The sequence below is a fragment of the Cellulosimicrobium sp. AB352 genome (genome assembly GCF_049538415.1).
Classification (GTDB): Bacteria; Actinomycetota; Actinomycetes; order Actinomycetales; family Cellulomonadaceae; genus Cellulosimicrobium; species Cellulosimicrobium funkei.
Map to the genome: position 1 here is coordinate 1 of NZ_JBMVFX010000003.1, position 114,213 is coordinate 114,213.

Sequence of the window (114,213 nt, forward strand, 5' to 3'; positions counted from 1 at the left end):
GCTCGCGTCGCGCGACCCGCACCACGCCGTCCGTCGCCGCTCCGGCGGCCGACGCGGCTCCCGCTGCGTCCGCCCCGGCCGACGTCCCGGCAGACGCGAGCCCCGCGGCCGCCGACGCCGTGGCGGAGCCGGTGGTGGCAGAGCCCGCCCCGCGCGCCCGCGCGCCGCGCCGCGCCCAGGGTGGCGGCAAGAAGGCGAAGGCCCCGGCCGGCGACGCGCCGCTCGACGTCCTCTCCGAGTTCGGCCTCAGCGCACCGCCCGCCGCCGAGCAGGCCCCGGCCGCCACGGTGGCGCCCGACGCCGACGCCCTGCTGGGCGCGGCCGACGCGCCGCGCCGCGCGAAGCGCACCCGGGCGACGCGCACGACCGCGCAGGCTCCGGCCGTCGAGGCCGCGCCGGTCGCCGAGCCGGACGCCCCGGCCGCAGACACCGCGCCGTCCGGCGCGCCGACGACGGCCGAGCCCGTCGAGGCACCCGCCGCGAAGAAGCCCGCGCGCCGGTCGCGCCGCGCGACCTCCGCGGCAACGGCCCCGACCGCCGAGCCCGCAGCCCCGACCGCCGAGCCCGCAGTCCCGGCCGCCGAGGCTGCTGCCCCGGCGGTGGCCGACGCGCCGTCCGCCGCCGAGCCGACGCCCGCCGAGGCAGAGGCGCCGGCGTCCGCGGAACCCGCGAAGAAGCCGGCGCGCCGCTCGCGCCGCGCCACCTCGAAGCCTGCTGCCGAGGCGGCACCCGAGACGACCGCCGCGCCCGAGGCCCCGGCCGCTGCCGCGTCGTCGGCCCCGGCCGGCGGCCCGGCGTCGCCCGCCGCGACGGGAGCGGGGACCAGCACCCCGCGCCTCGCGACGACCGCCCTGCTCTTCCAGGCGCCCGACCCGGCCGCCGCGCCGCGCCGTCCGCGTCGCGCGCAGAGCCCGGCCGGGCCGCCGCGCCACGTCGAGCCCGCCGCCCCGGCACCCACAACGACGGAGCCGGTCGCGACGACGGAGCCGGTCGCGACGACGGAGCCGGTCGCGACGACGGAGCCGACGGCGACGCCCGAGCCCGCCACCGGGACCCGCGGCCGTCGCGGCCGCAGGGCCTCGGCGCCCGCGTCCCGCACGGCCGAGTCGCGCACGACCGAGTCGCAGACGGCTGAGCCGTCGACCCCCGTCGAGGAGCTCGCCGCCACCGAGCTCGTCCTCACGGGCGAGGACGCGGCCGCGGTCGAGGAGATCGAGGCCATCGAGTCCGAGCTCGTCGCCGAGGGCGTCGAGGTGCCCGAGGACGCGTTCGGGCCGGAGGACTTCGTCGAGCTCGACGAGGCGGAGGAGCCCGACGAGCAGCCTGCGACCGACGAGGCCGACGCCGACGCCGACTCCGGCCCGCGCCGCCGCCGCCGTCGTGGTGGCCGCGGGCGTCGCGGTCGTCCGGACGGGGGACGTGACCAGGACCGCGAGCAGGAGCGCGACCAGGACGAGGACGACGCCTCGCCGTCGGCGCAGGACGACGAGCCGGCCGACGCGGCCGCGCTGGCCGACGCCGAGGAGACCGACCACGAGGCCGGGGACGGGCAGGGCGAGGACGAGGCGGGCGGCAGCCGCCGCCGTCGCCGTCGTCGCCGCGGGAGCCGGGGCGAGGGCGAGACGACCACGACGCGCTCCCGCCCGCGCGAGCGCAGCCTGGCCGACGAGGTCACCGCGCTCAAGGGCTCCACGCGGCTCGAGGCCAAGCGCCAGCGCCGCCGCGAGGGCCGCGACGCGGGTCGTCGTCGCCAGATCATCACCGAGGCGGAGTTCCTCGCGCGCCGCGAGTCGGTCGAGCGGTCGATGGTCGTGCGCGAGCGCGGCGGCCGCACGCAGATCGCCGTGCTCGAGGACGGCGTGCTCGTCGAGCACTACGTCTCGCAGCAGTCGCAGGCGTCGATGGCGGGCAACGTGTACCTGGGCCGCGTCCAGAACGTGCTGCCCAGCATGGAGGCCGCGTTCATCGACGTCGGCAAGGGCCGCAACGCCGTCCTGTACGCGGGCGAGGTGAACTGGGACGCGGCCGGGCTCGAGGGTCAGCCGCGCCGCATCGAGCAGGCGCTCAAGTCGGGCGACTCCGTGCTCGTGCAGGTCACCAAGGACCCGATCGGGCACAAGGGCGCACGCCTCACGTCGCAGATCACGCTCGCAGGCCGCTACCTCGTGTTCGTCCCTGGCGGCGGCATGACCGGCATCAGCCGCAAGCTCCCCGACACCGAGCGCAACCGCCTGAAGAAGATCCTCAAGGAGGTCGTGCCCGACGGCGCGGGCGTCATCGTGCGCACCGCCGCCGAGGGCGCGAGCGAGGAGGAGCTGCGCGCCGACGTCGAGCGCCTGCGCGGCCAGTGGGAGGCCATCGAGAAGAAGTCGAAGAGCGCGTCGGCACCCGCCCTGCTCCAGGGCGAGCCGGACCTCGCGATCCGCGTCGTCCGCGACATCTTCAACGACGACTTCAGCTCGCTCGTCGTCGAGGGCGACGGGGCGTGGTCGGAGATCTCGACGTACGTCGAGGAGCTCGCGCCCGACCTGCGCGAGCGCGTCTCGAAGTGGACGGGCACGCAGGACGTCTTCACGGTGCACCGCGTCGACGAGCAGCTCGCCAAGGGCATGGACCGCAAGGTCTGGCTGCCCTCGGGCGGGTCGCTGGTCATCGACCGCACCGAGGCGATGACCGTCGTCGACGTCAACACCGGCAAGTTCACCGGCTCTGGCGGCACGCTCGAGGAGACGGTGACGCGCAACAACCTGGAGGCGGCCGAGGAGATCGTCCGCCAGCTCCGGCTGCGCGACATCGGCGGCATCATCGTCATCGACTTCATCGACATGGTGCTCGAGTCGAACCGCGACCTCGTGCTGCGCCGCCTCGTCGAGTGCTTGGGCCGGGACCGGACCAAGCACCAGGTCGCGGAGGTCACGTCGCTGGGCCTCGTCCAGATGACGCGCAAGCGCGTGGGTCAGGGCCTCGTCGAGGCGTTCAGCGAGACGTGCGAGCACTGCCACGGGCGCGGGTTCATCGTGCACACCGACCCGATCGAGAAGTCGGGCGGCAACCGCGGCGGCCACGACCACGGCAACCACGGCAACGGCAACGGGAACGCCGGGGGCAACGGGGGCGGCGGCGCCGCCGACGAGCCCGCCGAGGGCGGCCGCTCGCGGTCGCGCCGCAAGCGCGGTTCCGGCTCGGGCGCCTCGGCGCCGAAGGACACCGGGATCACCCTCCCGCAGCCCGCCGTCCCGGTCCTGCCGGAGGTCACGTCGGAGGCGCGGGCCGCGGTCAAGGCCACGCTCGCGACGATCGCGGCGGCCGCGGCGCACGCCCACGAGCACGACGGCGCCGAAGCACCGGCGGACGGCTCGGCGCCCACGGCGGGCGACGACAGCGGGTCGGAGCCCACCGAGAGCTGAGCGGTGCGGCAGGGGCGGGGGTCTGCGGACCCTCGCCCCTGCCGCGTCCCCGGGCGGTCTTCGTGCACGTCACCCGCACCTGGCATCATGCGCGCATGGGTTACGACCTCTCGGGCCGCCTCGTCGTCGGCGTCGCCTCGTCCGCACTGTTCGACCTCACCGAGTCCGACCGCGTGTTCCGCACGCAGGGGGAGGCGGCGTACCGCGACTTCCAGGAGCGCCACCGCGACGACGCGCTGGCCCCCGGCGTCGCCTTCGGGTTCGTGCGCCGCCTGCTCGCGCTCAACGACCTCGCGCCCTCCGCCGACGACCCGCTCGTCGAGGTCATCGTCATGTCCCGCAACTCCCCGGAGACCGGCCTGCGCGTCATGCGCTCCGTGCGGCACCACGACCTCGACATCACGCGCGCCGTCTTCCGCCAGGGGCGCAGCCCGCACGAGTTCATCCGTCCCCTGCACGTGGACCTCTTCCTCTCGGCCGACGAGCGCTCCGTACGCGACGCCGTCGACCTGGGCCTGCCCGCGGGGTACGTGCTCGACCCGACGTTCGCCGACGAGGAGGGCGACGAGCTGCGCATCGCGTTCGACTTCGACGGCGTCCTCGCCGACGACTCCTCGGAGCGCCGCTACCAGGACGGCGGGCTCGCGTCGTTCCGCGAGCACGAGGCGCTCAACGCCGACGTGCCGCTCGGCCGGGGGCCGCTGCGCGAGCTCCTCGTCGGCATCCACCGCGTGCAGGTCGTCGAGCGCGAGCGGCACGCGACCGACCCGTCCTACCGGCCGCGCGTGCACGTCTCGCTCGTCACGGCCCGCTCGGCCCCGGCGCACGAGCGCGCGGTCGCGACGCTCTCCTCGTGGGGCGTGACGGTCGACGACGCGTTCTTCCTCGGGGGCGTGGACAAGGGTGGCGTGCTCGAGGTGCTGCGGCCGCACATCTTCTTCGACGACCAGCGTGCCGTGGTCGAGGCGGCGCGCCGGGTCGCGCCGTCGGTCCACGTGCCGTACGGCGAGCTGAACCGCGGCGTCCTGCCGGCCGACCCGGCCCTCGACGCGCGGCCGACGCGTGCGGCCGACGTCGCGCCGCCCGCACCCGGTCGCCGGGAGGCAGCCACCCCGCCCGCGCCCGGCGCGTCGGCGGAGCGCGACGCGGACGACGAGCGGCCGGCCCACGACCCGGCGGGGGAGCGGCCGACGCCCGACCCGGCGGGCGAGCGCACCGCGGAGGGCGGCCGTGCGTCGGGCACCGGGACGCGCGAGCTCCCGCTCGTCCGGTCCGTCCCGGGGATCGGCGGGCCCGGGCTCGCCGGGATCGCGGCGGGGGTGTCGACGGCCGAGCCGACGCCCGCGCCCGAGGGGGAGAGGACGGCACCCGCTCCCGACGCCCGGGCCGACGCCGCGTCCCCGGCGGCGTCCGGCGACGAGCAGGTCGACGCACCGACCGACGCGGGTACCCCCGCCCCGTCCGGCACGACGCTCCTCAGCCGCCGGGACGCGCGGCCCGGCGCCCCCGACCGCGTCTCCGTCCTCGGCCCCGCCGGGGAGCCGAAGCCGCTGCCCGTCCGGCCGTCGTCGAACGGCGGCGCGCGCCACCACTGAGCCGGTGGTTCACTGCTCGCATGAGCGACGCGGCACGCCCGGGCGTCCCCGGGACCGTTCCCGGGGGCGCTGACGCAGCGCTCCGGACGCCCCGCCCCGGCGGGCGCGTCGAGGTCGTGTGCGGCCCGATGTTCGCCGGCAAGACGGAGGAGCTCCTGCGCCGGGTCCGGCGCGCGGAGGTCGCGGGGCGCCGCGTCGAGGTGGTCGGGCACGTCCTCGACACCCGGCGCGGCACTGGCACGGTGAGCTCGCACTCGGGTCTCGCGATCCCCTCGCGCACCGCCCGCGACGCGCACGACCTCGAGCGGATCGTCCGCGGCGCCGGGCCGCTCGACCTGGTCGCCGTCGACGAGGCGCACTTCTTCGGGCCGGAGCTCGTCGACGTCGTCCAGCGGCTCGCCGACGACGGGCTCGTCGTGGTCGTCGCCGGGCTCGACGTCACGTTCGACGGGCGGCCCTTCGAACCCCTGCCCGCGCTCGCCGCGCTCGCCGAGCGGGTCGACAAGCTCACGGCGGTGTGCGCCGTGTGCGGCGAGGACGCCGCGTTCCACGTGCGCGTCGTCCGGGAGCCGGAGCCCGACGGCCGCGGGGCCGGCGACCCGCTCGCGCCGGTCGCCGCGCACGTGGGCGGCGCCGAGAGCTACGAGGCGCGCTGCCGGGCGCACCTGCCAGGAGCCCCGTGGCGCCGTCAGGACTGTGGCGAGGCCGGTCCCGCCGGGTCCTCGACGAGCGGGACGAACGAGTAGGAGCCGTGCTCGCTCACCCGCACCCCGTCCGGGGCGTCGGGGTCGCGCACGACGACGAGCATCGTGTGCCGCACGGGGACGACCAGGCGCCCGCCGGGCACGAGCTGGTCGACGAGGGCGCGGGGGAGGGCCTCGGCGGCGGCGGACACGAGCACCCGGTCGTACTGCTCGCCCGGCGTGCCGAGGACGCCGGGCGTCGCGAGGACGAGGCGCGCCCACGGCGCGCGCACCGCGGCGAGGTTCGCCGCGCCCCACGCGGCGAGGTCGGCGTGGCGCTCGACGCCCAGCACGCGTCCCGTCGGGCCGACGAGCCGGGCGAGCAGCGCCGTCGTCCAGCCCGACCCGGCGCCGACGTCGAGCACCCGGGCGCCCGGGACGACGTCGAGCAGGCGCAGCATCGCGGCCACCGTCGACGGCTGCGAGCTGGTCTGGCCGTGGCCGATGGCGAGCGGTCGGTCCTGCGCGGCCCAGCGCCGCTGCGCGCGGGGGAGGAAGCCGCGGCGGTCGACCGTGCGCATCGCCGCGGCGACGGCGTCGTCCCGGCGCTCGGCGTCGGGCGGGACCGCGGGGCGCATGCGACCACCTCCACGGCCAGCGTAGGCACGACGGCCTACCCGCGCGCCCGGGTGAGCCGAACCGGGAGCCCCGAGCGGGAGGCGCCCGGTGGCGCGGCCGCGGGGACGGCGGGATGCTCGACGGGTGCGCGGGCGCATCGGTGCGCCCGCCCTGGACCGGGGAGCCGGCATGAGCGGAACGGTGGCACGGATCACGCACATCAGCGCGCGGTCGGACACGAGCTTCGAGGACGCCGTGCGGATCGGCGTCGAGCGCGCCGCGAGCACGCTGCGCAACGTCTCGGGCGCGTGGGTCAAGGAGCAGAAGGTCGACGTGGCCGACGGCCGCATCACGGCCTGGCAGGTCGTGCTGGAGGTCACGTTCGTCCTCGAGTAGGGTCGGCCGGCGGCCTCGTCGCGCGGAGGCGCCGCCGTCCGCGGTCCTCGGTGCGACACCTGCCACGCGCCCCGGAGCGGTCGCCCGCGCCGGGGTCCGTGCGCGCCATTTGACCAGGACGCCCTGCGGTCCGTAATCTTGGACGTCGGCGCGCCCAGGCGCGCCGGTCCCGTGTGCCCACGGACGACTCGCACTCGCACGCCGCGGCGTGGTCGGAGTCTCCAAGACGAACTCGCCGTGACGAGCACGCCAAGACTAGGAGAGATGAGCAGCAACGTGGTGTACGCGATCGTCAAGGCCGGTGGCCGTCAGGAGAAGGTTTCCGTCGGCGACATCGTCGTGGTGGACCGGGTGTCCGCCAAGGCCGGTGAGTCCCTCGAGCTGCCCGCTCTCCTGCTGGTGGACGGGGAGAAGGTGACCACCGACGCGGCGAAGCTCGCGAAGGTCAAGGTCACCGCCGAGGTCGTGCGGGACGAGAAGGGTCCGAAGATCACGATCCTGCGGTACAAGAACAAGACCGGTTACCGCCGTCGTCAGGGTCACCGTCAGCAGCTGACCCGCCTCAAGGTCACCGGCATCAAGTGATCTCGCCCGGCGCGAGCTAGCGGCCCCGAGCCGCGCCGCGCCGACGGCACCCTCCCTCAGCAGACCAGCACGAAAGCAGGTTCGTCATGGCACACAAGAAGGGCGCGAGCTCCTCGCGCAACGGTCGCGACTCCAACGCCCAGCGCCTCGGCGTGAAGCGCTTCGGCGGGCAGGTCGTCAAGTCGGGCGAGATCATCGTCCGCCAGCGCGGCACCCACTTCCACCCCGGTGAGAACGTCGGCCGCGGCAAGGACGACACGCTGTTCGCCCTGGCCGCCGGCGCGGTCCAGTTCGGCACCCGTCGCGGCCGCAAGGTCGTCGACATCGTCTCCGCCGAGGGCTGAGCGACAGCCACAGAGGCTTCGAGCAGGAGGGGCGCACCGACGCGGTGCGCCCCTCCTGCCGTTTCCGGCGCCCGTCCCCACGGGCGGCACCACCCGCCGCGACCGCGGCACCGCACGACCCACCTCTGAGAGGATCCCTCCATGGCCAGCTTCGTCGACCGTGTCGTCCTGCACGTCTCCGGCGGCGACGGGGGGAACGGGTGCGCCTCGGTCCGGCGCGAGAAGTTCAAGCCGCTCGCCGGCCCCGACGGCGGCAACGGAGGTGACGGCGGCACCGTCCGCCTCGTCGTCGACTCCCAGACCACGACGCTCCTCGAGTACCACCACTCGCCGCACCGCCACGCGACGTCGGGCACCCAAGGCATGGGTGACGACCGCGACGGCGCCAACGGCGAGGACCTCGTCCTGCGCGTCCCGGACGGCACGGTCGTCAAGTCCCCCGACGGCACGGTGCTCGCCGACCTCGTCGGCGAAGGTGCCGAGTACGTCGTGGCCGAGGGCGGCCGCGGCGGTCTCGGCAACGCGGCGCTCTCGTCCCCGCGCCGCAAGGCACCGGGCTTCGCCCTGCTCGGCGAGCCGGGCGAGGAGCGGGACGTCGTCCTCGAGCTGAAGACCATCGCGGACGTCGCGCTCGTCGGGTACCCGAGCGCGGGCAAGTCGTCGCTCGTCGCCGCCATCTCCGCGGCGCGGCCCAAGATCGCCGACTACCCGTTCACGACGCTCGTGCCCAACCTGGGCGTCGTGCAGGCCGGCTCGGCGCGCTTCACCGTCGCGGACGTCCCGGGCCTCATCCCGGGCGCGAGCGAGGGCAAGGGCCTCGGCCTGGAGTTCCTGCGCCACATCGAGCGCACCGCGGTGATCGTGCACGTGCTCGACTGCGCGACGCTCGAGCCCGGCCGGGACCCGATCAGCGACCTCGACGTCATCGAGGCCGAGCTCGCCGCCTACGCGCAGGACCTCGAGATCGAGGGCGGGCGGGTGCCGCTCACCGAGCGTCCGCGCCTCGTCGTCCTCAACAAGATCGACGTCCCCGAGGCGCGCGACCTGGCCGAGCTCGTCAAGCCGGACCTCGAGGCGCGCGGCCTGCGGGTGTTCGAGATCTCGACCGCGAGCCACGAGGGCCTGCGCCCGCTGACGTACGCGCTCGGGGAGCTCGTGGAGAAGGCGCGCGCCGAGGCGCCCGCCCCCGAGCCGACGCGCGTCGTGCTGCGGCCGCGCGCGGTCGACGAGGCCGGGTTCACGGTCAAGCGCAAGGGCGGGGCGACCGACTACTGGTTCGAGGTGCGCGGCGCCAAGCCGGAGCGCTGGGTGCGCCAGACGGACTTCTCCAACGACGAGGCCGTGGGCTACCTCGCGGACCGTCTCGCGCGCCTGGGCGTCGAGGAGAAGCTGTTCGAGGCGGGCGCCGTCGCGGGCGACGAGGTGCGCATCGGCAGCGACGTCAACGCGGTCGTCTTCGACTGGGAGCCGACGCTCATGTCGGGCTCCGAGCTGCTCGGCGGCCCGCGCGGCTCCGACAACCGCCTCGACGAGAGCCTGCGCCCGACGCGCTCCGAGAAGCGGCGCGAGCACCACGAGCGCATGGATGCCAAGGCGGAGGCGCGGCGCGAGCTGTGGACCGAGCGCCAGGCCGGCACCTGGACGGACCCCGAGTCCGACTGACCCCGGCGTCGTCCGAGCCGACGAGGGCCCGGCTCCCGTGGGGACCGGGCCCTCGGCCGTGCCCGGGACGTCCTCGGCGCGGCCCGGGAGCGGGCCGGTCCCGGGCGCAGGCGTCCTGGTCCGTGAAATCGTGCGCGGCCGCGGCCCTCCGGCGGCGATGATGGGCGCGTGAACGCGCTGTCCTCCCGCTCCGAGATCGCCTCCGCCCGCCGCGTGGTCGTGAAGATCGGCTCGTCGTCGCTCACGGGCGCCGACGGCCACCTCGACCTCGCGGCCCTGCGGGCGCTCGTCGACGTCCTCGCGGCCCGACGCGCGGACGGCGGCCAGGTCGTGCTGGTCACGTCGGGCGCCATCGCCGCCGGGATCGGCCCTCTCGGTCTCGCGACCCGACCGCGCGACCTCGCGACGGCGCAGGCCGCGGCGTCGGTCGGGCAGGGCATGCTCGTCGCCCGGTACGCCGAGGCGTTCGCGGCGCACGGGCTGCGCGTCGGGCAGGTGCTGCTCACCGCGGAGGACACGGTGCGTCGCGGGCACTACCGCAACGCCCAGCGCTCGCTCGAGCGCCTGCTCGACCTCGGCGTCGTGCCCGTCGTCAACGAGAACGACGCCGTCGCGACCGACGAGATCCGCTTCGGCGACAACGACCGGCTCGCCGCGCTCGTCTCCCACCTCGTGCGGGCCGACGCCATGGTCCTGCTCACGGACGTCGACGGCCTGTACGACGGCCCGCCGTCGCGCCCGGGCGCGCGCAGGATCGCCGAGGTGCGCTCGCCGGCCGACATCGAGGGCGTCGAGGTGACGGGACGGGGGAGCGCGGTCGGCACGGGCGGCATGCTCACCAAGCTCGAGTCGGTCTCCATCGCGACCGGCACGGGCATCCCCGTGGTGCTCACCAAGGCGCAGCACGCCGCCGCCGCGCTCGCCGGCGAGCCCGTCGGGACCTGGTTCGCCGCGACGGGCAGGCGGACGACGCGCCGTCGGCTCTGGCTCGCGCACGCCGCCCGCACGCGCGGCCGCCTCGTGCTGGACGACGGCGCGGTGCGGGCCGTGCAGGGTGGGCGCGCCTCGCTGCTGCCCGCGGGGATCACCGCGGTCGAGGGGGAGTTCGACGCCGGCGACCCGGTCGAGCTCGTCACGTCCGACGGGCGCGTGGTCGCCCGCGGCCTGGTCGCGTTCGAGTCGCGCGACATCCCGGACCTCCTCGGCCGGTCGACCACGGAGCTGCGGGCCGAGCTCGGCCAGGGCTACGACCGCGAGGTCGTGCACCGCGACGACCTCGTCCTCGTGCGGCGGCGCGCGCGCTGACCGCGGCCCGGACGACGCTCCCGGCGCGACGGCCGCCGACGTAGGCTCGGACCATGACCACCACCGAGGACGCGCCCGTCGTCGCGGGCGCCGCCGAGCCCGGGACCGCCGGTCCTGCCGCAGCCGCGACCGACACTCCGACCGACGCTCCGACCGACGTCGCGGCGGCCGTCGAGGACGTCGCGCGCCGCGCCAAGGTCGCGTCGCGCACGCTCGCGACGGCGACCCGCGCGACGAAGGACGCCGCGCTCCTCGCGCTCGCCGACGCGCTCGTCGCGGCGACCGACGAGATCGTGGCCGCGAACGCCGTCGACCTGGAGCGTGAGCGCGCGAACGGCATGAGCGAGGGGCTGCTCGACCGGCTCGCGCTCGACGCGCAGCGCGTCGCCGCGATCGCCGACGCGCTGCGCGCGCTCGCGGGCCTGCCGGACCCGGTGGGGGAGGTCGTGCGCGGCTCGACCCTGCCGAACGGCCTGCGCCTGCGCCAGCTGCGCGTGCCCATGGGCGTCGTCGGCATGATCTACGAGGCGCGCCCCAACGTGACGGTCGACGCCGCGGGACTCGCGCTCAAGAGCGGCAACGCGGTGATCCTGCGCGGCGGGTCCGCGGCGGCGAGCTCCAACGAGGTGATCGTCGGCGTGCTGGCCCGTGCGCTCGAGGCGCAGGGGCTGCCCGGCGACCTCGTGCAGTCGATCGACCGGCACGGGCGCCCGGGCGCCGTCGCGCTCATGCACGCGCGGGGTCTCGTCGACGTCCTCGTCCCGCGCGGCGGGGCGGACCTCATCCGCACCGTCGTGCGCGAGTCGACCGTCCCCGTCATCGAGACCGGGGTCGGCAACGTCCACGTGTACGTCGACGCGAGCGCGGACCGGGCCATGGCGCTCGAGATCCTCCTCAACGCCAAGACGCAGCGCGTGGGCGTCTGCAACGCCGCGGAGACGCTCCTCGTCCACGCGGAGGCCGCCCCCGAGTTCCTCCCCGCCGCGCTCGCCGCGCTCACCGAGGCGGGCGTCGTCGTGCACGGCGACGACCGCACGGCCGGCCTCGCGCCCGCGGGCACCGACGTGCTCGTGGCCACGGACGAGGACTGGGCGACCGAGTATCTCGCGCCCGAGATCGCCGTGCGCGTCGTCGACGACCTCGACGCCGCCATCGAGCACGTGCGGACCTGGACGTCGGGCCACACCGAGGCCATCGTCACGCGCGACCTCGCGGCGTCCGAGCGCTTCGTCGCCGAGCTCGACTCGGCCGCCATCATGGTCAACGCCTCGACCCGCTTCACCGACGGCGGCCAGTTCGGCCTCGGGGCGGAGATCGGCATCTCGACCCAGAAGCTCCACGCGCGCGGCCCCATGGGCCTCGCGGAGCTCACGACGACGAAGTGGGTCGTGCACGGGGACGGCCACGTCCGCCCCTGACCCACGGCCCCCGGCGGGTACCTGATACCCGCCGGACGAGGTCCCCGGACGGTCGTGAGAGACTGGTCGGCGACCGGCGCCCGTCCGGTCCGCCGTCGGGCCGGTCCCGGCGGGCGTACCGTTCCATCGCACCACCCCGGCCCGCGGCACGTGCCCGTCCGGCCCGGGGACGACCTTCGAGGAGGACGTCGTGATCTCTGCCGTCGTGCTGGCCGCCGAGGAAGGCGCCGAGGCCGCGTCGCACCTGCCCATCCCGCCGCTCGCGTACGGGCTGCTCGGGTTCGGCGGGCTCGTGGCCCTGCTGCTCGTGACCTACGCGTTCCGCAGCGTCGGCACGCGGCACTGACCCGCCCCGGACGACGGAAGCGCCCGCGACCGATGACGCGTCGATGAGCCCGCGCCGGCCCCGCCTGGGGGTGATGGGTGGCACGTTCGACCCCATCCACCACGGCCACCTGGTCGCCGCGAGCGAGGCCGCGGCGCGGTTCGACCTCGACGAGGTCGTCTTCGTCCCCACGGGCAAGCCGTCGTTCAAGCAGCACCAGACCGTCAGCCCGGCCGAGCACCGCTACCTCATGACCGTCATCGCGACCGCGTCGAACCCGCGGTTCACGGTGAGCCGTGTGGACGTGGACCGGCCCGGGCTGACCTACACGGTCGACACGCTGCGCGACCTGCGGGCCGCGCGACCGGACGCCGAGCTGTTCTTCATCACGGGTGCGGACGCCGTCGAGCAGATCCTCACCTGGAAGGATGCCGACGAGCTCTGGAAGATGGCACACTTCGTGGCTGTCTCCCGCCCGGGTCACCAGCTGAGCGTCGAGGGCCTGCCTCCGGGCGTGGTCACGACGCTCGAGGTCCCCGCCCTCGCGATCTCGTCGACGGACTGCCGTCGGCGCGCGGAGGCCGGGCAGCCGGTGTGGTACCTGGTTCCGGACGGCGTGGTCCAGTACATCGCCAAGCACGGTTTGTATCGAGGTCAGCACGATGAGTGACAACGGCAGCAACATGCAGCCCGTCCGCCCGCTCACCCGGCGCGAGATGCGCGAGCGCGAGCAGGCGGCCGCCGCCGAGCGGTCCGCGCAGAGCGCCGCGCCCCCGCCCGCCCCGGCACCGGGTGCGGGCGGCTGGCAGCAGCCGGCGCGCCCGGCCGCGCCGTCCGGCCCGCCGCCGTCGCGCCGCACCCTGCGCGAGACGACCGGCCCGGCAGAGCACCCGGCACAGCCGTCGGTCGTGCGACCCCCGGCCGCCTCGGGCGGCATGCGCGGCCTGGACGAGACCGGGCGCCTCACGCCGGTCCAGGAGACGGCCGAGCGCGTCGCGATCCGCCCCCCGGCCCCGACGCCCGTCGTGCCCACGCGCACGTCCTCGCGTCCGCCCGCCGCGACCCCGCGGCCCCCGGTGCCGGGTGCGTCCGGCCCCGTGCGCCCCGCGACGCCGTCGGCTCCGGTCGGCGGTCTCGCCGCGGGCGCGGGCACCGCGCGTCCCGAGGCGACGCAGCCGCCGCGCCTCTCGGCGTTCGCGGCTCCGCCCACCAGCCCTGCCCCGCCCGGCACGCCCGCGCCGGCTCCGGCGACCTCCCCCTGGGCGGGGACGCGCGCGCCTGCCCCCGAGCGCGCGCCCGCGCCTGCGCCGCCCGCCGAGGCGGGCGGCGCGGCCCTGCCGTGGTCCGCGATCACGGCAGGCTCCGCGCCCGAGCCCGCGAGCGCGGAACGCGAGCAGACGTCGCCCTTCGGCGGCGTGCGGGAGTCCGCACCCGCTCCCGCCGGCGGCTCGGACGAGCTCTTCCCCCGCGTGCGCGGTCGTGCCGCCGAGCCCGAGGAGTCGGACGACGACGACCTCGAGGACGAGCGGCGGGGCCCGTCGTACACGTGGCTGCACTACCTGATCCTCGTCGCCGTCGCGTTCGTCCTCGGCCTGCTCGTCTGGACGCTCGTGTCCCGCGACGACCCGGGCCTGGCCGTGGAGGACGCGAGCGCCTCGGCCGCCGCCGTGCGGACGTGGGACGACCCCGGCACCCTCGACACCGGCCGCTGACCGGCCGCACCACGAACGGAGACACGTGACCGCCACCGACCGAGCCCTCGAGCTCGCCGTCATCGCCGCCCGGGCGGCGTCCGACCGCAAGGCCGAGGAGATCATCGCGCTCGACGTGAGCGAGCAGCTCGTCCTCACCGACGTGTTCCTCATCGCCTCGGGGTCGAGCGAGCGCCAGGTCTCGGCGATCGTCGACGCCGTCGAGGAGGCCATGCACAAGGCCGGGTCCAAGCCGATCCGCCGCGAGGGCAAGCAGGAGGCCCGCTGGGTTCTGCTCGACTTCGGGGACGTCGTCGTGCACGTGCAGCACGCCGAGGACCGCGTGTACTACGCGCTGGAGCGGCTGTGGAAGGACTGCCCGGTCGTCGAGCTGCCGGAGGACGCGCGCGGCGGTGACGGCACGGCCGACGACACCGACGACACCACGCGCGGCGACGGCGCCATCCGCCTCTCGGGGGAGCCCCTGGCGTGACCGCCGGCACGCTCGTCCTCCTGCGCCACGGTCGCACCGCGTACAACGCGACGATGCGCCTGCAGGGGCAGGTCGACATCCCGCTCGACGCCGTCGGGCGGTGGCAGGCGGAGCAGGGCGCGAAGGCCCTCGCGAGCGCGCACCGCGCGACGCGCGTCGTCGCGTCCGACCTCGTGCGCGCCGCCGACACCGCGCGCGCGTACGCGGCGGCGATCGGCGCGGACGTCACGTACGACCCCCGGCTGCGCGAGCGCGGCTTCGGGGAGTGGGAGGGCCTCACAGGCCCGGAGATTGCCGAGCGCTGGCCCGAGGAGTACGCGGCGTGGCGCCAGGGCGAGGAGCCCGTGCGCGCGGGTGCGGAGTCCAAGGCCGACGTCGCGGCGCGCCTCGTCGCGTCCGTGACCGAGCACGTGGAGTCCCTGGAGCGGGACGACACGCTCGTCGTCGTCTCGCACGGCGCCGCGATCACGCTCGCGGTCACCGCGCTGCTCGGCCTGGACCCGGAGGGCTGGCGCGGGATCTCCGGGCTGCACAACGTCCACTGGTCCCACCTGCACCGCTCGGCGCCCGCCGCGACGCCCGCGTGGCGCCTCGTGGCGCACAACGTCGGGGCCGGGTTCCCGCTCGACGAGTGGAACGCGGGACCGGATTGGAATCTGGAGCCGGTTTCTGCGTAGACTAGCGACGCTCCGCAGGACGGGAAACCGGCCGGAGGAGTGCATGACCTGGATCTTCACGGATCCACGGGGCTGTGGCGCAGCTGGTAGCGCACCTGCATGGCATGCAGGGGGTCAGGGGTTCGAGTCCCCTCAGCTCCACCCGTAGAGCCGGACGGGAGCACGCACCATCGAGAGATGGGCGGGCTCCCGTCCGGCTTTTCTGCGTCCTGCGCCGCCCGGTGCTCGCCGGTGGAGGCCGCGGGTCTTGGCGCGGCCTGCCGCGCCTGCCACGCTGGTGCGGTGCGACGGCGCTCCGCCCGTCGCGCGGGTACCCGGGGGAGGGCACGCGATGAGGCCACTGCGCTACGCGATCAACGTCACGCTCGACGGCTGCTGCCACCACGAGGCGGGACTGCCGCCCGACGAGGAGTCGATGCGGTTCTGGACCGAGGAGACGGAGCGCGCGGACGCGCTGCTGTTCGGGCGGGTCACCTACCAGATGATGGAGGCGGCGTGGCGCCGTCCGGCGTCGGGCGCGTGGCCGGACTGGATGGGGGAGCGGGACGTCCCGTTCGCGGAGGCGATCGACGGGGCGAGGAAGCACGTGGTGTCGAGCACGCTGCGCGAGGTCGACTGGAACGCCGAGCTCGTCGAGGGCGACCTGGGTGACGCGGTGCGGCGGCTCAAGGAGCAGCCGGGCGGGTCGCTGTTCGTCGGTGGCGTGACGCTGCCGCTCGCGCTCGCGGACCTCGGGCTGATCGACGAGTACGCGTTCCTCGTGCAGCCGGTCCTGGCAGGGCACGGGCCGACGCTGCTGTCGGGGTTGCGCGAGCGCATCACGCTCGAGCTGGTGGACCGGCAGGAGCTGCGCTCGGGCGCCGTCGCGGTGCGGTACCGGCCCGCGACGGGCGTGCCGTGAGCCGGGACGACGACGCCCGGCGCGGCAGGTGCCGGCCGGGCGCTCGTGCGGGAGGAGCGGGGACTACGACGTGCTGACGTGCACGTGGTCGAAGTGGTTGGCGGTCGCGCCGCCGCGGTCCTCCATGCCGGACCACGCGCTCGCCGGGTCGCCGGCCATCCAGATCTTCTGCTGGTAGATGAGGTAGGTGATGCCGAGCGAGCCCGCGTTGGCCTGCAGGTAGCGCGCGATGTCCCAGCCGGTCTCGCCGCTGATCATGATGTCGACGGCGCGGCCCGTGCCGTGGTCGCCGTCGTCGCCGGGGCGGATGCCGCCGAACGTGGTGACCTGGGGGAAGTTCGCGCACACGGAGCGGTAGACGGCGCGCGCGTTGGCGCGCAGCGACGACTCGATCCCGGTGCTCACGGAGCACGCGGCGTCCGAGACGCCGCCGGCGCTCGACCCCCCGGCCGCGGCGGCGGCGACCTGGGGCGCCTCGGGCTGCGACTGCGCGAGGAAGCTCGACTTGATCCACGCGGCCGCGCCGTCCCAGACGATCTGGCTCCAGTCGCCCTCGGTGACGCCCGTGACGTCGACGGCGGCGCCGAACTCGGTGGTCGCGACGCGCTCGGCGTCCGGGGACGGCGCGGAGCGCACGTTGACGGCCTCGGTGGTCCAGAGCTGGCCGGTCACGGGCGGCAGGGGCGGGGGCGTCGGGGCGGCCTGGGCGGCCGGCACGACGGCGATCTCCGCCGCGGTCTCGACGACCGGGGGCTCCTGGGGCGCCGTGGGCGGCGCGACGCGCTCGGACGAGCGGCTGGCGGCTCCCGTGCCGCGTTCCACGCTCGCGCCGGCGGTGGGCTCGACGCTCAGCGGAGCGAGGTCGGGGTTGCCCTCGGCGGGCTGGGGGCCCGCACCCACGGCACCCGCGCCGAGCAGCGTGACGAGCGCCAGCGCGGGGAGCTTGAGCGACCGGACCGGCAGCGTCGGCAGGGCCGGGAGCCGGAAGGAGCGCGCGGTGGCGGGGGCTGCGCTGTGGCGGCCTCGGGACATGGTGCGCTCCGGTTCTTCGTGGGTAGGACGCGCCAATGTAACCAAACCGTGATCTGAGAAGTCCAGTCGGACATCCCGCGCAGCGCGCGCGTTCGACTCATGAGCGGCAGCGCTGAGTCGTATGCGCCGCAGTCGTTGGACGGGCGAGGGGCGGGTTCCTACGCTGGAAGCATGACCGTTCCCTCTGTACCGACCGTGACGCTCAACTCCGGTCACACCATCCCGCAGCTCGGCTTCGGCGTCTTCCTCGTGCCGCCGGACGAGGCCGAGAAGGCCGTCAGCGAGGCCCTCGAGGTCGGCTACCGCCACATCGACACGGCGGCGATCTACCGCAACGAGGAGGGCGTCGGCGCCGCCATCGCGAAGAGCGGGATTCCCCGCGACGAGCTCTTCGTCACCACGAAGCTCTGGAACGACCGCCAGTCGGGCGAGCAGCCGCACGACGCGATCCGCGAGAGCCTCGACAAGCTCGGCCTCGACCACGTCGACCTGTACCTCACGCACTGGCCCGCGCCCGAGCAGGACCAGTACACGAACGCGTGGGCGAAGCTCGTCGAGATCCGCGACGCGGGCCTCGCGCGCTCGATCGGCGTCTCCAACCACCTGCCCGAGCACCTCGACCGGATCGTCGCCGACACGGGCGTCGTGCCCGCCGTCGACCAGATCGAGCTGCACCCGGCCTACCAGCAGCGCGACGTGCTCGCCTGGGCCGACGCGAACGGCACGAAGATCGAGGCCTGGGGTCCGCTCGGCCAGGGCAAGTACCCGCTCTTCGAGAAGCAGGCCGTCGTCGACGCCGCGGCCGCCCACGGCGTGACGCCCGCCCAGGCGGTGCTGCGCTGGCACCTGCAGCGCGGCTTCATCGTCTTCCCGAAGTCGTCCCGCAAGGAGCGCATGGTGGAGAACTTCGACCTCTTCGGGTTCGAGCTCACCGCCGACGAGGTCGCCGCGATCGACGCCCTCGACACGGGTGACGGCTCGGGTCGCGTGAGCGCCCACCCGTCCGAGGTCAACTGACCCGGTCGCCCGCGGCCTCCCGCGAGGCAGCACGCACGACGAGGGGCGCCGTCCGGTCGGACGGCGCCCCTCGTCGTGCGCAGGTGGGAGGTCGGCTCAGCCGCACTCGTCGCAGATGCCCGTGGCGGGCAGGACCGTGAAGCACGTGGGGCACACGGCCGGCGGCTTCTCCGGCTCCGCGGAGCGGGCCGTCGTGCGGCGCGGTGTGCGCGTCGCGGGCGCGGCCTTCGCCGTGGCCCGACGTGCGGGTGCGGGCGCCGCGGGGGCGGCACCGGGCACGTCGAACCCGCGCTTGCGCAGCAGGTCCGCGACGCCGACGGGGCTGCTGCGGAACTCCTCGGCGGTCGCGACGCGGCCGGTCGCGTACCGGTGCGCGACGCCGAGGATCGCCTGCGCGTCGTAGACGCGGTCCTCGTGGACGAGCGGGGTGCCGGGGGACGCGGTGAACCCGTAGACCCCGAGGAACGCGTCCCGGCCCCGGTCGTCCCAGTCCGCGAGGGCCTGGAGGATGTGCTGCCGGGTCACTGCCGAGAAGGTTGCCACGGCACGAGCCTAGACCGCCCCGCGGGACCCCTCGGACGACGAGCGCGTGACCTTCCGCACGCGCTCGTGCCGGGCCCTGGACGCCCGTGGATCAGGGGACGGTGTACCCCGCGGCGCGGAACATCTCGTACCACTCGGCACGGGTGAGCGGGACCTCCGAACCGAGCGCGGCGCCGGCGACCCGGTCGGGGCTCGTCGTGCCGAGCACGACCTGCATCCGCGCCGGGTGGCGCGTGATCCACGCGGTCGCGATCGCGATGGGCGGCACGTCGTACCGGGCGGCGAGGCGGTCGATCACGGCGTTGAGCTCGGGGTACTTCTCGGATCCCAGGAACACGCCCGTGAAGAACCCCGCCTGGAACGGGGACCACGCCTGGACGGCGATGTCGTGCAGGCGGCAGTAGTCGAGGGTCCCGCTGTCACGGCTGACGGACTGGTCGAGGGCCTGCATGTTCGCCGCGACGCCCTGCGCGACGAGCGGGGCGTGCGTGACGGAGAGCTGGAGCTGGTTCGCGACGATCGGCTGCTCGACGTAACGGCGCAGCAGCTCGATCTGGCCCGGTGTGTGGTTCGAGACCCCGAACGCCCGCACCTTGCCCGCGGCGTGCAGGTCGGAGAACGCGCGCGCGACCTCCTCGGGCTCGACGAGGGCGTCGGGGCGGTGCAGCAGCAGGATGTCGAGGTAGTCGGTGCGCAGGGCCTCGAGCGAGCCCTCGACGGACGCGACGAGGTGCTCGTACGAGAAGTCGAAGTACGGGCCCTCGGGCACGATGCCGGCCTTGGACTGGATGACCCACTCCGCACGCTCGGCGGGGGAGAGGTCGAGCGCCTCGGCGAAGCGACGCTCGCAGCCGTGGAGCTCGGAGCCGTACACGTCGGCGTGGTCGAGGAACGTGATGCCGGCGTCCCGTGCGGTGCGCACGAGGGTGCGGACCTCGTCGTCGGTCTTGTCCTGGATGCGCATGAGGCCGAGCACGACGTTCGGGACGACGATGTCGGTGCCGGTCAGGGTGAAGGTCTTCATCGGTGGAGCTCCTTCGTGGGGTGGGCGGGTCGGGTGCACGACCTCGGTGTCCGGGATCCGAGAGTGCGCCGCTGCAGAGGGGTCGTTCCCACGGGTCGGGGGTAGGAAGGGCGTCGTCCGCCCGCGGGCGGGGTGCCGGACGACCCGAGCGAGGCCGGTCGGCCGCGACGGCTCGAGCCTAGGAAGCGATAACCTAGAAGTCCAACAACTAGTGTTTGTCAAATAGAGAACTGTGAGTGGTCAATGGATCTTCGTCAGATGGAGTACCTCGTCGCGCTCGCGGACGAACGCCAGTTCACCCGCGCCGCCCAGCTCGTCGGAGTCTCGCAGTCGGGGCTCTCCGCCGCGGTCCGCAGCCTGGAGGAGGAGCTCGGCGCGAGCCTGTTCACGCGCACGACGCGGCGCGTCGAGCCCACCGAGGCCGGTCTCGCGCTGCTCCCGTACGCACGCTCCATGCTCGCGCAGGCTGCCGCCGCCCGCGACGCGGTCGTCCGGGCCACGCGCGCGCTGTCCGGCTCGCTGCGCGTCGGCTCGGAGCAGTGCCTCGGCGTCCTCGACGTGACCGCCCTGCTCGAGCGCTTCCACCGCCGCTACCCGCAGGTGGAGATCCACTTCGCGCAGGCGGGCTCGCACGACCTCCTCGCGCGCGTCCGCGAGGGCGACCTCGACGTCGCGTTCGTCGCGACCACCGAGCACCTGGGGCCGCTGTCCCAGACGGTCCTGGGCAGCGAGCCGCTCGTGCTCGTGTGCGCGCCCGAGCACCCGCTCGCCGGGAGGGGCCGGGTCGAGTGGTCCGACCTCTCGGGCCAGGAGTTCGTCGACTTCGACCCCTCGTGGGGCGCGCGGCCGGTCAACGACGCGACGTGCGCCGCGCACGGCGTCCACCGGCGCGTGCGGTGCTCGGTCAATGACGTGCACACGCTCCTCGAGCTCGTCGACCGGGGGCTCGGCATCGCGCTCGTGCCGCGCCACGTCGCGGGCAAGCCGGAGGCCGAGCGCCTCGTCACGCTCGCGCTGCCGGAGGGCGGTGCGCCGAGCTGGGTCGTCTCCGTCGTCACGGGGCGCTGGGACCGCGGCGCCTCGGCCGCGCCGCAGCTCCTGGAGCTCCTCGCGGACGCCCCCGCGTGCCGCGGCGTCGACGTCTCCCGGCCCGACGCGGCCGCGCTGCGCGCGGGCGTCGAAGCGCCGAGCCCTGCCGTCGAGGTGCCGAGCCCTGCCGTCGAGGCCGTGGCGGAGGCCCGGTGACCGCCCCCGCGGGCACCGACGCACCGCTCTTCCCGCTGCGCAGCGTCGTCCTCGGCGCGTTCCTGCCCACGCTCGTCCTCGAGATCGGCGTGGGGGCCATGCTGCCGGTCGTCGCCGTCACGGCCACGGGACGGGGCGCGAGCCTCACGGTCGCCGGGCTCGTGGCCGCGCTCGTGCCGATCGGCAAGATCCTCTTCGACCTTCCCGCCGGGGCGCTCGCCCAGCGCCTCGGCGACCGTGCGGCCATGCTGCTCTCCGGGGGCGTCGCGGCGTTCGCCTTCGCGACGATCGCGCTCACCCCCAGCCTGTGGGGCCTCGCGGCGGGGGTCCTCGCGCTCGGTGCGTCGACCGCGGTCTTCAACCTCGCCCGCCAGGCGTACCTCACCGAGATCACGCCCCCGCTGCGCCGGGCCCGCGTCCTGTCGACGCTCGCGGGCGTGCACCGGATCGGGCTGTTCCTCGGCCCGTTCGCGGGCGCGGCGGTCATCGCCGCGACCGACGTGCGCGGCGCCTACTGGCTCGGGACGGGCGCCGCCCTCACCGCGGTGGTGGTGCTCGCCGTCGTGCGGCCGGACCCCGCGGAGGCCGGGCGTGCTCGACTGCGCGGCGCGCGGGCCGTGCCGCGGGTCGGCATCGCCCGCGTGGCGCGCGACCACCGCCACCTGTTCGCGACGCTCGGCGTGGCGATCCTCCTGGTGAGCGCGGTCCGTGGGGCCCGGCAGACCGTCATCCCCCTGTGGGGCGAGCACCTGGGGCTCGACGCCGAGGTGACGTCGCTGATCTTCGGCGTCTCCGGTGCGCTCGACATGCTGCTCTTCTACCCGGCGGGCAAGGTCATGGACCGGTTCGGGCGCCTGTGGGTCGCCGTGCCGTCCATGCTCACGATGGCCGTCGGTCTCGCGGTGCTGCCGCTCGCGCACACCGCCCCCGCGCTCGCGGTCGTCGCGGCCGTGCTCGGGGTCGGGAACGGCATGGGCTCGGGCATCGTCATGACGCTCGGCGCCGACGTCGCGCCCGCGGACGTGCGCCCGACCTTCCTCAGCGTGTGGCGCCTGTTCCAGGACACCGGTGACGCCCTCGGCCCGCTCGTGCTGTCGGCCGGTGCGGCGCTGGGGTCGCTCGCCGCGGGCGTCTGGGCGACGGCGGCGCTCGGCGCCGGCTCCGCGGCCGCGCTCGCACGGTGGGTACCGCGCCACTCGCCGCTCGCGAACCTCGTCCGACGTCGCTAGTCCGGGCCGCCCTCGGGCGCGGTGGGGCCCCGGGCCGGGCCGCGCGACGGCCCGGCTCAGACGAGCGTGAGGACGCCCAGCACCCCGACGGCGATGGCGAGCACGAGCGAGACGGCGATGAGCACGACGTGCACGGTGAGGAAGCGCGTCGCGCGGCCGTCGGCGTCGCGCGAGCGGGGGTCCTTGGCGATGCGCTGGAGGAAGCGCGGCCAGATGAGCAGGTTCCAGGCGGCCGTGACGAGCAGGACCACGGACCAGACGACGGGGATCTCCACGTCCCGAGCATGCCAGGAGGCGTCGGGTGCCTCGGCCGGGGCGGCCGCGGGCAGCGTGTGGGATCCAGCACATCGACGCAGGCGTGAGGTGAGGCTAACCTCTCTCGTGGTCGACGCGCTCGCGGGGCCGCCGTTCCGCCCGGGGAGCCGGGCGTCGCAGAGGAGCCGCCGGTGTCCGTCAAGACCGTCAAGCCCCAGGACGCGCACGTCGTCACGCTGAGCGTCGTCGGGCGCGAGCGGGTCAGTCCGAACGTCGTGCGGGTCACGCTCGGGGGAGACGAGCTGGACCTCTTCACCCCGCTGGGGTTCGACCAGTGGTTCCGGCTCTTCCTCCCGCGCGAGGACCAGGACGCGCTGCGGCTGCCGACCCGCGCGTCGGGCCTCTGGTACGTCCAGTACCTCGCCACGCCGAAGGCGCGCCGCCCGTGGGTGCGGAACTACACCGTGCGCGCCGTGCGCCCGGGCCTGCGCGAGCTGGACGTGGACTTCGTCGTGCACGGCGACGCGGGGCCCGCGTCCTCGTTCGCGCTGTCCGCCGAGCCGGGGGACCGCGTGGGCCTGCTCGACCAGGGGATCGGCTACCACCCGCGCGTCCCGCACGACTGGACGCTCCTCGTCGCCGACGAGACCGGGCTGCCCGCGGTCGCGGGGATCTGCGAGTCCCTGCCCGACGACGCGCGCGGCCTCGCGGTGGTCGAGGTCCCCGAGGCGGCGGACGCGCAGGAGTTCCGCGTGCCCGCGGGCGTCGAGCTACGCTGGCTGGCGCGCGACGGCGCACGGCCCGCGCGCGGCGGCGACCACGACCTGCTGCCGGGTCGCCTCGCGCTCGACGCCGTACGGTCGGCCGACCTGCCCGCCGGTCCCGGCTACGCGTACGCGGTCGGGGAGTCGGCGCTCGCCACGGGCGTGCGCCGCCACCTGGTCAACGACCGGGGCGTGCCGAAGGCGCACGTCGACTTCGTCGGGTACTGGCGCCACGGGCACGCGGCGTCCGCCTGACGCGCCCCGCGCGCGTCGTCGGGCGCGGGGCGTCGTGCGGCGGGTCGTCGTGCAGCAGGGGAGGGTCGGTCAGACCCGGCGGAGCTGGCGGAACATCGGGCAGTCGAACGGGTCGCGCGCCGAGAGCCCGACGCGGTTGAGGTACCGGACGACGATCGCGTAGGACTGCACGAGGCTCGTCTCCGTGTACGGCAGGCCGAGGTGCGCGCAGTGCTCGCGCACGATCTCGCGGGCCCGCGCGAGGTGCGGGCGCGGCATGCTCGGGAACAGGTGGTGCTCGATCTGGAAGTTGAGCCCGCCCATGAGGATGTTCATCCACCACCCGCCGCGGATGTTCCGCGAGGTGAGGACCTGCTTGGACAGGAAGTCGATCTTGCTGTCGGCGGGGATGATCGCCATGCCCTTGTGGTTGGGGGCGAACGACGCCCCCATGTAGACGCCGAAGACGGCGAGCTGGACGCCCAGGAAGGCGGCTGCGAGGCCGAGCGGCAGGAACCAGACGACCGCCCCGACGTAGAGCGACAGGCGCAGCGTGATGGTGACGATCTCGATGACGCGCGTGCGGACGTCGCCGCGCGCGCGGCCGCCGGCGAGGAGCGAGCGGAACGCCTGCACGTGCAGGTTCACGCCCTCGAGCGTGAGGAGCGGGAAGAACAGCCAGCCCTGGTAGCGGTTGATGACCGCCCGGAAGCCCTTCGCGACCTCCGCGTCCTCCTCGAGGAACACGACGACGTCGGGCGCGATGTCCGGGTCCTTGCCGCGGCGGTTCGGGTTCGCGTGGTGGCGCGTGTGCTTGTTCATCCACCACGAGTGGCTGATGCCGACGACGCCGTTGGCCAGCACCTTCCCGAGGCGGTCGTTCGCCGGGCCGGACGCGAAGACCTGGCGGTGCGACGCCTCGTGCGCGACGAACGCGAACTGGGTGAGGATCAGGCCGAGCGCCCCGGCGACGAGGAGCTGGAACCACGAGTCGCCCAGGAGGACGAACCCGGCGACAGCGCCGCCGAGCGCGAGCGTGAGGACCCCGAGGGTCCACAGGTAGTAGGCGTGCGTGCGGTGGAGCAGGCCCGCGTCGCGCACCGTGCGCGACAGTGCGCTGTAGGTGCTGGTGACGGCACCGGGCTCGTCGGTCCGAGGGCGGGTGGCCCGGAAGCCCGGGCGCACTGCGGCAGAGGTCATGTGTCCTCGCAGGGGTGTCGGTGTCGACTTCCCAGCCGCGGAGGTGAGCAGGTGCTCGTCGTGCAGATGACCCCACCCTACGGGACCGTAGGTTGCGCGCGCGAGGGGGCCGGGTGAAGGAGTCGCGAAGGAGCGACACCTCCTCCGGAGGGGTCAGGCGGCGAACCGGAAGGTCTGGCGGTACTCCGTCGGCGTGATCCCGACCGCCCGCCGGAAGTGGTGGCGCAGGAGCGCGGCCGACCCGAAACCGCTGCGGCGCGCGACCTCCTCCAGGTCCAGCGAGGACTCCTCGAGCAACGACTGCGCGTGCGCGACGCGTTGCGACGTCAGCCACGCGAGCGGGGTCGTGCCGGTCTGCGCGACGAACGCGCGCGCGAAGGTGCGCTCGGAGGTGTGGGCCCGGCGGGCGAGGTCGCGCACGGTGAGCGGCTCGTCGAGGTGGTCGGTCATCCACTCCAGCAGCTCCCCGAACGAGTCCTCCTCGCACTCGGGCACCGGGCGCTCGATGAACTGGCGCTGCCCGCCGTCGCGCTGGGGCGGCACGACCATGCGCCGGGCGATGGTGTTCGCCACCCGAGCCCCGAGCTCGCGGCGCACGAGGTGCAGGCACGCGTCGATGCCCGCCGCCGTTCCGGCGCTCGTGATGAGGTTGCCGTCGTCGACGAAGAGCACGTCGGGGTCGATGTCGAGGCTCGGGTAACGACGGCGCAGCTCGTCGGCGTGCATCCAGTGCGTCGTCACCCGCCGTCCCTCGATGACGCCCGCGGCCGCGAGCACGAACACGCCCGAGCACACGCTGAGCAGCAGGGCGCCGCGGTCGGACGCGCGGCGGACGGCGTCGAGCACCGCGGGCGGGTAGTCGGTCCCGATGCGGATCGCCGGCACGACGACCAGGTCCGCGTCGTCCGTCGCGGAGAGGTCGTGGTCGGGCACGACGTGCGCGCCCACCGACGTGCGGACGGCACGGCCCGCGACCGGGCCGCACACGCGGAAGTCGAACGACGGGACGCCGTCGTCGCTGCGGTCTAGGCCGAAGACCTCGCACACGACGCCGAACTCGAACGGGGCCAGGCCGTCGCACACGACGGCCGCGACGGATCGCACCATGCTCGGCACGCTACGCCGCTGGCAGGATCTTGTCGAGAGGTGTCAGTGCTGCCACTCGTGGCGCGGGTCGTGCGCCGCGAGGGTGGAGCCATGGACATCTTCTGGGGTGTGGTGGCTCTTCTCCTCGTCGTCGGCCCGACGGTCGCGGCCCTCGCGGTCCGCCGCGAGGACCCGGCCCGTCCGTGGTTCCCCGCCGGGTCCGACGGCGCGTGGCCCGACGGCGCCGCGTGGGACGCGCGCGGGGACCGGTCGGTGCACGGCGAGCGCTGGGACCGCGACGCGCAGCGGCTGGACGCCGACCTGCGCGCCGCGGCGTCGCGACCGGCCGAGCCGGCCGCCGTCGTCGACCCGCACGAGGTCGCGGCCGAGCTCGTGCTGCGGCGCGTCGTGCCGAACCCGGCCGTGCGCGACGGCGTGCGCGCCGCTCCTGCCGTGCCGGGCGGGCGCCCCGGGGCGAACGTGCCCGCCGCGCCGCGGCGGCCGGGGACCCGGGGCACGCCGCTCGCGCGCTGAGCCCTCGCGTGCGGAACTGCCCGGCCACGCGCCGCTCGACCGCGTGCGGCGTCTCCGGACGCACGAACGGCCCGGACCTCGTGGAGGTCCGGGCCGTTCGCGGGGGAGCGGTGTCGCTCGGGTCAGGCGCGCGAGCCGACCGCGTCGACGTCCGCGTCGCCCGTGAGCTGGTCGAGGCCCTCGAGCTCGTGCGCCTCCCACGGCGCGTGGCCGAGGCTCGGGATCATCGTCGCGAGCTCCGGGCGCCACTTGGTGAAGCGGGCGGGGAAGCAGCGCTCGAGCAGGTCGATCATCGCCGGGACGGCCGTCGAGGCGCCCGGCGAGGCGCCGAGCAGGCCGGCGATCGAGCCGTCGGCCGCCGCGATGACCTCGGTGCCGAACTCGAGGACGCCCTTGCCGTCCTTGTCCTTCTTGATCACCTGGACGCGCTGGCCCGCGGTGATGGTCTCCCAGTGCTTGGGGTGCGCGGTGGGCATGAAGCCCTGGAGCGCGGTGAACTTGGTCTCCGGGCTCGCGAGGAGCTGGCCCACCAGGTACTGGGTGAGGTCGAGGTTCTTCAGGCCCGCGCCCACCATCGAGCCGAGGTTGTGCAGGCGCAGCGAGGTGAACAGCCCGAGGTACTTGCCCTTCTTGAGGTACTTGGGGCTGAACCCGGCGTAGGGGCCGAACATCAGGTACGTCTTGCCGTCGACGACGCGCGTGTCCAGGTGCGGGACCGACATGGGCGGCGAGCCGACGTCGGCCTTGCCGTAGACCTTCGCCTGGTGCTGGGCGACGAGCTCCGGGTCGTCCGTGCGGAGGAACTCGCCGCTGATCGGGAAGCCGCCGTAGCCCTTCGCCTCCGGGATGCCGGCCGCCTGGAGCAGCGGCAGCGCGCCGCCGCCGGCGCCGACGAACACGAACCGGGCCTCGACGGTCGAGCGGCGCTTCGGGGCGTTCCACGAGCGGTCCTTGACCGTCAGGCGCCAGCGGCCGTCCTTCGTCTTCCTGAGGTTCTTCACCTCGTGCTCGAGGTAGAGCTGCGTGCCCTCCGAGACGAGGTAGTCGACGAGCTGCTCGGTGAGGGCGCCGAAGTCGACGTCCGTCCCGCTCGTCGCGCGCGTCGCCGCGACCGGCTCGTCGCCGTCGCGCTCGGCGACCAGGAGCGGAGCCCACTCGGCGATGACCGCCGGGTCGTCCGTGAACTCGAGCTCGCTGAACAGCGGGTGGCGGCGCAGCGTCTCGAAGCGGCGACGCAGGTAGTCGACGTTCTCCGCGCCGCGCACGAACGTCATGTGGGGGGTGCGGGAGATGAAGCTCGCGGGCTGCGGCAGCGCGCCCGTCGTGAGCAGGTGGTGCCAGAACTCGCGCGACACCTCGAACTGCTCGTTGATCTTCACCGCCTTGGTGATGTCGATCGAGCCGTCCGGCTTCTCCGGCGTGTAGTTCAGCTCGCACAGGGCGGCGTGACCCGTCCCGGCGTTGTTCCACGGGTTCGACGACTCCTGCGCCACGGCGTCCAGGCGCTCGTAGATGCGCACCGTCCAGGTGGGCTCCAAGACCTTCAGGAGTGCCCCGAGCGTGGCGCTCATGATGCCACCGCCGATGAGGGCTACGTCGATCTGGTCTGCGCTGCTTGCGGGGTTGCTCGCTCGACTCGACACATGTCGATCCTACGCTTGTGAAAGAGTGCACTAACTGTGCGGTGCGTCACGGGCGTGCGTCACACTTTCGCGGGACCTCGGTCCTGAGCCGGGCAGGTCGGACGTCGCGTACCGCGCGATCCGTCCGCGTTCGCCCGGGTCGCACCGCGATCTCGCGAGGGAGAGCACGGGTCCCGAGCCGTCCTCCCGCGAGGTAGAGCCGTGGTCTCGCGAGGTGGAGCCGTGGTCCGCGTGCACGAGCCGACCACGCCTCTACCTGGGTGGCCCAGGGCTCTACCTCGGCCGACCGGGGCTCTACCTCGCGGGGGTGGGGTTCTCCGGCGGCGGGGAGTACGGGGACGGCCAGGGGCCGATCTCGGGGAGGCTCACGGGCTCGCCCGCGAGGCGGGCGGTGGGCTCGGTGCCGGGGGCGCGGCCCGCGAGCCAGGCGGCGACGTCGGTGAGGCCGCCGTGGACGACGACGGCGCAGCGGCCGCGCGCGGACGTGGGCGCGGCTGCGGCCACGGGCGTGGGCTCTGCTTCGGACGCGGGCTCAGGTCCGGCAGCCATGCGGAGGCCGCCCGGTCCGACGCGAAGAGCGCCCGGTCCCACGTGGACGCCGCCGGCGCCCACGACGAGGCCTCCTGGTGCCCCGTCGAGCTCGACCACGACGTCGTCCGCGAGCCGGACCCCGAGGAAGTCGAGGAGGTGCAGCCCGAGCGCGGGAGGCCAGGAGTCGAGGCCGACGCCGGCGTCGAGGTCGACCGCGTGGATCCGCACCTCGCGCCACCAGGCCACGAGCGCGTCCGTGACCGTGCCGTCGCGGTACGTCACCGGCGCGGACCACCCGGCGGACCCGGCGGCGGGCCACGCGGCGTCGAGGCGGTCGGCCAGCGCGTCGAGCGCCGCGACGTGCTGCGCGACCGAGCGCAGCGCGCCCGTCCGGATGCCGTCCTCGCGCCCGGCCGCGCCGCCGTCGTACACCTCGACGAGCTCGCCGCGCGCGGCGCGCTCGGCCTGCCGTGCCATGGCCTCGCCGATGGCGGTGACGTGCGCGAGCACGTGGCTGCGCGACCACCCGGGCAGTGCCGACGGCGCGTCGAGCCCGGCGGCGTCGAGCCCGCGCGCCGCGTCGGTCACCGCGTCGAGGGCGGCGCGCGCGTCGCGCCGGACCTCCTCGACGTCGGGCGGGGTGAGGGCAGGGGCGTCGGTCAGGGCCACAGCAGCTCCTTCGTCCAGGTGGTCGGCGCGCCGGACGCCGCGGTGTAGCGCAGGCGGGTCTGGCCCGCGCCCGACGACGCCCAGAACTCCACGCTCGTCGGCTCGAGCGCGTACGCGGTCCAGGCGTCGAGGACGAGCCCGGACTCCGCCCGCACGCGGTCGAGGGCGGCGTCCCACGCCTCGCGGTAGGCGGCGCGGGACGCGAGCGGGGCGCTCTGCGACCCGGCGAGGGCGGTCGCGCGGGAGAAGTCGGACCGGTCCAGGAAGTCGGCGGCGGACGTCTCGGCGTCCAGCGGCACGACGGGCCCCCGCACGCGGACCTGCCGACCGTGCTCGCGCCAGAAGAACGTCAGGGCGGCGTTCGGGTTCTGCGCGAGCGCGACGCCCTTGGGGGAGTCGGCGCGCGTCGCGAAGACCCACCCGTCGCCGTCGACGTCCTTGAGGATGAGCGTCCGCGCGTCCACGCGGCCGCTCGCGTCGGCGGTCGAGAGGGTGGCGGCGTGCGGTGCGGGCAGCCCGGCGTCGATCGCGTCGTCGAGCCAGCGGACGAAGAGCGTGCCCGGGTCGTCGGGTGCGGCGTCGACGTCGAGACCGGGGAGGTCGGGGCCGAAGACGGGCAGGGCGCGCAGGCGCTCGCGCAGGGACGGGCGGTCGGCGTCGGTCATGCGTCCTCCGAGGTGGTCGGGAGCGGGTCGAGCAGGGCGACGAAGCCCCGCGCGGCGGCGGACATCGCGTCCGGGTCGTCGAGGGCGCGCGCGAGGACGTACCCGCCCTGCACGACGGCGACGGCGGCGTGCGCGCGGTCGCGCGCCGCGTCGTCGGGCAGCCCGCCCTCGACGAGGACGGCGGCGGCCAGGTCGACGAGCCCGCGGAAGTAGGCGCGCACCTCAGCGGCGAGCGCGGCGTCGTCCATGACGGCCTGGTCGCTCACGAGGCGCCCGACCTTGCAGCCGGCGAGCGCGGGCCGCGGGCGTTCGAGATAGCGGACGAGGCGCTCGACGGCGGAGCCCTGCGCGCCGAGGTCGCGGCGCGCGGCGTCGAGGCCCGCGGTCGTCGTGGCGTGCACGGCCGCGGCGGCGAGGTCGTGCTTCGTGGGGAAGTGGTGGTAGAGGCTGCCCTGCCCGACGCCGCTCGCGGCGAGGACCTGGCGCGGGCTCGTCGCGCCGACGCCCTGGGCCCAGAAGAGCTCCTGCGCGGCGGCGACGAGGCGGTCCCGGTTCGAGCCGGGCGCCTCCGCGCGTGGCGTGTCGGACGGCATGGTCCGAGCCTAGCGGGCGACCATACCTACCGCTAGGTATGTCGCGGACGAGTCTCCGGGCCGACGGGGTGCGACCTGCGCCTGGGGGAGAGCGACGGTCTCGCCCCACCGGTCTTGTGGACCGTCACCAACGCGTCGTCGGGCTCCCCGGTCGGCGGAACGCGACGCTGGAGAGACCGTGCACGCGCGCGCGCGGCGCGCGTCGCCACGATCGACCCATGGACCACGACCTCGCCGCGTTGCTCGACGACCTCGTCTCCGCCACGACGCGCGAGGAGGCGCCCTCCGCGGACAGCCTCCTCGCCGTCCTCGCGACCGACGACGACGACCTCCTGGACGTCGTCGCCGCGGCGGCCCGGGTCCGACGCCGGTGGTTCGGCCGGCGCGTGAAGCTCGCCTACCTCGTCAACCTCAAGTCCGGGCTGTGCCCCGAGGACTGCACCTACTGCTCCCAGCGGCTCGGGTCCGCGGCGGAGATCCTGCGGTACACGTGGCTCCGGGCGCCCGAGGCGCTCGGTGCGGCGCGCGCGGGCATCGACGCCGGGGCGTCGCGCGTGTGCCTCGTGGCGAGCGGGCGCGGCCCCACGGAGCGCGACGTGACCCGCGTCTGCGGGGTCGTCTCCCAGATCGTCGAGGAGCACCCCGGCGTCGAGGTCTGCGCGTGCCTCGGGCTGCTGTCCGACGGCCAGGCCGAGCGCCTGCGCGACGCGGGCGCCTCCGCCTACAACCACAACCTCAACGCGTCGGAGGACGCCTACCCCGAGATCTGCACGACCCACGACTACGCGGACCGCGTCGCGACCGTCCGGCGCGTCCAGGGCGCCGGGCTGTCGGCCTGCTCGGGGCTCATCGCGGGGGCGGGGGAGACCCCCGAGCAGCTGGTCGACGTGCTCCTGGAGCTGTGGGCGCTCGACCCGGACTCCGTCCCGGTCAACTTCCTCGTGCCCTTCGAGGGGACGCCGCTCGCCGGCCGGCACGAGCTCACGCCGCAACGGTGCCTGCGGATCCTCGCCGCCGCGCGGTTCGCGCTGCCCCGGGCCGAGCTGCGCCTGGGCGCCGGGCGGGAGCTCCACCTGCGAGCCCTCCAGCCGCTCGCCCTGCACGTCGCCAGCTCGCTGTTCCTCGGCGACTACCTCACGGCGGAGGGGCAGGACGCCGCCGCGGACCTCGCGATGATCGCGGACGCCGGCCTCGAGGTCGAGGAGGTGCCCGGACCCGCCGGGCGGACGGCGCCGTCGCGCGTCGTGCCGCGCCGCCGCGGGGCGGGGACGGACGTCGCTCCCAACGCCTGATCGCCGCGACCGTCGTAGCGTGAGGGCGTGACGGTGCAGCAGCGGGTGCTGGTGGTCGCGGTCCTCGCGTCGTTCGTGTCGTTCCTGGACGGCTCGGTGGTCAACGTCGCGCTGCCCGCGATCTCCGCCGAGCTCACCACCGGGCCGGTCACCGGTCTCGCGCTGCAGCAGTGGGTCGTCGACGCGTACATGATCACGCTCGGCGCGCTCATCCTCCTGGCCGGGTCGCTGTCGGACGTCCACGGGCGCCGCCGCATCATGGCGATCGGGCTCGTCGGGTTCGCCGTGACGTCGGTCGCGTGCGCGCTCGCGCCCGACGGCCTCGTCCTCGTCGTCGCGCGCGGCCTCCAGGGCGTCGCGGGCGCCCTGCTCGTGCCCAGCTCGCTCGCCATGATCATCTCCACGTTCGACGGCGAGCGGCAGGCCCGCGCGATCGGCTCCTGGACCGCGTGGACCAGCACCGCGTCGCTCGTCGGGCCGCTGCTCGGCGGCATCCTCATCGACGCGATCTCGTGGCGCTGGGTCTTCTGGATCAACGTGCTCCCCGTCGCCGTCACGCTCTGGCTGCTGCGCGGCGTGCCCCGGTCCGCGGCGGAGGAGCCGGGCGCCGCGGCGGGCCCGGGTGGGCGACGGCGCATCGACACGCTCGGGGCGACGCTCGCCGCCGTCGGGCTCGCGGGCACGGTGTTCGCGCTCATCGAGCAGGGCCGCTTCGGGTGGGCGAGCCCCGTGGTGTGGGGGCCGTTCGCCGTGGGGGTCGTGTGCCTCGCCGCGTTCGTGGGGTGGGAGCGCCGCGCCCCGGACCCGATGCTGCCGCCGCGCCTGTTCCGGGTGCGCAACTTCGCGTGGGGCAACCTCGCGACCGCGGCGATCTACGGCGCGCTGTACTTCGGCGGGTTCGTCGTCACGCTCTTCCTCCAGCAGGTCGGCGGGTACAGCGCGACCGCCGCCGGTCTCGCCCAGCTCCCCGTCACGCTCGTGCTCCTCGCCCTGTCGACGCGGTTCGGGGCGCTCGCGGGCCGCTACGGCCCGCGCCTGTTCATGACGCTCGGCCCGATCGTCGGTGGGGCCGGCTACCTGCTCCTGCTCACGACGACCGACGACGCCGTCTACGTCACCCAGGTCCTGCCGGGCCTCGTGCTCTTCGGCCTGGGCCTCGCGATGACGGTCGCGCCGCTGACGTCGGCGATCCTCGGCTCGATCCCCGCGGCCGACGCCGGCATCGGCTCCGCGGTGAACAACGCGGTGTCGCGCGTCGCGGGGCTCGTCGTCATCGCGTTCGCGGGGGTGATCGTCGGCGGCGTGCTCGACCTCGACGGCTTCCACCGCTCGCTCCTCGTCACGGCGGCCCTGCTCGTCCTCGGCGGCGTGCTCAGCTGGGTCGGCATCCGCAACGACCGTGTGCGCGCCGCCGACGCCGGAGAGGCCCAGAGCGGCTGAGGCGGAGTGCCGGCTCGAGGTCCCGCGCCCGCCGTGCCGACGGCTAGCGCACCGTCTGCAGGTCGTGGGTCGAGGTGTTGAGGCGGCGTGCGCCGTCGGGCACGTCCGGCGGGAACGCGACGACGATGTCCTCGATCCGGACGCCGAAGCGGCCGGGCAGGTACACGCCCGGCTCGACGGAGAAGCACATGCCGGGCTCGATCGGGCGGTCCTCGCCCTCCACCATGTACGGCGGCTCGTGCGTCGTCGTGCCGATGCCGTGGCCGGTGCGGTGCACGAACTGCTCGCCGTAGCCCGCGTCGACGATGACGGCGCGCGCGGCGCGGTCGACGTCCTGGCACGTCGCGCCCGGGCGCACCGCGTCGACCCCGGCCTGCTGCGCGCGCCGGACGACGTCGTAGACCTCGCGCTGCTGGTCCGCGAGGGCGTCGTCCGTGCCGCCCGCGACGAGCACCGTCCGTGAGGTGTCCGACCCGTACCCGTCGCGCAGCCCGCCGAAGTCGAGCACGACGAGGTCGCCGGGCTCGATGACGCGGTCGCCCGCGTCGTGGTGGGGGTCGGCGCCGTTCGGGCCGGAGCACACGAGCGTGAAGTCGACCTGCTCGTGCCCGTGCTCGCGCAGGAACCGGTCGAGGTCGGCCGCGACGTCCCGCTCGCGCCGGCCCGCGAACGCGACGCCCAGGACGTCCGCGAACGCGGCGTCGGCGGCCGCGCCCGCCGCGGCCAGGCGCTCCACCTCCGCGGCGTCCTTGACGGCCCGCAGCGTCGGGACGGCGTCGGAGAACGCGGTGAGGCGGGCGCCGGGCAGCGCGCGCTGGAGCCCGAGCACGTGCAGCGCCCACGTGGCGTCCGAGACGGCGTAGGTGCCGTCCGCGGCGAGGAGTCGCGCCGCGGCGTCGTGCTCGTCGTCGCCGTCGCGCCACGTCACGACGTCGAGGCCCTCCGCGCCGGGGGCGGAGGCCAGGTCGCCCCGCTCGAGCAGCGGCACGACGACGGACGCGCCGCCGGTCGTCCCGGTCCCCTCGGCAGGGATCGTGAGCAGCGTCAGCCGCTCCGTCTCCGGCGGCGCGTACCCGGTGAAGTACGCGAGGTCGGGGCCGGGCGAGACGAGCAGCCCCGTGAGACCGGCCCCGCGCGCGTGCGCGGCGGCGCGCTCGCGACGCGCGGCGTAGACCTCGGGACCGAACGCGGCCCCCGGACGTGCGGCATCGGTGCTCGACATGAGCCCAGCGTGGCACCGCTCGCCGCCGAGATCGACCCGAGCGGCCCGACGTCGGTCCTCCGCGGGTCCGCTCGGGCGGCCGGGTCGGGTCCTGGAGTGGCAGGCTGCTCGCATGACCGACGTGCGCAACCTCCTCGCCGCCCTCGACACGTTCGACGGGCACTGGCAGCCGCACCGCGTGGCGAGCCTCAACGACGCCGACGTCAAGGTGGTGAAGGTGCTGGGCGAGTTCGTCTGGCACACGCACCCCGAGACCGACGAGCTGTTCCTCGTCCTCGACGGCGAGCTGACGATCGACCTGCGCGACAGCGGCGTCGAGCGCGCGGTCGTGCTGGGCCCGCACGACCTGTTCGTGGTGCCGCGGGGCGTCGAGCACCGGCCGCGTGCCGCCGTCGAGACCTCCGCGGTGCTCGTCGAGCGGCAGGGGACGGTCAACACGGGCGACGCGGGCGGCGACCTGACGTCGCCGCTGCGGGAGCTGCCGGGCGAGCCGCCGACCGCCTGACGGTCGGAGCCCGACCGGCCCGGACGTGCCGGACCGGCCGGCCGCGGGTCGATCGGGCGCCGCCCGGGCCGGTCTCGGAGGGTCAGACCCGCACGACGACCTTGCCGCGCACGTGCCCGGACTGGCTCGCGCGGTGCGCGTCGGCGGCGTCGGCGAGGTCGAAGACCTCGGCGACCTCCGGGCGCAGCAGGCCCTCGTCGCCGAGCCGCGCGAGCTCGGTGAGGTCGGCTGCGTCGGGGCGCACCCACACGTAGTGCCCGCCCAGCTCGTCGCGGGCCCGTGCGTCCGTGATCGAGGCGACCGTACCGCCGTCGCGCAGCACCTGCGGGACCGAGTCGAGCGCGTCGCCGCCCACGTAGTCGAGGACCACGTCCACGCCCTCGGGCGCGAGCGCCCGGACCCGCTCCGCGAGCCCGTCGCCGTACGTCACCGGCTCCGCGCCGAGCGACCGCAGGAAGTCGTGGTTGCGCTCCGACGCCGTCCCGAGGACGCGCGCCCCGAGCGCCTTCGCGATCTGGACGGCGAACGACCCGACGCCGCCGGCGGCGGCGTGCACGAGCACCGTCTGGCCCGCGGCGAGGCCGGTGCGCCGGATGGTCTGGTACGCCGTCAGCCCGGCGAGGGGCACGGCCGCCGCCTCCTCGAACGACCACGCCGCCGGCTTGCGCGCGAGCGTCCGGACGGGCGCCGCGACGAGCTCGGCGAACGTGCCGCCCGAGACCTCGCCGCCCACGACGTCCTTGCGCACGTACCCGTACACCTCGTCGCCGACCTGGAGCTCGGGGGTGTCCAGGCCCACGCGCTCGACGACGCCCGCCACGTCCCAGCCGGGCACGACGGGGAAGACGGCGTCCATGACCTGGTCGAGGTACCCCTCCCGGACCTTCCAGTCCACCGGGTTCACGCTCGCGGCGCGCACGCGCACGAGGACGGAGTCGGGGCCGACCTTGGGGGTCGGGAGGTCGGTCGTCTCGAGGACGTCGGGGCCGCCGTAGCGGGAGTAGGTGATGGCTCGCATACGGGCGGCAACCCCGCGGACGCCCGACGGATTCCCGCGGCGCGGTCAGCCCTCGAACGCGGTGGGGTCCATGTGGAGGACCTCCCACTGGTGCCCGTCGAGGTCGGCGAAGCTCCGCGAGTACATGAAGCCGCCCTCCTCCTGGGGGTCCTTGACCGCGGTCGCGCCGGCGGCGAACGCGGCGTCGACGAGCCGGTCGACCTCGGCGCGGGAGCCGACGCTCAGAGCGTTGATGACCTCGGTCGTGGCGGTCGCGTCGGCGATCGCCTTGTTCGTGAACCGCTGCGCGAACTCCGCGGTGAGGAGCATCACGTAGATCGTGTCGCTGAGGACGATCGAGGACGCGTTCTCGTCCGTGAACTGCTCGTTCACGGTGTACCCCAGCGCGGTGTAGAACGCCTTGGCGGCGTCGAGGTCCTGGACGGGCAGGTTGACGAAGATCTGGGTGCTCATGCGGTCCTCCGGTGTGGCGGGCGGGTCGCCCGGTGCGGGTGTCGTCGGGGTAGACGACGGCCCGCCCGGGAACTCATCGCCCGGCCGCGCGGTGGCGCGACCGGGCGCCGCCCTGCCTCGGCGCGACGTCAGACGAGCACGTCGCCGTCGCGGGCCACGACCCGGCCGCCCGCGACGACGAGCGCGCGGCGCGGGGCGCGCACGACGGCGTCGGGCACGTTCTCCGCGTCGACGAGCACCACGTCCGCGGGTGCGCCGACGACGAGGTCGTGGACGTCGCGGCCGACGAAGCGCGCGGCGTCGGACGTCGCGACGCGTGCGGCGGTGACGAGCTCCTCGTCGTACCGGAAGCGCGAGAGGCGGGCGAGCTGGGTCGTCAGCGCGAGGAGGTCGCCGGTCCCGTAGGGGGACCACAGGTCGCGGATGCCGTCCGTGCCGAGCCCGACGGCGACGCCCGCCGCGCGCAGCGCGTGCACGGGCAGGGGAGCGGCACCGATCGGCGCGACCGTGGTCATGGTGATGCCGGCCTCGCCCATCGCGGCGACGAGGTCCGCCTGGCGCGACGCCGGGACGTCGCCGACCGCGAAGCCGTGCGCCACGTTGACCTTCCCCTGGAGGCCGGCGCGCAGGGTGCGGTCGATCATGAGCTCGACCTGGAACGCGCCGAGGTCCCCGCCGTCGTGGAGGTGCACGTCGACCCCGACGCCACGCCGCTCGGCGATCGCGAACAGCCCGTCGAGCTGGCCGACGGGGTCGCGGTCGATCGACGCCGGGTCGAGGCCGCCGACGTGCTCGGCGCCCGCGGCGGCGGCCGCGTCGAGCAGGTCGAGCACCCCGGGCCGGCGCAGCACGCCGTCCTGCGGGAACGCGACGATCTCGGCGTGCACGGCGCCGTCCAGCGCGGCGAGCGCCTCGCGCACGACCTCGATGCCGCGCAGCCCCAGGCCGAGGTCGACGTCGACGTGGGTGCGGATCGCCGTCGTGCCGTGCCGCACGAACTCGCGCAGCACCGTGAGCGTCACGTCGACGCCCGGGATGCCGAGCTCGTCGCGGTGCGCGCGCTCGTGCGCGATGCGGCCCTGCGTCGTCGCCTCGCCGCCGTAGCTCACCCAGGGCCGGCCCCACCAGCTCTTGTCGACGTGCGCGTGGGCGTTGACGAGGCCCGGGAGCGCGAGCAGGCCGCGGCCGTCCACCACGCCGGCCTCCGGCACCGTGCCGGCCGCCGGGTCGTGCGGCGTCACCGCGGCGATGCGGCCGTCCGCGACGTGCAGGTCGACCGGCTCGCCGCCCCAGGGGCGGACGTCGCGCAGGACGGTGACGGTCTCGGGGGTGCGGGCGGTGGTCATGCGGCGGGTCCTTCCGGCAGCGGGACGACGACCTGGGGCCGTCCGGGGATCTGGATCTCGTACGTGTCGAGCGTGCCGAGGTCGACGACGGTCGCGCCGTCCCACGCCTCGGCCTGCGTGTACCCGCCGGCGAGCACGGCGCTCGGGCGGCCCGTCGCGGGGTCGGTCCACGTCGTCACGGTCTCGTGGCGGCGCGTGAGCGGGGCGACCTGCTCTGCGCCGGTCGCCGGGTCGAGCACCGTCACGTTCGGCCCGCCCGTGGCGTTGCCGAACGGGCCGTTGCCCACGACGACGACGCGGCCGTCGGGCGCGCGGGCGACGCCGTGCTGGTGGCTGTCCGCCACCGAGGCGACGGTCGTCGTCGTGCCGGTGGCCGGGTCGAGGCGGACCAGCACGCGGCCCTGGTAGGGCAGCAGGAGCGAGCCGTCGTCGTCGAGCACCGCGTAGTGCGGCTTCTCGAACGACGCGAGCCCGCCGTCCGTGCCGAACGGCGCGACCTCGATCCGCCGGGCCTCGAACGTTGTGGTGTCGACGACGTGCACGGAGAACGCGTCGTGGTCGACGGTGTAGACCTTGCTGCCGTCGGCGGCGACGAGCACGTCGAACGGTCGCAGCCCCACGGGCGTGCTCGCGACGACCTCGCGCGACGCGACGTCGATCGTCTCGAGCGTCGACGAGTCGCCGCGGTGGACGGCGACGTGGACGCGGGCGCCGTCGGGCGAGACGGCGATGCCCATGCCGCCGCGGCGGTACTCGCCGAACGCGACGCGCGCGGGCGCGTCCCGGTAGGGGAGGAGGTCGACCCGCTCGCGCGTCGCGAGGTCCACGACGGCGACGCCCTGGGCCGTCGAGACGTAGGCGCGCATCGTCGGGGCGTGCACGGCGACGCCCCACGGCGCGGCCCCGACCTCGATGCGGTCGACGACGGCGCTGCCCTCCCGGATCGTCGGGTCGACGATCGCGAGGCCGTCGGACTCCGCCTCGGTCGCGAGCAGGAACCGCGGGGTCTCGACGGCGGGGACGGCGTCGGGCGCGGGGGTCGTCGGGTCGTCCGCGGGCGTCGTCGCCGGAGCCTGCGGGGTGGCGGCCGGGCTCGGCGGCGCAGCGGGCTCGGCGTCGTCGCCCGCCCCGCCGGGCGTGCACGCGGCGAGGGCGGCGACGCCGAACGCCGCGGCCCACACCGCCGCGCGGCGCGGTCGACGGTCCCCGGACCGGTCGGTGCGGCGCGAGAGGGGAGGGGCAGCCATGGCCAAATGGTATACCAATCGTCCGAGCGCCCCGCGGGCGTGATGCGGCGACCGACCGAGGCCCGCGGCCGGGTCAGCCCTCGAGCGTCGCGGGCGCCTCCAGCACGACGTCGTCCGGCGACTTGTCCCGGCGCCACCCCTTCCACACGGGATGGCGCAGCTTGCCGAACGGGACGTCGTCGCCGTCGCCCTCCCCGGCGCCCGTCCACTCCGCGTAGACGACCTCCGCGACCCGCCGCGGCGACACCCAGTGCGCGTCGCGCGCGTCCTCGCGCGGCACGCCCACCGCGGGCGGCGTCGTGCGCCCGATCCGGTCGAGCTCGGCGACCAGGTCGCGTCGCTCGGCGTCCGTGAAGCCCGACCCGACCCGGCCCACGTAGACGAGGCGGCCGTCGTCGGGCACGGCGAGCAGCAGGGACCCGACGAGGTGCGTCCGCTCGCCGTGGCCCGGCCGCCACCCGACCACGACGACCTCCTGCGACTGCGCGTGCTTGAGCTTCAGCCACAGCGCCGAGCGGCGACCCGACGAGTACGTCCCGTCGCGCCGCTTCGCGACCACGCCCTCGAGCCCCAGCCGCCTCGACGTCTCCATCGCGGCCTCCAGGTCCCCGTCGAAGACCGGCGGCACGTGCACCGGGGCGACGGCGTCGCGCAGCACGTCCTCCAGCACCTCGCGCCGCTCGTCGTACGGGCGCTTCGCGAGCGACCGCCCGCCGGTCTCCAGGACGTCGAACACCATGAGGTCGACCGTGACCCGCCGTCGCGCCGCGGCGACGTCCCCCGGCTTGGCGATGTTCGCGCGCTGCTGGAGGCGCCGGAAGCTCGGCCGCCCCCGCGCGTCGAGCGCGACGATCTCCCCGTCCAGCACCACCGGCAGCGCCTCGGCCGGGACCTGCTCCGCGAGCGCCTGCAGCTCCGGGTACGTCACCGACATGTCCTTGCCCGAGCGGCTCACGAGCCGCACGCGCCCCTCGGACACGTGCGCGAGCGTCCGGAACCCGTCCCACTTCATCTCGAACGCCCACGCGTCGCCGTCGTGCAGGTCGCCCGCCGACGCGGGCGACGCGAGCATCGGTCGCCAGTCCGTCCGCGCGGGCCGTGGCTCCGGGGCGTCGTCGCGCTCCGTGCGCTGCTCGTGGTCGGGTCGGGTGGCGGGTGGGGCGCTCGCGCCGGGTCTACCATCCGCGCCTCGTTCCTCGGCGCTCCCGCCAGACCCGCCACGACCCGGCGCGAGCGCCCCACCCGCCTTCTTCGGCTCACCACGTGGCGCCATGAGGTGGATCAGCCAGTTGTCCTCGTCGCGGCCGTCGCGTCCGCCCGTGTGGATGAGCGCGAGGCGGCGGGTGCCGTGCTGCTCGCCGTGGAGCGTGACGATGACCTCCTCGCCGTCGCGCCACTTCTCGAGCTCGTACGTGCCGGCGTCCCAGATGGTCACCTCGCCGGCGCCGTACTCGCCCTTCGGGATCGTGCCCTCGAACGAGCCGTAGGCGAGCGGGTGGTCCTCGGTCTGGACGGCGAGGTGGTTCTTCTTCGGGTCGGTCGGCTCGCCGCGCGGGAGCGCCCAGCTCACGAGCACGCCGTCGTGCTCCAGCCGGAAGTCCCAGTGCAGGCGGCGGGCGTGGTGCTCCTGGATGACGAAGCTGTTGCCCGCGCTCGGCGGCGGCGCCTCGTCCGGGACGGGCTCGGGCGTGCGCCCGGCGTCGCGCATGGAGCGGTACCGGTGCAGGCGGTCGGGCCGCTCGTCGTCCGTCCCGCCGTCCGCGGCGTCGCCGCCCGACGCCGCACCCCCCTTGCGCTCGAACGTCGCCATGCGCGCGGGCGTGGGCTCGAGCGCGGAGAGGTGCCCCTGCGTGAGCGCGGCGAGCGGGTCGCCCAGGGTGCGCACGCGCTCGACGACCTCGTCGAGGTCGAGGTGGCGCAGGTCCGGGTCGTCGAGCTCCTCCCAGGTGCGGGGCGCGGCGACGGTGGGGTGCTCGCGCCCGCGCAGCGAGTAGGGCGCGATCGTCGTCTTGTTGCCGTTGTTCTGGCTCCAGTCCACGAGCACCTTGCCGCCGCGCAGCGACTTCTTCATGTCGCTCACGACGAGGTCGGGGTGCTCGGCCTCGAGGTAGCGGGCGAGCTCGTGCGCGACGGCGGAGACGGCCGCGGCGTCCTGCTTGCCGTCGAGCGCGGCGTACAGGTGGATGCCCTTGGACCCGCTCGTCACGGGCAGGGGTTCGAGGCCCATGCCCTGGAGGATCTGCCGCGCCTGGCGTGCGACCTCCGCGCACTCCGCCAGCCCGGCCCCCGGGCCGGGGTCGAGGTCGAGGACGAGGCGGTCGGGGTCGAGGTGCGCCCCGGTGCGACCGAACTGCCACTGCGGCACGTGGAGCTCGAGCGACGCCGTCTGGCCGAGCCACGTGAGGGTCGCGAGGTCGTTGACCAGCACGTAGTCGTTGGCGCTGCTCTTGTGCTGGATGCGCCGCGTGCGCACCCAGGACGGGACGCCCTGGCCCGCGTTCTTCTGGAAGAACACCTGGCCGTCGACGCCGTCGGGCCACCGCTTGCGCGTCGCGGGCCGGTTGGCGCAGTGGGGGAGCATGACGTCGGCGACGGCCGCGAGGTACGCGAGGACGTCGGCCTTCGTCGTGCCGGTGGCGGGGTAGAGGACCTTGTCCAGGTTGGTGAGCCGCAGGCGGTGACCACCGACGTTCACCGTCTCGCCCGCCCGGCTGGATGTGGTGGCCATGGGCCCATCGTGGCGCGGGCCCGACGGCGTCGCCCGCCGTGGCGGGAACTTCTCGGCGTCCTCGACCGTGGACACTGGGTGGGGCTGTCCGACCGGCCGGGGAGCCCGCCCGGGGTCGATGCCGGACCGAGAGGATCACCGTGCCGCACCTGACGACCGACGACGTACCGCTCCCCGCGGAGATCGGTCCCCGCGTCCGCGAGTTCCGTCGCCTGATGATGAACTACAAGTTCGGCATCGACGAGGTGATGACGAAGATCACCGTGCTCCGCGACGAGTTCCGGCACGTGCACGACGACAACCCGATCGAGCACCTGGGCTCGCGCCTGAAGTCGCTCGAGTCGATCGTCGCGAAGGCGCGCCGCAAGGGGATCCCGCTCACCCCGGAGGGCGTGCGGGAGAACATGTTCGACGTCGCGGGCGTCCGCGTCACGTGCGCGTTCGTCTCCGACATCTACCGCGTGCGCGACCTGCTCGTGGGCCAGCGCGACCTCACGGTCCTGGAGGAGCGCGACTACATCGCGCACCCGAAGGGCAACGGCTACAAGAGCCTGCACCTCATCGTGAAGGTGCCGGTGTTCCTCTCCGACCGCGTCGAGGACGTCGTCGTCGAGATCCAGCTCCGCACGATCGCCATGGACTTCTGGGCGAGCCTGGAGCACAAGATCTACTACAAGTACCAGCGGGACGTCCCTCAGCACCTGACGGACGCGCTCAAGCTCGCGGCGGACGTCGCCGCGACCCTCGACACGACGATGGAGCGCATCCACGACGAGGTGCGCAGCCTCGACGGCGTACCGGAGCCGGTCGAGAACACCGACGAGCTCGCCACGCCGCGCGAGGTGATGGAGAGCTTCATGCGGACGGCGCAGGTCGCCGACGAGGCGTTCCACGAACGCCGCCACGACGGCTGAGGCGACGCGCCCGCACGGGCCGCGCGACGACGTCGGGCCGCTCAGACCAGCGTCTCGACGCCGATCCGCACCCGGTCGCCGACGTCGACGCCCTCGGCGCGGCGGACCGCGGCCTTGATCGGCACGACGAACGTCTTGCGCTGCGCGTCGGGGAACACCGACGTGGACCAGCGCTGCGCCCCGAGCGTCACCTCGACCTTGACCGAGCCGAACCCCGCGGGCGGCAGCGGCAGCTCCGCGATCTCGTCGCTCACGTCCTCCGGGAGCGCGGCGAACACCCAGCTGTCGGTGCGCGCCTCCCACCGCCACAGCTCAGCCTCGAACTCGAACCTCGTCCCCGCCACCCGTCCATGGTGCCGCGGACCACCCACACGCGGGTGCCGACGTCGCGCCGTATCCCTCGCGGGCGGGCGCCGGTGACGCCACCATGGACGGATGAGGGCCATCTGGAAGGGCGCCATCACGTTCGGCCTCGTCAACGTGCCGGTCAAGGTGTACTCCGCGACGGAGGACCACGACGTGCCGCTGCACCAGGTCCACGACAAGGACGGCGGCCGCATCCGCTACCGGCGCGTGTGCGAGATCGACGGCGAGGTCGTGCCGTACGAGCACATCGACAAGGCGTACGACGACGGCGAGCGCACCGTCGTGCTGACGAGCGAGGACTTCGCCGCGCTCCCCGCCGAGCGCAGCCGTGAGATCGAGGTCGTGGAGTTCGTGCCGAGCGAGCAGATCGACCCGCTCCTGCTCGACCGCAGCTACTACCTGGAGCCCGACTCGAAGTCCAACAAGGCGTACGTGCTCATGCGGCGCACGCTCGAGGAGACCGACCGGACGGCGATCGTGAAGTTCGCGCTCCGGCAGCGCACGCGGCTCGCGGCGCTGCGCGTGCGGGACGACGTGCTCGTGCTCCAGACGCTGCTGTGGGCCGACGAGGTGCGCGAGGCCGCGTTCCCCTCGCTCGACGACGAGGCGAAGGTGACCGACAAGGAGCTCGCCATGTCGGCGCAGCTCGTCGCGAGCTTCGAGGCGGACTTCACGCCGGAGGAGTACGAGGACGACTACCAGGCGCAGCTCCGCCAGCTCATCGACGCCAAGCTCGAGCAGGGCGACGCGCTGGACACCGCCGAGACCTTCGGCGAGCAGCCGGAGGAGGGCGAGGGCGCGGAGGTCATCGACCTCATGGAGGCGCTGCGCAAGTCGGTCGCGTCGTCGAAGAGCTCGCGCGCGAGCGGGGGGAAGGCCTCAGGTTCAGGCTCAGGTTCAAAGTCCGGGTCGGGCTCCGGGTCGACCGCGAAGTCGGGCTCCAGCCGCGCGGGCTCCTCGTCGGGCAAGGGGTCGAGCGGTTCCCGGTCGACGAGCGCGAGCAAGAGCTCGGGCACGAAGGAGAAGGCGGCGTCGAAGCCGGCCGCGAAGAAGAGCACGAGCCGCGCCGCCTCCACGAAGGAGAAGTCGACCACCTCGAAGACGACCCGGAAGAAGGCGTCCGCCTAGCACCGGACGGCGGGCGGGCGCGCACCGCGCGATCCCGGGCGGGTGCGATGAGTTCCGCGCCCGGCACCCGTCGGAACGGATGGGCGGTCGACCGGCCGCCCGCGAGGCCCTGCGAAGGAGACGACGATGCGCGCGATCGTGCCGAGCCTGTGGTTCGACGGCAACCTCGAGGAGGCCATCACGTTCTACTCGAGCGTCTTCCCCGACGCGAAGGTGGGCGACGTGTTCCGCCAGCCCGACGGCACCGCCGTGTCGGCGGACTTCGAGCTCGCCGGCCAGCGGTTCGACGCCATCAACGGCGGGCCGCAGTTCCCCTTCACCGAGGCGGTGTCGTTCGTCGTCGAGTGCGAGTCCCAGGACGAGGTCGACGAGTACTGGGCCGCGCTCACCGACGGTGGCCAGGAGTCGCAGTGCGGCTGGCTCAAGGACCGGTTCGGGCTGTCGTGGCAGGTCGTGCCGCTCGAGTTCCTCGCGATGCTGCAGGATCCCGACCCGGCGCGCGTGCAGCGCGTCGTGGACGTGATGATGACGCAGTCCAAGCTCGACCTGGTGCCGTTGCGCGCCGCCTACGAGGGCTGAGCCGGACGCCGCCGCGCGTGATCCCGGAGGGCGGGCGGCTCCTCGGGGATGTCCAGGCAGCCCCCAGGTCTGGTTGAATGCGCTCGACATCCGCGACGGCGCGCGCCGTCCTCTCGTGAAGGATCACGAACCGAGTGAAGAAGCTCCTTGCCGGCACCGTGGGGACGGTGCTGGCCCTCGGCGGGCTGGGCGTCGCCACCGCGACCCCCGCAGCCGCCGCCACCCCCTCCGTCCAGCCCTCCTGCAACTCCCTCTACGTCAGCCTCGACGACTACCCGCAGGGCACGTCCGTCGTCGTGACCCTCGACGGCGAGACCGTCGAGAGCACGACGTTCGACACGTCCTACTCCTTCTGGCGCGATCTCGACTTCTCCGTCCCGCACGACTGGAGCGTCGTCGTGGACGCACCGGACGGAGCGGACGGGGACTTCTCCGACAGCGGCAGCACCGTCCCGTGCGACACCGACCCGAACGTCTGGGCCGACGCCTGGGCCTCGTGCGGTGAGCTGTCGACCAACGTGGGCGGGTACCCGGAGGGCTCGCGCGTCGTCGTGAGCGTCGACGGTGCCGTGGTCGGCGACGAGACCTTCACCGGTTCCTTCTGGACCGGCTGGCCGCTGGACTGGCGGACCCCGCACGACTGGTCGGTCACGCTCGACGCGCCCGGGGACGCGCTCGATCGGAGCTGGTCCGGGACGACGGAGCCGTGCCGCTTCGACCCGAGCCTGCGCGTCGACGTCAGCGCCTACTGCGAGGTGCTGTGGGTGGACGTCGCGGGCTACCCGGCGGGCACGGCCGTCGCCGTCCGGCTCGACGGGGAGGTCCTCGGCGACGGGGTCGTCGACGAGAGCGGGTTCTTCTCGGGCGAGTGGACCATCGACGGCTCGCGCACCCAGGAGTGGGAGGTCGCCCTCGACGCCGCGGACGACGCGCTGGACCGGACCGAGACCGGGAGCACCGAGCCCTGCTGGGTCGAGCCGACGGTCGTCGAACCGGTCATGCCCGTGGTGCCGACGGACTGCGACGCGACCCCGGACGACGTCGTCCTGCCGGACGACACGGCCGAGGTCACGTACGAGCGGACCGCGGAGGGGATCGTCGCGACGGCGGCGCCCGGCTACCGGTTCGACAGCCTGGCCAGCGACCAGTGGAGCTTCTACGGCGAGAGCCAGGTCATCCTGCACTGGGGATCGGCCGTCCGACCGCGCTGCGAGCTCGAGGTCCTGTCGGTCCTGCCGACGTGCGACGCCGGCGTGCCTCTCGTCGACATCTCCGTGACCCCGCCGCGCGGTGCGACCGACGACAACTCGACCTTCTTCATCGAGTGGGAGGGCCCGGGAGGGCCGTACGAGGTCGTCTACGGCGACGCCGGGTTCGGGCACCCGTGGACGACGCGCCAGCAGTGGCCGGGGTTCGTCACCCACGACGACGGGACCGTGTCGCCGGCCTACGACCCCACGTGGCGGCTCGACGACGTCGACCTCCGGCTCTCCGCGACCGTCGCGGCGGACGGCGGCGCGTACACCGTGTTCCACAGCGCCACGGTGGAGGACGCGCCGACGGCCGACCCGTGCGCCGACGACCCCGGGCCGCACTTCTCGGTCGACGTGACCCCGCGCTGGCTCGCCGGCAAGCTCTACCTCGGCGTGCGCGTCCTGAACGAGGGCGACGGTGCCGCGGACGTGAGCGTCGTGACGCCGTTCGGGCGCAAGCACTTCCCGCGCGTCGCGGCCGGGGCGAGCGCGTACCAGGCGTTCGCGGTGCGGACGTCGGAACCGGTCGACGGCCAGGTGGACGTCTCGTTCACGGCCGACGTCGACGGCGGGCCGGTGACGCGCGAGCGGTCCGTGCCGTTCTCGTTCGGGGGCTAGCAGTCCCGACTCGCGACGGTCTACGAGGAGAGGCCCGGCGGGGCGCCCTGCGGCGCCCCGCCGGGCCTCTCTCGTGCCTCCGGGCGGCGCCTCAGGCGGTGGCCGTCCGGCGGAGCGCGACGAGCTCGCCGATGAGGCCGAGGAGGTCGTCCACGTCGTCGCCGGGGCGGGGGCCGCGGAAGGCGAGGTCCTCGCCCGGCGTGCCGTCGCCGTCGTCCCCCTCGTCGCCGCCCGTGACGCGGCCGAGCACGTCGCTGCTCAGCGCGGCGTGCGCGTAGAGGCCGTCGCTGAGCAGGACGATCGCGTGGGCGACGACGGGGTCGCCGACCTCGTCGAGCACGGCACGGGTCCACGCGTCGTGCGCGCCGTCGAGCGCAGCACGGGCGCGCGGGTACGACCCCTGCGCGAGCCGGGACACGGCGAGGTAGACGAGCTCGAACTCCGTGTCGACGAGCGTCGAGGTGCGGATGAGGTAGTCGACGGCCCCCGCGGGGGCGGCGCGCATGGCCTCCACGTCGGCGGCGGTGAGCTCCCGGAGGTGCTCGGTGAGGCCGTCGGCGAGCGCGTCCTTGGAGCCGAAGTGGTAGAGCAGCCCGCCCTTGGACACCCCGGCGCGCTCGGCGACCGCCTCGAGCGTGGCGGCGCGCTCGCCCTGCTCGACGAGCAGGGACGCGAACGCCCGCAGGACCTTGGCGCGAGCAGCGGGGGGCGGCGGCATGGCACCGAGGGTAGTCGGCCCGTGCGGACCCGCAGGCCGGTGGGCGGCGAGCCCGCGGCCGGCGCGGGGGCGCCGGTCGGGGGAGACGGCGCGGTGCGGAGCGTCACAGTCGCGGGCGGGATGACGGTGGCCTGTCCCATCGTTACTATACCGTCTGGACGGTCTGGAAGTTCGGCGCCACCGCGTCGCCCCGGCCGCCCGGAAGACGTGGAAGGACCCCTCGCCGTGACGACCCCCGTGACGACGACCCCGACCGGGACCGCCGCCCAGCACGAGCCCGCGACGCGCGGACCCGCACGCGGCGCCGCCGGCCGTTGGTTCGCGCTCGCCGTGCTCATGCTCCCGGTGCTGCTCGTGTCGGTCGACAACACCGTGCTCAGCTTCGCGCTGCCCCAGATCTCCGAGTCGCTGCGCCCCACCGGGACGCAGCTGCTGTGGATCATCGACATCTACCCGCTCGTGCTCGCCGGCCTGCTCGTGCCGATGGGCTCGTTCGCCGACCGTGTCGGCCGCCGTCGGCTGCTCCTCACCGGCGCGGTGGGCTTCGCCGCCGTCTCCGTGGTCGCGGCCTACGCGCCCAGCGCCGGCGCGCTCGTCGCGTCGCGCGCCGCGCTCGGCTTCTTCGGCGCCATGCTCATGCCGTCGACGCTCTCGATCCTGCGCAACGTCTTCACCGACCGCGAGGAGCGCCGGCTCGCCATCGCCGTCTGGGCCGCCGGGTTCGCGGCCGGGTCCGCGCTCGGGCCGATCGTCGGCGGCTTCCTCCTCGAGCACTTCTGGTGGGGCTCGGTCTTCCTCCTCGCCGTCCCGGTGCTCGTGCTGCTGCTCGCGCTCGCGCCGTTCTTCGTGCCCGAGTCGCGCGACCCCGCGCCGGGCCGGATCGACGTCCTGTCGATCGTGCTCGTCATGGCGACCATGACCCCGGTCGTCTACGGCATCAAGACCTTCGCGAAGTCCGGCCCGAGCGTGGTCGCGCTCGCGAGCGTCGCCGTCGGGCTCGCCGCGGGCGTGCTGTTCGTGCGCCGTCAGCTCCACCGGTCCAACCCCATGATCGACGTGCGCCTCTTCACGCGCGGTGCCTTCAGCGGCGCGGTGCTCGTCAACCTGCTGTCCGTGTTCTCGCTCGTCGGCTTCCTGTTCTTCGTGTCGCAGGACGTCCAGCTCGTGCTCGGGCTCGGCCCGATGCAGGCCGGCGTCGCGCTCCTGCCCGGGCTGGTCGTCATGATCGTCGCCGGGCTCGGCGTCGTCCGGGTGGTGCGGCGCGTGCGCCCGGCGCACGTCGTCGCCGTCGCGCTGCTGTTCTCCGCGACGGGCTACGCGATCGTCGCCGCGGGCGCCGGGCAGAGCACGCTCGCGCTGCTCATGGTCGCGTTCGTCGTGCTCTCGCTCGGCGTGGGCGCGGCCGAGACCGTGTCGAACGACCTCATCGTGTCGTCCGTCCCCGCCGCGAAGGCGGGTGCCGCGTCCGCGATCTCCGAGACCGCGTACGAGGTGGGCGCCGTGCTCGGCACGGCGGTCCTGGGGAGCATCCTCACGGCGTCGTACCACGCGAACGTCGTCGTCCCGCAGGGCGTCCCCGCGGCCGACGCCGTCGCCGCGGCCGAGACGCTCGGCGGCGCGACCCAGGCCGCCTCGACCCTGCCCGCGGGGCAGGCGCAGGCGCTGCTCGACTCCGCGCACGCCGCGTTCGGCAGCGGCGTCGGCACGACGTCGCTCATCGGCGTGGTGCTCATGCTCGTCGCCGCGGGCATGGCGCTCGTCACGCTGCGGGGCGCGAAGTCCTGACGACGCGCCGCCCCGCGCGCCCCGCCGCACCCTCGCGGCGGGGCGCGCGGCGCTCGCGGTTGGCGACGAGAGCCGCGATCCGGGAGGCTGGGCGGTGATGAGCCGTCCGCACCGCACCCCGCCCCGCTGGGTCCGCTGGACCCTCGGCATCCTGCTCGCCCTCGTGCCGTGCGTCGTGTGGGGGGTCACGACGGCGACGGCCGAGCGCAGCCTCGGCCCGCACGAGGCGCTGTACGAGGTCACGACGAACGGCCTCGTCACCGTCGACCTCGGCCCGCTCGGGACGATCCAGATCGACTCGCCGCTGCCGCTCGGCCTGGGCGCCGACGTCACGGTCGAGGAGATCCCCGCCGACCTCACGGCCGTCGGGCAGGCGGACACGCTGGAGGGCCTGTCCCAGGACCTCGAGGACTACCTCCGCTTCTTCGGCGGCCCGCAGGAGACGATCGGCTCCGTCGCGCGCGCCCTCGTCGTCGACGCGCTGCGCCGCACGGGGTTCGCGATCCTCGTCGTCGCGGCCGTCGGTGCGGGTCTCTCCCTCCTGCTCGGCCCGCCGCGCCGGCGCGAGCTCAGCGAGCGGGTCGCGCCGCGCACGTACGAGATCACGGCGGGCGTCGTGCTCGTCTCGCTCGTCGGGGCGTCGCTCGTCGCGAGCGACCCGGGCACGACGGCCGGGCCGTCCCAGCGCGCGTCGGCGGTGTTCGACGGGACCCCGCTCGAGGGCGCGCGCATCACGGGCCGGCTCGCGGGCGTCGTCGACACCTACGGCGCGATGCTCATCGACCTCTACCGCGAGAACGAGGACTTCTACGCGCGCGCGGACGCCCACCTCGTCGCGGCCTGGGACCGGCGCGACCGGATCCAGCGCCTCACCGCGCCGCGGCCCGCCGCGGCGGGCACGTCCGACGACCGGGCCTCCGACGAGCCGTCCGACGGCGCGTCCTCCGACGCCCCCGACGCGACGGGCGACGCCCCGGACGTGACGGAGGGGACGACGTCGGGCACGGACGACAGGACCGACGCGGGAGCCGACGAGCCCGGCGCGCCCGGCGACGGCTCCGACACCGAGACCGACAGCGAGACCGACACCGAGGCCGGCGACGAGCCGTCGCCGCGGCCGGCCCCGGCGGCGGAGGAGGACCTCGTCACGCTCCTCGTGGTGAGCGACCTGCACTGCAACACCGGCATGGCCCCGCTCATCCGGACCGCGGTGGAGCGGTCGGGGGCGTCGGTCGTCCTCAACGCCGGCGACACCACGATGAACGGCACGGCCGTCGAGTCGTTCTGCGTCGACTCGTTCGCCTCCGCGGTGCCGAAGGGCGTGACGATGGTCGTCGCCGACGGCAACCACGACAGCGTCGAGACCTCGGCGCAGGAGCGCGCGAACGGCCAGACCGTCCTGGACGGCAAGGTCGTCGAGGTCGAGGGGATCCGCATCCTCGGCGACCGCGACCCGCTCGAGACGCGGCTCGGGCTCGGCAGCCAGCCGCCCCGCGAGGAGACGCCGGAGGAGTACGCGGCCCGGCTGACCGAGGTCGCGTGCGCCGAGCAGGAGGACGGCGACCCGATCGACCTCCTCCTCATCCACACGCCCCGCATGGGGAACGAGGCGCTCGACTCCGGATGCGTCCCGAACCAGGTCTCCGGGCACATGCACACCCGGTCCGGTCCGGAGCGGACGGGCGGGGGCGTCCGGTACGTGAGCGGGAGCACCGCGGGCGCGGTCAAGGACCAGCTCCGCATCGGCCCGCTCAAGGGCACCGCGGAGATGACGGTGCTGCGCTTCGACCCCGAGCGGCGGCGCATCGTCGACTGGCAGCTCGTGCAGATCGGGACGGACGAGTCCGCGAAGGTCTGGCCGCGGATCGCGTGGCCCACGCCGTCCGGCGAGCCGGTCGTCGAGGAGCCCGACGAGGACGGCACCGAGGCCGGCACCGAGGGCGACGTGCCCGACGGCGACGCGCCCGCCGACACCCCGGCCGGGGGTGAACCCGCGGGCGAGGGCTGAGCCGCTGCGCGTCGGTGCTCGCCGCGCGCTGCGCGGCACGGCAGGATGGGGCGTATGAGCAGGTCGACGCGCTGGATCGTCGTGTCGGTGGTCCTCGCGCTCGTCGTGGTGCTCCTCGCCCCGTTCGTGTACTCGGAGGTGCAGGAGGGCCGCACCCCGCCCCCGCTGGGTCTGCAGTCGCCGGGGGAGGAGACGGCGTCCGCGGCCCCGGCCGCGCCCGGGCCCTTCGACGTGGACGGCGAGTGGGTCGTCGCGCCGGGCTCCGAGGCGGGCTTCCGCGCGGACGTCCTCGACGTCCCGGCGGACGAGGCGGTGCTCCTCGGCACCACGCCGGACGTCACCGGCACGCTGCGCGTCGCGGACGGGGAGCTGCAGACCGCGACAGTGACCGTCGCGACGACCGCGCTCCGCACCGGGTCGTCCGTCGCGGACCGCCAGCTCCAGCAGGCGCTCGAGACGGACCTGTACCCGACCACGCTCTTCTCGCTCACCTCGCCGCTCGACGTGAGCGAGCTCGCGGCCACCGACGAGACGGTCCGGCTCCAGGCCGCGGGGGCGCTGACGATCCGCGACGAGACCCAGGCCGTGACGGTCGCGCTCGACGTGCAGCGGTCGGGCCAGGGGGTGCTCGCGACCGGGGCGATCGGCGTGCGCTTCTCCGACTTCGGCATCGCGGTGCCGCCCGACGCGCCCGTGCAGGTGCGCGACGAGGGGACGGTCGAGGTGCGGCTCGAGCTCGTCCGGTCCGCGACCCCCTGAGCCCCCGCCGGACGCCGTGACCTAGGGTGGTCGGGTGGACCACCCGACCGACCTGACGCCCGTCGCCCAGGACTACCTCAAGGTCGTCTGGGCCGCCCAGGAGTGGGCGGACGAGCGCGTGACGACGAAGCTCCTCGCCGAGCGCATCGGCGTCGGGGCCTCGACCGTCTCCGAGACGGTCCGGCGGCTCAGCGCCCAGGGTCTGCTCGAGCACGCGCCGTACGGCGCGATCACGCTCACCGAGCGCGGCCGCAGCCTCGCGCTCGCGATGGTGCGCCGCCACCGGCTCCTCGAGACGTACCTCGTGTCCGAGCTCGGCTACGGGTGGGACGAGGTCCACGACGAGGCGGAGGTGCTCGAGCACGCGGTCTCCGACCTGCTCATCGAGCGCATCGACGCGCGCCTCGGGCACCCCACGCGCGACCCGCACGGCGACCCGATCCCCGGCGCCGACGGGACCGTCGTCCGCCCGCCCGCGGTCCCGCTCGCGGAGCTCGTCGTCGGCGACCGCGGCACGGTGGTGCGGATCTCCGACGCCGACCCCGACGTGCTGCGCTACCTCGCCGAGATCGGCGTCGGCCTCGACACGGGCGTCGAGGTCCGCGAGCGCCGCGAGTACGCGGGCATCCTCTCGGTCGTCTGGTCGCCGCCGGCGGAGGGCGTCGAGCCGGTGCCGGAAGGCCGCCCGGCGGCGCCCGCCCAGCTCGGTCTGCGCGCGGCGGACCACGTGTGGGTCGTGCGCGCCGAGCCCGTCTCCGCCTAGACTGGTCGCCGGCCCCTTCTTCTCGTCGCCGATGTCGCCGACCGGGCTCGAATCGATTCGACACCTCGGTCCGAGCCGCTCGCCCGACCCGCCCGACCGACGCACGAGGACACCCAATGACCGACGCCACCCCGACCGCACCGCCGTCGGACGCCCCTGAGCCGCGCGACGCCGGCCGCCTGCGCGGCGCCGGACCCGCGCTGCTCGCGCTCGCGATGGGCGGCTTCACCATCGGGACGACCGAGTTCGCGACCATGGGGCTCCTGTCCGACATCGCGACCGACCTCGGCACGTCCATCCCGACCGCCGGCCACGCGATCACGGCCTACGCCGTCGGGGTCGTCGTCGGTGCGCCGCTGCTCACCGTCGCCGCGGCACGCGTGCCGCGCAAGACGCTCCTCCTCGCGCTCATGGCGTTCTACACGCTCGGGAACCTCTTCTCCGCCACGGCAGGGAGCATCGAGACCCTCGTCGCCGGGCGCTTCCTCGCCGGGCTGCCGCACGGCGCGTTCTTCGGCGTCGGGGCGGCGGTGGGCGCGGCCGTCGCGGGTCCTGGCCGCCGGGGCCGCGCCGTCGCGACGATGATGGCGGGCCTGACGATCGCCAACGTCGTCGGCGTCCCCCTCTCCACGTTCGCCGGGCAGCAGCTCGGCTGGCGGGCCGCGTTCGTCGTGGTCGGGGCGCTCGGGCTCGTGACGCTCCTGGCGCTGTGGCGGCTGATCCCCGCCGGGGCGGGCAACGAGGACACGAGCGTGCGGCGCGAGCTCGGCGCCCTGCGCAACGGTCCGCTGTGGACGGGTTTCGTCGGCGCCGCGATCGGGTTCGGCGGCATGTTCGCCGTGTACTCCTACGTCGAGCCGACCGTCACGCGCGTCACCGGGCTCGCGTCCGGCGCGGTGCCGCTCGTGCTCGCGATCTTCGGCGTCGGCATGACCGTCGGGACGGTGCTCGGCGGCCGGCTCGCCGACCGCTCGGTGATGCGCACCGTGTACCTCGGGTTCGTGTCGACCGGGGCGATGCTCGCCCTCTTCGCGCTCACCGGGCAGCACCCCGTCCCGGCCGTGCTGTCGCTGTTCCTCCTCGGCGTCACGTCGCAGATCCTCGGCCTGTCGCTCCAGACGCGGCTCATGGACCTGTCGCCGTCGGCGCCGTCGCTCGGTGCGGCGCTGTGCCACTCCGCGCTCAACGTCGGCAACGCCAACGGGGCGTTCCTCGGCGGGCTCGTCATCGCCGCCGGCTGGGGCTACCTCGCGCCCGCCTGGACGGGCGTCGTGCTCACCGTGGCCGGCCTCACCATCATCCTCGTCGCCGGTCGCCGCCCCGCGGGCGTCGTGGTCGCCACGCTGCCCGACGACGCGCACGCGCCGTCGGCGGCCGTCGCGCCGCCGCGGTAGCCCGCCGACCGGCCGAGGTCGCGCGCGTGCGGTGGTCCGGTGTCTCCCAGCCAGGTCCCAGCGGGGCGCGGTAGGTTGTGCCGTGCGCGCACCGCCGTGCGCGCCGTCACGTCCGGCGGGAGCCGGTGACCCACGAGGAGCGTCCCCGTGAGCAAGAGCGCCACCGCCGGTGCGAACGTGTCCGCCGAGCCTGACGACGAGCTGCTGCCCGCGTCCGGCCCCCGCCCGATCAGGCCGCGCACGATGGGCTGGCTGCTCGTCGTGCTGGGCGCGATCGGCCTCGCCGGCTCGGCGGCGCTCGCGATCGAGAAGTACCTCAAGCTCGCCGACCCCGGCCACGTCGCCTCGTGCAGCGTCAACGCCCTGCTCGACTGCGGCGACGCGATGGACTCGTGGCAGGGGGCGCTCCTGGGCTTCCCCAACCCGCTGCTCGGGATCGCGGCGTTCCCCGTGGTGATCACCACGGGCGTCGTCCTGCTCGCGGGCGCCCGCCTGCCGCGCTGGTACTGGCTCGCGCTCCTCGGCGGGACGACGCTCGGCATGGGCCTGATCGTCTTCCTCATGTGGACGACGATGTACGCGATCTCCGCGATGTGCCCCTACTGCATGGTCGTGTGGTTCGCCATGATCCCGCTGTTCTGGTACCAGGTGGTCCACGCCGTGCAGGAGGGCTACCTGCCCGCGGGCGAGGGCGTGCGCCGCACGCTCGTCGGCAACCGGCACCTGATCCTGGCGATCGGCTACGTCGCGCTCGTCGCGTGGATCGTGCTCGTCAAGGGCCCGATCATCATCTCGCTGTTCTGACCGGCGCCGCGGCGCCGGTGGCGCCGCGTCAGCGCCAGGCGGGCTGGTCCGGCGCGGCGTCCTGCGGGTAGCCGTGGCCGCCCGGCTGCGGGGGAGCGGACGGCGCACCCTGGGCCTGGTGGGCGGACTGCGCCGTCGCGCCGGGCTGGCCCGCGGCGAGCGGGCTGACGACGACGGCCGTGCCGTACGCGCACACCTCCGAGAACGACGCCGCGATCTCGCCGGTGTCGAAGCGCATCCCGACGACGGCGTTGGCCCCGCGGCGCTGCGCCTCCTGCACCATGCGGTGCATGACCTCCTGGCGCGACTCGTAGACGAGCTGCGTGTACTCCTTGACCTCTCCGCCCCCGATCGAGCGGAAGGACGCGACGAAGTTCGCCCCGAGGTTGGCGCTGCGCACGGTCATGCCCATGACCTCGCCGAGCACCGCGTCGATGCGGTAGCCGGGCACGTCGTTGGTCGTCACGATGATCACGCCGCACATCCTCGCACGGGGCGGACGGCCGCCGTCGGGCCGTGCGACGGCCGGTAAACTCGGCCGGGTGACCACGCCTGACACGACCTCGATCCCGCACGCCCCGGACGCCCCCGCCGCGGGCGGCCCCGCCCACCGCTACACGCCGGCGCTCGCGGAGCAGATCGAGCTCAAGTGGCAGGAGCTCTGGGAGCAGCGCGGCACGTTCTGGGCCGCGAACCCCACGGGCGACCTGACGGACGGCGAGGGCGACGGCCCCGAGGGCGCGAGCCCGTACTTCATCATGGACATGTTCCCGTACCCGTCGGGCGCGGGCCTGCACGTGGGGCACCCCCTCGGGTACATCGCGACGGACGTCGTGGGCCGGTTCCGGCGCATGCGCGGCGAGAACGTGCTGCACGCCCTCGGCTACGACGCGTTCGGCCTGCCCGCCGAGCAGTACGCGGTGCAGACGGGGCAGCACCCGCGCGTGACCACCGAGGCGAACATCGCCAACATGCGCCGGCAGCTGCGCCGCCTCGGGCTCGCGCACGACTCGCGCCGCACGTTCGCGACGATCGACCCCGAGTACGTGCGCTGGACGCAGTGGATCTTCCTGCAGATCTTCGACTCCTGGTACGACCCCGAGGCGCTGCGCCCCGACGGCGGTCGTGGTCGCGCGCGCCGCATCGCCGAGCTCGAGGCCGAGCTCGCGTCGGGCGCGCGCCCGGTGCCGGGCGGCGTCGAGGGCGTCGAGGAGGGGGCCGGCTGGGCGAGCCTCACGCCTCAGCAGCGCCGCGCCGTCGTCGACTCGCAGCGCCTCGCGTACGTGGACGAGTCGCCCGTGAACTGGGCCCCCGGCCTGGGCACGGTCCTCGCGAACGAGGAGGTCACCGCCGACGGCCGCTCGGAGCGCGGGAACTTCCCCGTTTTCCAGCGCAGCCTGCGCCAGTGGAAGATGCGCATCACCGCGTACGCCGACCGCCTCGCGGACGACCTGGACCTCATCGACTGGCCCGAGAAGGTCACGGCGATGCAGCGCAACTGGATCGGTCGCAGCGAGGGCGCGCTCGTGCGGTTCGCCGTGCTCGGCACGCCTGACGGGGCGAACGACGCCGCGACGGAGTCCGGCGCGGAGGTCGAGGTCTTCACGACGCGCCCCGACACGCTGTTCGGCGCGACGTTCATGGTCGTCTCGCCCGAGCACCCGCTGCTCGACGAGGTCCCGGCGCACTGGCCGGACGGAACGTCGAGCGCGTGGACGGGCGGGCACCGCTCGCCGGTCGAGGCCGTCGCGGCGTACCGCCGCGAGGCCGCCGCGAAGACCGCCGTCGAGCGCCAGGCCGACGCGGGCAAGAAGACGGGCGTGTTCACGGGGCACCTCGCGGTGAACCCGGTGAACGGCCAGGCGATCCCGGTCTTCACCGCCGACTACGTGCTCATGGGCTACGGCACGGGCGCGATCATGGCCGTCCCCGGCGGCGACGAGCGCGACTTCGCGTTCGCCGAGGCGTTCGGGCTGCCGGTCGTGCGCACGGTCGAGCCCGCGGACGGGCTGCCGGAGGACTTCACGGGGCCGTACACGGGCGACGGCGTGGTCGTCGGCTCGGCCAACGACGAGATCTCGCTCGACGGGCTCGACGTGCCCGAGGCGAAGCGCCGCATCACCGAGTGGCTCGTGGGCAAGGGCATCGGCGAGGGCACGACGACGTACCGCCTGCGCGACTGGCTGTTCAGCCGCCAGCGCTACTGGGGCGAGCCGTTCCCCATCGTGTGGGACGAGAACGACCAGCCCGTCGCGATCCCCGACGCTCTGCTGCCCGTCGACCTGCCGGACGTCCCCGACTACGCGCCGCGCACCTTCGACGCGGACGACGCCGACTCGTCGCCCGAGGCGCCGCTGGGCCGCAACGACGAGTGGGTCAACGTCACGCTCGACCTCGGCGACGGGCCGAAGCAGTACCGCCGCGACACGAACACGATGCCCAACTGGGCCGGGTCGTGCTGGTACTACCTGCGCTACCTCGACCCGCAGTGGGACGGCGGCGCCCAGGACACGGTGGTCGACCCCGAGCTCGAGCGCTACTGGATGGGCCCGGAGCACAACCCGAGCGCGGGCCGCGCCGGGGGCGTGGACCTGTACGTCGGGGGTGTCGAGCACGCCGTGCTGCACCTGCTCTACGCGCGGTTCTGGCACAAGGTCCTCTACGACCTGGGCCACGTGTCGAGCGTCGAGCCGTTCCACAAGCTGTTCAACCAGGGCTACGTCCAGGCGTACGCCTTCACCGACGCGCGCGGCCAGTACGTGCCCGCCACCGAGGTCACGGAGGAGCCCGCGCCCGACGGCTCGGGCGAGGTCGTGTACCGCTGGAACGGCGAGGTCGTGCAGCGCGAGTACGGGAAGATGGGCAAGTCGCTCAAGAACGTCGTCACGCCCGACGAGATGTACGCCGAGTACGGCGCCGACACGTTCCGCGTGTACGAGATGTCGATGGGCCCGCTGGACCTGTCGCGCCCGTGGGAGACGCGCGCCGTCGTCGGGTCGCAGCGGTTCCTGCAGCGCCTGTGGCGCAACGTCGTCTCCGAGGAGACGGGCGAGGTGACGGTCGTCGACGAGCCGGCGTCGCCCGAGACGCTGCGCGCCGTGCACCGCGCGATCGCGGACGTCCGCGTCGAGATGGAGCACATGCGCCCCAACACGGCCATCGCGAAGCTCATCACGCTGAACAACCACCTCACGTCGCTCGACCGCGTGCCGCGCGAGGCCGTCGAGCCGCTCGTGCTCATGACCGCGCCCGTCGCGCCGCACATCGCGGAGGAGCTGTGGGAGCGCCTGGGCCACGACCGCTCGCTCGCGCACGAGCCCTTCCCGACGGCGGACGAGCGCCACCTCGTCGAGGACACCGTGACGTGCATCGTGCAGGTCAAGGGCAAGGTCCGCGGCCGGCTCGACGTGCCGCCGTCGATCTCGGAGGAGGACCTCACGGCCGCCGCGCTCGCCGAGCCGAACGTCGTGCGCGCGATCGACGGCGCCGAGGTCCGCAAGGTGATCGTCCGCGCCCCGAAGCTGGTCAACATCGTCGTCTGACCTCGTTCGCTGAGTGCAGGAGATCGTCGCGTCCCGGACAGCCGGACGCGACGATCTCCGGCACTCACGGGTCGAGACGGCCGCGCTGGACCGGTCCTGGCGCGACGGTCTCCCGCACCCACTGGGTGGGGGTCAGCGGCGGCGGGTGCCGAAGATGGTGCGGGTGAGCTCGCGGCCGAGCTGGGCGCCCGCCGAGCGGAGGAACGAGTCGAGCGGGCTCGACGACCGCGACCGGGAGGACCCGGACGAGGGCGAGCGCCCCGTCGCGGCCTCGCGCTCGAGCTTCGCCCGCATCTTCTCCAGCTCGGCCTGCTCCTTCTTCGCCTCGCGCTCGGCCTCCTGGGCGGCTTTTTTCGCCGCCTTCTCCTGCGCGGCCGCCTCGGCCTCGGCCGCGTCGGCGGCGGCGCGCGCCGCCGCCTGCTCCTGGACGCGCACCTGGAGGAGCTCGAACGCGGACTCGGCGTCGACGGCGGTGCCGTACCGGGCCGTCGCGGGCGACGCCGCCACGATGCCGTCGAGCACGGACGCCGGCGCGGGATCCATCGACGACTGCGGCGCACGGACCCGTGTCCACGCCACCGGGGCGGGCGCGCCCTTCTCGGTGAGCACCGTGACGACGGCCTCGCCCGTCCCCAGCGACTGGAGCAGCCGCTCGAGGTCGTACGGCGACGTGGGGTAGGTGCGCACCGCGGCCCGCAGGGCCGCGGCGTCGTCGGGCGTGAAGGCGCGCAGCGCGTGCTGGACGCGGTTCCCGAGCTGCGCGAGCACGTCGGCGGGGACGTCCTTCGGGCTCTGCGTCACGAAGAACACGCCGACGCCCTTGGACCGCACGAGGCGCACCGTCTGCACCACCTGCTGGAGGAACTCCTTCGACGCGCCCGTGAACAGCAGGTGCGCCTCGTCGAAGAAGAACACGAGCCGCGGCTTCTCGACGTCGCCCACCTCGGGCAGCTCCTGGAACAGGTCGGCGAGCAGCCACATTAGGAAGGTGGAGAACAGTGCCGGACGGTCCTGCACCGCGGGGAGCTCGAGCGCGGAGACGACGCCCCGCCCGTCGGGCGTCGTGCGCAGCAGCTCCGACGTCGCGAACGCGGGCTCGCCGAAGAACACGTCCGCACCCTGCGCCTGCAGCGCGACGATCTCGCGCAGGATCACGCCGGCCGTCGCGCCCGACACGCCGCCGATGCCCCGGAGCTCGGCCTTGCCCTCGTCGGACGTCAGGTACGCGATGGTGGCTTGGAGGTCCTTGAGGTCCAGCAGCGCGAGGCCCTGCGCGTCGGCCCAGTGGAAGATGAGCCCGAGGCTCGACTCCTGCGTCTCGTTGAGGCCGAGCACCTTGGCGAGCAGGAGCGGGCCGAAGTCCGCGACCGTCGTCCGGATCGGCACCCCGGTGCCGAGGCCGCCGAGCGAGTACACCTCGACGGGGTACGCCGTCGGGCTCCAGTCCTGGCCGATCGACGCCGCGCGCTCCACGATCTTCGCGGACGACGTGCCCGGCACGGCGAGCCCCGACAGGTCGCCCTTGACGTCGGCGAGGAACACGGGGACGCCCGCCGCCGACAGGCCCTCCGCCATGCCCTGGAGCGTCTTCGTCTTGCCGGTGCCCGTCGCGCCTGCCACGAGCCCGTGCCGGTTGAGCATCGAGAGCGCGAACCCGACCTGGACGTCGGCGCGGGGGGACGGGTCGCCGCCCTCCGTACCCTCCAGCAGCGCGCCGAGCGGGAGCGTGCCGCCCGCGTACGCGTAGCCCGTCGCCACCTGCGCGGCGTACCCGCCCGCGGGGGACGACGCGTCCGGGGCGGGGTCGGTCGGCTCCGGCAGGGGTGGTGCGTCCGTCGCCGCCGTGCCGGCCGGGGAGGCCTCGCCCGAGGGAGCCCCGGCGGCCGCCTCGGCGGCTTCGAGCGCCGCCCGGGCTGCTGCGGCGCGCGCCTCGGCCGCCTCCGCGGCGGCCTGCGCGGCGGCGGCGCGCAGGGCGGCGAGCTCGGACGGGGACGGTGGGACGTCGTCGACCATGCTCGGATCGTAGGGTCGGGGCCGCAGGGGCGCAGCCGGGCCGGGATGCGCAGGGCAGCGAGCACGCCGTAAGGTGGCGCGGCCATGACCGACCACCGCGTGCACGTCGTCACCGACTCCACGGCCTCCCTGCCCGCAGGATCCGACGAGCGGCTGCGTGCCGTCCCCCTGCACGTGATCGTCGACGACGAGTCGTACCTGGAGGGCGTCGGCCTCACCGCCGAGGACGTCGCGGCGCACCTCCAGGCCGGCCACCGGGTGACCACCTCGCAGCCGACGCCGCGCGCGTTCGGCGAGGCGTACGCCGCGGCGGCCGCGGCCGGCGCGCGCGAGATCGTCTCCGTGCACCTCTCGGGGCAGCTGTCGGGGACGGTGCACGCGGCGGCGCTCGCGGCCGCCGACGCCCCGGTCCCCGTGCGGGTCGTGGACTCGCGGACCGTCGCGATGGGGCTCGGCTTCGCCGCGCGCGAGGCGGCGGCGGCCGCGGCAGCCGGGGCGGGGTCGGACGTCGTCGCGCGGCGGGCGATCGAGGTCGCCGACGCGAGCCGTGCCGTCTTCCTCGTCGACTCGCTCGACCACCTGCGCCGCGGTGGCCGTCTCAGCGCGGCATCGGCCGCGCTCGGGACGGTGCTCGGTGTCCGCCCGCTGCTGGCGGTGCGTGACGGCAGGATCGACGTCGTGCAGAAGGTCCGGACCCGGTCGGCCGCCGTCGAGCGGCTCACGACGGTCGCCGTGGAGTCGGCGGACCGACGCGTGCGGCCCGCGCTCGCGGTCCACCACGTCGGGGACGACGACGGCGCCGACCGGCTCGCGGTGACGCTCACCGAGCGCACCGGCCTGGACGTCGTCGTGACGCCGGTGAGCGCGGTGCTCGGGGCGCACGTCGGCCCGGGCGTGCTCGCCGTCGTGGTCGCGGACCTCGCCGACCGCGGCTCCGGGGCAGGGGACCTCTCGACGACGACCTGAGGTGCCGACCGCGCGGCCCCTAAGCGCGTGGCCGTGCACAAGCCGGGCGCCTCGTCGTCCCCTCCACAGCCCGGCTCGAGGCGCCGGCAGGGCGTGGCACCCCCGCCCTAGCGTCCACGGCGTGAGCACACCTCGGCACGAGCCCCGCCAGCACGCCCGCCCCGGCCGCGACCCCGGGAGGGACGGCGCCGTCGTCCGGCAACGCCTGCGGGCGGTCGCCGGGTCCGGGCGGCCTGCCCTCGCGTGGCACCCGGCGACCGTCGCGCTGCCCCGGGTCGACCCGCCGGAGACGAGCCCGGTGCGAGGCGAGCGGTGGTCGTGGGAGCCGCCGGAGGCGGTGGGCGTCCCTGCGTCGGACGCCGTCCCGTCCTGGCACCGGCGTCCTGGAGCGCCGGGCGACTCCGGGTCGTCCGGCGCCGACGGGTGGCTGCCGTCGCGGCCGGAGCCGGAGGAGCGTGCGCCGTCCGTGCCGTCTCTGCCGTCCCCGCCGTCCGAGGTGCCGGAGGCTGACGAGGCCGTCGGTCCCCCCGCCCCCGGGGGTACGGCACGGTCCGACGACGAGGCGCCCGACGCCACCGTGGACGGAGAGGCGGACGTCGAGGCGGACGGAGAAGTGGCTCGCCTGCGACGGCGCGCGGCGCAGACCGCCGCGAGCGCGTACACGGCCGCGCACGGGCACCCGACGGCGCACTCCGGGTTCGGCGACCTCGCCGAGGAGGGCGGGCGGCGGTGGGCGCTGCGGCCGCGGACCGCGGTCACCGCGCTCGTCGTGGTGCTGCTCGTCGCGGTCGGCGTCGCCGTGCTACGGGCGCCGGCCGGGGGCGTCGAGCCTGTGGCGCGCGTGGACGCCCCCGCCGCGGCCGCTGCGGCCGGTGACGGCGCCCCGGCCGGTTCGGACGCGTCGCCCGCCGCGGCGGGTGGTGCCGCCGTCGACGGCGCGGGGGAGTCCGCTCCCGATCCGGACGCAGCAGCGGCGGGGACGTCGGGCGGGGTCGTCGTGCACGTCGTCGGGCAGGTGGCAGCGCCGGGCCTCGTCACCGTCGCGACGGACGCCCGAGTCGCCGACGCGCTCGACGCGGCCGGGGGAGCGACCCCCGACGCCGACCTCGCCGCTCTCAACCTCGCGCGCGCCGTGACCGACGGCGAGCAGATCCACGTCCCCCGCCCCGGCGAGGCGGTCGCCGCACCGCCACCCGCCTCCCCGGGGGCGGCCGCCACCGGTGGCGGGGGTGCGGGTGGCGCGATCGTCGACCTCAACGCCGCCGACGCCGCCGCCCTCGACACGCTGCCAGGCATCGGTCCTGTGCTCGCCGAGCGCATCGTCGCGTGGCGCGACGAGAACGGGCCGTTCACCGCCGTCGACGAGCTGGGGGAGGTCAGCGGTATCGGCCCCGCCGTGCTCGAGGACGTGCGCGACCTCGTGCGCGTGTGACCGACCTCCGGCTCGTCCCCGCGGCGCTCTCGGCGTGGGCCACCGCGTTCGTCGCCGTCGGTGCGTCGGCAGCGGACGCGCTGCACGGGGCGCGTGCCACGGCCGTCGTGCTGTGCTGCGTGCTCGTCGCCAGCCTCGTCGCGCTGCATCGCGGCGCGACCTTCCCCGGGGTGTCCGACGCGGGTCTCGGCGGGGGCGTCGTCACCGTGCCCTCTGGCCCGGCGACCGGTGCGGGCCCCCGCCGGTCGGACGGCCCGCGGCTCGGTGTACCCGCCCAGCCGCAGGACGGTCGGCCGGTCGGGCCGAGGACCGGGTCATCGGTCGGCGTGCGCGTGCTCGGGCAGGTGGCGCTCGTCCTCGCGTGCGTGGCCGCCGTCCTCCTCTCGGGCGGGGCCCAGCTCGCCGCGCGGGCTCCGCTCGCCTCGCTGGCCGACGAGCGCGCGACGGCGACCCTCGCCGGGACGGTGCGCTCCGCCGTCGAGCCGCGGACCGACCCGTGGTCGGGGTCGGCCGACCGGCACGAGGTGCGGGTGGCGGTCGACCAGGTCACCGCACGCGGCGCGACCGTCCCGGCGGCGGGGCCCGTCGTCGTGTCCGGGACAGGGGACGGGTGGACCGACCTTGCGTACGGGGCGGCCGTCGTGGTCACCGGCCGGCTCGACGTGCAGGGGGACCGGACGTTCCTGCGCACGGACGGCGCGCCACGCGTCGTTGACGACCCCGGGCGGTTCCTGCAGGGTGTGCACGCCATGCGGCAGAGCCTGCTCGACGCGACGGACGGGCTCAGCCCGCAGGCGCGCGGGCTCGTGCCGGGGGTGGCCGTGGGGGACACCTCGCGGCTGGACCCGGAGCTCGACGAGGCGATGCGCACCACGTCGCTCACGCACGTCACGGCCGTGTCCGGCGGCCACTTCGTCATCGTCGTCGCGTGCGTCGCGGCACTGTGCGTCCTGCTGCGGGCGACGCGAGCCGTCCGCGTCGTCGTCACGGGTGCGGCGATGGTCGGGTTCGTCGCGCTGGTCCACCCGGAACCGAGCGTGCTGAGAGCGGCGGCGATGGGGGTGGTCGGCGTCCTCGGCATCGCGCTCGGGCGCCCGTCGCGCGCGGTGGCGGCGCTCGGGGCCGCCGTGGTCGTGCTCCTGGTCGTCGACCCGTGGCTGGCGCGGTCGTAAGGCTTCGTCCTCTCCGTCGCCGCGACCGCCGGGCTGGCCCTGCTCACGGCACCGATCGCCCGCCGGCTGGCACCGTGGTGCGGACGGACCGCCGCGCACGTCCTCGCCGTCCCGGTGGCAGCGCAGGCGGCGTGCGCCCCGATCGTCGTCCTGCTCGACCCGAGCGTGAGCACGTGGTCCGTCCCGGCGAACCTCCTGGCCGCACCGGCGCTGGGTCCGGCGACGGTGCTCGGCGTCCTCGCGACGCTCGTCGCGCCGTGGTGGCCTGGTGCCGCGACCGCGCTCGCCTGGACGGCGGGGCTCTTCACGGGCTGGATCGCGGGCGTCGCCCAGGTCTTCGCTGCCACGCCCGGCGCACGGGCGCCCTGGCCGGGAGGTCTCGGAGGAGCCGCGCTGCTCGCCGCGCTGACTGCCGTCGGGCTCGCCGTGGTCCTCCGCTCGCGCGCCCTGCAGGACGCGGGGGAGCGCCGCACGCTGCGTCGCGCGACGTCGCCGTCCCTGCGGGCGCGCCTCGCCGGGGAGTGGCGTCGCGTCACCCGGTCCTCACGCCCCGACGCCGGGCCGTTCGGACGGGCCGACGGCGCGCACCCCGCCCTCGCTCCGCGGGCGAGAGCCCGGTCTCGTGCGCGCGTCGCGGCCGTGGTCGTCGCGCTCGTCGCGGTGCCCGTCCTGCTCGTCGTGGTGCTCCGGCCGGTCGGTGTGACCGCGGGACCGGTCCCCGCGGACTGGGCGGTCGTGGCGTGCGACGTCGGGCAGGGCGACGCGCTCGTCGTGCGCTCGGGCCCGCGCGCCGCGGTGGTCGTGGACGTCGGGCCCGCGGGCGCCGCAGCGGGGTCGTGCCTGGACGACCTCGGGGTCGAGCGGGTCGACCTGCTCGTCCTCAGCCACTTCCACGCGGACCACGTCGGCGGCCTGGAGGCGGTGCTCCGCGGCCGGGAGGTCGAGCGCGCGCTCGTGAGCCCCACGGCGGAGCCCGCGGGGCAGGCCGAGCGCGTGCTCGGGGACCTCGCGGACGCGGGCGTCCCGGCACAGGTCGCGCGGCCCGGGGAGACGGGCGCGACGGGCACGGCGGACTCAGTCGGCGCTGCGGGTGCCGGCGGATCCGGCGAGCGCGTCGACGACGGCGCCTCGTGGGAGGTGCTGCAGGCCGGACCGGGCGACGCGAACGACGCGAGCGTGGCGCTCCTCGTCCGGGTGGCGGGACTGGACGTCGTCGCGCTGGGCGACCTGGAGGACGCGGGGCAGGCGGCGCTCGCGCGGACCCTGGGCGAGCGGGGCACGGGCCCGGTCGACGTCGTCAAGGTCGCGCACCACGGCTCGGCCACCCAGTCCGACCGGCTCGCGCAGGTCCTGGCACCGACCGTCGCGCTCGTCAGCTCGGGCGAGAACACCTACGGCCACCCCACCGACCGGGCGCTCGACCTCTACCGCGGGGTCGGGGCTACCGTGCTGCGGACCGACGCGTGCGGCACCGTGGCGCTCGTCGTGCGCGACGACGTCCTCTCCGCCGCGGGATGCGGATGACCGCGCCCGAGCGCGCCCCCGCACGGGCACCCGAGCGGCCGAGCATCCGGTGCCCCGGTGCCCCGGTGCCCCGGTGCCCCGGTGCCCCGGTGCCCGGTGGCAGGGCGCCCCTGACGCCAGGGCGTCATCGGTGCGGCGTCGCCGGAACTCCTGCGAGAGTCGCGGACCGCAGCCTCGGGGTGCGTCGACCGGCACTGCCGGTGGGCGGCTCGTGGCAGGCTTGGGCCATGCCCGCGCCGACCCGCACCGCCCGTCCGTCCGCCGGCCCGTCCCTCGCGTGGGACGACGTCCGGCTCGCGCCCGTGGTGCTCGTCCAGGGGCCCGAGTCGCTCCTCGCGGAGCGTGCCGTCGACGCGATCGTCGACCTGGCGCGAGAGCGCGACCCCGAGGTCGAGAAGGTGACGATCGAGGCCGCGACGTACCAGGCCGGGATGCTCACGGTGGCGGCGAGCCCGTCGCTGTTCGGCGAGGCGAAGGTGGTCGTCGTCGAGGGCGCCGAGTCGGCGACGGACGCGCTCGTCGCGGACGTCGTGGACTACGTGCCGGTCGCCGACCCGGCGACGACGGTCGTCGTCGTGCACGGGGGCGGCGTGCGCGGCAAGCGCATGCTCGACGCGATCAAGGGGAGCGGCGCGCCCGTCGTCGCGGTGGAGGCGATCAAGAAGGACTCCGACAAGGTGGCGTTCGTCAACGCCGAGTTCCGCAGGGCCCGTCGACGCATCGACGCGTCGGGCGTGCGGGCTCTCGTCGAGGCACTCGGCAACGACCTGCGGGAGCTGGCGGCAGCCTGCAGCCAGCTCGTCACGGACACCGACGGCACCGTGAGCGAGGCCGTGGTGGACCGGTACTACGGCGGCCGGGTCGAGGCGACCGGGTTCCGGGTCGCGGACGCCGCGGTCGCCGGGAACGCGGGGGAGGCCGTGGCGCTCCTGCGGCACGCGCTCGCGACGGGCGCGGACCCGGTGCCGCTCGTCGCGGCCCTGGCGATGAAGCTCCGCGCGCTCGCGAAGGTCGGCGCGATGCGTGGCCGTGGCGGGGTGGCGGCCAAGGACCTGGGCCTCGCGCCCTGGCAGGTCGACCGTGCGCGCCGCGAGCTCGCGGGCTGGACCCCGGAGGGGCTCGCGACCGCGATCAGCGCCGTCGCGCAGGCGGACGCCGAGGTCAAGGGCGCCGGTCGTGACCCGGTGTTCGCCGTCGAGCGGGCCGTGCTGACGATCGCGCGGGCCCACGGCCGCTGACCGAGCAGCGAGCCCGCCCGGCTCCGGGCTCGGGTCCCCGGCTCCGCACGGCGGCTCCGGCGGCGGGCTTCGACCGGGCACCCGGTCCCGCGCGGTGCCGACGGCCAGGACGAGGCGCCCGACACCGGACGCACGAGGGGCGCCGACCCGTGCGGGTCGGCGCCCCTCGTGGGAAACCTGTGCGAGCGTCGCGACGATCAGCGTGTCACGACACCGCGGGCGAACCGTGCGCTCAGAGAGCGTTGACGGACTTCGCGATGGCCGACTTGCGGTTCGCGGCCTGGTTCGCGTGGATGACGCCCTTCGAGACGGCCTTGTCGAGCTTGCGCGACGCCGCCTGGAGCGCGGTGGTCGCCGCCTCCTTGTCGCCCGCGGCGACGGCCTCGCGCACGCGGCGCACGTACGTCTTGAGCTCGGACTTGACTGCCTTGTTGCGCAGACGAGCCTTCTCGTTCGTGCGGATGCGCTTGATCTGGGACTTGATGTTGGCCACGTGTGGACTTTCTGGTTCTGTTCGCCGGAGCGAGCGGATAGGTCGTAGAGGGCGACTCCAGCTCCGGGACTGGGGTGGGGAACCCGTGGAGAGGTGCTGGAGCTGTGCCCGCCGACCTGGGCGGACACGCAGCCATCAAGACTACCAGCGGTCCGGCCGTGACCCTAATCGCTCGTGCGGACGCCGGAGCGGCGCCTCGCGCAGCCCCGAGGCTCGCGCGAGAGCCGGGACCACCGCCTCAGCGGTGCCGCGAGATCCCCTCGACCACGCGGTCGAAGACGTCGCGCCCGACGACGGCACCCTCGCGGCGCACCGCGGCCGGGTCGACGCGCACCACGCGGTCCAGCCGGACCTCGCTGTCGCGCCCCTTCGCGTCCCACGGGCCCGACCCGATGTCGAGCCAGTACCGGCCCCAGCGCGCCTCGTCCCGGGCGTCGCGCGAGTGGTCCTTGCTCGTGAGCATCACGCCGAGGAGCCACGCGCCGTCCGACCCGACGAGCAGCACCGGCCGGTCCTTGCCCTGCGAGTGGTCCTCCTCGAACGGGACCCAGGTCCAGACGATCTCGCCGGGGTCCGGGTCGCCGTCGGGCCGCGGCGCGTACCGCGCACGCACCGCGCCCTCGAAGTCGCCCGGGTACGCGCCCGTGGCAGCACCCCGACCGCCCCTCGTCCCGGCCGGGCTCGGTCGCCCGCCCGCCGCGGGGCGGGGTCGAGGACCGGGTGCAGCACCGGGACGCGGGCCGGGCCGCGGCGACGGCGTGCGGTCGGCGGGGCCGCGGCCCGACGGCGTCCGCTCGCGCCCCGGGGCCCGCGTGGCCGCAGTGCCCTGGCGCGCGCCGCCCTGCCCCGCGCCCTGCGAGCGCGTGAGCCCGGAGACGACGGCGCGCGCCGCGTCGGTGAGAAGTCCCAGCCATCGGTTGCGTGCCACGCGCGCACCCTACCGGGCGGACGCGCGTCGACGCGGGTGCCCGGACGCGCGGGTGCCCGGACCCTGGCGCGCCGACATGGAGCAGTGGTCACCCACCTCGCGGAACCAGGGCTCTTTCTCGCGGAACCAGGGCTCTACCTCCCGGACCAGGGCTCTACCTCGGCGCGCGCGGTAGATCACCCGCCGGTGCGGGTCCCCGGCCCGGACGGTGGACGTCATCCGGCCAGGACGGCGTCCACCTCGCGCAGGAAGTCGTCGAGGTCGCCGGGGTCGCGCGACGTGACGAGCGTGTACCCCTCGTCGTCGCGCACGACGGACCGGTCGACCCAGGCGCCGCCCGCGTTGAGCACGTCCGTCTCGAGCGAGGCGTAGCTCGTGAGCGTCTTGCCCTCGACGGCGGCCGCCTCGACGAGCGCCCACGGACCGTGGCAGATCGCCGCGACCGGCTTCCCGGCGGCGGTGAACGCGCGCACGAGGCTTACGGCGTCGTCCTGGAGGCGCAGCGCGTCGGCGTTGATCGTCCCGCCCGGCACGAGCAGCAGGTCGTACTCGGCAGGGTCGGCGTCGGAGTGCGTGAGGTTCGGGGTGACGGTGCGGCCGGGGTCCTTGTCGCCCACGAGGGTCTGCACGTCGTCCGCGGACGTGGCCGCGACGTCGACCTGCACCCCCTCGCCGCGCAGGTGCTCGAGCGGGACCACGAGCTCGTCCTGCTCGACGCCGTAGTTGGTCACGATCGCCAGCACGCGGCGCCCCTCGGGGCCGCCGGAGGTGCGGTGCTCGGTGTCCTGGGCCATGAGCGCTCCTCTCGTCGCCGGTCGGCCCGGTGCGGCCGGCCGGTCCTCCACGCTAGGTCGGCTCGCGGTGCCCCGCAGGGCGGGCGGGTGCCCGACGCCGGACGTGGGACAATGGTTGTTCCCGCCCGCCCGAGAGCGACCGTCGGCGCGCCGCCCCCGAGCGCGCGGCCCCGACCCGCACGCCACTCCCAGGAGCGCACCCGCGTTGTCCCCGATCCCCAGCGCCCAGCTGAGCACCCGCATCCAGCCCGCGGCCACGCCGCCCGAGCTGATCCGGAACTTCTGCATCATCGCGCACATCGACCACGGCAAGTCGACCCTGGCCGACCGCATGCTGCAGCTCACCGGTGTCGTCGAGCCGCGCGCCATGCGCGCGCAGTATCTCGACCGCATGGACATCGAGCGCGAGCGCGGCATCACGATCAAGTCGCAGGCGGTCCGCATGCCGTGGGCCGTCGTGGCGGACGGCGTGGAGACGCCGCACGCGCTCAACATGATCGACACCCCGGGGCACGTCGACTTCACGTACGAGGTCTCGCGGTCGCTCGCGGCGTGCGAGGGCGCGGTGCTGCTCGTCGACGCGGCGCAGGGCATCGAGGCGCAGACCCTCGCGAACCTGTACCTCGCGATGGAGAACGAGCTCGAGATCATCCCCGTGCTCAACAAGATCGACCTCCCGGCGGCCCAGCCCGAGAAGTACGCGGAGGAGCTCGCGAACCTCGTGGGCGGCGACCCGGACGACGTGCTCAAGGTCTCCGGCAAGACGGGCGCCGGCGTCGAGGCGCTGCTCGACCGCATCGTCGAGCGCGTGCCCGCGCCGGTCGGCGACGCCGACGCCCCGGCGCGCGCCATGATCTTCGACTCGGTCTACGACACCTACCGCGGCGTCGTGACGTACGTGCGCGTCGTCGACGGCAACCTCAACCCGCGCGAGCGCATCGTCATGATGTCGACCCGAGCGACGCACGAGCTGCTCGAGATCGGCGTCATCTCGCCGGAGCCGATCGTCACGAAGGGCCTCGGCGTCGGGGAGGTCGGCTACCTCATCACGGGCGTCAAGGACGTGCGCCAGTCGAAGGTCGGCGACACCGTGACGAACGCGGCGAAGCCCGCCGCCGACGCGCTCGGCGGCTACTCCGACCCGAAGCCCATGGTCTTCTCGGGCCTGTACCCGATCGACGGGACCGACTACCCGGTCCTGCGCGACGCGCTCGACAAGCTCAAGCTCAACGACGCCGCGCTCAACTACGAGCCGGAGACGTCGGTCGCGCTCGGCTTCGGCTTCCGCGTCGGGTTCCTCGGCCTGCTGCACCTGGAGATCGTGCGCGAGCGCCTCGAGCGCGAGTTCGACCTCGACCTCATCTCGACCGCGCCGAACGTCGTCTACGACGTGACGCTCGAGGACGGGACGCTCGTCAACGTGACGAACCCGTCGGAGTTCCCCGGCGGCAAGATCAAGCAGGTCAGCGAGCCGGTCGTGCGCGCGACGATCCTCGCGCCGAGCGAGTTCGTGGGCACCGTGATGGGGCTGTGCAACGACCGTCGCGGCCAGATGCTCGGCATGGACTACCTGTCCGAGGACCGGGTCGAGCTGCGCTTCACGCTCCCGCTCGCCGAGATCGTGTTCGACTTCTTCGACCAGCTCAAGTCCCGCACGCGCGGCTACGCCTCGCTCGACTACGAGCCGTCGGGCGACCAGGTCGCCGACCTCGTCAAGGTCGACATCCTGCTCCAGGGCGAGCAGGTGGACGCGTTCAGCGCGATCGTGCACAAGGACAAGGCGTACGACTACGGCGTCATGATGACGGCGAAGCTCAAGGAGATCATCCCGCGCCAGCAGTTCGAGGTGCCGATCCAGGCGGCCGTCGGCGCGCGCGTCATCGCCCGCGAGACGGTGCGCGCCATGCGCAAGGACGTCCTCGCGAAGTGCTACGGCGGTGACATCAGCCGCAAGCGCAAGCTGCTCGAGAAGCAGAAGGAGGGCAAGAAGCGCATGAAGAACATCGGGTCCGTCGAGGTCCCGAAGGACGCCTTCATCGCCGCGCTCTCCTCCGACGCCGCGGGCGGCAAGGACGCCAAGGACAAGTCGAAGAAGTGAGCCCGGCGCTGCCCGAGGGCGAGCCGGTCCCGCCCGACGGCTCGCTGCCCTCCTGGGTCGCGGGAGGCGCGGGCGGCACCGTGCCCGCGACCCGCGGGTTCGGGGTCTACCTGCACGTCCCGTTCTGCTCGGTGCGGTGCGGGTACTGCGACTTCAACACCTACACGACGTCCGAGCTCGGCGGGGGTGCGAGCCAGGCGTCGTACGCGAGCACGGCGCTGCGCGAGATCGACCTCGCCGCGCGCGTGCTGCACGACGCCGGGCTGCCCGAGCGGCCCGTCTCGACCGTCTTCGTCGGCGGGGGCACGCCCACGCTCCTGCCGGCCGGGGATCTTGTCCGCCTGCTCGGCGGCGTGCGCGACGCGTGGGGGCTCGCCCCGGACGCCGAGGTGACGACGGAGGCGAACCCGGACTCGGTGACGCCCGAGTCGCTCGCCGAGCTCGCGGCCGCCGGGTTCACGCGCGTGTCGTTCGGCATGCAGTCCGCCGTGCCGCACGTGCTCGCGACGCTCGAGCGCACGCACGACCCGCGCCGCATCCCGGACGTCGTGCGCTGGGCGCGCGACGCCGGCCTCCAGGTCTCGCTCGACCTCATCTACGGCACGCCGGGGGAGAGCCTCGGCGACTGGCGGGCGAGCCTCGAGGCCGCGCTCGCGACCGGCGTCGACCACGTGTCCGCGTACGCGCTCGTCGTGGAGGCGGGGACGAAGATGGCCGCCCAGGTGCGGCGCGGGGAGGTCGCGCTCCCGAGCGAGGACGACCAGGCCACGAAGTACGAGCTCGCCGACGAGCTGCTCACGGCGGCCGGCCTCACCTGGTACGAGGTGAGCAACTGGGCCCGTACCGACGCCGACCGCTGCCGCCACAACCTCGCGTACTGGCGCGGCGACGACTGGTGGGGGATCGGGCCCGGTGCGCACTCCTACGTCGCGGCGACCGGCGCCGCGCCTGCAGGGGCGTCGCCCGAGGACGCCCGCGTCGGCGTGCGGTGGTGGAACGTCAAGCACCCGCGCCGGTACGCGGCGCTGCTCGAGGCGGGCACGAGCCCCGCGGCGGGGCGCGAGCTCCTCACGCGCACGGAGGGCCGGCTCGAGCAGGCGATGCTCGGCGTGCGGCTGCGCGAGGGTCTCGACCTCGCGGTCCTCTCCCCGGCGGGACGCCACGCCGTCGCCGGGCTCGTCGCGAACGGGCTGCTCGACGGCCGCGCAGCGGTCGCCGGTCGTGCCGTGCTCACCCTGCGGGGGCGGCTGCTCGCGGACACGGTGGTCCGGACGATCACGGACGAGTGACGTCGGCCCGGGTCCACCGCGACCCGGGCGCGCCCCGCGGGGACGAGGCCCTCGGCGGCACCACCCTGCCCGCCGCCGTGCGACGGCCCCGTGCTCGCCGCGCGGTCCGGGCCGAGAACCGCCAAGGTGGACCCAGCACGTCGACGGAGCGTGCAGCCCGCAGCACGTGACGACGAGGAACGAGGTGCACGATGACCGACCCCACGAACCCGGGCGGCGAGCCGCCCCGCGACGACGAGCGCACCCCCGCCGACGGCGCGGGCGGCCCGCGACCGGACGCCACGCCACCGTCCGGTCCCGGACCCGGCCGGCCCGACGCCGCCCCGTCCGGGGGCGACGTCCCGCCCGCCTCGCCGTACGGCCCGGGCGGGGGAGCGCCGCACGACCCGGCCGCACCGCCGTCGGGCCCGCCCGCGTACGGCGCACCGGGTGCCTACGGCGCGCCGACCGGTGCGCCGGACGGCGCGGCCGGGGGACCGGGTACGCCCCCGCCGGGCGCGTACCCGCCCCCGTCCGGTGCGTACCCGCCGCCCGCCGGCGGATACCCGCCCCCCGCCGGGGGGTACCCGCCGCCGCCCGGGTCGTACCCGGGTGCCGCCGGAGGGTACGGGGGCCAGCCCGGCTACGGGGGCCCGGCGTTCGGCGTCGGCGACGCGATCTCCTACGGGTGGCGTCGCGTCACGTCGAACCTGGGGCCGTGGATCCTCGTCGCGCTGATCTTCCTCGCCGTCAACATCGCGTGGAGCTGGATCACGGGCGGGTTCGACCAGTTCCAGGACCAGTTCGACTACTCCGACACGAACTTCGCGGCCCTCGGCGGCCTCACCTTCACGAGCGTGCTGCTCGGGATCGTCGGCACCGCCATCGGCTACCTCATCACCGCGTTCTTCACGCGCGGCGCGCTCGACGAGGTGGACGGGCGTCGACCCGACGTCGCCGCGTTCTTCCGCATCGGGAACGTGCTCAACGTGCTGCTCGCGGCGCTCATCGTCGGCGTCCTGTCCGGCATCGGGCTCGTCCTGTGCGTCCTGCCCGGGCTCGCGATGCTGCTGTTCTCGGCGTTCGTGTACTACGTCGCGCTCGACCAGGGCGTCGACGCGATCACGGCGATCCGCACGAGCTTCTCGCTCGTCGCGAAGAACTTCGGGCAGGTGTTCCTGCTCCTGCTCGCCCTCGTCGGGATCAACATCCTCGGCGCGATCCCGTGCGGTCTCGGGCTCTTCGTGACGATCCCGCTGAGCTACGTCGCCGTCGGCTACGCCTACCGCCGTCTCACGGGCGGGGTGCCGGCCGCCTGAGACCCGGCCGACGCTGTCGCCGTGCCCCGGTACCGTCCGTCGGTACCGGGGCGCGGTGCGTCTCGAGCGCGGTACCTCACGCGCGGGGTGCGTCCCGCGCGCCCGCGACCGGTCAGGGCGCGGTGACGAAGTCGATGAGCTCCTCGACCCGCCCGAGCAGCGACGGCTCCAGGTCGGCGTAGGTGCGCACCGTGCCGAGGATGCGCTGCCACGCGCGGCCGACGTCCTCCGCGGTCTGCGCCGGCCAGCCGAGCTCGCGCAGGATCCCGCGCTTCCACTCCGTGCCGCGCTCAATCACGGGCCACCGCTCGAGGCCGATCCGGGCCGGCTTCACCGCCTGCCAGACGTCGACGTACGGGTGCCCGAGCACGAGCACCGTGCCCGCGGGCGACCGCCGCAGCGCCTCGTCGGCGATCCGCCGCTCCTTGCTGCCGGGCACGAGGTGGTCCACGAGCACGCCCACGCGACGCTGCGGCGTCGGGCCGAAGTCCGCGAGCGCCGCCGCGAGGTCGTCGACGCCGTGCAGCGGCTCGACGACGACCCCCTCCACGCGCAGGTCGTCGCCCCACACCTTCTCGACGAGCTCGGCGTCGTGCTTGCCCTCGACCCAGATGCGGCTCCCGCGCGCGACGTGCGCCCGCTGCCCGACGACGGCCCGCGAGCCCGAGGCCGTGCGCGTCGGCGCGGCGGGGGCGCGGGAGGTGACGGGCGGGGTGAGCTCGACGGGCGCGCCGTCGACCCAGAAGCCCGGCCCGAGCGGGAACGTGCGGGTCCGGCCCGCGCGGTCCTCGAGCACGACGACGTGCATCCCGCCCGACTTCTCGACCCGGACCACGGCCCCGACCCACCCGGTCTGCACCTCCTCGACGACGAGGCCGCGCTCCGCGGGCTGCGGGCGCGACACGGGCCGCGCGCGGTGGTGGGTGGGGGCGGGCGTGCCGCCGAGGACGTCGGAGCCGTAGCGGTCGAAGGACACGGCGTCACCCTAGGCCAGCGTCTGCCGCTCACCACCGAGATCGCCCCGTGCGTCGCGGGATCGGCCTCCCGCGGGGAGGTCCCGGGCGCCCGGCCCGGCCGCGCACGGCGGCTCCCGGCGCGCGCGCCCCCGGCGCGGGGTGGTACCACGGACCGATGAGCCAGCAGCGCGCGGAGCCGGACCCGAACCGCTGGCGCGTGCTGCCGGTCTGCCTCGCGGTGGGCTTCATCACGACGCTCGACGTGTCGATCGTCAACGTGGCCCTGCCGTCGATCGAGTCGTCGCTCGACGCGGGCCCGACCCAGCTCCAGCTCGTCGTCGCCGGCTACACGCTCGCGTTCGGGCTCGCGCTGGTGCCCGCCGGGCGCCTGGGCGACGCGGGCGCACGACGACCGCTCTTCATCGCGGGCCTCCTGGGCTTCGCGCTCATGAGCCTCGCGTCCGGGCTCGCGCCGACCGACACGTGGCTCGGCGTCGCGCGCCTGCTCCAGGGCGTGAGCGCGGGCGTCCTCAACCCGCAGGTCGTCGGTCTCATCCAGCAGCAGTTCCGCGGGTACGAGCGCGGGCGCGCGTTCGGCATGTTCGGCGCGACCATCGGCGTCTCGACGGCGCTCGGGCCCCTGCTGGGCGGGCTCATCATCGCCGCGGCGGGCCCGGAGACGGGGTGGCGGTGGGTGTTCCTCGTGAACATCCCCGTCGTCGCCGTGCTCCTGCCCTTCGCGTGGCGCCTCGTGCCCGGGCCGCCGCGCACCGGGTCGGGCGCGGCGCGCGGGCCGCGCCGGCTGGACCTCGTCGGGCTGGGCCTGCTCGGCGCCGCGACCCTCGGCGTGATGATGCCGTTCGTCACGACGACGGGCCGCGGCGACGACGCGTCGCGCTGGTGGTGGCTCGTGCCGGCCGCGGCCGCCGTGGTGGCCGCCGTCGGGTGGGAGCGGCGCTACCAGCGGCGCACGGGCGAGGCCGTGCTCGACCCGCAGGTCGTGGGGCTCGGGTCCTTCCGCAACGGCGCGCTGCTCGGCCTCGCGTACTTCGCCGGGTTCACGGGCATCTTCCTCGTCGTCACGCTCTACCTCCAGGACGAGCTGGGGTACACGCCGCTCCAGGCGGGGCTCGTCGGCACGCCGTTCGCGGTCGCGTCGGGCGTGTCGGCGTGGTTCTCGGGCCGCTGGGTCGCGCGCTGGGGCCGCGAGCTCGTCGTCGGCGGCGTCGTGCTCGTGCTCGTGGGGGTGGTCGCGGCGGAGGTCGTCGTGCGCACGCTCGGGGACGACCCGGGCGCCGTCGGCCCGGCGCTCGCGGTCGCGCTGCTCGTCGCGGGCGCGGGCAGCGGGACGGTCATCGCGCCGAACCAGACGCTCACGCTGTCCGAGGTGCCGGTGAGCCGGGCCGGGGTGGCGGGCAGCATGCTGCAGCTCGGCCAGCGCATCGGGTCGGCCGTCGGGATCTCCGTGGTCCTGTCCGTCTACTACGGCGGGCTCGCGAGCGGCGACTCGGCGGCGGACGCGACCGGGCGCGCGCTCCTGGTGACGATCGGCCTCGTCGCGGTCGCGCTCGTCGTCGGCCTCCTCGACCTGCGTTCGCGACGAGCGGAGGACCGCCGGACGGGCCGCGCGGACGCGTAGGATTGGCACTCGGAGGTCGAGAGTGCCGACTCCCGCACGCCCGCCCGGGCGGCGACGGTGCGGCACGCGGGAGGTGGACGTGAGCGAGGAGCGCCGGCTCGAGGTGCTGCGGGCCATCGTCGAGGACTACGTCCTCACGCGCGAGCCCGTGGGTTCGCGCGTGCTCACCGAGCGCCACAGCCTCGGCGTCTCGCCCGCCACGATCCGCAACGACATGGCGGCTCTCGAGGACGCGGGGTACATCGCCCAGCCGCACACGTCCGCGGGCCGGATCCCGACGGACAAGGGATACCGGCTCTTCGTGGACCGCCTCTCGGGCGTCAAGCCGCTGTCCGCGCCGGAGAAGCGCGCCATCGAGACCTTCCTGTCCGAGGGCGTGGACCTCGACGACGTCATCGCGCGCGCCGGGCGCCTGCTCGCCCAGCTCACCGGCCAGGTCGCCGTCGTGCAGTACCCGTCGCTGAGCCGGTCGGGCCTGCGCCACCTCGAGCTCGTGCCCGTCGGCGAGTCGCGGCTCCTCGTCGTCATCATCACGGACACGGGTCGCGTCGAGCAGCGCACGCTCGAGGTCGCGAGCCTGCCGGACGAGGGCACGCTCGTCGAGGTGCGCGCGCGGCTCAACGCCGCGGCCGCGGGCAAGCGCCTCACGGACCTCGCGCCCGGCCTCGCCGCCGTGACCGAGAGCTTCCACCCCGACGACGCCCCGCTCGTCCGCGCGGTGGGCGACCTCGTCGCCCAGACGCTCGCGGAGGAGAGCGAGGAGCGCCTCGTCCTCGCGGGCACGGCGAACCTCGCGCGCGCGGGCATGCGGTTCGAGCACGCGCTGCGCCCCGTCCTCGAGGCGCTCGAGGAGCAGGTCGTCCTGCTCGGGCTGCTCACCGAGATGGCCGCCGAGTCGGGCGTGAGCGTCCGGATCGGTCGCGAGACCCAGCTCGAGGGCCTCGCGGAGACCTCCGTCGTGACGACCGGTTACGGTAACGACGGTGACACGGTCGCGCTCGTCGGCTCGATCGGGCCGACCCGCATGGACTACCCCGGCACCATCGCGGCGGTGCGCGCGGTCGCGCGCTACCTGTCACGGGTGCTCGGCACGTGAGCCCCGCGGTCTCCCCGCCCGCGGCGGGCCCGCTCGACGACCACCCCCGACCCCTCCCGACCGGCCCCGCGCCGGCCTCACGACCCGCACCAGCAGAGAGTGACGTGTGAGCGACTACTACGAGATCCTCGGCGTGGCCCGTGACGCCAGCCAGGACCAGATCAAGAAGGCGTACCGCAAGCTCGCGCGCGAGCTGCACCCGGACGTCGCGGGCGAGGAGGCGGGCGACCGCTTCAAGGACGTCGCGCGCGCCTACGAGGTGCTGTCCAACCCGGAGAAGCGCCAGCAGTACGACCTCGGCGTCGACCCCAGCGCCCCCGGCGGCGGGGGCGGCGGCCCCATGGGCGGCGGCTTCGGCTTCCAGGACATCTTCGAGACGTTCTTCGGCGGCGCCCAGGCGCAGCAGGGCCCGATCCCGCGCGCCCGCCGCGGCCAGGACGCGCTCGTGCGGCTCGACATCGACCTCTCCGAGGCGACGTTCGGCGCGCAGCGCGAGCTCCAGGTCGACACGGCGGTCGTGTGCGGCACGTGCGGCGGCACCTGCTGCCGTCCGGGCACCTCGCCCCGCACGTGCGAGGTGTGCCACGGCCGCGGCACGGTCCAGCGCGTCGCGCGCTCGTTCCTCGGCCAGGTCATGACGAGCGCGCCGTGCGCCGCGTGCCAGGGCTTCGGCACGGTCATCCCCGAGCCGTGCGCGGAGTGCTCGGGCGAGGGCCGCGTGCGCAGCCGCCGCAGCATCACGGTCAACGTCCCGGCGGGCGTCGACACGGGCACGCGCATCAAGCTCACCGCGCAGGGCGAGGTCGGCCCGGCCGGCGGCCCCGCGGGCGACCTGTACGTCGAGATCCGCGAGCGCAACCACGACACGTTCGTGCGCCGCGGCGACGACCTGCACTGCACCCTCCAGGTGCCCATGACGGCGGCCGCCCTCGGCACCGTGCTCGAGCTGGAGACGCTCGACGGGCTCCAGGAGATCGACCTGCGCCCCGGCACGCAGCCGAACCAGATCGTCACGCTGAAGAACCTCGGTGTCGGGCACCTGCACGGCAGCGGGCGCGGCGACCTCAACGTGCACATCGAGGTCCAGGTGCCGACGGCCCTCGACCCCGAGCAGGAGCAGCTCCTGCGCTCGCTCGCCGCGCTGCGCGGCGAGGAGCGGCCCGAGCCCCGGCTCGCCGCCGCGCACCCGGGCGTGTTCTCGCGCCTGCGCGACAAGCTCTCCGGCCGCTGAGCGGGGCGCGGGCATGAGTGCTCCGGTGTTCCTCGCCGAGACGGGGACCGACGGCGTCGCGCCCGGCGACCGGTACGTGCTCGACGGCGCGGAGGGCCGGCACGCGGGCGTCGTGCAGCGGCGCGGCGCGGGCGAGCGCGTCGACGTCGTCGACGGTGACGGGCTCCGGCTGCGGTGCGTCGTCGAGCACGCCGAGTCGGGCCGCGTGACGCTCCTCGTGCAGGAGGTGGACCGCGAGCCGGCGCCGGACGTCGTCGTGACGCTCGTCCAGGCGCTCGCCAAGGGTGACCGCGACGAGATGGCGATCGAGGCGGCGACGGAGATCGGCGTCGACGTGGTCGTGCCGTGGCAGGCGGAGCGCTCCGTCGTCGTGTGGCGCGGCGAGCGCGCGGCGAAGTCCCGCGCGCGGTGGCTCGCGACCGTCCGCACGGCGACCAAGCAGGCCCGGCGCGCGCGCCTGCCCCGCGTCGAGGTCGCGCTCGACTCGCGCGGCCTCGCGGCGCGGGTCGTCGACGTCGTCGCGGCGGGCGGTCGGGCGATCGTCCTGCACGAGGAGGCGACGACGCCGCTCGCCGACGTCGGGCTGCCCGCCGGTCCGGCCACGGACGGCGCGCCCGCGCCCGAGGTGCTCGTCGTCGTCGGCCCGGAGGGCGGGATCTCCGACCGCGAGCTCGCCGACCTCACGGCGGCCGGCGCGGTCGCGGCGCGGCTCGGGCCCCACGTGCTGCGCACGTCGACCGCCGGACCGGTGGCCGTGGCGCTGCTCGCCGAGCGGCTCGGCCGCTGGGGCGTGGCCGGGACGCGTGGTCTAGCCTCGGGAGCATGACGAGCACCGACCTGCGCACCGACCCGGACTGCCTCTTCTGCCGCATCGTCGCGGGGGAGGTGCCGGCCGACGTCGTGGCGACCAGCGAGCGCTCGATCGCGTTCCGCGACATCGACCCGCAGGCGCCCGTGCACGTGCTCGTCGTGCCGCGCGACCACCACGGCGACATCGCCCAGCTCGCGGCGGCGGACCCGGAGCTGCTCGGCGACGTCGTCGCGCTGGCGGACGAGGTGGCGGGCGACCTGGCCGACGGCCAGTTCCGGCTCATCTTCAACTCGGGGCCGCGCGCCGGCCAGAGCGTGTTCCACGTGCACGGCCACGTCATCGCGGGCGCCGAGCTCGGCTGGTCGCCCGCCTGAGCCCTGCGCGAAAGCGCGTGTGACGCCCGGCCGCGCTCGGTACGATGGAAGCGATCTGCGGGGCGGTGGCCGTCCCGGACCCACTGCCCGACCGAAGGAGCGCAGCGGCGCAAGCCGGCTCATGACCTCTCTGTCCCGAGAACCCGACCCCTCGTCGCACCGGGTCGAGCACCGCATCGTCATCCCGAACCACGTGCCGATGGTGGCGCTCCTCGGTAGCCGCGACTCCGTGCTCCGGGCCGTCGAGGAGGGGTTCCCCGCCGTCGACGTGCACGTGCGGGGCAACGAGATCGCGGTCGCCGGCCTTCCGGGGGAGGTCGCGCTCGCCGCGCGCCTGCTCGACGAGCTCGTCGAGGTCGTCGAGGCCGGCACGCAGCTCACGGCCGACGTCGTCACGCGGTCCATCGCGATGCTCACCGCCGCGACGGCGTCGCGCCCGGCCGAGGTGCTGACGCTCAACATCCTGTCGAGCCGCGGCCGCACGATCCGACCCAAGACCGTGGGGCAGAAGCGCTACGTCGAGGCGATCGACGCGAACACCATCACGTTCGGGATCGGTCCCGCGGGCACCGGCAAGACGTACCTCGCGATGGCGAAGGCCGTGCAGGCGCTGCAGTCGAAGCAGGTCAACCGCATCATCCTCACGCGCCCGGCCGTCGAGGCGGGGGAGCGGCTCGGGTTCCTGCCCGGCTCGCTGACGGAGAAGATCGACCCGTACCTGCGCCCGCTGTACGACGCGCTGCACGACATGATCGACCCGGACTCGATCCCCAAGCTCATCGAGGCCGGGACGATCGAGGTCGCGCCGCTCGCGTTCATGCGCGGGCGCAGCCTCAACGACTCGTTCATCATCCTCGACGAGGCGCAGAACACGACCACCGAGCAGATGAAGATGTTCCTCACGCGCCTGGGCTTCGGGTCGCGCATGGTCATCACGGGCGACGCGACGCAGGTCGACCTGCCGGGCGGCACCCAGTCCGGCCTGCGCGTCATCGAGGACGTCCTCACCGGCGTGGACGACGTCGAGTTCTGCCGGCTCACGTCGTCCGACGTGGTGCGGCACCGGCTGGTGAGCGACATCATCGACGCGTACGCGCGGTGGGACCTGGCGAGCGGCGGGGGCCCGGGGAGCACCGGGTCGCGCCGCCGCGACGACGACCGCCGCGGACGCCCCGCGGCACGAGAACGACGGACGAGGGACGACGCGTGAGCATCGAGGTCAACAACGAGACCGAGGCCGAGGTCGACGAGGCCGAGTTCGCGGCGCTGGCACGGTACGTGCTCGACGCGATGCGCGTGCACCCGCAGAGCGAGCTGTCGATCCTCTTCGTCGACACGGACGTGATGAGCGAGCTGCACGTGCGCTGGATGGACGAGCCCGGCCCGACGGACGTGCTGTCGTTCCCCATGGACGAGCTGCGGCCCGGGCGCGACGGCGAGGTCGCCGGCCCCGGCCAGCTCGGCGACGTCGTGCTGTGCCCGGAGGTCGCCGCCCAGCAGGCGGTGACGGCGGGCCACTCGACGGCGGAGGAGATGCTGCTGCTCACGACGCACGGCATCCTGCACCTGCTCGGCTACGACCACGCCGAGCCGGAGGAGGAGAAGGAGATGTTCGCGCTGCAGCGCAAGCTGCTCCTGACCTTCCTCGCAGGCCGGTGAGCGGCGAACCCGTCGCGCTCCTGGCGGCCCTGACCGTCCTGACGGTCGTGCTCGCGGCCGCGCTGAGCGCGGGCGAGGCGGCGGTGCTGCGCGTGACGCGGGCGGCCGTCACGGAGGCCGCCCTGGGCGACGACCCGGCCGTGCCCGCCCGCCCAGACGGGCGTCGGGCGCTGGCGCTGCTCGCGGACCCGGCGGCGACCGTGCGCTCCGTCGGCTTCGTGCGCGTCGTCGCGGAGGTCGCGGCGGTCGCGTGCCTCACGCTGCTCGTCGCGGCGTGGCTGGAGCCGTGGTGGCAGGTCCTGCTCGTCGCGCTCGCGGTGAGCGTCGTCGTCGGGCTCCTCGTGGTGCGCGTGAGCCCGCGGTCCCTCGGCCGTCGCCACGCGGTGCGCGTCCTGCTGAGCCTGTCGCGCCTGCTCACGATCGTCGTCGGGGCCACGCGCTGGCTCACGCGGCTCGCCCCGGCGCCCGACGAGGGGGCCCACCAGCGCGAGCTCCAGGACATGGTGGACCGTGTCAACGAGTCCGAGGTCATCGAGGAGGAGGAGCGCGAGCTCATCCGCTCCGTGTTCGAGCTCGGCAGCACCCTCACGCGCGAGGTCATGGTGCCCCGCACGGACATGGTGACGACGTCGCGCGACACGCCCCTGCGCAAGACCCTCTCGCTCTTCCTGCGCTCCGGCTTCTCCCGCATCCCGGTCACGGGCACGTCCGCGGACGACCTCGTCGGCGTCGCCTACTTCAAGGACGTCGTGCGTGTCCTGCAGGGCGGTCCCGGGACCGACGCGCGGCCCGTGGGCGAGGTCGCGCGCCCCGCGATCTTCGTGCCCGAGTCCAAGCCCGTGGACGACCTGCTGCGCGAGATGCAGGCGTCGTCCTCGCACATCGCGATGGTCGTCGACGAGTACGGCGGCGTCGCGGGACTGGTGACGATCGAGGACGCGCTCGAGGAGATCGTGGGCGAGCTCACGGACGAGCACGACCGGCCGGAGCCCGAGGTCGAGGACCTGGGCGAGGGCGTCCTGCGCGTGCCCGCCCGCCTCGGCGTCGACGAGCTCGGCGAGCTCTTCGGCCTCGGCCTGGACGACGACGACGTGGACACCGTGGGCGGCCTGCTCGCCAAGGCGCTCGGCAAGGTCCCGCTGCCCGGCTCCGTGGCGGAGGTCCACGGGCTGCGCCTCGAGGCCGACCGCGTCCAGGGCCGCCGCAAGCAGCTCGCGACCGTCCTCGTCTCCACGGCGACCTCGCCCGACGCTCCGGTCCCCGCGCCGGACGAGCCCGACCCCGCGGCCGACACCCGTCAGCCCCTCCCCACCGTGAAGGACACCCCGTGAGCACGACCACCCCCGAGCACCGCTCCGGCTTCGCCTGCCTCGTCGGGCGGCCCAACGCGGGCAAGTCGACCCTGACGAACGCGCTGGTCGGCCAGAAGGTGGCGATCACCTCCGGGCGCCCCCAGACGACGCGCCACACGATCCGCGGGATCGTTCACCGCCCCGACGCGCAGCTCGTCCTCGTCGACACCCCGGGGCTGCACCGCCCCCGCACGCTGCTCGGCGAGCGTCTCAACGACCTCGTGCGCGAGACCCTCACCGAGGTCGACGTCATCGCGTTCTGCCTGCCCGCCGACCAGAAGATCGGCCCGGGCGACCGCTTCATCGCGAACGAGCTCGCGGAGCTCATGCGCGGGCGCCGCGGCACGCCCGTGGTCGCCGTCGTCACGAAGGCCGACCTCGTGGACCGCGGCACCCTCGCCGCGCACCTGCTCGCGGTCGACCGGCTGGGGGAGACGGCGGGCGGCTGGGCCGACATCGTGCCCGTCTCGGCCCAGGACGGCTACCAGGTCGACGTGCTCACCGACGTCCTCGTCTCCCACCTGCCCGAGGGCCCCGAGCTGTACCCCGGCGGCGAGCTCACGGACGAGCCGGAGGCCGTCATGGTCGCCGAGCTCGTGCGCGAGGCGGCGCTGGAGGGCGTGCGCGACGAGCTCCCGCACTCGCTCGCGGTCCAGGTCGAGGAGATCGTGCCCCGCGAGGGCAGCGGCGACGAGGCCACGGGCCGGCCGCCGCTGCTCGACGTGCGCGTCAACCTCTTCGTCGAGCGCGACTCGCAGAAGGCGATCGTCATCGGCCGCGGCGGCTCGCGCCTGCGTGAGGTGGGGACGCGCGCGCGGCACGGCATCGAGGCGCTGCTCGGCGCGCGCGTCTACCTCGACCTCCACGTGAAGGTCGCCAAGGACTGGCAGCGCGACCCGAAGCAGCTCCACCGGCTCGGGTTCTGACCCGGGGGGACGTCCCCCGTGCCGCCGTCGGGAGGGCACCAGGGACCGGCCGTCGGCCCGCGGCGTACGATTCCTCGGTGATCTTCCGGACCGCCGCGACGACGGCAGCCCTCGCGATCGTCCTCGCGATCGTCGGTGCGGTCACCGGGCCGCAGTGGGACCCGGTGCCCGTGACCGAGCACCTCGTCCCCGAGACGCCCGACACGACCGTCGGCGGGCAGCCGCCCGGCGGGGCCGCCCCGGTCGGCACCTACGACGTGCGCGAGACCGACGTGACGGTCCGGCTCGACGGCGCGACCGTCGGGGGCGTGCTGCGCGAGCCCGTCGACGCGGGCGACGACCTCCCGGGCGTGGTGTTCGTGCACGGTGCGGGGACCGGTCTGGCGTCCGAGGCGTTCGTGGACGTCGCGACCGACCTCGCGAGCGCGGGCGTCGTGACCCTCGTCCCGGACAAGCGGCTCGACACCTACACGACGCGGCACCGCGACTACGAGGCGATGGCGCGCGACTACGCGCACTCCGTGGACCTCCTGCGCGCGCGTCCCGGCGTCGACCCGGAGCGCGTGGGGCTGTACGGGGAGTCCGAGGGCACGTGGATCGTGCCCGTGATGGCGGCCGACGACCCGACGATCGCCTTCACCGTCCTCGTGTCCGCGCCGGTCGTGCCGCCGCGCCAGCAGGCCGCGTTCGCGGTCGACAGCTACCTGCGGAACACCGACGTGCCCCACGGGGTGTTCCGGGCCATCCCGCGCGCCGTCGGGATGGCGATCCCCGGCGGCGGCTTCGAGTACGCCGACTTCGACGTGGAGCCGTTCCTCGAGCGGCTCACCCAGCCGGTGCTCGTCGTGTACGGCACCGCGGACCCGTCGATGCCCGTCGAGCAGGGGGCGCGGCAGATCCTCGACGCCACGGGGCCGTCGTCGCAGGTGCCGGGCGGGGCCGACGTCACCGTGCGGTACTACGCGGACGCGAACCACGGGATCAAGATCGACGACGTGCTCGTGCCCGACTTCCCGCGCGACGTGAGCGCGTGGGTGACGTCCCTGCCCGCGAGCGCGACCGCGCTGCCGCAGGTCGCGGGCGCCGAGCCCACGCAGCAGTACCTCGCCGGGCCGGTCCCGTCGCCGCGCTGGCTGGGCAACGGCGACCTGTTCGTCGCCCTCGTCCTCGCCGCCGTCGGGCTGCTCGTGCTCGGCCCGCTCGTCGGCCTCGTCGGGGGCCTCGTGCGCCGGCTGCGACGGGTCGCGGGCCGGCCCGGAGCGCCCGCCGGTCTCGCGCCCGGCTTCCGCGTGCCGCTGGTGGGGCTCGGGGTCGGCGCGTTCGCGACGACGGTCGCGCTCGTCGTCTACCTCGTCGCCACCGCGCGGCTCGCGCTCGACTACGAGAAGGACGCGTGGGTCGTGCAGGGCGGCTGGATCGGGGTGCGGCTCGTCGGGCTCGCGACGCTCGTCGCGGGAGCCCTGCTGGTCAACCGGGCCGCCGAGGTCCGCTCCGCGCGCCGTGCGCACGACGAGCGCCGGGGCACCGGCGAGGCGGTCGCCGCGGACGAGGGCGGGAGCGTGCTGCAGGTCGCGCGGGGCGTGACCCCCCGCGTCATGCTGTGGTGCGTGATCGCGGGGTCGACCGTCCTGCTCGTCATCCTCGCGTACTGGGGCGTCTACCAGCTCGGCATCTAGACCCTGCCGGTGCGCCGTCGTCCGGGCGCGGCGGTCCCGCCGCTCGCCCGGCGCGGCCCGACGGGCGTGCGTATCGTGGACGGGTGAGGCGCCGTCGGCTCGCGCAGGACCGGGCGGCTCGTGCCGGGCACGTCACCCACGAGCCGACGACGGACGGTGCCGGGACGGCGGTCGGCGGCCTCGAGCTCCTGCCGCCCGAGCTGCGGTCCGACGACCGGTTCGACGCCGCCCTCGACGCCGCGCTCGCGAGCCCCGCCGAGGCGCCCGCCCACCGTCCGCCCGACGGGCCGCGACCCCGGGACGAGGACGGCCCGCCCGCCGTCCGGGGCGGGCACCACGACCGGGCGGCCCGCGACGTGCTGCCCCTGTCGCGCCCGCAGGACGAGCACCCGCCCACGGACCACGACACGCCCGGCCTCGCGCGGTCCGGCGCGCCCCGGCCGTCCCGGTCCGACGGGGGCGGCGAGTCCCCGCAGGTGCGTGCGGCCGGGCGCCGCTGGTTCCTGCACCCCGTCCCGTGGGTGGCGCTCGCGGTCGCCGTCGCGTTCGCCGGCTCCGTCGCCTTCACCGCGTCGATGGAGGACGCGCGGCCCGTGGACGTCACCGCGCTCGCCGGCGGTCTGCGGCCGCTCGAGGACCCGCCCGAGCCGCGCTGGTCGGTCCCTGTCGAGCCCGGCACCGAGGTCGTCCCCGCGGTCGGCGCCGTCGTGACCGTCGACGGGTCGCTCACGGCGTACTCCGTCGCGGACGGCTCGGTCCTCTGGCGGTCCGAGCGTCTCGGCGACCGTGCCACGTGCCTGCCGGCCTCGGGCGAGCCCGCGCGCGAGGTGGTGGTGTGCGCGGTGCCGACGGGGTGGCGCGAGCAGGCGGCCCGGCTCACCACCGTGCGCGCGACGACCGGCGAGGTCGTGGGGGAGCGCACGGCCGCGACGGCGGGGCGGCTGTCCGTCGTGCCGGTCGGTGCGACGGACGTCGTGCGGGCGTGGTGGCGCGGCGACGAGGTCGCGGTGGTGCGCGAGGACGCCGCGACCGGCGAGGTGCGGTGGGAGCGCACGCTCGCGCACGACGGCCTCGGGAGCGGTGGCGACGTCGTGCTCGACGTGCGCCGCGGCGTCGTCGACGTCCTCGCGCCGGGCGTCGCGGCGGCGCTCACGGAGGACGGCCTGTCGCTCGTCGAGGACGACGTGTGGACCATCGTCCAGCTCCAGGACGGGCGCTACGTCGGCAACGAGTACGGCCGCGGCACCGCCACGGTGTTCACCGCCGCGGGCGAGCCCGCGTTCCGGATCTCCGGCCGCGTGCTCGAGGCGCCCCTGTCGGACGGGTCCGCGCCGGGCGTCATCGTCACGAACACCTTCGGCAGCATCGTGGGCGTGGACGCCGCGACCGGGTCGGAGCTGTGGTCGTTGCCGGGCACGGGCATGCGCGCCGTCGCGCGCGTCGACGGCCGCGTCGTCGTCCAGACGGACTCGGCCTACCGCAGCGTCGACGCCCGCACGGGCGAGGAGGAGTGGGCCGTCACGCTCGAGGACGGCGGCCCCGGGCCGGTGCTCACCGACGGCCGGTCGCTGTTCGTCACGGAGCGGCAGCGCCGCCAGCCGGGGCTCGTGTCGATCGCGCTCGACGACGGGGCGGTCGAGTGGCGCTGGACGCTGCCGGAGGGCACCTACGACGTGCTCGCGGTCGAGGGCCGGCTCTTCCTCCTCGGGACCGGCGGGCTGACGGCGGTCTCGTGAGGTGCCGGGCGGGCGCGACGCCCTCCGGCGTCGCCGCCGGCACCGTCCGGATGGTGGCCCCGGGCCGCGTGGGCGCTTGAGCCGCACGTGATGAACCGGTAGAAACGGTCGGGGCCCCTCGGCCCGGCGTGCGTGCGACCGGCACCGCGCGACAGCGTAGGGAGTGCACGATGACCAACCAGACAGAGCCGGCCGAGGACCCGCAGCCCGGTGCTGCGGGCACCGGGCCGACCCCGGCGCCCCAGGGCGTCACGGCGGGTGACGGGGACTCCACGGCCGAGCGCGCACCGGACGGTGCGACGGGCTCGGCAGGGTCGGACCCGGACGCGGCGGGAGCCGCGGACACGGGTACGGAGAAGGACACGGGCTCCGCGCGCGAGACCGGCGGGACCGCGACGGCGACCGCCACCGCGTCGCCCTTCGCCGGGATCCCGGTGAGCGACTACGTGCGCGACGGCGTCGCCGCGCTGCTGCTCCTCGTCTCCCTCGCGCTGCCGTGGGACGTGTCGAGCCGCGCGTCGGACAAGATCGAGGTCGTCCTGCTGACGATCCTCTCGCTGCTGACGCTCGCGCTGCCGTACCTCGCGCGCACGGGCGTGCTCCCGACGACCTGGACCGTGCACACCACGCGCAAGGTCCGTCTGCTGGCCAACGCGCCGTACGTGCTGCTCGTGCTCGTCTACCTCGTGGTCGACGTCGTGGGCGGCGGCGACCTCGCCGACGGGTGGGGCGGGGTCGGCTCCGCCGCCGCGCTCGGCCTCGCGGGCGCGCTCCTCGCGGCGCAGCCGCGCGAGAGCGAGCTCGGGCCGCAGGACCAGGACCGCGCGGTCACCGACCGGTGGCTCCAGGCGCTCCTCGCGCTCGCGGCGCTCCTCGCCCTCACCGTCCTGCTCACGGTGATCCTCACCGCCACCGGCACGCGCCTCGGCGGCGCCCTGTTCGTGCTGCTGGTGATCGTGGCCGCGGTGTTCGTCCTCGCGCTCGCCGGGCTGCCGACGTACGGCACGTGGCGCCGGTCCGAGGCCGCGCGCCTCACGCTCGTCGGGATGGGCGTCATGCTCGCCGTCGGGTTTGTCCTCGGCTCGGGCAACAACGGGCTCGTGACGATCGAGAGCACGCACGGCGGCCGGTTCGGGCTCGTGCTCGTCCCGGCGCTCGCGGCCGTCGCCGCGGCGCCCGCGGTGCACCGCGCGATGGCCGCCGCGGACCCGGTGACCACCTGGGTGCGCGTGGCCGTCAACGCCCTCGACCTCGTGCTCGTCGTCGCGGGCTACGTCGCCGTGAGCGCCGTGCTCACCCTGGCCGACGGCGCACGCGGCGTCCCGGTCGTCCTCGCCGTGATCGTCGGTGTCCTCGCGGCCGCCGTCGCGTTCGTCGCGCGCCGCTCGCTCGCTCGCGACGCCGCCACCGGGCGCCCGCTCGCGCTCGGCGGCGCCGGCGTCGTGGCGCTGCTCGGCATCGTGCTGCTCGTCGTGACCTCGAACCGCGTCGTGCTCGGCGGCGGTGTGGAGCACGTGCTGCTCGCCTTCGGCCTCCCGCTGCTCGTCGTCGGGGCGCTCACCGTGCCGCGCGAGGTGCGCGCCTACTTCGCCGAGCACCGCCCCGTGCCCGCGGCCACCGGGGCGGAGGCGGCACGCGCGTACGTGTGGCAGCCGCCCGCGCCGAAGCAGCCCAAGCCGGCCCGGCCCGCGCCCGCCCCGGCGGGCCCGCCGACCGGTGCGCACCCGACGACCGGGCACACGGGTGCCTACCCGGGCTCGGGTGCCTACCCGGCCACCGGGCCGGCGGGCACCTACCCGCCCGCCGGGCACACGGGGCCCGTCCCGACGCAGCAGGCGCCGGACCGGCGGTTCGCCGCGGGGTCCGACGCGACCGAGGTGCTCCCGGTCCAGCCGGCGGAGCCGGAGCGCAGCGGGTACGCCGCGCGTCCCGGCCTCACGCCCGACGAGGGCCCGTCGACGGCGGTCCTGCCCGCCTACCAGGAGGAGCAGCCGGGCACCGGCCCGCAGCCGACCGCCCAGCAGCCCGGCCAGGGGTACCCCCAGCAGGGCTACGGCCAGCAGCAGGGCTACGCGCCCTCCGGGCCGGGGCAGCAGGGCTACGCGCCGCAGGGGTACGACCAGCAGGGCTACGGCCAGCAGGGTTACGCCCAGCAGCCCGCGGCGCAGCAGCCGTCGTACGCCCCGCCGGCCCAGCCGGCGGGCTTCACCGCGGCCCAGGCGCTCGACCCGGGCACGCCGCTCGAGGTCCTGGCGCAGATCGTCCAGGACGCGCCGCACCTGCGGCCCCAGGTCGCGGCGAACCCGTCGACGTACCCCGCGCTGCTCGAGTGGCTCGGCAACCTCGGCGACCCGGCGGTCGACGCGGCGCTGCGCTCGCGACGCGGCTGACGCACCCCGGCGCCCGGCCGGCCCTCCGCGCGAGGGCCGGCCGGGCGCACCCACGCCGTGCCCGAGGAGCGGACGTCCCGGGCGCGCGGACGGCGGAGGAGTACAGTGGCGTCGTGCACCTGATGCGGCAGCTCCTCCTTCGTTGCCGCGGCGAGGCCCTGTAGCCGGTTCCTCGTCGCGGTGGTTGGTGTGCCGGCTGACACCGATCAGGACGACCCCGAAGGACCGACGATGAACGCCTCCGCCCCCACCTCGACGCCCACCGCCGCGGACCCGAACCCGCAGCAGCCGTCGGGCATGCCGATCCACAAGTACCTGCCGTTCCACCGGCAGATCGACGTCTCCCTGCCCGACCGCACGTGGCCGGACAAGCGCATCGAGACCGCGCCCCGCTGGTGCGCCGTCGACCTGCGCGACGGGAACCAGGCCCTCATCGAGCCCATGAACGCGGAGCGCAAGCTGCGCATGTTCGAGCTGCTCGTCGCGATGGGCTACAAGGAGATCGAGGTCGGCTTCCCCTCGGCCTCGCAGACCGACTTCGACTTCGTGCGGATGCTCATCGAGGAGGACCGCATCCCGGACGACGTCGTCATCCAGGTCCTCACGCAGTCCCGCGAGCACCTCATCGCGCGCACGTACGAGGCGATCAAGGGCGCGAAGCAGGCGATCGTGCACCTCTACAACTCGACGTCCGTCCTGCAGCGCGAGGTCGTGTTCCGCTCGGACGAGGACGGCATCATCGCGATCGCCGTCGACGGCGCGCGGCTGTGCAAGAAGTTCGAGGAGACCGTCCCGGAGACGACGGTCTACTACGAGTACTCGCCCGAGTCGTACACCGGCACGGAGCTCGAGTTCGCGGCCCGCATCTGCAACGAGGTGCTGGAGGTCTTCGAGCCCCGCCCCGACCGCAAGGTCATCATCAACCTGCCCGCCACGGTCGAGATGGCGACGCCGAACGTCTACGCCGACTCGATCGAGTGGATGAACCGGCACCTGCACCACCGCGAGAACGTCGTGCTGTCGCTGCACCCGCACAACGACCGCGGCACGGCGGTCGCGGCCGCCGAGCTCGGCTACCAGGCGGGCGCGGACCGCATCGAGGGCTGCCTGTTCGGCAACGGCGAGCGCACCGGCAACGTCTGCCTCGTCACGCTGGGCATGAATCTGTTCAGCCAGGGCGTGGACCCGCAGATCGACTTCTCCGACATCGACCACGTGCGCCGCACGGTGGAGTACTGCAACCAGCTCGGCGTCCCCGAGCGGCACCCCTACGCGGGCGACCTGGTCTTCACGGCGTTCTCCGGCTCGCACCAGGACGCCATCAAGAAGGGCTTCGACGCGATGGCCGTCCGTGCGGAGGCGGAGGGTGCCACGGTGGACGACATCACGTGGGCCGTCCCGTACCTGCCGATCGACCCCAAGGACGTCGGCCGCTCGTACGAGGCCGTGATCCGCGTCAACTCGCAGTCCGGCAAGGGCGGCATCTCCTACCTGCTGAAGTCGGAGCGCCACCTCGACCTGCCGCGCCGTCTGCAGATCGAGTTCTCGCAGTCCGTGCAGCAGCACACCGACGCGCACGGCACGGAGGTCACGGGCGAGGACATCTGGCGCCTCTTCTCGGACGAGTACCTGCCCGTCGAGCCCGGTTCCGGCCTGGAGCCGTGGGGCCGGCTCAAGCTGCGCTCCACGCGCGCGTCGTCGAGCGAGGACGGCCCCGACACCCTGAGCGTCGACGTCCTCGACCGCGGCGAGGAGCTGACGCTCGAGGGCACGGGCAACGGCCCGGTCGCGGCGTTCGTCGACGCGATCGCGCAGGTGGGGGTCGACGTCCGCGTCCTGGACTACGCGGAGCACGCGCTCTCGGAGGGCGGGGACGCCACGGCCGCGGCGTACGTGGAGTGCCAGGTGGGCGACGACGTCCTGTGGGGCGTGGGGATCGACCCGTCGATCACGACCGCCTCGCTCAAGGCCATCGTGTCCGCAGTGAACCGCGCGGAGCGTGCCCAGGGCTGACCGCCCTCCCGCCGATCTCGCCGACGGCCCGGACGACCTCGTCGTCCGGGCCGTCGGCGTTTTGTCGACACGGTGTTGGTAAGATGCCGACGCACTGTCGACAACTTTGGAAGGCTCCTCATGTTCCTCGCGTTGCGCGAGCTCGTCTTCGCGCGCACCCGCTTCCTGCTCATGGGCGGTGTCGTCGCGCTGGTCGCGGTCCTCGTCGTCCTCCTCTCCGGGCTGTCCGCAGGCCTCGTCAACGACGGCGTCTCCGGCCTCAAGCGCACGCCCGTGACCGACTTCGCCTTCGCCGAGGGCACCGGGACGGACGCCGCGTTCACGCGCTCCGTCATCGAGACGGACCAGGTCGGCACCATGGCCGAGCAGCCCGGCGTGCTCGAGGCCGCCCCGTACGGCCTGCTGCTGGCGAACGCGCACCAGGAGGACGGATCGCCCGTCGACCTCACCCTCGTGGGCGTCGAGCCCGGCTCTTTCGTGGCCCCGGCCGCGATCGCGGAGGGCGACGCCGTCGGGGCGGCGGACGGCATCGTCGTCTCCGCGACCGCCGCCGAGGACGGCCTCGCCGTCGGCGACACCGTGGACCTCGCGCGCCCGGAGCGCACGCTCACCGTCGTGGGCGTCCTCGAGGACCAGCACACGTTCGGCCACGTCGACATCGCCTACCTCCCGCTCGGCACGTGGCAGGAGCTCCTCGCCGGGGCCGAGCAGCCGGGAGCCGACGTGCCGGACGTCGCGACCGCCGTCGCGCTGCGCACCGACCCCGGGTCGTTCGACCGCGAGGCCGCCGACGCGGCGTCGGGCACGGTGACGCGCACGCTCACCGAGTCCTTCGACGCGTCGCCCGGGTACACGGCCGAGACCGCGACCCTCCTGCTCATCCAGGTGTTCCTCTACGCCATCTCGGCGCTCGTCGTCGGGGCGTTCTTCACCGTGTGGGTCATCCAGCGCCGGCACGAGATCGCCGTCCTGCGCGCCATGGGGGCGCGACGCCGCTTCCTGCTCGCCGACTCCCTCGGCCAGGCCGCCGTGCTCCTGCTCGCCTCGATCGGCGTGGGGTTCGCCCTCGGCGTCGCGGCGGGCGCGGGCCTCGGCGCGTCGCCGATGCCGTTCGCGCTCCAGGCGCCCGACCTCGTGCTGGCCGGCGTCCTGCTCTTCGTCCTCGGCATGGGCGGAGCGGCCGTCGCCGTCGCGCGCATCACCTCCGTCGACCCCCTGACCGCCCTGGGAGGGCAGCGATGAGCACCACCACCCCCGCCACGCCCGTGCTCGAGATCGACCGGGTCACCGTCCGCCACGGCGACGGCGACACCACGGTCGTCGCGCTCGACGAGGTGAGCCTGAGCGTCGCCGCGGGCGAGCTCGTCGGTGTCGTCGGGCCCTCGGGCTCCGGCAAGTCGGGCCTGCTCGCCGTCGCCGGCGCGCTCACGGCGCCGGAGTCCGGGTCCGTCCGCCTCGAAGGGGTCGACCTCGGCGCGACGAGCGACCGCGAGCGGGCCCGGCTGCGGCGAGAGCGCATCGGCTTCGTCTTCCAGTCGGGCAACCTCCTCCCGGCGCTCACGAGCGTCGACCAGCTCCGGCTCGCGCTGCGGGTCGCCGGGATCGACGAGCGCGACCCCCGCGCCCGCGACCCCCGCGAGCTGCTGGGCTCGGTGTCCATGAGCCACCGCGCCGACCGCCGTCCGGACCAGCTCTCCGGCGGCGAGCGGCAGCGCGTGGGGATCGCCCGCGCGCTCGTCGCGAGCCCCGCGCTGCTCCTCGTCGACGAGCCGACGGCGGCGCTCGACCGGGCACGCAGCCACGAGGTCGTGAGCCTGCTGGCCCGGGAGGTCGAGGCCTACGGCGCGGCGGCGCTCATGGTCACGCACGACCACGACGTGCTCGAGCACTGCCACCGGGTCGTCGAGATGGTCGACGGGCGGCTCGGGCTGCCCGCGGTGGCCGGCTGACGTCGGCGGGCGGCCCCGGAGGGCCGCACCACCGCCCCCGGTCGGGCATGATGGTCCGGCCGGGGGCCGTCGCGCTCCCGGGGGAGCGCTCCGCAGAGCGCTCCGGGAAGGAGGACCCTCGTGCCCAAGATCGCCGCCCCGACGGTGGCCGAGCACCGCGCGGCGCAGCTCCGGACCCTGCTCGACGCCGCGCGCGACCTCATCCGCGAGGACGGCAGCGGGCTCACGCTCGCGGCGGTCGCGGCGCGGGCCGGGCTCGCCCGGTCGAGCGTCTACCAGTACTTCCGGTCGCGGGAGGAGCTGCTCGACGCGGTCGTCGCCGACGTCGTGCCGCGGTGGTCCGCGCGCATCACCGCCGCGGTGGCCACCGCGGCGTCGCCGGAGGACGCGATCGTCGCCTACGCGCGCGAGAACCTGCTCCTCGTGGCCGAGGGCGAGCACGCCGTCGTCGCCGCGCTGCGCGCCGAGGCGGGCCGCGAGGCGCTCGCCCAGCAGAGCGCCGCGATGCACGCGACGATCCTCGTGCCGCTCGTCGAGGCCCTGGAGCAGCTCGGCGTCCCGGACGCCGCGCGCTCCGCGGAGCTCGTCAACGCCGTGGTGCTCGCCGCGGCCCGCCAGGTCGAGGCCGGCGAGGACGCGGGCACGACGCTGGCCCGGGTCCGCGCGGTCCTCGGGTGCCTCGCGCCCGCGTGACCACCGTCGGCGGGTGGTGCGCGCCGTGTCGGCGGCGTGACGGACAATAGGGGCGTGGTGCTGTACCGAGACGACGCGATCGTGCTGCGCGCCCAGAAGCTGGGCGAGGCGGACCGCATCGTCACCCTCCTGACGCGCGAGCACGGGAAGGTGCGCGCCGTCGGCAAGGGCGTGCGCCGCACGTCGTCCCGGTTCGGCGCGCGGCTCGAGCCGTTCATGCTCGTGGACGTCCAGCTCTACGCGGGCCGGTCGCTGGACACGGTGACGCAGGCGGAGACGATCGGCCCGTACGCGCGCCGGATCTGCGAGGACTACGGCCTGTACACGGCGGGCGCCGCGATGCTCGAGACCGCGGAGCGCCTCGTCGCCGACGAGCGCGAGCCCGCCGTGCAGCAGTACTGGCTGCTCGCGGGCGCGCTGCGGGCGCTCTCGGAGCACGCGCACGCGCCGGGGCTCGTGCTCGACTCCTACCTCCTGCGCGCGCTCGCCGTCGCGGGCTGGGCGCCCTCGTTCGTCGACTGCGCGCGGTGCGGCGAGCCGGGCCCGCACCACGCGTTCGCCGTCGCGCAGGGCGGGGCCGTGTGCTCGCGCTGCCGCCCGCCGGGCTCGACGGCGCCCGCGCCCCAGACCTTCGCCCTGCTCGCCGCGCTGCTCGCGGGGGAGTGGGACGCGGCCGACGCGTCGGACGCCCGGCACCGCAAGGAAGCGAGCGGCCTCGTGGCCGCGTACAGCCAATACCACCTGGAGAGAACGTTGCGATCACTGCGCATGGTGGAGCGGGACGCCCCCGCCCCGCACGTCCCCGCCGTCCCGCACGCCGACGAGGCCGCCGCCTCCGCGGACCCAGGCGCCGGCGCCGGGGCGGACGCCTGATGGCGCGGCGCACGTACCAGCCGCCGTTCCCGCACCCCAGCGGTGCGCGGCCCCCGGCGATCCCGGCGCAGTTCGTGCCGAACCACGTGGCCGTCGTCATGGACGGCAACGGCCGCTGGGCCAACGCGCGCGGGCTGCCGCGCACCGCGGGCCACGAGGCCGGCGAGGCGGCGCTGCTCGACGTCGTCGCGGGCGCCATCGAGATCGGCGTCAAGCACGTGTCGGCGTACGCGTTCTCGACCGAGAACTGGAAGCGCTCGCCCGACGAGGTCCGCTTCCTCATGGGCTTCAACCGCGACGTGATCCGGCGTCGCCGCGACGAGATGGACTCGTGGGGCGTGCGCGTGCGGTGGGCGGGGCGTCGTCCGCGGCTCTGGGCGTCCGTGATCAAGGAGCTCGAGGTCGCGGAGGAGCAGACGAAGCAGAACGACGTCTGCACGCTCACGATGTGCGTCAACTACGGGGGTCGCGCCGAGATCGCCGACGCCGCGGCCGCCATCGCGCGCGAGGTCGCCGCCGGGCGGCTCGACCCGCGCAAGGTCACGGAGCGGACCGTCCAGCAGCACCTCGACGAGCCCGACCTGCCGGACGTCGACCTGTTCCTGCGCAGCTCGGGCGAGCAGCGCACGTCGAACTTCATGCTGTGGCAGGCCGCGTACGCGGAGCTCGTGTTCCTCCCGGAGCCCTGGCCCGACGTGGACCGTCGCTCGCTGTGGCGCGCCGTCGAGGAGTACGCGCGCCGCGACCGCCGCTACGGCGGCGCGGTCGACGCGGTGGGCGGGACGGCGGGCGGCACGGCCTGACGCCGTGCGCGGGCGGCGCGCGCCCTGTCGCCGGGACGCCGTGGGAGGCGGCCGGTAGCGTGCGCGGCATGACTCTGAGCATCGGCATGGTGACCGTCGACTCCACCGACCCGCGGCCGCTCGCCCGGTGGTGGGCGCGCCGCCTCGGCGGGCGGCTCGTCGACGAGGCGGACGGGTGGTTCCTCGAGGTCGTGCCCGCCGAGGGGGTGACGGCTCCGGTCCTCGGGTTCCAGCGCGTCGAGGACCCGACGCCCGGCAAGAACCGGCTGCACCTGGACCTCGGCACGTCCGACCGCGAGGCGGACGTCGCGGCGCTCGTGGCGGACGGCGCGACGCTCGTCGGCGAGCACACCATCCCCGGGTACCGCTGGGCGGTGCTGGCCGACCCGCAGGGCAACCAGTTCTGCGTGGGCGCGCCCGAGGAGCCGACGAGCGTCGGCTGAGGCGGGGTCGTCCCGTCAGGGCGGCCCGTCAGCGGGCCAGCGCGTCGAGCCGGGCGGCGAGCTCGGCCGGGCGGCTGAGCGCCACGAGGTGGCCGCCCGGCATCGTCTCGACCTCCGCGCCGAGCCGCTCGCGCGCGACGGCGCGCTGGAAGGGCGGCGGGAAGAGCCGGTCGTCGTCGCCCTGCAGCACGACCGTGGGCACGGCGGGCCAGGCGCGGGCCGGCCACGGCTCGGCGAAGGACCGCTCGGACGGCTGCCGGTCGCTGCGCTGCACGACGGCCGCGACCGGCTCCGGCACGTCGTGGAAGAAGTCGTCCACGGGGTCGAACGGGCCCAGGCCCGTGGCGGCACGACGCGCGGCGTGGTCCGTCGCGCGCCACCAGTCGCCCCCGCTCTCGCCCGGTCGCGGGATCATCGGGTTGAGCAGCACGAGCAGGCGGACCGCCTCGCGCTCGCACACGAGCGGCCCGACGTACGCGCCCATGGACTGGGCGACGACGACGAGGTCGTCCCGCTCGGCGGCGGCCGTCGCCCGGTGCAGCGTCGTGACCGCGACGTCGGTGAGGTCCGCCCAGCCGTGGCCCTCGTCGTGCTGGGGCAGGTCGACGGCGACCGGCCGGTGGCCGAGCCGGTCGAGCTCCGGGACGAGCAGGTCCCAGTACGCGGGGTCGCCGCCGGCGCCGGGCAGCAGGAGGAACGTCGTCATGGGGGTTCGGACGGTCCGGGCCCCGTCATCTCATCGGTCGGCGCGCGGCGCGCCCTCGTCGCGGGGGAGCGTCGCCTGCCCGTCCAGGGCGGGGACGTCGCCGGCGGTCGTGCCGGTCGGCACGACCGCGGCGTCGGCGCCCGCCCGGGCGGCCCGACGGCGGACCATGAGGACCACCGCCACGACGACCACGACGACGATCGCGACGAGCACCGCGACGCCCGTCGGCGAGCCCGTCGCGGCGGCGAACGCGGCGGTCCACACCGCCCACCCGACGGTCGCGTAGATCGTCGCGTGCACCGCGCACCCGAGGATCATGGCCGCGAGGTAGCGCCCGAACGGCATGCGCACGACGCCCGCGGCGGCGTTGATCACGGTCTTCGTCCCGGTCGCGAGGAACGACGCGGGCACCGCGAGCACGCCCCACCGTCGCACGGTCTCGATCCCGCGTGCGGCCGACCGCCCGGACAGCCAGGCGTGGACGCGCGCGACCCACGGCTTGACGGGGCGCGTGCGGTCGAGCGTCCACGTCGTGACGAGGCGCGCGATCCAGTAGGTGGCCTGCGTCCGCACGAACGCGATCGCGAAGAAGAAGGCGAAGAGCGCGGCGAACGGGGCGCCGTCCAGCGCGTCGGGCACCGCTCAGTCCTGGACGGCGGTGGCCCGCGCGCAGCCCGCGCACGTGCCGAACAGCTCGATGGTGTGCTGGATGTCGACGAACCCGTGCGAGGTGCCGACCTGGTTGGCCCAGGCCTCGACCGTCGGGCCGTCGATCTCGACGGTCCGGCCGCACGCCCGGCACACGAGGTGGTGGTGGTGCTCGCGGCGCTCGCACCGGCGGTAGAGGTTCTCGCCCTCCTCGGTGCGCAGCACGTCCACGTCGCCGCCGTCCGCGAGGCTCTGCAGCGTGCGGTAGACGGTCGCGAGCCCCACGTTGTCGCCGCGCGTGCGCAGGATCTCGTGGAGCTGCTGCGCGCTGCGGAAGTCCTCCAGGTCCTCCAGCGCGTCCGAGACGGCGGCGCGCTGGCGGGTCATGCGCTGCACGGGTCACCTCCGGTGGTGCGGTGGGTCGACCCCGAGGGTACGAGGTCGAGCTCGACGTCGTCGGGGATGTCCGGGTGCGGGTCCCGCGCGACGCGCGGCCGCCGGCGGACCCACAGGGGTCGCAGGACGGCGACGACGAGGTACGTCGCGATCGCGAGGACGACGATCGTCGCACCCGGCGAGACGTTCTTCCAGTACGTGAAGGACAGCCCGACGACGCACACGACCACCCCGACGACCGACGCGACGAGCATCGTGCGGCGGAACGAGCGGGTGACGAGCTGGGCGACCGCGACGGGCACGATCATGAGGGCGCTGACGAGCAGCAGCCCGACGACCCGCATCGACACGGTCACGGTGAGCGCGGCGACGACGGCGACGGCGATGTTCAGCGTGCGCACGGGCAGGCCCGACGCGCGCGCGAACTCCTCGTCGTGGCTCACCGAGAACAGCGCGGCCCGCAGGCCGACGCCGACGAGCAGGATCACCGCGCTGAGGACGACCGTGAGGACGAGGTCCGACGACGTCACCGTCGAGATCGAGCCGAACAGGTACTGCATGAGGCTGCCGGAGGAACCGCCCGCGAGGCCGATGAGCAGGACGCCGCCCGCGATGCCGCCGTAGAAGAGGAGCGCGAGCGCGAGGTCACCGCTCGTGCGGCCCCGCTCGCGCACGACCTCGATCGCGACCGCGCCGAGCACCGCCGCGACGACCGCGCCGGGGATCGCGAGCGCGTCGTTCGGCACGACGCCCATCGCCGCGCCGACGAGCCACCCGAGCGCGACGCCGGTGAGCGCGACGTGCCCGATGCCGTCGCCGAGCAGCGAGAGCTTGCGCTGCACGAGGTACGTGCCGACGACGGGGGCGCTGACGCCGACGAGCAGCGCCGCGAGGAGGGCGCGCTGCATGAGCGGGTCGGTGAGCAGCAGGGAGATCTCGGAGAACAGGGTGGTCATGAGGCCGTCCTGGGTGCGTGGCCTGCGGAGAGGTCGGGGTTCAGGGTGTCGGTGAGGCCCGTCTCCGGGCCCGCGGGGCGGTTGTCGCCGTCCACGGGCTCGTGCGGGTGCAGGTGCTGGTGCGTCGCGCCCGCGTGCGTGGACGACGCGCGGGGCGGGGCGCCGTCGTGCACGACGCGCCCGTGGCGCAGGACGACCGCACGCTCGACGAGCGGGGCGAGCGCCCCGAGCTCGTGGAGCACCACGAGGACCGTGAGGCCGTCGCCCACGAGCCGCGTCATCGTCGCGGCGAACGCCTCCTGGCTCGGCTTGTCGACGCCCGCGACGGGCTCGTCGAGCACGAGCAGGTCGGGCCGGCGCACGAGGGCGCGCGCGATGAGCACGCGCTGCTGCTGCCCGCCCGAGAGCTCGGCCGTCGAGTCGTCGGCGCGGTCCGCGAGGCCCACGAGCTCGAGCGCCTCGACCGTGCGGTCGCGCCACCCGCGCGGGAGCCGGAGGCGGCCCCCGCCGAGGAGCCCGGACGCGACGACCTCCGACGCGGTGGACGGCATGCCCGAGGGCGCGCTCACGCGTTGCGGCACGTAGCCGAGCCGCCGCCACGGCAGCCGCGGGCCGAGCGGGGCGCCGAACAGGTCGACGGAGCCGCGGGAGAGCGGCACGATCCCGACGAGCGCGCGGACCAGCGTCGACTTGCCCGAGCCGTTCGCGCCGAGGAGCGAGACGACCTCGCCCGCGCGGACCGAGAGGTCGATGCCGCGCAGGATCTCGCTCCCGCCGAGGGTCACGTGGACGTCCCGCGCGGCGATCAGCTCCGGTGCGTCCGTCATGCGCACGCGAGGCCGGACGTGAGCGCCTCGAGGTTGGACTCCATGACCTCACGGTAGTCCGTCGCGCCCTCCGCGAGGCTCTCGAGCGGGTCGAGCAGCGCGGTCCGGACGCCGAGGTCGTCGGCGAGCGTCTGGGTCACCTTGGGGCTGACGAGCGTCTCGAAGAAGAGCGTGGTCACGCCGTTCTCCCGGACGACCTCGCCCACCTCGCGCAGGCGCGCAGGGGAGGGCTCTGCCTCGGGGTCGATCCCGGAGATCCCGACCTGGTGCAGGTCGTAGCGCTCTGCGAGGTAGCCGAAGGCCTCGTGGGAGGTGACGAGCGTCGCGCCCGCGCACGGGGCGAGCGCCCCGGCGAACTCGGCGTCCAGGTCGTCGAGGTCCGCGGTGAGGGCGGCGGCACCGGCCGCGTAGTCGTCGGCGTGGTCGGGGTCGATCGCGGAGAGCTCGTCGGCGACGGCGTCGCCCACGGCAGCCAGGCGTGTCGGGTCGAGCCAGAAGTGCGGGTCCGTGGGGCCGTGGTCGTGACCGTCGCCGGACTCGTCCGCGTGCTCGGCGTGCTCCTCCGCGGTCTCGTCGGCGTGCTCGCCCTCGCCGCCGGGGTGCTCCTCGAGCCCGGCCGACGCCGCGGCGTCGACCACGTGCTCGGGGGCGCGCTGCTCGATGCCCTCGTCGACCGCGGGCTGGAACCCCGAGAGGTAGACGACGAGGTCGGCGTCGCCGATCGAGCGGACCTGCGCGGGCGCGAGCTCGAGGTCGTGCGGCTCGGCCGCGGGCGGCGTGAGGTTCGCGACGTCGACGTGCTCCCCGCCGACCTGCTCGACGACGTACTGGAGCGGGTAGAACGACGCGAGCACCTGGAGCCGGCCGTCGTCGCCGCCTCCTCCTCCCGAGCCGCCGTCCCCGGGGGAGTCGCCGGGGGAGCACGCCGCGACGAGCGCGGCCGTGGCGAGGGCGGCGGTGGTGGCGAGGGCGCGACGGCGCCGGGCAGGGGAGCGGTGCATGACCACCAGTGTCCGCCTTCTTGAGAATGAATGTCAAAACCGTTCCCGGTGAGCCGGGTCACGGCCGGGTACGCTGGTCGGTCGGCGCCCGTGCGGGCGTCGCCCACCCGTCCAGCCCCCACGAGCCACGTGCGGGGCCGTGAGCACCAGGAGTGATGTCCGTGGCCGCAGCGCCCTCACCCACCGCCCGTCTCGACGCCGTCGTCTCCCTCGCCAAGCGGCGCGGGTTCGTCTTCCCCTCGGGCGAGATCTACGGCGGCACCCGCTCCGCGTGGGACTACGGGCCCCTGGGCACCGAGCTCAAGGAGAACATCAAGAAGCAGTGGTGGCGCGCGATGGTCACGAGCCGTGACGACGTCGTGGGCCTCGACTCGTCCGTGATCCTGCCGCGCCAGGTGTGGGTCGCGTCGGGCCACGTGGGCGTCTTCACCGACCCGCTGACGGAGTGCCTGCACTGCCACAAGCGGTTCCGCGAGGACCAGATGATCGAGGAGTTCGAGGAGAAGAAGGGCCGCGCGCCCGAGGGCGGCCTCGCCGAGATCGTCTGCCCGAACTGCGGCACGCGCGGGCAGTGGACCGAGCCGCGCGACTTCAACATGATGCTCAAGACGCACCTCGGCCCCGTCGAGGACGAGTCGGGCCTGCACTACCTGCGCCCCGAGACCGCGCAGGGCATCTTCGTGAACTTCGCCAACGTCATGGGGGCGAGCCGCAAGAAGCCGCCGTTCGGCATCGGCCAGATCGGCAAGTCGTTCCGCAACGAGATCACGCCGGGCAACTTCATCTTCCGCACGCGCGAGTTCGAGCAGATGGAGATGGAGTTCTTCGTCGAGCCCGGCACGGACGCCGAGTGGCACCAGTACTGGATCGACACGCGCACCGACTGGTACGTGGACCTCGGTATCGCGCGCGACAACTTGCGCCTGTACGAGCACCCGCAGGAGAAGCTCTCGCACTACTCGACCCGCACGGTCGACATCGAGTACCGCTTCGGCTTCTCCGGCTCGGAGTGGGGCGAGCTCGAGGGCATCGCGAACCGCACCGACTTCGACCTCAAGACGCACGCGGAGCACTCCGGCAAGGACCTGTCGTACTTCGACCAGACGAAGAACGAGCGCTGGGTGCCCTACGTCATCGAGCCGGCCGCGGGTCTCACGCGCTCGCTCATGGCGTTCCTCGTCGAGGCGTACACCGAGGACGAGGCGCCGAACGCGAAGGGCGGCGTGGACACGCGCACGGTCCTGCGCCTCGACCACCGCCTCGCGCCGGTCAAGGCCGCCGTGCTCCCGCTGAGCCGCAACGAGCAGCTCTCGCCCAAGGCGAAGGACCTCGCGACCGAGCTCCGCAAGTACTGGAACGTCGACTTCGACGACGCCGGCGCCATCGGCCGCCGGTACCGCCGCCAGGACGAGATCGGCACGCCGTTCTGCATCACGGTCGACTTCGACACGCTCGACGACCAGGCCGTGACGATCCGCCACCGCGACTCGATGAGCCAGGAGCGCGTCGCGCTCGACAAGGTCACCGAGTACCTCGCCGGGCACCTGCTCGGCGCCTGACGCGTCACCGGCCCGGCGCACCGGCGCCGGGCAACGCAGGAGGGGCGGTACCGTACGGTCCCGCCCCTCCTGTCGCGTCTCGTCGGGACGCGTCGCCCCCAGCGGCCTCGCGCTAGCGGGCCGCCCCCTTAGCCCTGTTGAGCAGGCCGATCACCAGGCTCACGACGAGCACGATGATGCCGATCCAGATGAGGATCTTCGCGGCCTCGATGGCGACGCCGAGGATGAGGAGCACGGCGCCGACGATGACCAGGATGAGCCAGAGAGGCATGTCGTCCCTTTCGTCCGTGTCCGGCCTGGATTGCCGGACCTCCTCAACACTGCCACGACCCTCCGCTGCTCGCTCGTCGAAACGGGGCTCGTCGTGCAGCGGGAGCCGGGTGGGACAATGGAGCGCGTGACTGCACCCGCTCCTGCCCTCAGCACGACGACCGACCGCCCCGACCCGGGGACCGGTCCGCTCGTGGCGCCGCTGCGGATCGGCCCGATCGTCGTCCGGACGCCGGTGGTCCTCGCCCCGATGGCCGGCGTCACGAACCGCGCGTTCCGCACGCTGTGCCGCGAGGCCGGCGCGTCCGGCGGCGACGACCCCGGCCTGTACGTCGCCGAGATGGTCACCAGCCGCGCGCTCGTCGAGCGCAACCCCGAGGCGCTGCGCATCGTGACGTTCGGCGCCGACGAGACGCCGCGGTCCGCGCAGGTGTACGGCGTGGACCCCGCGACCGTCCGCGAGGCCGTGCGCATCATCGTCGCCGAGGACCGCGCCGACCACGTCGACCTGAACTTCGGCTGCCCGGTGCCCAAGGTCACGCGCAAGGGCGGGGGAGCGGCGCTGCCCTGGAAGCGCGACCTGTTCACCGCGATCGTGCAGGGCGCGGTCGAGGCCGCCCGCCCGTACGGGGTCCCCGTGACCGTGAAGATGCGCAAGGGCATCGACGACGACCACCTCACGTACCTCGAGGCGGGCCGCATCGCGGAGGGCCTGGGCGTCGCCGCCGTCGCGTTGCACGCGCGCACCGCCGCCGAGCACTACTCCGGCACGGCCGACTGGTCCGCGATCGCGCGTCTCAAGGAGGCCGTGACGAGCGTGCCGGTGCTCGGCAACGGCGACATCTGGTCGGCCGAGGACGCCGTGCGCATGGTGCGCGAGACCGGGTGCGACGGCGTCGTCGTCGGGCGCGGGTGCCAGGGCCGGCCGTGGCTGTTCGCCGACCTCGCCGCGGCGTTCGCGGGCCGCCCGGAGCGCGTGCGCCCCGGGCTGCGCGAGGTGGCGGGCACGATCTACCGCCACGGCGAGCTCATGATCGAGTACTTCGACGGCGACGAGGGCAAGGGCATGCGCGACCTGCGCAAGCACATGGCCTGGTACCTCAAGGGCTACGCGGTGGGCGGCGACGCGCGCCGCGCGCTCGCGATGGTCTCGACGCTCGCCGAGCTGCGCGCGCTGCTCGGCGACCTCGACCAGGACGCGCCCTACCCCGGCGAGGCCGCGGAGGGTCAGCGCGGCCGGGCCGGGTCGCCCAAGACGCCGCACCTGCCGTACGGCTGGCTCGACTCGCGCGAGCTCGACGCCGAGCACGAGGAGCGCCTGCGCGAGGCCGAGCTGAGCGTCTCCGGCGGCTGAGCGCCGCCTCCTCGCCGACCGCTCCGCGCTGCCCTGCGCCGACGGGACGAGAAGCACGACGCGGCGGCGTCGGTCAGTGCGCGCGCAGCCAGACGGTCGTGTCGGACGGGACGCGGACCTGCGGGTCCGCGGAGCGGTCGGTCAGGACCGGGCCGGAGGCCACGAGGACCTCCGCGCCGTGCGGCAGGACCACGGGCTCGGCGCCCAGGTTCGCGAGCACGACGACGTCGCGGTTGCGGAAGGCGACGACGTCCGCCGAGCCGGCGAACTCCTCGACCCACGCGAGCGTGCCCGCGCCCAGACGCTCCGCGCGACGCGTGGCGAGGGCCGTGCGGTACGTCTCGTAGGTCGAGCCCTCGACGTCGCGCTGGACGTCCGCGGCGTAGCGGCCGTACGACTGCGGCTGGGGGAGCCAGGTCTTGCCGGACGGCCCGAACCCGAAGCCCTCGGCGTCGGCGCGCCAGGGGAGAGGGATGCGGCAGCCGTCGCGGCCCGCCTCGGCGCCCTGGGTGCGGAAGAACGCCGGATCCTCACGGACGTCGTCGGGCAGGGCGGTGTGCTCGGGGAGGCCGAGCTCCTCGCCCTGGTAGAGATACGACGACCCGGGCAGGCCGAGCATGAGCAGCGACGCGGCGCGCGCACGGCGCAGGCCGAGCTCCTCGTCGGGCTGCGGGTCGTGGGCGAAGATGCCGTTGGGGCGCAGGCCCGGGTCGGCCAGGCCGAGGCGCGACGCGTGGCGCACGACGTCGTGGTTCGACAGGACCCACGTCGTGGGCGCGCCGACCTCGTCGTTCGCGTGCAGCGACGCCGCGATCACGGTGCGCAGCGGCGCGGCGTCCCAGCCGGTGGTGAGGAACGAGAAGTTGAACGCCTGGTGCATCTCGTCCGGGCGCACGTAGCGCGCGAGGCGCGAGAGCGGCTCGACCCACGCCTCGGCGACGAGCGCACGGTCGCCGTCGTACTCGGCGAGGACGCGGTGCCACGCGCGGTAGATCTCGTGGACGCCGTCCTGGTCGAACATCGGGCCGGAGTTCCCGGCGCCCGTCGAGCCGTCCTCGGGGGCGCCCGGGTCGGTGCCCTCCTCGCCGTCGGCGGCCTCGGTGCCCTCGACCATCGAGACGGTGCCGTCCCAGTCGGGCAGGCCGTCGGCCTTGATCATGCCGTGCGCGACGTCGACGCGGAACCCGTCCACGCCCTTGTCGAGCCAGAAGCGCAGGACCTGCTCGAACTCCTCGCGGACCTCCGGGTTGTCCCACGCGAGGTCGGGCTGGGTCGAGTCGAAGAGGTGCAGGTACCACTGCCCGGGCGTCTCGCCCTCGGCGCCGGTCACGGGGCGCGCGTTCGCACCGGCCGTGACGCGGGTCCACGCGGGGCCGCCGAAGATGGACTGCCAGTTGTTCGGGGGCAGCTCGCCGTGCTCGCCCTCGCCCTCGCGGAAGATGTACCGCGCGCGCTCCGGCGAGCCCTCGGGCGACGCGAGCGCCGCCTGGAACCAGGCGTGCTGGTCCGACGTGTGGTTCGGGACGAGGTCGACGATGATCCGGATGCCGCGCGCGTGCGCCTGGGCGAGGAGCTCGTCGAAGTCCGCGAGCGTGCCGAACAGCGGGTCCACGTCGCGGTAGTCCGCGACGTCGTAGCCCGCGTCCTTCTGGGGCGAGCGGTAGAACGGGCTCAGCCAGACGGCGTCGACCCCGAGCTCGGCGAGGTGGTCGAGCTTCGAGGTGATGCCGGGCAGGTCGCCGACGCCGTCGCCGTCGCCGTCCGCGAAGGAGCGCGGGTACACCTGGTAGATGACGGCGTCGCGCCACCACTCGGGGGCCTCGCCCGGCCCGGTGTGCACGAGCGCGCCCGTGCTGAAGGGCGCCGGGGCGGTGGCCAGCCCGGTGCTGGTCGCGGCGGTCGGCGTCGAATCGATACGAGTCATCGAGCTGTCGGTCCTCACGTACGTGGTGCTGGGGTTTTCAGGGGATCTTCCGGTGGTGGTCACTCGGCTGGCGGAGCGGGGTGTCGCCGACCCTCCGTCGAGTGTAAGCGCTTGCGGTGCGGTGCCGACGAGGGGTCGGCGGATGCCCGCAGCGAGGTGCGTGGACTTCCGGGGCGCCGGTCTCAGGCGGTCGGCGAGCCCGCCGCGGCGACCGTGCTCGCGTCCGTCGCGGACGCCGCGCGGGCCGGGGCGGCCCCGGTCGAGTCGCGGACGATGAGCTCCGGCTGGAAGAGGAGCTCGGTCCGCGGTGCACGCTCGCCCGCGATCTCCGTGAGCAGCGCGCTCACGGCGGCGTGCGCCATGGCGCTCACGGGCTGGCGCACCGTGGTGAGCGGCGGGTCGGTGAAGGCGATGAGGGGCGAGTCGTCGTAGCCGAGCACCGAGACGTCCTGCGGCACGCGCAGCCCGCGCGAGCGCGCTGCGCGGATGGCGCCGAGCGCCATGAGGTCGGAGCCGCAGACGATCGCGGTGTGGCCCGAGTCGATGAGCTCGCCGCCCGCGGCCTGGCCGCCCTCGACGGTGTAGAGCGTCACGACGACGTGCTGGGCAACCTCTGCCTCGTCGGCGACGAGACCGTGCCGCACGAGCGACTCGGCGAAGCTCGCGAGCTTGCGCCGCGCGGGGACGAAGCGGTCGGGGCCGATCGCGAGGCCGACGCTGCGGTGCCCGAGCGAGACGAGGTGCCGCACCGAGAGCTCGACGCTCGCGACGTCGTCGGGCGAGACGAACGGGGCGTCGATGCCCTCGGCGAAGCCGTTGACCAGGACGATCGGGATGCCCCGGCTGCGCAGCCGCTCGTAGCGCTCGTGGCTCGCCTGGGTGTCCGCGTGCAGGCCGGAGACGAAGACGATGCCGTCGACCGCGTGGTCCATGAGCATGTCGACGTAGTCGTCCTCCGTGGTCCCGCCCGGCGACTGCGTGCACAGCAGCGGCGTGTACCCGTGCTCGGACAGGAGCGACTCGATCGTCTGGGCGAACGCAGGGAAGACGGGGTTCGTCAGCTCGGGGACGACGAGGCCGACGAGGCCGGCGGAGCGGGTGCGCAGCGTCGACGGTCGCTCGTAGCCCAGCACGTCGAGCGCGGCGAGCACCGCCTGGCGGGTCTCGCTCGCGACGCCGGGCTTCCCGTTGAGGACGCGCGAGACCGTCGCCGTGGAGACGCCTGCCTGAGCGGCGAGATCACTGAGACGGGTACGCACATGGGGCAGCGTAGGGGACACCGGACCTCCTCGTCCTGGTCGTCCGGTCGGCGAGCCGCGATCCCCTGTGCGGAGGCGCGCGGACCCGTCGACCGGAGGAGGCGGGTGGGCGCCGGTCGACGCCCTGCAAAGCGTTGCATGAAAGTTACCGCAACGACTTGCACCTGTGCCACCTCCCGCTCTACCGTCGTGCCCATCAGGGTCCGGCGCCGGTGCCAACGCCGGAGCGGGCCGCCCATCACGACACGCTTGGAGTGACCACTGATGCGACGGAGCATCCTTCTTGCCGCCGCGCTGACCACGACGCTGGCGCTGACCGCCTGCTCGTCCGGCGGCTCGGGCGACGAGACCACCGACGAGCCGAGCGCCGAGGGTTCGTCCGCCGGTGGCTCGCTGACCGTCTGGGTCGACGAGACCCGTCAGGACGCCGTGACCGCGGCGGCCGAGTCGTTCGAGACCGAGACGGGCACGACGGTCGACGTCGTGCTCAAGAACTTCGAGGACATCCGGGCGGACTTCCTCGCCCAGGTCCCGACGGGCGAGGGCCCCGACATCACCGTCGGCGCCCACGACTGGCTGGGCGAGCTCACCACGAACGGCGTCGTGGCGCCGCTCGAGCTGGGCGACAAGGCGGCCGAGTTCGAGGACGTCTCCATCGAGGCGTTCACGCAGGACGGCCAGGTCTACGGCCTGCCCTACGCGATCGAGAACATCGCCCTCATCCGCAACACCGCGCTCGCGCCGACCGCCCCCGCCACGTGGGACGAGGCCGTGGCCGCGGGCCAGGCCGCCGGGACGCAGTTCCCGATCCTGGTCCAGTCGGACGGCGACAAGGGTGACCCGTACACCCACTACCCGTTCCAGACGTCGTTCGGCGCCCCCGTCTTCGCGCAGAACGAGGACGGCAGCTACTCGTCCGAGCTCGCGATGGGCGGCCCCGAGGGCCAGGCGTTCGCGCAGTGGCTCGGCGCCCAGGGTGCGGCCGGCGTGCTCAGCCAGGACACGACCTACGACATCGCCGTCGAGGCGTTCAAGAACGGCCAGTCGCCGTTCATCGTCGGCGGTCCGTGGATGATCGACTCGTTCGAGGGCCTCGACCTGTCGATCGACCCGATCCCCACCGCGGGCGGCCAGCCCGCGCAGCCGTTCGTCGGCGTCCAGGGCTTCTACCTGAGCGCGGAGAGCGACAACGCGATCGTCGCGAACGACTTCCTCGTGAACTTCCTGTCCACCGAGGACGCTCAGCTCGCGCTGTACGAGGCGGGCAACCGTCCGCCGGCGCTGACCGCCGCCGCCGACACCGCCGCCGCGGACGACCCGATCGTCGCGGGCTTCCGCGCCGTGGGTGCCGAGGCCGTGCCGATGCCGTCGATCCCCGAGATGGCTTCCGTGTGGAGCTTCTGGGGCGTCACCGAGGCGGCGATCGTCGCCGGTGCCGACCCGGTCTCGAGCTGGGACAAGATGATCGCCGACATCCAGGGCGCGATCGACTCCTGATCCGGGTGCAGCCCGCCGTCGCGGTGCGCAGGAGCCCTGCGCACCGCGACGGCGCGTCCCGACCTCCGGCCCGGAACGGGCCGCGACGCAGCACGACGACACTCCAGAAGACGCAGCACCCCGCGCGTCCGACGACCTCGGAGGCACCACGATGTCCGCCCCTCAGACCACGGCCGGCGACGAGCGCGTCGGCACCTCCGGAGCCGACGGCCCGCCGCCGCGCGGCGAGCGCCGCCTGCGGCCGCGCGACGCCTCGCACGCGCGCGACTACGGGCCCGGGTTCTTCTTCAAGCTCGCCCTCATGGCGGTCGTGGACGCGCTCGGCGTGTACGTGGTCTGGTCGGCGTGGACGGCGGGCTCGTACGGCATCCTCGCCGCGACGCTCGCGATGCTCCTCGCGGCCAACTGGGTGTACTTCTCGAAGCGGTCCCTGCCGCTCAAGTACATCCTGCCCGGCCTGATCTTCCTGCTCGTCTACCAGATCTTCGTCGTCGGGTACACGGGCTACGTGGCGTTCACCAACTACGGCACGGGCCACAACTCGACGAAGGAGCAGGCGGTCTCCGCGCTGCTCATCCAGAACGAGCGCCGGGTCGAGGGCTCGGCGTCGTCCGCGCTGACCGTCGTCGAGGACGGCGACGCGCTCGGGTTCGCGGTCGTCACCGACGACGGCGAGGTCGAGGCCGGCACGGCCGAGCGGCCGCTGTCGGTCGTCGACGGCGCGACCGTCGAGGACGGCCGCGCGACCGAGGTCCCCGGGTACACGGTCCTGCCGCGCGACCAGGTGCTGCAGCGCCAGGCCGAGGTGACCGAGCTGCGCGTCCCGGTCTCGGACGACCCCGAGGACGGCTCGATCCGCACCACCGACGCCCGCACCGGCTACGTGTACACGTCCGCCCTCGAGTGGGACGCGGCGGCGGACACGATGACCGACACCACGACGGGCACGGTCTACACGCCGAACGACGAGGGCCAGTTCCAGGCGCCCGACGGCTCGACCCTCGCGGTCGGGTGGCGCGTCCCGGTCGGGTTCGACAACTTCGTCACCGCGTTCTCGGACGCCCGCTACGCGCAGCCGTTCGTCAAGATCCTGGTGTGGACGTTCGTGTTCGCGATCGGCTCGGTCGCCACGACGTTCCTGCTCGGCCTGTTCCTCGCGATCGTCTTCAACGACACCCGGATGCGCGGTCGCAAGGTCTACCGGACGCTCATGATCCTGCCGTACGCGATCCCGGGCTTCCTCGCGGCGCTGCTGTGGTCCGGGCTGCTCAACACGCGGTTCGGGTTCATCAACGAGGTGATCCTGGGCGGCGCGCACATCCCGTGGCTCACCGACCCCTGGCTGGCCAAGCTGTCCGTGCTGGGCGTGAACCTGTGGCTGGGCTTCCCCTACATGTTCCTCATCTGCACGGGCGCGCTGCAGTCCCTGCCGTCCGACGTCATGGAGGCCGCGAAGATCGACGGCGCGGGCCGCTGGACCACGTGGCGCGCGATTACGCTGCCGCTGCTGCTCATCTCGACCGCGCCGCTGCTCATCTCGTCGTTCGCCTTCAACTTCAACAACTTCACCCTGATCTACATGCTCACCGGGGGCGGGCCACGCTTCGCCGACGCGTCCGTGCCGCTCGGCCACACGGACATCCTCATCTCGATGGTGTACTCGATCTCCGGCGTCGACGGCTCGGCGCAGAAGGACTTCGGGCTCGCGAGCGCCCTGTCGATCGTCATCTTCGTCATCGTGGGGACGATCTCGGCCATCGCCTTCCGCAGCACGCGCAAGTTCGAGGAGATCAGCTGACATGGCGACCACCCAGGCACCCCCCGTCGTCGGCGGCACCGCCGTCCCGGCGTCCCGGAACCGCATGCGCCCGGGGCGCTGGTTCTCCGAGCTGGGCTGGCGGCACGTCGTCGGCGTGATCGCCGTCGTCTACGCCGCGTTCCCGCTCGTGTACGTCCTGTCGGCGTCGCTGTCGGAGAACGGGACGCTCACCGGCTCCAACTCGCTGTTCTCCGACGTGAGCACCGCGAACTACGCCCAGCTCGGCACCACGATGTTCTGGACGTGGATGGGCAACACGCTCGTCATCGCGGTCGCGACGTCGGTCGGCACCGTGCTCATGGGCGCGGCGGCGGCGTACGCGTTCTCCCGGTTCCGCTTCAGCGGCCGGCGCGCCGGCCTCACGTCCCTGCTGATCATCCAGATGTTCCCGCAGATGCTCGCGTTCGTCGCGATCTTCCTGCTGCTCATCGGGCTGGGGAACGTCGTGCCGGTCCTCGGGCTCAACAGCAAGATCGCGCTCGTCGCGGTGTACCTCGGCGGGGCCCTGGGCGTGAACACGTTCCTCATGTACGGGTTCTTCAACACCGTGCCGCGCGAGCTCGACGAGGCCGCGAAGATCGACGGCGCGACCCACACGCAGATCTACTGGACGATCATCCTGCGCCTCGTCGCGCCGATCCTCGCCGTGGTAGCGCTGCTGTCGTTCATCAGCACGTTCGGCGAGTTCATCATCGCGCGCATCGTCCTGTCGTCCGAGAGCAACTGGACCCTCGCCGTCGGGCTGTACGGGTGGGTGTCGTCGCTCAAGGAGGCCAACTGGGGCCTCTTCACGGCCGGTGCCGTCATCTCGGCGCTGCCCGTGCTCGCCCTGTTCCTCTACCTGCAGAAGTACATCGTGGGCGGCCTCACGGCCGGCTCCGTGAAGGGCTGACCGCGTGCACGACGTCGCCACCCCCGTCCCGCACCACGACGGCTCGGCGCTGTACGTCCCCGAGGGCGTCCCCGCCCTCGGGGACACGGTCCCCGTCCGCGTGCGCGTGCCCCGGTCGGCCGGCGTGCGCGACGTGTGGCTGCGCACCGTGCGCGACGGCGAGCCGCGCCTCGCCCCGGCGCGCCTCGACCGCTCGGACGAGCACGAGGACTGGTACGTCGCCGAGGTCCTCGTGCACAACCCGGTGACCGGCTACCGGTTCTTCCTCGACGAGGGCGAGCGCGGCTACCGCTGGCTCAACGGCCGGGGGGTGTGGGACCGCGACGTGCCCGACGCCGCGGACTTCCGCCTCACCGTCCACGAGGGCGCGCCCGCGTGGATGCGCGACGGCGTCGTGTACCAGGTCTTCCCCGACCGGTTCGCGCGCTCGGCCGGGGCCGACGGGCGTCCGCTGCCGGAGTGGGCCGTCCCCGCGGCCTGGGACGACGAGCCGCACGGCGCGGGGCCCGACGTCGGCACGCAGTACTACGGGGGCGACCTCGCCGGGGTCGAGGAGCGGCTCGACCACCTCGTGGCGCTCGGCGTCACGACGCTCTACACGACGCCCGTCTTCCCGGGACGCTCCAACCACCGCTACGACGCGAGCACGTTCGACCACGTCGACCCGCTGCTCGGCGGCGACGCGGCGTACGCGTCGCTGATCCGCGCCGCGCACGCGCGCGGGCTGCGCGTCATGGGCGACCTCACGACGAACCACACGGGCGCCGGGCACGAGTGGTTCGCGCGGGCGCTCGCCGACCCCGGCGCGCCGGAGCGCGACTTCTACTACTGGACCGACGGCGAGCCCGGGTACGTGGGCTGGCTCGAGCACGCGTCGCTGCCGAAGTTGTCCTACGGGTCGGCCGAGCTCGGGGCGCGCATGATCGACGGGCCCGGGTCCGTCGTCGGGCGCTACCTGCGCGAGCCGTTCGGTCTCGACGGGTGGCGCATCGACGTCGCCAACATGACGGGGCGCTTCGGCGCCGAGGACCGCACGCTCGACGTCGCGCGGCGCCTGCGCACGACGATGCGGGGCGTGAACCCGGAGGCCGCCCTCGTCGCCGAGCACTTCCACGACGCGTCCGGTGACCTCGCGGGCGACGGCTGGCACGCGAACATGAACTACTCGGCCTTCACGCGCCCGGCGTGGACCTGGCTGTCTCCCGCGCACTCGCCCGTGCCCTACCTCGGGCTGCCCGTGCGCACGCCGCGGCGGGCCGGGCCGGCGGTCGTCGAGACGATGCGCGAGTTCGACGCCGTGCTGCCGTGGCGCGTGACCGCGTCGCAGTGGAACATGCTCGGCTCGCACGACACCCCGCGGCTGCGCTCGATCGTCGGCTCGCGCGAGATGGTCGAGGTCGCGGCGACGCTCCTGCTCACCTACCCGGGCACGCCCGTCGTCTTCGCGGGCGACGAGGTCGGGCTCACGGGCCTCAACGGCGAGCACGCGCGCGCGACCATGCCGTGGGACGACGCGGACTCGGGCCAGGGGCGCTGGGACGGCGCGACGTTCGACCTGTACCGGGCGCTCATCGCGGTGCGCCGCGGCTCGGACGCGCTGCGCCGCGGCGGCCTGCGCTGGGTGCACGTCGCCGACGACGCGCTCGTCTACCTCCGGGAGACGCCTGAGGAGCGTGTCCTCGTCGCGCTCGCGCGCGCGCCGTGGGGCGGCGTCACGCTGCACCCCGCGCTCGTGGGACGTGGGGAGCTCGAGCGGGTGCACGGCGCGCTAACCCTGACGACGTACGACGGCGGCGCCCGGCTCGCGGGCGACGGCCCGGCCGTCGGGGTGTGGCGGCTGCCCTAGACATCACACCTAGCCGAACAGGTGCGCGACCGCGCGCACCGCGTCGTCGTACTGCGCGCGGTCGAACGTGAACGGCCCGAGCGCGGAGTAGTCCCACTCGGGACGGAACGGCTGCGTGAGGTCGCGCCACGTGACGGTCTTCGCGTCGGCGTCGACCGCCACCTCGAACGGCCAGCACCCCGCCTCGTGGCAGTCGCACGCGAGCACCCACGCCCGCCCGCCCGCGGGCACGCGACCCCGCCCGTACCACTGGTGCGCGGCGTCGCCGTAGCGGAAGAACGCGGGAACCAGCCCGCCGTACGCGCCCGCGGGGGAGTACCCGCGCGCCGACTCGAACCGTCCGACGACGTCCACGAGCGACCGGCCGTCCACGTACGGGACGACCTCGACCAGGCCGTCGACGGTGACGGCCCGCAGCTCGAGCGCACGCGCTGCACCCATACGCCGGAGGGTACGCCCGCGGCGGCCCGCCCGCCGTCCGCCGGGTGTCGACCGGCGTCGTTACGCTGGGGCCCGTGCAGACGTTCGAGCAGCAGGCGTTCGACCCCGCGGTCGTGGGGACCGGCCCGCGCCCGGCGCGCGGCGAGGAGGGCACGGCGTCGTACTCCGACGCCGACACCGAGCGGTGGTTCGTCGAGTCCGCGAAGTCCCGGGCCCGCACGCCGTTCGAGCGCGACCGCGCACGCATCGTGCACTCGTCGGCGCTGCGCCGCCTCGGCGCCAAGACGCAGGTGCTCGGGCCGGGCAGCGACGACTTCGTCCGCACCCGGCTCACGCACACGCTCGAGGTCGCGCAGGTGGGCCGCGAGATCGGCAAGGCGCTCGGCTGCGACCCCGACATCGTCGACACTGCGTGCCTCGCGCACGATCTCGGGCACCCGCCGTTCGGGCACAACGGCGAGCGGGCGCTCGCGGACCTCGCGGTCGACGTCGGCGGGTTCGAGGGCAACGCGCAGACGCTGCGCCTCCTCACGCGGCTCGAGCCCAAGGTCGTGGAGGACGGCCGCTCGTACGGGCTCAACCTCACGCGCGCGAGCCTCGATGCGAGCGTCAAGTACCCGTGGGGCGCGGGCGAGGCGCCGCTGCGCGCGGACGGCCGGCCCACCCACAAGTTCGGCGTCTACGAGGACGACCGCCCGGTGTTCGAC

Annotated in this window: 102 protein-coding genes, 1 tRNA gene and 1 pseudogene (1 of these 104 only partly in view); 69 read left to right on the forward strand and 35 right to left on the reverse strand. The window is 74.8% G+C overall.

Annotated features, from left to right (window positions below):
• The 3 genes from ACPCUX_RS02960 to ACPCUX_RS02970 form a co-directional block, all read left to right on the forward strand.
• Positions 1–3,407 (forward strand): Rne/Rng family ribonuclease (locus ACPCUX_RS02960; RefSeq protein WP_423388135.1); only part of this gene is annotated, 3,407 nt, incomplete at its 5' end.
• Between the two features lie 95 nt (positions 3,408–3,502).
• Positions 3,503–5,002 (forward strand): 5'-nucleotidase, encoded by a 1,500-nt coding sequence (locus tag ACPCUX_RS02965; protein WP_423388136.1) that lies wholly within the window; start codon positions 3,503–3,505, stop codon positions 5,000–5,002.
• A 20-nt stretch (positions 5,003–5,022) separates the two neighbouring features.
• Positions 5,023–5,748, forward strand: coding sequence for a thymidine kinase (locus ACPCUX_RS02970; RefSeq protein ID WP_423388137.1), 726 nt, complete (start codon positions 5,023–5,025; stop codon positions 5,746–5,748).
• On the opposite strand, the gene ACPCUX_RS02975 is transcribed toward ACPCUX_RS02970, so the two are convergent.
• The gene (locus ACPCUX_RS02975; protein ID WP_085387663.1) at positions 5,691–6,323 is read right to left on the reverse strand and encodes a protein-L-isoaspartate O-methyltransferase family protein; all 633 of its coding nucleotides are present in this window, start codon (positions 6,321–6,323) and stop codon (positions 5,691–5,693) included. The genes ACPCUX_RS02970 and ACPCUX_RS02975 overlap by 58 nt on opposite strands.
• A 169-nt stretch (positions 6,324–6,492) precedes the next feature.
• On the opposite strand from ACPCUX_RS02975, the gene ACPCUX_RS02980 reads away from it, so the two are divergent.
• From ACPCUX_RS02980 to ACPCUX_RS03040, 13 genes are all read left to right on the forward strand, one after another.
• Positions 6,493–6,699 (forward strand): dodecin family protein, encoded by a 207-nt coding sequence (locus ACPCUX_RS02980; protein ID WP_021482381.1) that lies wholly within the window; start codon positions 6,493–6,495, stop codon positions 6,697–6,699.
• 276 nt (positions 6,700–6,975) lie between these two features.
• Positions 6,976–7,284, forward strand: coding sequence for a 50S ribosomal protein L21 (gene rplU / locus ACPCUX_RS02985; RefSeq protein ID WP_198285668.1), 309 nt, complete (start codon positions 6,976–6,978; stop codon positions 7,282–7,284).
• Between the two features lie 86 nt (positions 7,285–7,370).
• Positions 7,371–7,628, forward strand: coding sequence for a 50S ribosomal protein L27 (gene rpmA / locus ACPCUX_RS02990; RefSeq protein ID WP_021482383.1), 258 nt, complete (start codon positions 7,371–7,373; stop codon positions 7,626–7,628).
• 141 nt (positions 7,629–7,769) lie between these two features.
• Positions 7,770–9,290 carry a GTPase ObgE gene (gene obgE / locus ACPCUX_RS02995; protein ID WP_423388138.1) on the forward strand — a complete coding sequence of 507 codons (1,521 nt, stop codon included), beginning with the start codon at positions 7,770–7,772 and terminating at the stop codon, positions 9,288–9,290.
• Positions 9,291–9,467: 177 nt separating this feature from the next.
• Positions 9,468–10,595 carry a glutamate 5-kinase gene (gene proB / locus ACPCUX_RS03000; RefSeq protein ID WP_034651801.1) on the forward strand — a complete coding sequence of 376 codons (1,128 nt, stop codon included), beginning with the start codon at positions 9,468–9,470 and terminating at the stop codon, positions 10,593–10,595.
• 53 nt (positions 10,596–10,648) lie between these two features.
• The gene (locus ACPCUX_RS03005) at positions 10,649–12,013 is read left to right on the forward strand and encodes a glutamate-5-semialdehyde dehydrogenase (protein ID WP_423388139.1); all 1,365 of its coding nucleotides are present in this window, start codon (positions 10,649–10,651) and stop codon (positions 12,011–12,013) included.
• Positions 12,014–12,203: 190 nt separating this feature from the next.
• A complete protein-coding gene (locus tag ACPCUX_RS03010; RefSeq protein WP_021483496.1) occupies positions 12,204–12,359 on the forward strand; it encodes a hypothetical protein in 156 nt (51 codons plus the stop codon).
• Between the two features lie 43 nt (positions 12,360–12,402).
• Complete coding sequence (nadD, locus tag ACPCUX_RS03015; RefSeq protein ID WP_031316993.1) at positions 12,403–13,008, forward strand: nicotinate-nucleotide adenylyltransferase; 606 nt, start codon at positions 12,403–12,405, stop codon at positions 13,006–13,008.
• Positions 13,001–14,050 carry a hypothetical protein gene (locus tag ACPCUX_RS03020; RefSeq protein WP_423388140.1) on the forward strand — a complete coding sequence of 350 codons (1,050 nt, stop codon included), beginning with the start codon at positions 13,001–13,003 and terminating at the stop codon, positions 14,048–14,050. Before nadD ends, ACPCUX_RS03020 begins: the two co-directional genes overlap by 8 nt.
• A 25-nt stretch (positions 14,051–14,075) precedes the next feature.
• Positions 14,076–14,522 carry a ribosome silencing factor gene (rsfS, locus tag ACPCUX_RS03025; RefSeq protein WP_021482244.1) on the forward strand — a complete coding sequence of 149 codons (447 nt, stop codon included), beginning with the start codon at positions 14,076–14,078 and terminating at the stop codon, positions 14,520–14,522.
• Positions 14,519–15,199, forward strand: a complete 681-nt coding sequence (locus ACPCUX_RS03030) for a histidine phosphatase family protein (protein WP_194217070.1) — start codon at positions 14,519–14,521, stop codon at positions 15,197–15,199. Before rsfS ends, ACPCUX_RS03030 begins: the two co-directional genes overlap by 4 nt.
• A 68-nt stretch (positions 15,200–15,267) precedes the next feature.
• Positions 15,268–15,340: transfer RNA gene (locus ACPCUX_RS03035), tRNA-Ala, on the forward strand.
• Between the two features lie 190 nt (positions 15,341–15,530).
• A complete protein-coding gene (locus ACPCUX_RS03040; RefSeq protein ID WP_354805458.1) occupies positions 15,531–16,100 on the forward strand; it encodes a dihydrofolate reductase family protein in 570 nt (189 codons plus the stop codon).
• Between the two features lie 63 nt (positions 16,101–16,163).
• Here the strand turns inward: ACPCUX_RS03040 and ACPCUX_RS03045 are convergent, their stop codons facing one another.
• A complete protein-coding gene (locus ACPCUX_RS03045) occupies positions 16,164–17,132 on the reverse strand; it encodes an SH3 domain-containing protein (RefSeq protein ID WP_051028408.1) in 969 nt (322 codons plus the stop codon).
• 171 nt (positions 17,133–17,303) lie between these two features.
• Here ACPCUX_RS03045 and ACPCUX_RS03050 point away from each other — a divergent pair, with 171 nt between their 5' ends.
• Positions 17,304–18,149: an aldo/keto reductase gene (locus ACPCUX_RS03050; protein WP_034651123.1), complete on the forward strand. Its 846-nt coding sequence runs from the start codon at positions 17,304–17,306 to the stop codon at positions 18,147–18,149.
• A 96-nt stretch (positions 18,150–18,245) separates the two neighbouring features.
• Here the strand turns inward: ACPCUX_RS03050 and ACPCUX_RS03055 are convergent, their stop codons facing one another.
• A complete protein-coding gene (locus tag ACPCUX_RS03055; RefSeq protein WP_085387669.1) occupies positions 18,246–18,692 on the reverse strand; it encodes a hypothetical protein in 447 nt (148 codons plus the stop codon).
• A 91-nt stretch (positions 18,693–18,783) separates the two neighbouring features.
• Complete coding sequence (locus tag ACPCUX_RS03060) at positions 18,784–19,716, reverse strand: aldo/keto reductase (protein WP_076405611.1); 933 nt, start codon at positions 19,714–19,716, stop codon at positions 18,784–18,786.
• Between the two features lie 243 nt (positions 19,717–19,959).
• On the opposite strand from ACPCUX_RS03060, the gene ACPCUX_RS03065 reads away from it, so the two are divergent.
• Together ACPCUX_RS03065 and ACPCUX_RS03070 are read left to right on the forward strand one after the other, a co-directional pair.
• Positions 19,960–20,961, forward strand: a complete 1,002-nt coding sequence (locus ACPCUX_RS03065) for a LysR family transcriptional regulator (RefSeq protein WP_083711899.1) — start codon at positions 19,960–19,962, stop codon at positions 20,959–20,961.
• The gene (locus tag ACPCUX_RS03070) at positions 20,958–22,190 is read left to right on the forward strand and encodes an MFS transporter (protein ID WP_423388141.1); all 1,233 of its coding nucleotides are present in this window, start codon (positions 20,958–20,960) and stop codon (positions 22,188–22,190) included. The genes ACPCUX_RS03065 and ACPCUX_RS03070 overlap by 4 nt, the downstream gene beginning before the upstream one ends.
• A gap of 56 nt (positions 22,191–22,246) precedes the next feature.
• Here the strand turns inward: ACPCUX_RS03070 and ACPCUX_RS03075 are convergent, their stop codons facing one another.
• On the reverse strand, positions 22,247–22,465 hold the full coding sequence (locus tag ACPCUX_RS03075) for an SCO4848 family membrane protein (protein WP_034651114.1): 219 nt from the start codon (positions 22,463–22,465) through the stop codon (positions 22,247–22,249).
• 171 nt (positions 22,466–22,636) lie between these two features.
• Between ACPCUX_RS03075 and ACPCUX_RS03080 the strand changes: the two genes are divergently transcribed.
• Positions 22,637–23,464, forward strand: a complete 828-nt coding sequence (locus tag ACPCUX_RS03080) for a siderophore-interacting protein (protein ID WP_423388142.1) — start codon at positions 22,637–22,639, stop codon at positions 23,462–23,464.
• Between the two features lie 69 nt (positions 23,465–23,533).
• Here ACPCUX_RS03080 and ACPCUX_RS03085 read toward each other — a convergent pair whose 3' ends face one another.
• Complete coding sequence (locus tag ACPCUX_RS03085) at positions 23,534–24,643, reverse strand: fatty acid desaturase family protein (RefSeq protein ID WP_034651111.1); 1,110 nt, start codon at positions 24,641–24,643, stop codon at positions 23,534–23,536.
• A 153-nt stretch (positions 24,644–24,796) separates the two neighbouring features.
• Positions 24,797–25,750, reverse strand: coding sequence for a helix-turn-helix domain-containing protein (locus ACPCUX_RS03090; protein WP_076405607.1), 954 nt, complete (start codon positions 25,748–25,750; stop codon positions 24,797–24,799).
• Between the two features lie 90 nt (positions 25,751–25,840).
• Between ACPCUX_RS03090 and ACPCUX_RS03095 the strand changes: the two genes are divergently transcribed.
• A complete protein-coding gene (locus ACPCUX_RS03095) occupies positions 25,841–26,263 on the forward strand; it encodes a hypothetical protein (protein WP_061266773.1) in 423 nt (140 codons plus the stop codon).
• Between the two features lie 122 nt (positions 26,264–26,385).
• Here the strand turns inward: ACPCUX_RS03095 and mqo are convergent, their stop codons facing one another.
• The 4 genes from mqo to ACPCUX_RS03115 all read right to left on the reverse strand — a co-directional run bounded on the left by mqo (position 26,386) and on the right by ACPCUX_RS03115 (position 30,364).
• The gene (mqo, locus tag ACPCUX_RS03100) at positions 26,386–27,906 is read right to left on the reverse strand and encodes a malate dehydrogenase (quinone) (protein ID WP_144722588.1); all 1,521 of its coding nucleotides are present in this window, start codon (positions 27,904–27,906) and stop codon (positions 26,386–26,388) included.
• Positions 27,907–28,200: 294 nt separating this feature from the next.
• A complete protein-coding gene (locus ACPCUX_RS03105; RefSeq protein WP_409141456.1) occupies positions 28,201–29,106 on the reverse strand; it encodes a maleylpyruvate isomerase family mycothiol-dependent enzyme in 906 nt (301 codons plus the stop codon).
• On the reverse strand, positions 29,097–29,771 hold the full coding sequence (locus tag ACPCUX_RS03110; protein ID WP_409141457.1) for a pyridoxine/pyridoxamine 5'-phosphate oxidase: 675 nt from the start codon (positions 29,769–29,771) through the stop codon (positions 29,097–29,099). The genes ACPCUX_RS03105 and ACPCUX_RS03110 overlap by 10 nt, the downstream gene beginning before the upstream one ends.
• Complete coding sequence (locus ACPCUX_RS03115) at positions 29,768–30,364, reverse strand: TetR/AcrR family transcriptional regulator (RefSeq protein ID WP_308821016.1); 597 nt, start codon at positions 30,362–30,364, stop codon at positions 29,768–29,770. Before ACPCUX_RS03115 ends, ACPCUX_RS03110 begins: the two co-directional genes overlap by 4 nt.
• 218 nt (positions 30,365–30,582) lie before the next feature.
• Here ACPCUX_RS03115 and bioB point away from each other — a divergent pair, with 218 nt between their 5' ends.
• Both bioB and ACPCUX_RS03125 read left to right on the forward strand, forming a co-directional pair.
• Positions 30,583–31,656: a biotin synthase BioB gene (gene bioB / locus ACPCUX_RS03120; protein ID WP_423388143.1), complete on the forward strand. Its 1,074-nt coding sequence runs from the start codon at positions 30,583–30,585 to the stop codon at positions 31,654–31,656.
• A gap of 27 nt (positions 31,657–31,683) precedes the next feature.
• The gene (locus ACPCUX_RS03125) at positions 31,684–33,096 is read left to right on the forward strand and encodes an MFS transporter (protein ID WP_043656825.1); all 1,413 of its coding nucleotides are present in this window, start codon (positions 31,684–31,686) and stop codon (positions 33,094–33,096) included.
• 43 nt (positions 33,097–33,139) lie between these two features.
• Here ACPCUX_RS03125 and ACPCUX_RS03130 read toward each other — a convergent pair whose 3' ends face one another.
• Positions 33,140–34,318 carry a M24 family metallopeptidase gene (locus tag ACPCUX_RS03130; protein WP_423388144.1) on the reverse strand — a complete coding sequence of 393 codons (1,179 nt, stop codon included), beginning with the start codon at positions 34,316–34,318 and terminating at the stop codon, positions 33,140–33,142.
• Positions 34,319–34,430: 112 nt separating this feature from the next.
• Between ACPCUX_RS03130 and ACPCUX_RS03135 the strand changes: the two genes are divergently transcribed.
• Positions 34,431–34,823 carry a cupin domain-containing protein gene (locus ACPCUX_RS03135; RefSeq protein ID WP_085387683.1) on the forward strand — a complete coding sequence of 131 codons (393 nt, stop codon included), beginning with the start codon at positions 34,431–34,433 and terminating at the stop codon, positions 34,821–34,823.
• Between the two features lie 82 nt (positions 34,824–34,905).
• Here the strand turns inward: ACPCUX_RS03135 and ACPCUX_RS03140 are convergent, their stop codons facing one another.
• The 5 genes from ACPCUX_RS03140 to ACPCUX_RS03160 all read right to left on the reverse strand — a co-directional run bounded on the left by ACPCUX_RS03140 (position 34,906) and on the right by ACPCUX_RS03160 (position 41,615).
• Positions 34,906–35,841, reverse strand: a complete 936-nt coding sequence (locus tag ACPCUX_RS03140; RefSeq protein ID WP_171468097.1) for an NADP-dependent oxidoreductase — start codon at positions 35,839–35,841, stop codon at positions 34,906–34,908.
• Positions 35,842–35,886: 45 nt separating this feature from the next.
• Positions 35,887–36,294, reverse strand: coding sequence for a VOC family protein (locus ACPCUX_RS03145; RefSeq protein WP_021482782.1), 408 nt, complete (start codon positions 36,292–36,294; stop codon positions 35,887–35,889).
• Between the two features lie 128 nt (positions 36,295–36,422).
• Positions 36,423–37,640, reverse strand: coding sequence for an amidohydrolase (locus ACPCUX_RS03150; RefSeq protein WP_415296387.1), 1,218 nt, complete (start codon positions 37,638–37,640; stop codon positions 36,423–36,425).
• Positions 37,637–38,887: a YncE family protein gene (locus tag ACPCUX_RS03155; RefSeq protein ID WP_423388145.1), complete on the reverse strand. Its 1,251-nt coding sequence runs from the start codon at positions 38,885–38,887 to the stop codon at positions 37,637–37,639. Before ACPCUX_RS03155 ends, ACPCUX_RS03150 begins: the two co-directional genes overlap by 4 nt.
• 73 nt (positions 38,888–38,960) lie before the next feature.
• Positions 38,961–41,615, reverse strand: a complete 2,655-nt coding sequence (locus ACPCUX_RS03160) for an ATP-dependent DNA ligase (protein WP_137281060.1) — start codon at positions 41,613–41,615, stop codon at positions 38,961–38,963.
• Between the two features lie 215 nt (positions 41,616–41,830).
• Between ACPCUX_RS03160 and ACPCUX_RS03165 the strand changes: the two genes are divergently transcribed.
• Positions 41,831–42,529, forward strand: coding sequence for a GTP pyrophosphokinase (locus ACPCUX_RS03165; RefSeq protein ID WP_137281126.1), 699 nt, complete (start codon positions 41,831–41,833; stop codon positions 42,527–42,529).
• Positions 42,530–42,570: 41 nt separating this feature from the next.
• Here the strand turns inward: ACPCUX_RS03165 and ACPCUX_RS03170 are convergent, their stop codons facing one another.
• On the reverse strand, positions 42,571–42,873 hold the full coding sequence (locus ACPCUX_RS03170; RefSeq protein WP_031315545.1) for a DUF1905 domain-containing protein: 303 nt from the start codon (positions 42,871–42,873) through the stop codon (positions 42,571–42,573).
• Positions 42,874–42,964: 91 nt separating this feature from the next.
• Here ACPCUX_RS03170 and ACPCUX_RS03175 point away from each other — a divergent pair, with 91 nt between their 5' ends.
• The 3 genes from ACPCUX_RS03175 (at position 42,965) to ACPCUX_RS03185 (ending at position 46,473) form a co-directional block, all read left to right on the forward strand.
• Positions 42,965–44,023, forward strand: coding sequence for a Ku protein (locus tag ACPCUX_RS03175; protein WP_423388146.1), 1,059 nt, complete (start codon positions 42,965–42,967; stop codon positions 44,021–44,023).
• 126 nt (positions 44,024–44,149) lie between these two features.
• The gene (locus ACPCUX_RS03180; protein WP_043654330.1) at positions 44,150–44,602 is read left to right on the forward strand and encodes a VOC family protein; all 453 of its coding nucleotides are present in this window, start codon (positions 44,150–44,152) and stop codon (positions 44,600–44,602) included.
• Positions 44,603–44,736: 134 nt separating this feature from the next.
• Complete coding sequence (locus ACPCUX_RS03185) at positions 44,737–46,473, forward strand: hypothetical protein (protein WP_423388147.1); 1,737 nt, start codon at positions 44,737–44,739, stop codon at positions 46,471–46,473.
• A 91-nt stretch (positions 46,474–46,564) separates the two neighbouring features.
• On the opposite strand, the gene ACPCUX_RS03190 is transcribed toward ACPCUX_RS03185, so the two are convergent.
• Positions 46,565–47,191, reverse strand: coding sequence for a TetR/AcrR family transcriptional regulator (locus ACPCUX_RS03190; RefSeq protein ID WP_034655557.1), 627 nt, complete (start codon positions 47,189–47,191; stop codon positions 46,565–46,567).
• A gap of 225 nt (positions 47,192–47,416) precedes the next feature.
• On the opposite strand from ACPCUX_RS03190, the gene ACPCUX_RS03195 reads away from it, so the two are divergent.
• The 6 genes from ACPCUX_RS03195 (at position 47,417) to ACPCUX_RS03220 (ending at position 54,704) form a co-directional block, all read left to right on the forward strand.
• Entirely contained in the window at positions 47,417–48,976 is a 1,560-nt protein-coding gene (locus ACPCUX_RS03195) for an MFS transporter (RefSeq protein ID WP_423388148.1), read from the forward strand.
• A 97-nt stretch (positions 48,977–49,073) separates the two neighbouring features.
• Positions 49,074–50,984, forward strand: a complete 1,911-nt coding sequence (locus ACPCUX_RS03200) for a metallophosphoesterase (RefSeq protein WP_423388149.1) — start codon at positions 49,074–49,076, stop codon at positions 50,982–50,984.
• 54 nt (positions 50,985–51,038) lie between these two features.
• Positions 51,039–51,743, forward strand: coding sequence for a YceI family protein (locus tag ACPCUX_RS03205; RefSeq protein WP_076405581.1), 705 nt, complete (start codon positions 51,039–51,041; stop codon positions 51,741–51,743).
• Between the two features lie 34 nt (positions 51,744–51,777).
• On the forward strand, positions 51,778–52,506 hold the full coding sequence (locus ACPCUX_RS03210) for a metal-dependent transcriptional regulator (RefSeq protein WP_061266759.1): 729 nt from the start codon (positions 51,778–51,780) through the stop codon (positions 52,504–52,506).
• A gap of 116 nt (positions 52,507–52,622) precedes the next feature.
• The gene (locus ACPCUX_RS03215) at positions 52,623–53,900 is read left to right on the forward strand and encodes an MFS transporter (protein WP_415296373.1); all 1,278 of its coding nucleotides are present in this window, start codon (positions 52,623–52,625) and stop codon (positions 53,898–53,900) included.
• Between the two features lie 147 nt (positions 53,901–54,047).
• Positions 54,048–54,704: a vitamin K epoxide reductase family protein gene (locus tag ACPCUX_RS03220; RefSeq protein ID WP_423388150.1), complete on the forward strand. Its 657-nt coding sequence runs from the start codon at positions 54,048–54,050 to the stop codon at positions 54,702–54,704.
• Between the two features lie 28 nt (positions 54,705–54,732).
• Here ACPCUX_RS03220 and ACPCUX_RS03225 read toward each other — a convergent pair whose 3' ends face one another.
• Positions 54,733–55,179, reverse strand: coding sequence for a YbjQ family protein (locus ACPCUX_RS03225; protein WP_051028118.1), 447 nt, complete (start codon positions 55,177–55,179; stop codon positions 54,733–54,735).
• Between the two features lie 67 nt (positions 55,180–55,246).
• Here ACPCUX_RS03225 and leuS point away from each other — a divergent pair, with 67 nt between their 5' ends.
• Entirely contained in the window at positions 55,247–58,246 is a 3,000-nt protein-coding gene (leuS, locus tag ACPCUX_RS03230; protein ID WP_423388151.1) for a leucine--tRNA ligase, read from the forward strand.
• A gap of 132 nt (positions 58,247–58,378) precedes the next feature.
• Here the strand turns inward: leuS and ACPCUX_RS03235 are convergent, their stop codons facing one another.
• Positions 58,379–60,259 carry a helicase HerA-like domain-containing protein gene (locus ACPCUX_RS03235; RefSeq protein ID WP_423388152.1) on the reverse strand — a complete coding sequence of 627 codons (1,881 nt, stop codon included), beginning with the start codon at positions 60,257–60,259 and terminating at the stop codon, positions 58,379–58,381.
• Positions 60,260–60,343: 84 nt separating this feature from the next.
• Between ACPCUX_RS03235 and ACPCUX_RS03240 the strand changes: the two genes are divergently transcribed.
• The 5 genes and pseudogenes from ACPCUX_RS03240 (at position 60,344) to holA (ending at position 66,591) form a co-directional block, all read left to right on the forward strand.
• Positions 60,344–61,225, forward strand: coding sequence for a DegV family protein (locus ACPCUX_RS03240; protein WP_043659974.1), 882 nt, complete (start codon positions 60,344–60,346; stop codon positions 61,223–61,225).
• Between the two features lie 613 nt (positions 61,226–61,838).
• Positions 61,839–62,657 (forward strand): ComEA family DNA-binding protein, encoded by an 819-nt coding sequence (locus ACPCUX_RS03245; RefSeq protein ID WP_391515242.1) that lies wholly within the window; start codon positions 61,839–61,841, stop codon positions 62,655–62,657.
• A gap of 530 nt (positions 62,658–63,187) precedes the next feature.
• A pseudogene (locus tag ACPCUX_RS03250) lies at positions 63,188–64,258 on the forward strand (ComEC/Rec2 family competence protein); the annotation flags it as partial.
• Between the two features lie 306 nt (positions 64,259–64,564).
• Positions 64,565–65,353: a ComEC/Rec2 family competence protein gene (locus ACPCUX_RS03255; protein ID WP_423388198.1), complete on the forward strand. Its 789-nt coding sequence runs from the start codon at positions 64,565–64,567 to the stop codon at positions 65,351–65,353.
• 227 nt (positions 65,354–65,580) lie between these two features.
• Entirely contained in the window at positions 65,581–66,591 is a 1,011-nt protein-coding gene (gene holA, locus ACPCUX_RS03260; protein WP_076405569.1) for a DNA polymerase III subunit delta, read from the forward strand.
• Between the two features lie 232 nt (positions 66,592–66,823).
• Here the strand turns inward: holA and rpsT are convergent, their stop codons facing one another.
• The 3 genes from rpsT to ACPCUX_RS03275 all read right to left on the reverse strand — a co-directional run bounded on the left by rpsT (position 66,824) and on the right by ACPCUX_RS03275 (position 68,806).
• Positions 66,824–67,084: a 30S ribosomal protein S20 gene (gene rpsT, locus ACPCUX_RS03265; RefSeq protein WP_021482133.1), complete on the reverse strand. Its 261-nt coding sequence runs from the start codon at positions 67,082–67,084 to the stop codon at positions 66,824–66,826.
• Positions 67,085–67,322: 238 nt separating this feature from the next.
• Positions 67,323–68,012, reverse strand: a complete 690-nt coding sequence (locus tag ACPCUX_RS03270; RefSeq protein ID WP_423388153.1) for a type II toxin-antitoxin system PemK/MazF family toxin — start codon at positions 68,010–68,012, stop codon at positions 67,323–67,325.
• 215 nt (positions 68,013–68,227) lie between these two features.
• Positions 68,228–68,806, reverse strand: coding sequence for a type 1 glutamine amidotransferase domain-containing protein (locus ACPCUX_RS03275; RefSeq protein WP_085387698.1), 579 nt, complete (start codon positions 68,804–68,806; stop codon positions 68,228–68,230).
• A 205-nt stretch (positions 68,807–69,011) separates the two neighbouring features.
• On the opposite strand from ACPCUX_RS03275, the gene lepA reads away from it, so the two are divergent.
• From lepA to ACPCUX_RS03290, 3 genes are all read left to right on the forward strand, one after another.
• Positions 69,012–70,904 carry a translation elongation factor 4 gene (lepA, locus tag ACPCUX_RS03280; RefSeq protein ID WP_021479819.1) on the forward strand — a complete coding sequence of 631 codons (1,893 nt, stop codon included), beginning with the start codon at positions 69,012–69,014 and terminating at the stop codon, positions 70,902–70,904.
• Positions 70,901–72,193 carry a radical SAM family heme chaperone HemW gene (gene hemW, locus ACPCUX_RS03285; protein WP_423388154.1) on the forward strand — a complete coding sequence of 431 codons (1,293 nt, stop codon included), beginning with the start codon at positions 70,901–70,903 and terminating at the stop codon, positions 72,191–72,193. The genes lepA and hemW overlap by 4 nt, the downstream gene beginning before the upstream one ends.
• 191 nt (positions 72,194–72,384) lie before the next feature.
• A complete protein-coding gene (locus ACPCUX_RS03290) occupies positions 72,385–73,491 on the forward strand; it encodes a hypothetical protein (RefSeq protein WP_423388155.1) in 1,107 nt (368 codons plus the stop codon).
• Between the two features lie 112 nt (positions 73,492–73,603).
• Here ACPCUX_RS03290 and ACPCUX_RS03295 read toward each other — a convergent pair whose 3' ends face one another.
• Complete coding sequence (locus tag ACPCUX_RS03295; RefSeq protein WP_423388156.1) at positions 73,604–74,467, reverse strand: DUF3097 domain-containing protein; 864 nt, start codon at positions 74,465–74,467, stop codon at positions 73,604–73,606.
• A gap of 155 nt (positions 74,468–74,622) precedes the next feature.
• Here ACPCUX_RS03295 and ACPCUX_RS03300 point away from each other — a divergent pair, with 155 nt between their 5' ends.
• From ACPCUX_RS03300 to ACPCUX_RS03390, 19 genes are all read left to right on the forward strand, one after another.
• Complete coding sequence (locus ACPCUX_RS03300) at positions 74,623–76,086, forward strand: MFS transporter (protein WP_076405561.1); 1,464 nt, start codon at positions 74,623–74,625, stop codon at positions 76,084–76,086.
• A gap of 79 nt (positions 76,087–76,165) precedes the next feature.
• Positions 76,166–77,182 carry a heat-inducible transcriptional repressor HrcA gene (gene hrcA / locus ACPCUX_RS03305; protein ID WP_021482687.1) on the forward strand — a complete coding sequence of 339 codons (1,017 nt, stop codon included), beginning with the start codon at positions 76,166–76,168 and terminating at the stop codon, positions 77,180–77,182.
• 106 nt (positions 77,183–77,288) lie between these two features.
• Positions 77,289–78,413, forward strand: a complete 1,125-nt coding sequence (gene dnaJ, locus ACPCUX_RS03310; RefSeq protein ID WP_043651775.1) for a molecular chaperone DnaJ — start codon at positions 77,289–77,291, stop codon at positions 78,411–78,413.
• Between the two features lie 13 nt (positions 78,414–78,426).
• On the forward strand, positions 78,427–79,239 hold the full coding sequence (locus tag ACPCUX_RS03315; RefSeq protein ID WP_396052081.1) for a 16S rRNA (uracil(1498)-N(3))-methyltransferase: 813 nt from the start codon (positions 78,427–78,429) through the stop codon (positions 79,237–79,239).
• The gene (locus ACPCUX_RS03320) at positions 79,236–79,598 is read left to right on the forward strand and encodes an HIT domain-containing protein (RefSeq protein WP_021482946.1); all 363 of its coding nucleotides are present in this window, start codon (positions 79,236–79,238) and stop codon (positions 79,596–79,598) included. The genes ACPCUX_RS03315 and ACPCUX_RS03320 overlap by 4 nt, the downstream gene beginning before the upstream one ends.
• Positions 79,599–79,719: 121 nt before the next feature.
• The gene (locus ACPCUX_RS03325; protein WP_423388157.1) at positions 79,720–80,808 is read left to right on the forward strand and encodes a PhoH family protein; all 1,089 of its coding nucleotides are present in this window, start codon (positions 79,720–79,722) and stop codon (positions 80,806–80,808) included.
• Entirely contained in the window at positions 80,805–81,257 is a 453-nt protein-coding gene (ybeY, locus tag ACPCUX_RS03330; RefSeq protein WP_021482948.1) for an rRNA maturation RNase YbeY, read from the forward strand. The genes ACPCUX_RS03325 and ybeY overlap by 4 nt, the downstream gene beginning before the upstream one ends.
• Complete coding sequence (locus ACPCUX_RS03335; RefSeq protein WP_144722562.1) at positions 81,254–82,588, forward strand: hemolysin family protein; 1,335 nt, start codon at positions 81,254–81,256, stop codon at positions 82,586–82,588. Before ybeY ends, ACPCUX_RS03335 begins: the two co-directional genes overlap by 4 nt.
• The gene (era, locus tag ACPCUX_RS03340) at positions 82,585–83,535 is read left to right on the forward strand and encodes a GTPase Era (protein WP_043651768.1); all 951 of its coding nucleotides are present in this window, start codon (positions 82,585–82,587) and stop codon (positions 83,533–83,535) included. The genes ACPCUX_RS03335 and era overlap by 4 nt, the downstream gene beginning before the upstream one ends.
• A gap of 77 nt (positions 83,536–83,612) precedes the next feature.
• Positions 83,613–85,211, forward strand: coding sequence for a prolyl oligopeptidase family serine peptidase (locus ACPCUX_RS03345; RefSeq protein ID WP_211933274.1), 1,599 nt, complete (start codon positions 83,613–83,615; stop codon positions 85,209–85,211).
• Between the two features lie 83 nt (positions 85,212–85,294).
• Positions 85,295–86,947: a PQQ-binding-like beta-propeller repeat protein gene (locus ACPCUX_RS03350; protein WP_423388158.1), complete on the forward strand. Its 1,653-nt coding sequence runs from the start codon at positions 85,295–85,297 to the stop codon at positions 86,945–86,947.
• 170 nt (positions 86,948–87,117) lie between these two features.
• Positions 87,118–89,337 carry a hypothetical protein gene (locus tag ACPCUX_RS03355; protein ID WP_423388159.1) on the forward strand — a complete coding sequence of 740 codons (2,220 nt, stop codon included), beginning with the start codon at positions 87,118–87,120 and terminating at the stop codon, positions 89,335–89,337.
• Positions 89,338–89,568: 231 nt separating this feature from the next.
• Complete coding sequence (leuA, locus tag ACPCUX_RS03360) at positions 89,569–91,350, forward strand: 2-isopropylmalate synthase (RefSeq protein WP_043651760.1); 1,782 nt, start codon at positions 89,569–89,571, stop codon at positions 91,348–91,350.
• Positions 91,351–91,470: 120 nt separating this feature from the next.
• On the forward strand, positions 91,471–92,592 hold the full coding sequence (locus ACPCUX_RS03365; RefSeq protein WP_423388160.1) for an ABC transporter permease: 1,122 nt from the start codon (positions 91,471–91,473) through the stop codon (positions 92,590–92,592).
• A complete protein-coding gene (locus ACPCUX_RS03370) occupies positions 92,589–93,299 on the forward strand; it encodes an ABC transporter ATP-binding protein (RefSeq protein ID WP_423388161.1) in 711 nt (236 codons plus the stop codon). Before ACPCUX_RS03365 ends, ACPCUX_RS03370 begins: the two co-directional genes overlap by 4 nt.
• Before the next feature lie 120 nt (positions 93,300–93,419).
• A complete protein-coding gene (locus ACPCUX_RS03375; protein WP_086151097.1) occupies positions 93,420–93,992 on the forward strand; it encodes a TetR/AcrR family transcriptional regulator in 573 nt (190 codons plus the stop codon).
• A 54-nt stretch (positions 93,993–94,046) separates the two neighbouring features.
• Complete coding sequence (gene recO / locus ACPCUX_RS03380) at positions 94,047–94,865, forward strand: DNA repair protein RecO (RefSeq protein ID WP_423388162.1); 819 nt, start codon at positions 94,047–94,049, stop codon at positions 94,863–94,865.
• The gene (locus ACPCUX_RS03385; RefSeq protein WP_114554428.1) at positions 94,865–95,668 is read left to right on the forward strand and encodes an isoprenyl transferase; all 804 of its coding nucleotides are present in this window, start codon (positions 94,865–94,867) and stop codon (positions 95,666–95,668) included. Before recO ends, ACPCUX_RS03385 begins: the two co-directional genes overlap by 1 nt.
• Before the next feature lie 68 nt (positions 95,669–95,736).
• Positions 95,737–96,111 carry a VOC family protein gene (locus tag ACPCUX_RS03390; protein WP_211933281.1) on the forward strand — a complete coding sequence of 125 codons (375 nt, stop codon included), beginning with the start codon at positions 95,737–95,739 and terminating at the stop codon, positions 96,109–96,111.
• 28 nt (positions 96,112–96,139) lie between these two features.
• Here ACPCUX_RS03390 and ACPCUX_RS03395 read toward each other — a convergent pair whose 3' ends face one another.
• From ACPCUX_RS03395 to ACPCUX_RS03420, 6 genes are read right to left on the reverse strand one after another with little or no spacing between them, the layout of a single operon-like run.
• Positions 96,140–96,817 (reverse strand): alpha/beta fold hydrolase, encoded by a 678-nt coding sequence (locus ACPCUX_RS03395; protein ID WP_086151094.1) that lies wholly within the window; start codon positions 96,815–96,817, stop codon positions 96,140–96,142.
• Positions 96,818–96,847: 30 nt separating this feature from the next.
• Positions 96,848–97,456 carry a DedA family protein gene (locus tag ACPCUX_RS03400; protein ID WP_423388163.1) on the reverse strand — a complete coding sequence of 203 codons (609 nt, stop codon included), beginning with the start codon at positions 97,454–97,456 and terminating at the stop codon, positions 96,848–96,850.
• Positions 97,457–97,459: 3 nt separating this feature from the next.
• On the reverse strand, positions 97,460–97,852 hold the full coding sequence (locus ACPCUX_RS03405; protein WP_009864106.1) for a Fur family transcriptional regulator: 393 nt from the start codon (positions 97,850–97,852) through the stop codon (positions 97,460–97,462).
• On the reverse strand, positions 97,849–98,817 hold the full coding sequence (locus ACPCUX_RS03410) for a metal ABC transporter permease (RefSeq protein ID WP_074809730.1): 969 nt from the start codon (positions 98,815–98,817) through the stop codon (positions 97,849–97,851). Before ACPCUX_RS03410 ends, ACPCUX_RS03405 begins: the two co-directional genes overlap by 4 nt.
• Entirely contained in the window at positions 98,814–99,644 is an 831-nt protein-coding gene (locus tag ACPCUX_RS03415; RefSeq protein ID WP_082774215.1) for a metal ABC transporter ATP-binding protein, read from the reverse strand. The genes ACPCUX_RS03410 and ACPCUX_RS03415 overlap by 4 nt, the downstream gene beginning before the upstream one ends.
• Positions 99,641–100,645, reverse strand: coding sequence for a metal ABC transporter substrate-binding protein (locus ACPCUX_RS03420; protein WP_423388164.1), 1,005 nt, complete (start codon positions 100,643–100,645; stop codon positions 99,641–99,643). The genes ACPCUX_RS03415 and ACPCUX_RS03420 overlap by 4 nt, the downstream gene beginning before the upstream one ends.
• 155 nt (positions 100,646–100,800) lie before the next feature.
• On the opposite strand from ACPCUX_RS03420, the gene ACPCUX_RS03425 reads away from it, so the two are divergent.
• Positions 100,801–102,204: a glycine--tRNA ligase gene (locus ACPCUX_RS03425; RefSeq protein WP_043651735.1), complete on the forward strand. Its 1,404-nt coding sequence runs from the start codon at positions 100,801–100,803 to the stop codon at positions 102,202–102,204.
• A 112-nt stretch (positions 102,205–102,316) separates the two neighbouring features.
• Here the strand turns inward: ACPCUX_RS03425 and ACPCUX_RS03430 are convergent, their stop codons facing one another.
• A complete protein-coding gene (locus tag ACPCUX_RS03430) occupies positions 102,317–102,475 on the reverse strand; it encodes a hypothetical protein (RefSeq protein ID WP_021483859.1) in 159 nt (52 codons plus the stop codon).
• Between the two features lie 249 nt (positions 102,476–102,724).
• Between ACPCUX_RS03430 and dusB the strand changes: the two genes are divergently transcribed.
• Complete coding sequence (gene dusB, locus ACPCUX_RS03435; protein WP_232422897.1) at positions 102,725–103,828, forward strand: tRNA dihydrouridine synthase DusB; 1,104 nt, start codon at positions 102,725–102,727, stop codon at positions 103,826–103,828.
• Positions 103,829–103,901: 73 nt separating this feature from the next.
• Here dusB and ACPCUX_RS03440 read toward each other — a convergent pair whose 3' ends face one another.
• A complete protein-coding gene (locus tag ACPCUX_RS03440) occupies positions 103,902–105,752 on the reverse strand; it encodes a glycoside hydrolase family 13 protein (RefSeq protein WP_423388165.1) in 1,851 nt (616 codons plus the stop codon).
• 182 nt (positions 105,753–105,934) lie between these two features.
• Positions 105,935–107,011: a LacI family DNA-binding transcriptional regulator gene (locus ACPCUX_RS03445; protein ID WP_415296335.1), complete on the reverse strand. Its 1,077-nt coding sequence runs from the start codon at positions 107,009–107,011 to the stop codon at positions 105,935–105,937.
• A gap of 264 nt (positions 107,012–107,275) precedes the next feature.
• Between ACPCUX_RS03445 and ACPCUX_RS03450 the strand changes: the two genes are divergently transcribed.
• The 4 genes from ACPCUX_RS03450 to ACPCUX_RS03465 all read left to right on the forward strand — a co-directional run bounded on the left by ACPCUX_RS03450 (position 107,276) and on the right by ACPCUX_RS03465 (position 113,065).
• Positions 107,276–108,508 carry a sugar ABC transporter substrate-binding protein gene (locus ACPCUX_RS03450; RefSeq protein WP_021482604.1) on the forward strand — a complete coding sequence of 411 codons (1,233 nt, stop codon included), beginning with the start codon at positions 107,276–107,278 and terminating at the stop codon, positions 108,506–108,508.
• 151 nt (positions 108,509–108,659) lie between these two features.
• Positions 108,660–110,306, forward strand: coding sequence for an ABC transporter permease subunit (locus ACPCUX_RS03455; RefSeq protein ID WP_423388166.1), 1,647 nt, complete (start codon positions 108,660–108,662; stop codon positions 110,304–110,306).
• Position 110,307: 1 nt separating this feature from the next.
• On the forward strand, positions 110,308–111,219 hold the full coding sequence (locus ACPCUX_RS03460) for a sugar ABC transporter permease (RefSeq protein WP_043651727.1): 912 nt from the start codon (positions 110,308–110,310) through the stop codon (positions 111,217–111,219).
• A gap of 4 nt (positions 111,220–111,223) precedes the next feature.
• A complete protein-coding gene (locus ACPCUX_RS03465; RefSeq protein WP_423388167.1) occupies positions 111,224–113,065 on the forward strand; it encodes a glycoside hydrolase family 13 protein in 1,842 nt (613 codons plus the stop codon).
• 9 nt (positions 113,066–113,074) lie between these two features.
• Here ACPCUX_RS03465 and ACPCUX_RS03470 read toward each other — a convergent pair whose 3' ends face one another.
• Positions 113,075–113,506: a hypothetical protein gene (locus ACPCUX_RS03470; RefSeq protein ID WP_363371086.1), complete on the reverse strand. Its 432-nt coding sequence runs from the start codon at positions 113,504–113,506 to the stop codon at positions 113,075–113,077.
• Positions 113,507–113,619: 113 nt separating this feature from the next.
• On the opposite strand from ACPCUX_RS03470, the gene ACPCUX_RS03475 reads away from it, so the two are divergent.
• A protein-coding gene (locus ACPCUX_RS03475) for a deoxyguanosinetriphosphate triphosphohydrolase (RefSeq protein WP_051027575.1) crosses the window boundary here: on the forward strand, positions 113,620–114,213 show its 5' portion. It continues 696 nt past the right edge of the window; the window shows 594 of its 1,290 coding nt (coding positions 1–594); its start codon is at positions 113,620–113,622; the stop codon falls past the right edge of the window.

Coding starts and splice junctions, on each gene's coding strand:
- ACPCUX_RS02965 (WP_423388136.1), top strand. CDS start 3,503: ATGGGTTACGACCTCTCGGGCCGCCTCGTCGTCGGCGTCGCCTCGTCC.
- ACPCUX_RS02970 (WP_423388137.1), top strand. CDS start 5,023: ATGAGCGACGCGGCACGCCCGGGCGTCCCCGGGACCGTTCCCGGGGGC.
- ACPCUX_RS02975 (WP_085387663.1), bottom strand. CDS start 6,323: ATGCGCCCCGCGGTCCCGCCCGACGCCGAGCGCCGGGACGACGCCGTC.
- ACPCUX_RS02980 (WP_021482381.1), top strand. CDS start 6,493: ATGAGCGGAACGGTGGCACGGATCACGCACATCAGCGCGCGGTCGGAC.
- rpmA (WP_021482383.1), top strand. CDS start 7,371: ATGGCACACAAGAAGGGCGCGAGCTCCTCGCGCAACGGTCGCGACTCC.
- obgE (WP_423388138.1), top strand. CDS start 7,770: ATGGCCAGCTTCGTCGACCGTGTCGTCCTGCACGTCTCCGGCGGCGAC.
- ACPCUX_RS03005 (WP_423388139.1), top strand. CDS start 10,649: ATGACCACCACCGAGGACGCGCCCGTCGTCGCGGGCGCCGCCGAGCCC.
- nadD (WP_031316993.1), top strand. CDS start 12,403: ATGAGCCCGCGCCGGCCCCGCCTGGGGGTGATGGGTGGCACGTTCGAC.
- ACPCUX_RS03020 (WP_423388140.1), top strand. CDS start 13,001: ATGAGTGACAACGGCAGCAACATGCAGCCCGTCCGCCCGCTCACCCGG.
- ACPCUX_RS03040 (WP_354805458.1), top strand. CDS start 15,531: ATGAGGCCACTGCGCTACGCGATCAACGTCACGCTCGACGGCTGCTGC.
- ACPCUX_RS03045 (WP_051028408.1), bottom strand. CDS start 17,132: ATGTCCCGAGGCCGCCACAGCGCAGCCCCCGCCACCGCGCGCTCCTTC.
- ACPCUX_RS03050 (WP_034651123.1), top strand. CDS start 17,304: ATGACCGTTCCCTCTGTACCGACCGTGACGCTCAACTCCGGTCACACC.
- ACPCUX_RS03060 (WP_076405611.1), bottom strand. CDS start 19,716: ATGAAGACCTTCACCCTGACCGGCACCGACATCGTCGTCCCGAACGTC.
- ACPCUX_RS03065 (WP_083711899.1), top strand. CDS start 19,960: ATGGATCTTCGTCAGATGGAGTACCTCGTCGCGCTCGCGGACGAACGC.
- ACPCUX_RS03085 (WP_034651111.1), bottom strand. CDS start 24,643: ATGACCTCTGCCGCAGTGCGCCCGGGCTTCCGGGCCACCCGCCCTCGG.
- ACPCUX_RS03090 (WP_076405607.1), bottom strand. CDS start 25,750: ATGGTGCGATCCGTCGCGGCCGTCGTGTGCGACGGCCTGGCCCCGTTC.
- ACPCUX_RS03095 (WP_061266773.1), top strand. CDS start 25,841: ATGGACATCTTCTGGGGTGTGGTGGCTCTTCTCCTCGTCGTCGGCCCG.
- ACPCUX_RS03110 (WP_409141457.1), bottom strand. CDS start 29,771: ATGACCGACGCCGACCGCCCGTCCCTGCGCGAGCGCCTGCGCGCCCTG.
- ACPCUX_RS03115 (WP_308821016.1), bottom strand. CDS start 30,364: ATGCCGTCCGACACGCCACGCGCGGAGGCGCCCGGCTCGAACCGGGAC.
- bioB (WP_423388143.1), top strand. CDS start 30,583: ATGGACCACGACCTCGCCGCGTTGCTCGACGACCTCGTCTCCGCCACG.
- ACPCUX_RS03130 (WP_423388144.1), bottom strand. CDS start 34,318: ATGTCGAGCACCGATGCCGCACGTCCGGGGGCCGCGTTCGGTCCCGAG.
- ACPCUX_RS03135 (WP_085387683.1), top strand. CDS start 34,431: ATGACCGACGTGCGCAACCTCCTCGCCGCCCTCGACACGTTCGACGGG.
- ACPCUX_RS03140 (WP_171468097.1), bottom strand. CDS start 35,841: ATGCGAGCCATCACCTACTCCCGCTACGGCGGCCCCGACGTCCTCGAG.
- ACPCUX_RS03145 (WP_021482782.1), bottom strand. CDS start 36,294: ATGAGCACCCAGATCTTCGTCAACCTGCCCGTCCAGGACCTCGACGCC.
- ACPCUX_RS03150 (WP_415296387.1), bottom strand. CDS start 37,640: ATGACCACCGCCCGCACCCCCGAGACCGTCACCGTCCTGCGCGACGTC.
- ACPCUX_RS03155 (WP_423388145.1), bottom strand. CDS start 38,887: ATGGCTGCCCCTCCCCTCTCGCGCCGCACCGACCGGTCCGGGGACCGT.
- ACPCUX_RS03160 (WP_137281060.1), bottom strand. CDS start 41,615: ATGGCCACCACATCCAGCCGGGCGGGCGAGACGGTGAACGTCGGTGGT.
- ACPCUX_RS03165 (WP_137281126.1), top strand. CDS start 41,831: ATGATGAACTACAAGTTCGGCATCGACGAGGTGATGACGAAGATCACC.
- ACPCUX_RS03175 (WP_423388146.1), top strand. CDS start 42,965: ATGAGGGCCATCTGGAAGGGCGCCATCACGTTCGGCCTCGTCAACGTG.
- ACPCUX_RS03180 (WP_043654330.1), top strand. CDS start 44,150: ATGCGCGCGATCGTGCCGAGCCTGTGGTTCGACGGCAACCTCGAGGAG.
- ACPCUX_RS03190 (WP_034655557.1), bottom strand. CDS start 47,191: ATGCCGCCGCCCCCCGCTGCTCGCGCCAAGGTCCTGCGGGCGTTCGCG.
- ACPCUX_RS03200 (WP_423388149.1), top strand. CDS start 49,074: ATGAGCCGTCCGCACCGCACCCCGCCCCGCTGGGTCCGCTGGACCCTC.
- ACPCUX_RS03205 (WP_076405581.1), top strand. CDS start 51,039: ATGAGCAGGTCGACGCGCTGGATCGTCGTGTCGGTGGTCCTCGCGCTC.
- ACPCUX_RS03215 (WP_415296373.1), top strand. CDS start 52,623: ATGACCGACGCCACCCCGACCGCACCGCCGTCGGACGCCCCTGAGCCG.
- ACPCUX_RS03235 (WP_423388152.1), bottom strand. CDS start 60,259: ATGGTCGACGACGTCCCACCGTCCCCGTCCGAGCTCGCCGCCCTGCGC.
- ACPCUX_RS03240 (WP_043659974.1), top strand. CDS start 60,344: ATGACCGACCACCGCGTGCACGTCGTCACCGACTCCACGGCCTCCCTG.
- holA (WP_076405569.1), top strand. CDS start 65,581: ATGCCCGCGCCGACCCGCACCGCCCGTCCGTCCGCCGGCCCGTCCCTC.
- ACPCUX_RS03275 (WP_085387698.1), bottom strand. CDS start 68,806: ATGGCCCAGGACACCGAGCACCGCACCTCCGGCGGCCCCGAGGGGCGC.
- ACPCUX_RS03290 (WP_423388155.1), top strand. CDS start 72,385: ATGACCGACCCCACGAACCCGGGCGGCGAGCCGCCCCGCGACGACGAG.
- ACPCUX_RS03300 (WP_076405561.1), top strand. CDS start 74,623: ATGAGCCAGCAGCGCGCGGAGCCGGACCCGAACCGCTGGCGCGTGCTG.
- ACPCUX_RS03315 (WP_396052081.1), top strand. CDS start 78,427: ATGAGTGCTCCGGTGTTCCTCGCCGAGACGGGGACCGACGGCGTCGCG.
- ACPCUX_RS03320 (WP_021482946.1), top strand. CDS start 79,236: ATGACGAGCACCGACCTGCGCACCGACCCGGACTGCCTCTTCTGCCGC.
- ACPCUX_RS03325 (WP_423388157.1), top strand. CDS start 79,720: ATGACCTCTCTGTCCCGAGAACCCGACCCCTCGTCGCACCGGGTCGAG.
- ACPCUX_RS03355 (WP_423388159.1), top strand. CDS start 87,118: ATGACCAACCAGACAGAGCCGGCCGAGGACCCGCAGCCCGGTGCTGCG.
- leuA (WP_043651760.1), top strand. CDS start 89,569: ATGAACGCCTCCGCCCCCACCTCGACGCCCACCGCCGCGGACCCGAAC.
- ACPCUX_RS03365 (WP_423388160.1), top strand. CDS start 91,471: ATGTTCCTCGCGTTGCGCGAGCTCGTCTTCGCGCGCACCCGCTTCCTG.
- ACPCUX_RS03370 (WP_423388161.1), top strand. CDS start 92,589: ATGAGCACCACCACCCCCGCCACGCCCGTGCTCGAGATCGACCGGGTC.
- ACPCUX_RS03385 (WP_114554428.1), top strand. CDS start 94,865: ATGGCGCGGCGCACGTACCAGCCGCCGTTCCCGCACCCCAGCGGTGCG.
- ACPCUX_RS03390 (WP_211933281.1), top strand. CDS start 95,737: ATGACTCTGAGCATCGGCATGGTGACCGTCGACTCCACCGACCCGCGG.
- ACPCUX_RS03395 (WP_086151094.1), bottom strand. CDS start 96,817: ATGACGACGTTCCTCCTGCTGCCCGGCGCCGGCGGCGACCCCGCGTAC.
- ACPCUX_RS03405 (WP_009864106.1), bottom strand. CDS start 97,852: ATGACCCGCCAGCGCGCCGCCGTCTCGGACGCGCTGGAGGACCTGGAG.
- ACPCUX_RS03410 (WP_074809730.1), bottom strand. CDS start 98,817: ATGACCACCCTGTTCTCCGAGATCTCCCTGCTGCTCACCGACCCGCTC.
- ACPCUX_RS03415 (WP_082774215.1), bottom strand. CDS start 99,644: ATGACGGACGCACCGGAGCTGATCGCCGCGCGGGACGTCCACGTGACC.
- ACPCUX_RS03420 (WP_423388164.1), bottom strand. CDS start 100,645: ATGCACCGCTCCCCTGCCCGGCGCCGTCGCGCCCTCGCCACCACCGCC.
- ACPCUX_RS03425 (WP_043651735.1), top strand. CDS start 100,801: ATGTCCGTGGCCGCAGCGCCCTCACCCACCGCCCGTCTCGACGCCGTC.
- ACPCUX_RS03430 (WP_021483859.1), bottom strand. CDS start 102,475: ATGCCTCTCTGGCTCATCCTGGTCATCGTCGGCGCCGTGCTCCTCATC.
- dusB (WP_232422897.1), top strand. CDS start 102,725: ATGGCCGGCGTCACGAACCGCGCGTTCCGCACGCTGTGCCGCGAGGCC.
- ACPCUX_RS03440 (WP_423388165.1), bottom strand. CDS start 105,752: ATGACTCGTATCGATTCGACGCCGACCGCCGCGACCAGCACCGGGCTG.
- ACPCUX_RS03450 (WP_021482604.1), top strand. CDS start 107,276: ATGCGACGGAGCATCCTTCTTGCCGCCGCGCTGACCACGACGCTGGCG.
- ACPCUX_RS03455 (WP_423388166.1), top strand. CDS start 108,660: ATGTCCGCCCCTCAGACCACGGCCGGCGACGAGCGCGTCGGCACCTCC.
- ACPCUX_RS03460 (WP_043651727.1), top strand. CDS start 110,308: ATGGCGACCACCCAGGCACCCCCCGTCGTCGGCGGCACCGCCGTCCCG.
- ACPCUX_RS03470 (WP_363371086.1), bottom strand. CDS start 113,506: ATGGGTGCAGCGCGTGCGCTCGAGCTGCGGGCCGTCACCGTCGACGGC.